Annotated in this window: 106 protein-coding genes and 3 tRNA genes (2 of these 109 running past the window's edge); 65 read left to right on the top strand and 44 right to left on the bottom strand. The window is 64.1% G+C overall.

What is annotated here, in order from left to right; genetic code table 11:
• A protein-coding gene (locus HAP48_RS41095; RefSeq protein WP_224496806.1) for a polysaccharide deacetylase family protein crosses the window boundary here: on the top strand, positions 1-636 show its 3' portion. 393 nt of this gene lie to the left of the window's left edge; only the last 636 of its 1029 coding nucleotides appear in the window; its start codon lies off the left edge, out of view; the stop codon is at positions 634-636.
• Here HAP48_RS41095 and HAP48_RS41090 read toward each other — a convergent pair.
• Positions 633-842, bottom strand: a complete 210-nt coding sequence (locus HAP48_RS41090) for a DUF2842 domain-containing protein (protein ID WP_029082837.1) — start codon at positions 840-842, stop codon at positions 633-635. The two genes, HAP48_RS41095 and HAP48_RS41090, sit on opposite strands and share 4 nt — an antisense overlap.
• A gap of 190 nt (positions 843-1032) precedes the next feature.
• Between HAP48_RS41090 and HAP48_RS41085 the strand changes: the two genes are divergently transcribed.
• A complete protein-coding gene (locus HAP48_RS41085; RefSeq protein WP_166205470.1) occupies positions 1033-2118 on the top strand; it encodes a COX15/CtaA family protein in 1086 nt (361 codons plus the stop codon).
• Between the two features lie 38 nt (positions 2119-2156).
• On the opposite strand, the gene nadC is transcribed toward HAP48_RS41085, so the two are convergent.
• The 8 genes from nadC to HAP48_RS41045 form a co-directional block, all read right to left on the bottom strand.
• Entirely contained in the window at positions 2157-3008 is an 852-nt protein-coding gene (nadC, locus tag HAP48_RS41080) for a carboxylating nicotinate-nucleotide diphosphorylase (RefSeq protein WP_166205469.1), read from the bottom strand.
• Complete coding sequence (locus HAP48_RS41075; protein WP_166205468.1) at positions 3005-4555, bottom strand: L-aspartate oxidase; 1551 nt, start codon at positions 4553-4555, stop codon at positions 3005-3007. Before HAP48_RS41075 ends, nadC begins: the two co-directional genes overlap by 4 nt.
• Positions 4552-5538: a quinolinate synthase NadA gene (nadA, locus tag HAP48_RS41070; RefSeq protein ID WP_166205467.1), complete on the bottom strand. Its 987-nt coding sequence runs from the start codon at positions 5536-5538 to the stop codon at positions 4552-4554. Before nadA ends, HAP48_RS41075 begins: the two co-directional genes overlap by 4 nt.
• A gap of 54 nt (positions 5539-5592) precedes the next feature.
• Entirely contained in the window at positions 5593-6549 is a 957-nt protein-coding gene (locus HAP48_RS41065; protein ID WP_166205466.1) for an NUDIX hydrolase, read from the bottom strand.
• A 12-nt stretch (positions 6550-6561) separates the two neighbouring features.
• Positions 6562-6966 carry a hypothetical protein gene (locus tag HAP48_RS41060; protein WP_166205465.1) on the bottom strand — a complete coding sequence of 135 codons (405 nt, stop codon included), beginning with the start codon at positions 6964-6966 and terminating at the stop codon, positions 6562-6564.
• Positions 6967-7096: 130 nt separating this feature from the next.
• A complete protein-coding gene (locus tag HAP48_RS41055; protein ID WP_166205464.1) occupies positions 7097-8377 on the bottom strand; it encodes an O-acetylhomoserine aminocarboxypropyltransferase in 1281 nt (426 codons plus the stop codon).
• 148 nt (positions 8378-8525) lie between these two features.
• A complete protein-coding gene (locus tag HAP48_RS41050; RefSeq protein WP_166205463.1) occupies positions 8526-9110 on the bottom strand; it encodes a CoA-binding protein in 585 nt (194 codons plus the stop codon).
• A 7-nt stretch (positions 9111-9117) separates the two neighbouring features.
• Positions 9118-9945 carry an enoyl-CoA hydratase gene (locus HAP48_RS41045; RefSeq protein WP_166205462.1) on the bottom strand — a complete coding sequence of 276 codons (828 nt, stop codon included), beginning with the start codon at positions 9943-9945 and terminating at the stop codon, positions 9118-9120.
• A 70-nt stretch (positions 9946-10015) separates the two neighbouring features.
• Here HAP48_RS41045 and HAP48_RS41040 point away from each other — a divergent pair, with 70 nt between their 5' ends.
• The 6 genes from HAP48_RS41040 (at position 10016) to HAP48_RS41015 (ending at position 13697) form a co-directional block, all read left to right on the top strand.
• Positions 10016-10444: a PaaI family thioesterase gene (locus tag HAP48_RS41040; protein ID WP_076857819.1), complete on the top strand. Its 429-nt coding sequence runs from the start codon at positions 10016-10018 to the stop codon at positions 10442-10444.
• Between the two features lie 153 nt (positions 10445-10597).
• Positions 10598-11062, top strand: a complete 465-nt coding sequence (gene rplM / locus HAP48_RS41035) for a 50S ribosomal protein L13 (RefSeq protein WP_029082848.1) — start codon at positions 10598-10600, stop codon at positions 11060-11062.
• Entirely contained in the window at positions 11063-11539 is a 477-nt protein-coding gene (gene rpsI, locus HAP48_RS41030; RefSeq protein WP_021079118.1) for a 30S ribosomal protein S9, read from the top strand.
• A gap of 246 nt (positions 11540-11785) precedes the next feature.
• A complete protein-coding gene (locus tag HAP48_RS41025; RefSeq protein WP_166205461.1) occupies positions 11786-13003 on the top strand; it encodes a GGDEF domain-containing protein in 1218 nt (405 codons plus the stop codon).
• A 44-nt stretch (positions 13004-13047) separates the two neighbouring features.
• A complete protein-coding gene (locus tag HAP48_RS41020) occupies positions 13048-13284 on the top strand; it encodes a hypothetical protein (protein ID WP_166205460.1) in 237 nt (78 codons plus the stop codon).
• Positions 13285-13403: 119 nt separating this feature from the next.
• Positions 13404-13697 carry an antibiotic biosynthesis monooxygenase family protein gene (locus HAP48_RS41015; protein ID WP_166215616.1) on the top strand — a complete coding sequence of 98 codons (294 nt, stop codon included), beginning with the start codon at positions 13404-13406 and terminating at the stop codon, positions 13695-13697.
• A 7-nt stretch (positions 13698-13704) separates the two neighbouring features.
• On the opposite strand, the gene HAP48_RS41010 is transcribed toward HAP48_RS41015, so the two are convergent.
• Positions 13705-14847: an AI-2E family transporter gene (locus tag HAP48_RS41010; RefSeq protein WP_166205459.1), complete on the bottom strand. Its 1143-nt coding sequence runs from the start codon at positions 14845-14847 to the stop codon at positions 13705-13707.
• Between the two features lie 267 nt (positions 14848-15114).
• Between HAP48_RS41010 and HAP48_RS41005 the strand changes: the two genes are divergently transcribed.
• Positions 15115-15885, top strand: coding sequence for a gamma-glutamyl-gamma-aminobutyrate hydrolase family protein (locus tag HAP48_RS41005; protein ID WP_166205458.1), 771 nt, complete (start codon positions 15115-15117; stop codon positions 15883-15885).
• Between the two features lie 436 nt (positions 15886-16321).
• Here HAP48_RS41005 and HAP48_RS41000 read toward each other — a convergent pair whose 3' ends face one another.
• A complete protein-coding gene (locus HAP48_RS41000) occupies positions 16322-17359 on the bottom strand; it encodes an IS110 family RNA-guided transposase (protein ID WP_166211463.1) in 1038 nt (345 codons plus the stop codon).
• A gap of 1633 nt (positions 17360-18992) precedes the next feature.
• Here HAP48_RS41000 and HAP48_RS40995 point away from each other — a divergent pair.
• From HAP48_RS40995 to HAP48_RS40985, 3 genes are all read left to right on the top strand, one after another.
• Positions 18993-21296, top strand: a complete 2304-nt coding sequence (locus tag HAP48_RS40995; RefSeq protein WP_224497114.1) for a PAS domain S-box protein — start codon at positions 18993-18995, stop codon at positions 21294-21296.
• 62 nt (positions 21297-21358) lie between these two features.
• The gene (locus HAP48_RS40990) at positions 21359-22417 is read left to right on the top strand and encodes a dipeptidase (protein ID WP_166205457.1); all 1059 of its coding nucleotides are present in this window, start codon (positions 21359-21361) and stop codon (positions 22415-22417) included.
• A 90-nt stretch (positions 22418-22507) separates the two neighbouring features.
• On the top strand, positions 22508-23575 hold the full coding sequence (locus HAP48_RS40985; protein WP_166205456.1) for an ABC transporter substrate-binding protein: 1068 nt from the start codon (positions 22508-22510) through the stop codon (positions 23573-23575).
• A 204-nt stretch (positions 23576-23779) separates the two neighbouring features.
• On the opposite strand, the gene HAP48_RS40980 is transcribed toward HAP48_RS40985, so the two are convergent.
• Both HAP48_RS40980 and HAP48_RS40975 read right to left on the bottom strand, forming a co-directional pair.
• The gene (locus tag HAP48_RS40980) at positions 23780-24139 is read right to left on the bottom strand and encodes a hypothetical protein (RefSeq protein WP_166205455.1); all 360 of its coding nucleotides are present in this window, start codon (positions 24137-24139) and stop codon (positions 23780-23782) included.
• 148 nt (positions 24140-24287) lie between these two features.
• Entirely contained in the window at positions 24288-25265 is a 978-nt protein-coding gene (locus tag HAP48_RS40975) for a GlxA family transcriptional regulator (protein ID WP_166205454.1), read from the bottom strand.
• Positions 25266-25417: 152 nt separating this feature from the next.
• Between HAP48_RS40975 and HAP48_RS40970 the strand changes: the two genes are divergently transcribed.
• Positions 25418-25681: a tautomerase family protein gene (locus tag HAP48_RS40970; protein WP_166205453.1), complete on the top strand. Its 264-nt coding sequence runs from the start codon at positions 25418-25420 to the stop codon at positions 25679-25681.
• Between the two features lie 75 nt (positions 25682-25756).
• Here the strand turns inward: HAP48_RS40970 and HAP48_RS40965 are convergent, their stop codons facing one another.
• The 8 genes from HAP48_RS40965 to HAP48_RS40930 form a co-directional block, all read right to left on the bottom strand.
• Complete coding sequence (locus HAP48_RS40965) at positions 25757-27352, bottom strand: GMC family oxidoreductase (protein WP_166205452.1); 1596 nt, start codon at positions 27350-27352, stop codon at positions 25757-25759.
• Between the two features lie 15 nt (positions 27353-27367).
• Positions 27368-28405 (bottom strand): branched-chain amino acid ABC transporter permease, encoded by a 1038-nt coding sequence (locus tag HAP48_RS40960; RefSeq protein ID WP_166205451.1) that lies wholly within the window; start codon positions 28403-28405, stop codon positions 27368-27370.
• Positions 28406-28412: 7 nt separating this feature from the next.
• Positions 28413-29297: a branched-chain amino acid ABC transporter permease gene (locus HAP48_RS40955; protein ID WP_166205450.1), complete on the bottom strand. Its 885-nt coding sequence runs from the start codon at positions 29295-29297 to the stop codon at positions 28413-28415.
• A gap of 4 nt (positions 29298-29301) precedes the next feature.
• The gene (locus tag HAP48_RS40950; RefSeq protein WP_224496805.1) at positions 29302-29949 is read right to left on the bottom strand and encodes an ABC transporter ATP-binding protein; all 648 of its coding nucleotides are present in this window, start codon (positions 29947-29949) and stop codon (positions 29302-29304) included.
• 72 nt (positions 29950-30021) lie between these two features.
• The gene (locus tag HAP48_RS40945) at positions 30022-30837 is read right to left on the bottom strand and encodes an ABC transporter ATP-binding protein (protein ID WP_166205449.1); all 816 of its coding nucleotides are present in this window, start codon (positions 30835-30837) and stop codon (positions 30022-30024) included.
• 12 nt (positions 30838-30849) lie between these two features.
• The gene (locus HAP48_RS40940; RefSeq protein WP_166205448.1) at positions 30850-32145 is read right to left on the bottom strand and encodes an ABC transporter substrate-binding protein; all 1296 of its coding nucleotides are present in this window, start codon (positions 32143-32145) and stop codon (positions 30850-30852) included.
• 160 nt (positions 32146-32305) lie between these two features.
• Positions 32306-33415: a class II histone deacetylase gene (locus HAP48_RS40935; RefSeq protein ID WP_166205447.1), complete on the bottom strand. Its 1110-nt coding sequence runs from the start codon at positions 33413-33415 to the stop codon at positions 32306-32308.
• 39 nt (positions 33416-33454) lie between these two features.
• Positions 33455-34822, bottom strand: coding sequence for an aminotransferase class III-fold pyridoxal phosphate-dependent enzyme (locus HAP48_RS40930; RefSeq protein WP_166205446.1), 1368 nt, complete (start codon positions 34820-34822; stop codon positions 33455-33457).
• A 159-nt stretch (positions 34823-34981) separates the two neighbouring features.
• Here HAP48_RS40930 and HAP48_RS40925 point away from each other — a divergent pair, with 159 nt between their 5' ends.
• Positions 34982-35659, top strand: a complete 678-nt coding sequence (locus HAP48_RS40925) for a TetR/AcrR family transcriptional regulator (RefSeq protein ID WP_166205445.1) — start codon at positions 34982-34984, stop codon at positions 35657-35659.
• 193 nt (positions 35660-35852) lie between these two features.
• Here HAP48_RS40925 and glnA read toward each other — a convergent pair whose 3' ends face one another.
• The gene (glnA, locus tag HAP48_RS40920; RefSeq protein ID WP_029082860.1) at positions 35853-37262 is read right to left on the bottom strand and encodes a type I glutamate--ammonia ligase; all 1410 of its coding nucleotides are present in this window, start codon (positions 37260-37262) and stop codon (positions 35853-35855) included.
• 151 nt (positions 37263-37413) lie between these two features.
• Complete coding sequence (locus HAP48_RS40915; RefSeq protein WP_166205444.1) at positions 37414-37752, bottom strand: P-II family nitrogen regulator; 339 nt, start codon at positions 37750-37752, stop codon at positions 37414-37416.
• Between the two features lie 355 nt (positions 37753-38107).
• Here HAP48_RS40915 and HAP48_RS40910 point away from each other — a divergent pair, with 355 nt between their 5' ends.
• The 3 genes from HAP48_RS40910 (at position 38108) to HAP48_RS40900 (ending at position 41809) form a co-directional block, all read left to right on the top strand.
• Positions 38108-39607, top strand: coding sequence for an NAD(P)H-hydrate dehydratase (locus HAP48_RS40910; RefSeq protein WP_166205443.1), 1500 nt, complete (start codon positions 38108-38110; stop codon positions 39605-39607).
• A complete protein-coding gene (locus tag HAP48_RS40905; protein WP_166205442.1) occupies positions 39582-40049 on the top strand; it encodes a GNAT family N-acetyltransferase in 468 nt (155 codons plus the stop codon). Before HAP48_RS40910 ends, HAP48_RS40905 begins: the two co-directional genes overlap by 26 nt.
• Before the next feature lie 164 nt (positions 40050-40213).
• Positions 40214-41809 carry a B12-binding domain-containing radical SAM protein gene (locus tag HAP48_RS40900; protein WP_166205441.1) on the top strand — a complete coding sequence of 532 codons (1596 nt, stop codon included), beginning with the start codon at positions 40214-40216 and terminating at the stop codon, positions 41807-41809.
• A 64-nt stretch (positions 41810-41873) separates the two neighbouring features.
• Here HAP48_RS40900 and HAP48_RS40895 read toward each other — a convergent pair whose 3' ends face one another.
• Positions 41874-42701 (bottom strand): oxidoreductase, encoded by an 828-nt coding sequence (locus HAP48_RS40895; RefSeq protein WP_166205440.1) that lies wholly within the window; start codon positions 42699-42701, stop codon positions 41874-41876.
• 101 nt (positions 42702-42802) lie between these two features.
• Between HAP48_RS40895 and HAP48_RS40890 the strand changes: the two genes are divergently transcribed.
• Positions 42803-43768: a LysR family transcriptional regulator gene (locus HAP48_RS40890; protein WP_166205439.1), complete on the top strand. Its 966-nt coding sequence runs from the start codon at positions 42803-42805 to the stop codon at positions 43766-43768.
• 67 nt (positions 43769-43835) lie between these two features.
• Here the strand turns inward: HAP48_RS40890 and HAP48_RS40885 are convergent, their stop codons facing one another.
• The gene (locus HAP48_RS40885) at positions 43836-44177 is read right to left on the bottom strand and encodes a monooxygenase (protein ID WP_166205438.1); all 342 of its coding nucleotides are present in this window, start codon (positions 44175-44177) and stop codon (positions 43836-43838) included.
• 290 nt (positions 44178-44467) lie between these two features.
• Between HAP48_RS40885 and HAP48_RS40880 the strand changes: the two genes are divergently transcribed.
• Positions 44468-45250: a tetratricopeptide repeat protein gene (locus HAP48_RS40880; protein WP_166215606.1), complete on the top strand. Its 783-nt coding sequence runs from the start codon at positions 44468-44470 to the stop codon at positions 45248-45250.
• A gap of 29 nt (positions 45251-45279) precedes the next feature.
• Here HAP48_RS40880 and HAP48_RS40875 read toward each other — a convergent pair whose 3' ends face one another.
• Positions 45280-45990, bottom strand: coding sequence for a hypothetical protein (locus HAP48_RS40875; RefSeq protein WP_166205437.1), 711 nt, complete (start codon positions 45988-45990; stop codon positions 45280-45282).
• A 244-nt stretch (positions 45991-46234) separates the two neighbouring features.
• Positions 46235-46621 carry a hypothetical protein gene (locus HAP48_RS40870; protein WP_166205436.1) on the bottom strand — a complete coding sequence of 129 codons (387 nt, stop codon included), beginning with the start codon at positions 46619-46621 and terminating at the stop codon, positions 46235-46237.
• Between the two features lie 316 nt (positions 46622-46937).
• On the opposite strand from HAP48_RS40870, the gene HAP48_RS40865 reads away from it, so the two are divergent.
• Entirely contained in the window at positions 46938-47621 is a 684-nt protein-coding gene (locus HAP48_RS40865; protein ID WP_166205435.1) for a Crp/Fnr family transcriptional regulator, read from the top strand.
• 146 nt (positions 47622-47767) lie between these two features.
• On the opposite strand, the gene HAP48_RS40860 is transcribed toward HAP48_RS40865, so the two are convergent.
• Positions 47768-48853 carry an enolase C-terminal domain-like protein gene (locus HAP48_RS40860; protein ID WP_166205434.1) on the bottom strand — a complete coding sequence of 362 codons (1086 nt, stop codon included), beginning with the start codon at positions 48851-48853 and terminating at the stop codon, positions 47768-47770.
• A gap of 19 nt (positions 48854-48872) precedes the next feature.
• Positions 48873-50189: a multicopper oxidase family protein gene (locus HAP48_RS40855; protein ID WP_224496804.1), complete on the bottom strand. Its 1317-nt coding sequence runs from the start codon at positions 50187-50189 to the stop codon at positions 48873-48875.
• Between the two features lie 152 nt (positions 50190-50341).
• Here HAP48_RS40855 and HAP48_RS40850 point away from each other — a divergent pair.
• From HAP48_RS40850 to lon, 5 genes are all read left to right on the top strand, one after another.
• Positions 50342-50426 (top strand) — tRNA-Leu (locus tag HAP48_RS40850).
• 163 nt (positions 50427-50589) lie between these two features.
• On the top strand, positions 50590-51951 hold the full coding sequence (gene tig / locus HAP48_RS40845; RefSeq protein WP_166205433.1) for a trigger factor: 1362 nt from the start codon (positions 50590-50592) through the stop codon (positions 51949-51951).
• A 198-nt stretch (positions 51952-52149) separates the two neighbouring features.
• Positions 52150-52785 (top strand): ATP-dependent Clp protease proteolytic subunit, encoded by a 636-nt coding sequence (locus HAP48_RS40840; RefSeq protein ID WP_166205432.1) that lies wholly within the window; start codon positions 52150-52152, stop codon positions 52783-52785.
• Positions 52786-53251: 466 nt separating this feature from the next.
• Positions 53252-54526, top strand: coding sequence for an ATP-dependent Clp protease ATP-binding subunit ClpX (gene clpX, locus HAP48_RS40835; protein ID WP_029082873.1), 1275 nt, complete (start codon positions 53252-53254; stop codon positions 54524-54526).
• Positions 54527-54847: 321 nt separating this feature from the next.
• Positions 54848-57277 (top strand): endopeptidase La, encoded by a 2430-nt coding sequence (gene lon / locus HAP48_RS40830; protein WP_166205431.1) that lies wholly within the window; start codon positions 54848-54850, stop codon positions 57275-57277.
• A 110-nt stretch (positions 57278-57387) separates the two neighbouring features.
• On the opposite strand, the gene HAP48_RS40825 is transcribed toward lon, so the two are convergent.
• Positions 57388-58599: an MFS transporter gene (locus HAP48_RS40825; protein ID WP_166205430.1), complete on the bottom strand. Its 1212-nt coding sequence runs from the start codon at positions 58597-58599 to the stop codon at positions 57388-57390.
• A gap of 31 nt (positions 58600-58630) precedes the next feature.
• A complete protein-coding gene (locus HAP48_RS40820; protein ID WP_224496803.1) occupies positions 58631-59095 on the bottom strand; it encodes a GntR family transcriptional regulator in 465 nt (154 codons plus the stop codon).
• 161 nt (positions 59096-59256) lie between these two features.
• On the opposite strand from HAP48_RS40820, the gene HAP48_RS40815 reads away from it, so the two are divergent.
• From HAP48_RS40815 to HAP48_RS40790, 6 genes are all read left to right on the top strand, one after another.
• Positions 59257-59658 carry a GFA family protein gene (locus HAP48_RS40815; RefSeq protein ID WP_166205429.1) on the top strand — a complete coding sequence of 134 codons (402 nt, stop codon included), beginning with the start codon at positions 59257-59259 and terminating at the stop codon, positions 59656-59658.
• Between the two features lie 342 nt (positions 59659-60000).
• Positions 60001-60077: transfer RNA gene (locus HAP48_RS40810), tRNA-Val, on the top strand.
• Positions 60078-60295: 218 nt separating this feature from the next.
• Positions 60296-61084, top strand: coding sequence for a hypothetical protein (locus tag HAP48_RS40805; RefSeq protein ID WP_166205428.1), 789 nt, complete (start codon positions 60296-60298; stop codon positions 61082-61084).
• Positions 61085-62268: 1184 nt separating this feature from the next.
• Positions 62269-62568, top strand: a complete 300-nt coding sequence (locus tag HAP48_RS40800; protein ID WP_166205427.1) for a hypothetical protein — start codon at positions 62269-62271, stop codon at positions 62566-62568.
• Between the two features lie 22 nt (positions 62569-62590).
• A complete protein-coding gene (locus HAP48_RS40795; protein WP_166205426.1) occupies positions 62591-62896 on the top strand; it encodes a YciI family protein in 306 nt (101 codons plus the stop codon).
• A gap of 35 nt (positions 62897-62931) precedes the next feature.
• On the top strand, positions 62932-63783 hold the full coding sequence (locus HAP48_RS40790) for a class I SAM-dependent methyltransferase (protein ID WP_166205425.1): 852 nt from the start codon (positions 62932-62934) through the stop codon (positions 63781-63783).
• Here HAP48_RS40790 and pepT read toward each other — a convergent pair whose 3' ends face one another.
• Positions 63784-65040: a peptidase T gene (gene pepT, locus HAP48_RS40785; protein WP_166205424.1), complete on the bottom strand. Its 1257-nt coding sequence runs from the start codon at positions 65038-65040 to the stop codon at positions 63784-63786.
• A 113-nt stretch (positions 65041-65153) separates the two neighbouring features.
• Positions 65154-65477 carry an HU family DNA-binding protein gene (locus HAP48_RS40780; RefSeq protein ID WP_224497113.1) on the bottom strand — a complete coding sequence of 108 codons (324 nt, stop codon included), beginning with the start codon at positions 65475-65477 and terminating at the stop codon, positions 65154-65156.
• A 310-nt stretch (positions 65478-65787) separates the two neighbouring features.
• Here HAP48_RS40780 and HAP48_RS40775 point away from each other — a divergent pair.
• A tRNA-Asp gene (locus HAP48_RS40775) sits at positions 65788-65864 on the top strand.
• A 111-nt stretch (positions 65865-65975) separates the two neighbouring features.
• On the opposite strand, the gene HAP48_RS40770 is transcribed toward HAP48_RS40775, so the two are convergent.
• The 8 genes from HAP48_RS40770 to HAP48_RS40735 form a co-directional block, all read right to left on the bottom strand.
• A complete protein-coding gene (locus HAP48_RS40770; RefSeq protein ID WP_224496802.1) occupies positions 65976-67256 on the bottom strand; it encodes a 2OG-Fe(II) oxygenase in 1281 nt (426 codons plus the stop codon).
• Positions 67243-68547, bottom strand: coding sequence for a hypothetical protein (locus tag HAP48_RS40765; protein ID WP_166205423.1), 1305 nt, complete (start codon positions 68545-68547; stop codon positions 67243-67245). The genes HAP48_RS40770 and HAP48_RS40765 overlap by 14 nt, the downstream gene beginning before the upstream one ends.
• Positions 68548-68724: 177 nt before the next feature.
• Positions 68725-68928: a hypothetical protein gene (locus HAP48_RS40760; RefSeq protein ID WP_166205422.1), complete on the bottom strand. Its 204-nt coding sequence runs from the start codon at positions 68926-68928 to the stop codon at positions 68725-68727.
• A gap of 14 nt (positions 68929-68942) precedes the next feature.
• Positions 68943-69143 carry a hypothetical protein gene (locus tag HAP48_RS40755; protein ID WP_029080746.1) on the bottom strand — a complete coding sequence of 67 codons (201 nt, stop codon included), beginning with the start codon at positions 69141-69143 and terminating at the stop codon, positions 68943-68945.
• 99 nt (positions 69144-69242) lie between these two features.
• Entirely contained in the window at positions 69243-69887 is a 645-nt protein-coding gene (locus tag HAP48_RS40750) for a haloacid dehalogenase-like hydrolase (protein WP_166205421.1), read from the bottom strand.
• Positions 69880-71505 (bottom strand): hypothetical protein, encoded by a 1626-nt coding sequence (locus HAP48_RS40745; RefSeq protein WP_166205420.1) that lies wholly within the window; start codon positions 71503-71505, stop codon positions 69880-69882. Before HAP48_RS40745 ends, HAP48_RS40750 begins: the two co-directional genes overlap by 8 nt.
• A gap of 1 nt (position 71506) precedes the next feature.
• Positions 71507-72496 carry a UbiA family prenyltransferase gene (locus HAP48_RS40740; RefSeq protein WP_166205419.1) on the bottom strand — a complete coding sequence of 330 codons (990 nt, stop codon included), beginning with the start codon at positions 72494-72496 and terminating at the stop codon, positions 71507-71509.
• A 324-nt stretch (positions 72497-72820) separates the two neighbouring features.
• Positions 72821-73024, bottom strand: a complete 204-nt coding sequence (locus tag HAP48_RS40735) for a hypothetical protein (protein ID WP_166205418.1) — start codon at positions 73022-73024, stop codon at positions 72821-72823.
• A 200-nt stretch (positions 73025-73224) separates the two neighbouring features.
• On the opposite strand from HAP48_RS40735, the gene HAP48_RS40730 reads away from it, so the two are divergent.
• Both HAP48_RS40730 and HAP48_RS40725 read left to right on the top strand, forming a co-directional pair.
• Positions 73225-74238, top strand: a complete 1014-nt coding sequence (locus HAP48_RS40730; protein WP_224497112.1) for a TRAP transporter substrate-binding protein — start codon at positions 73225-73227, stop codon at positions 74236-74238.
• A gap of 195 nt (positions 74239-74433) precedes the next feature.
• A complete protein-coding gene (locus HAP48_RS40725) occupies positions 74434-78720 on the top strand; it encodes an autotransporter domain-containing protein (RefSeq protein ID WP_166205417.1) in 4287 nt (1428 codons plus the stop codon).
• Between the two features lie 85 nt (positions 78721-78805).
• Here HAP48_RS40725 and HAP48_RS40720 read toward each other — a convergent pair whose 3' ends face one another.
• On the bottom strand, positions 78806-80635 hold the full coding sequence (locus HAP48_RS40720) for an FAD-binding oxidoreductase (RefSeq protein WP_166205416.1): 1830 nt from the start codon (positions 80633-80635) through the stop codon (positions 78806-78808).
• 302 nt (positions 80636-80937) lie between these two features.
• On the opposite strand from HAP48_RS40720, the gene HAP48_RS40715 reads away from it, so the two are divergent.
• Positions 80938-81789, top strand: coding sequence for a LytTR family DNA-binding domain-containing protein (locus HAP48_RS40715; protein ID WP_166205415.1), 852 nt, complete (start codon positions 80938-80940; stop codon positions 81787-81789).
• A 125-nt stretch (positions 81790-81914) separates the two neighbouring features.
• Positions 81915-82820, top strand: coding sequence for an alpha/beta fold hydrolase (locus HAP48_RS40710; RefSeq protein ID WP_166205414.1), 906 nt, complete (start codon positions 81915-81917; stop codon positions 82818-82820).
• 98 nt (positions 82821-82918) lie between these two features.
• On the opposite strand, the gene HAP48_RS40705 is transcribed toward HAP48_RS40710, so the two are convergent.
• Positions 82919-84109, bottom strand: a complete 1191-nt coding sequence (locus HAP48_RS40705; protein ID WP_166205413.1) for an aromatic ring-hydroxylating dioxygenase subunit alpha — start codon at positions 84107-84109, stop codon at positions 82919-82921.
• A 130-nt stretch (positions 84110-84239) separates the two neighbouring features.
• Here HAP48_RS40705 and HAP48_RS40700 point away from each other — a divergent pair, with 130 nt between their 5' ends.
• The 28 genes from HAP48_RS40700 (at position 84240) to HAP48_RS40570 (ending at position 111542) form a co-directional block, all read left to right on the top strand.
• Positions 84240-84755, top strand: coding sequence for a MarR family winged helix-turn-helix transcriptional regulator (locus HAP48_RS40700; protein WP_166205412.1), 516 nt, complete (start codon positions 84240-84242; stop codon positions 84753-84755).
• Between the two features lie 214 nt (positions 84756-84969).
• Complete coding sequence (locus tag HAP48_RS40695; RefSeq protein ID WP_018271860.1) at positions 84970-85335, top strand: NADH-quinone oxidoreductase subunit A; 366 nt, start codon at positions 84970-84972, stop codon at positions 85333-85335.
• A complete protein-coding gene (locus tag HAP48_RS40690) occupies positions 85326-85916 on the top strand; it encodes a NuoB/complex I 20 kDa subunit family protein (RefSeq protein ID WP_166205411.1) in 591 nt (196 codons plus the stop codon). Before HAP48_RS40695 ends, HAP48_RS40690 begins: the two co-directional genes overlap by 10 nt.
• A gap of 10 nt (positions 85917-85926) precedes the next feature.
• A complete protein-coding gene (locus tag HAP48_RS40685) occupies positions 85927-86544 on the top strand; it encodes an NADH-quinone oxidoreductase subunit C (protein WP_166205410.1) in 618 nt (205 codons plus the stop codon).
• 2 nt (positions 86545-86546) lie between these two features.
• Positions 86547-87737, top strand: coding sequence for an NADH-quinone oxidoreductase subunit D (locus tag HAP48_RS40680; protein WP_166205409.1), 1191 nt, complete (start codon positions 86547-86549; stop codon positions 87735-87737).
• 41 nt (positions 87738-87778) lie between these two features.
• On the top strand, positions 87779-88390 hold the full coding sequence (gene nuoE, locus HAP48_RS40675; protein WP_166205408.1) for an NADH-quinone oxidoreductase subunit NuoE: 612 nt from the start codon (positions 87779-87781) through the stop codon (positions 88388-88390).
• Entirely contained in the window at positions 88390-88611 is a 222-nt protein-coding gene (locus HAP48_RS40670; protein WP_166205407.1) for a hypothetical protein, read from the top strand. Before nuoE ends, HAP48_RS40670 begins: the two co-directional genes overlap by 1 nt.
• A gap of 19 nt (positions 88612-88630) precedes the next feature.
• Positions 88631-89956 (top strand): NADH-quinone oxidoreductase subunit NuoF, encoded by a 1326-nt coding sequence (gene nuoF / locus HAP48_RS40665; RefSeq protein WP_166205406.1) that lies wholly within the window; start codon positions 88631-88633, stop codon positions 89954-89956.
• An 8-nt stretch (positions 89957-89964) separates the two neighbouring features.
• Entirely contained in the window at positions 89965-90453 is a 489-nt protein-coding gene (locus tag HAP48_RS40660; RefSeq protein WP_166205405.1) for a hypothetical protein, read from the top strand.
• A 7-nt stretch (positions 90454-90460) separates the two neighbouring features.
• Positions 90461-92536: an NADH-quinone oxidoreductase subunit NuoG gene (gene nuoG / locus HAP48_RS40655; RefSeq protein WP_166205404.1), complete on the top strand. Its 2076-nt coding sequence runs from the start codon at positions 90461-90463 to the stop codon at positions 92534-92536.
• A 10-nt stretch (positions 92537-92546) separates the two neighbouring features.
• Positions 92547-93617, top strand: coding sequence for an NADH-quinone oxidoreductase subunit NuoH (nuoH, locus tag HAP48_RS40650; protein ID WP_166205403.1), 1071 nt, complete (start codon positions 92547-92549; stop codon positions 93615-93617).
• Between the two features lie 7 nt (positions 93618-93624).
• Positions 93625-94119, top strand: coding sequence for an NADH-quinone oxidoreductase subunit NuoI (nuoI, locus tag HAP48_RS40645; RefSeq protein ID WP_166205402.1), 495 nt, complete (start codon positions 93625-93627; stop codon positions 94117-94119).
• A 9-nt stretch (positions 94120-94128) separates the two neighbouring features.
• Positions 94129-94767, top strand: a complete 639-nt coding sequence (locus HAP48_RS40640) for an NADH-quinone oxidoreductase subunit J (RefSeq protein WP_166205401.1) — start codon at positions 94129-94131, stop codon at positions 94765-94767.
• Positions 94764-95072 (top strand): NADH-quinone oxidoreductase subunit NuoK, encoded by a 309-nt coding sequence (nuoK, locus tag HAP48_RS40635; protein ID WP_076857700.1) that lies wholly within the window; start codon positions 94764-94766, stop codon positions 95070-95072. Before HAP48_RS40640 ends, nuoK begins: the two co-directional genes overlap by 4 nt.
• 7 nt (positions 95073-95079) lie before the next feature.
• Positions 95080-97152 (top strand): NADH-quinone oxidoreductase subunit L, encoded by a 2073-nt coding sequence (gene nuoL / locus HAP48_RS40630; RefSeq protein ID WP_166205400.1) that lies wholly within the window; start codon positions 95080-95082, stop codon positions 97150-97152.
• A gap of 1 nt (position 97153) precedes the next feature.
• Positions 97154-98668, top strand: coding sequence for an NADH-quinone oxidoreductase subunit M (locus HAP48_RS40625; RefSeq protein ID WP_166205399.1), 1515 nt, complete (start codon positions 97154-97156; stop codon positions 98666-98668).
• An 11-nt stretch (positions 98669-98679) separates the two neighbouring features.
• Positions 98680-100116, top strand: coding sequence for an NADH-quinone oxidoreductase subunit NuoN (nuoN, locus tag HAP48_RS40620; RefSeq protein WP_166205398.1), 1437 nt, complete (start codon positions 98680-98682; stop codon positions 100114-100116).
• Between the two features lie 57 nt (positions 100117-100173).
• A complete protein-coding gene (locus HAP48_RS40615; protein ID WP_166202952.1) occupies positions 100174-101508 on the top strand; it encodes an IS1182 family transposase in 1335 nt (444 codons plus the stop codon).
• A gap of 117 nt (positions 101509-101625) precedes the next feature.
• A complete protein-coding gene (locus HAP48_RS40610) occupies positions 101626-102432 on the top strand; it encodes a biotin--[acetyl-CoA-carboxylase] ligase (RefSeq protein WP_166215598.1) in 807 nt (268 codons plus the stop codon).
• A complete protein-coding gene (locus HAP48_RS40605) occupies positions 102432-104102 on the top strand; it encodes a ribonuclease J (protein ID WP_166205397.1) in 1671 nt (556 codons plus the stop codon). The genes HAP48_RS40610 and HAP48_RS40605 overlap by 1 nt, the downstream gene beginning before the upstream one ends.
• A gap of 47 nt (positions 104103-104149) precedes the next feature.
• Entirely contained in the window at positions 104150-104554 is a 405-nt protein-coding gene (mce, locus tag HAP48_RS40600; protein WP_016841811.1) for a methylmalonyl-CoA epimerase, read from the top strand.
• Positions 104555-104560: 6 nt separating this feature from the next.
• The gene (locus HAP48_RS40595; RefSeq protein WP_029080772.1) at positions 104561-104836 is read left to right on the top strand and encodes a DUF1467 family protein; all 276 of its coding nucleotides are present in this window, start codon (positions 104561-104563) and stop codon (positions 104834-104836) included.
• 82 nt (positions 104837-104918) lie between these two features.
• Positions 104919-105266: a hypothetical protein gene (locus HAP48_RS40590; protein ID WP_166205396.1), complete on the top strand. Its 348-nt coding sequence runs from the start codon at positions 104919-104921 to the stop codon at positions 105264-105266.
• 99 nt (positions 105267-105365) lie between these two features.
• Complete coding sequence (gene mtnK / locus HAP48_RS40585) at positions 105366-106673, top strand: S-methyl-5-thioribose kinase (protein WP_166205395.1); 1308 nt, start codon at positions 105366-105368, stop codon at positions 106671-106673.
• 127 nt (positions 106674-106800) lie between these two features.
• Positions 106801-106935 carry a hypothetical protein gene (locus HAP48_RS50275; protein WP_256375165.1) on the top strand — a complete coding sequence of 45 codons (135 nt, stop codon included), beginning with the start codon at positions 106801-106803 and terminating at the stop codon, positions 106933-106935.
• A 534-nt stretch (positions 106936-107469) separates the two neighbouring features.
• A complete protein-coding gene (locus HAP48_RS40580; protein WP_166205394.1) occupies positions 107470-110010 on the top strand; it encodes an arylsulfatase in 2541 nt (846 codons plus the stop codon).
• Positions 110011-110139: 129 nt separating this feature from the next.
• The gene (locus tag HAP48_RS40575) at positions 110140-110478 is read left to right on the top strand and encodes a DUF3302 domain-containing protein (protein WP_166205393.1); all 339 of its coding nucleotides are present in this window, start codon (positions 110140-110142) and stop codon (positions 110476-110478) included.
• A 5-nt stretch (positions 110479-110483) separates the two neighbouring features.
• A complete protein-coding gene (locus HAP48_RS40570; protein ID WP_224497111.1) occupies positions 110484-111542 on the top strand; it encodes an HlyD family secretion protein in 1059 nt (352 codons plus the stop codon).
• A 78-nt stretch (positions 111543-111620) separates the two neighbouring features.
• Here HAP48_RS40570 and HAP48_RS40565 read toward each other — a convergent pair.
• Positions 111621-112750, bottom strand: a protein-coding gene (locus tag HAP48_RS40565) for an IS3-like element ISRj2 family transposase (RefSeq protein WP_166204126.1) whose coding sequence is annotated in 2 segments (ribosomal slippage) — positions 111621-112498 and positions 112498-112750 — 1131 coding nt in all. Because the reading frame shifts where the segments join, the coding sequence is not laid out codon by codon here.
• 328 nt (positions 112751-113078) lie between these two features.
• Between HAP48_RS40565 and HAP48_RS40560 the strand changes: the two genes are divergently transcribed.
• Positions 113079-114135 carry the 5' portion of an efflux transporter outer membrane subunit gene (locus tag HAP48_RS40560; RefSeq protein ID WP_224496800.1) on the top strand. Its footprint extends 590 nt past the window's final position, so 1057 of the gene's 1647 nt are visible here — the first part of the coding sequence; the start codon lies at positions 113079-113081; the stop codon falls past the right edge of the window.

The raw sequence follows: 114135 nt of genomic DNA, 5'->3' as shown, positions 1-114135 counted from the left end.
GACATCATCGCGCGCGAAAGCCGCATCAGCCTTGTCATCGACGGCAGGGAACGGCACTTCGGGGTCGCGACGCTGTCCGACAAGTATGAGCTGTTCGACTTCCTGTCCGGCTGGCTGCGCAAACTGCCGCCGTCGGATTTGTCGTATGCGGTGAATGATCTGGGCCGGCGCTATGCGACCGACGCAGCGCTGTTGTCACGCACCACCTCGCTCGACTGGCAGGATCTGGCAAAACTCGCAGCGGATCCGAACGTGACGTTCGGCAGCGCCACGGTGAACTATTCGGTCCTCTCGAATCTCAGGGATGCCGATGCACAGCGCGAGATGGCGATGGGAAAGGCGGTGGCCGAGAGCGCGCTGCAGCGGCCGATCGGGCATTTCGCCTATCCGTTCGGGGACCGCGACGCGTTCCGCCGTCCGCACGTGGTGATGGCCGAGGAGACCGGCTTTGCCAGCGCGGTGTCGACCATATCAGGTGTCGTCGAGGCGCAGGGGCGCACCAACCTCTACGCGCTGCCGCGCATCGCATGGGACGGCCGGGTGCGCTCGCTGCGGATCATGCGGGTGTTGCTGTCGGGCATGATGTTTCCGCCGGTGCAGCCGACGCGGCATGCGCGCGATCACAACGCCATTTAAGCGCGGTCGGGCCGCGACATCCAGGAGACGATCGGCATCGCCGGCAGCACCCAGCCGAGCCCGGCGACGACGTAGAAGATCGCCTGCAGCAGCCCTGAATTGGCGAGCCACGGCGTCTGGGCGATCGTCATGCCGAGCAGCGACCACACCACCACCAGGATGAGCAGGGCGATGGTTCCGAGCAATTTGCGGGTGCGTATGGCCATGGCGGATATGTGCAACTCGTGATTCAGAGCGTTTTCGAGCGAAGTGGACGCCGGTTCGCGCAGAGAAAACGCGTCAAAACAAGATTCCGGAGCTTCGCTCCGATGTATCGGAACGAGGCTCCAGGCGGCGCTTGCGCCGCTGATAGGGCGGACTATAAGGGGCGCGAAAATCCAATCAAGTCAGGGCGAAATGGCCGGTATTTCCGCAAAGACATCGCAGCTCCGCGCCGTCAGGATCTGGCTGTTCGCAGTCGCTGCCCTGATCGCGCTGATGGTGCTGGTCGGCGGTGCCACGCGGCTCACCGAGTCCGGCCTGTCGATCGTCGAATGGAAGCCGGTGACCGGCGCGCTGCCGCCCTTGACCGAGGCGCAGTGGGCGCAGGCCTTCGAGGGCTACAAGAGCATCCCGCAATACCGCGAGCTCAACGCCGGGATGACGCTTGAGCAGTTCAAGACGATCTTCTGGTGGGAGTGGAGCCACCGGCTGCTCGGTCGGGTGATCGGCGCCGCCTATCTGCTGCCGTTCCTGTATTTCCTGTGGCGCGGCGCGGTGAGCGGCGAGCTCGGCCGGCGGCTGTGGATCATCTTCGGCCTCGGCGCGCTGCAGGGCGGCGTCGGCTGGTGGATGGTTGCGTCCGGGCTCTCGGAGCGCCTCGAGGTGTCGCAATATCGGCTGGCGACGCATCTGGTGCTGGCGCTGTTGATCTTCGCGGCGATCGTCTGGACGCTGCGGCGGTTGACCGACCGTCCGTCCGTGATCGCGCCGCTCAGGCTGAAGATCACGAGTGCGGTGCTGCTGGTGCTGACCTTCGTGCAGCTCTATTTCGGTGCGCTGGTCGCGGGCCTGCGCGCGGGCAGGGTCTACAACACCTGGCCCGAGATCGACGGCGGCTTGATTCCGTCGGCTGACCGTCTCTGGTTCGAGACGCCGTGGTGGCGCAACCTGTTCGACAACACGCTGACGGTGCAGTTCGAGCACCGCATGACCGCCTATCTGCTGTTCGCGCTGGCGATCGCACATGCGATCGATGCCGTGCGCGCGCGTGCCGGCGGCGCGGTGATCGCGGGCGCCTGGTGGCTGGTTGCGGCGATCACCCTGCAGGCGACGCTCGGCATCCTGACGCTGCTGCATCAGGTGCCGATCGATCTGGCGCTGACGCATCAGGCGGTCGCGATCGCCGTGCTGACGCTCGCGGTGCTGCAGGCCGAGCGCTTCGCGGTGCGCCGGACCGTGCGGGACCAGCCGAATCTTGTTCCGGCCGGCCAGCCCGGTTGATCCCTCAACCCGGTTGATCCTTCAACCTCTCTGATCCATCAAGAGAGATAGTCGAGCCCGATATCGAGCGCGGCCGAGCTATGGGTCACCCAGCCGACCGAGATCAAATCAACGCCGGTGGCGGCAATCGCCGCGGCGGTCGCAGCCGTAATGCGGCCGGAGGCTTCGGTGATCGCCTTGCCGCGCGCCATCTGAACCGCCTGGCTGAGTTGCTCCGTCGTCATGTTGTCGAGCAGGACCGCGTCGACGCCGAGCGCCAGCGCCTCCTCGAGCTGCGACAGCGTGTCGACCTCGACCTCGATCTTGACGAGATGACCGGCATTGGCCTTGGCGCGCTCGATCGCGGTGCGGATGCCGCCGGCAAGCGCAATGTGGTTGTCCTTGATCAACACCGCATCATCGAGCCCGAACCGGTGATTGCCGCCGCCGCCAGCGCGCACCGCATATTTCTCCAGCACCCGCAGTCCCGGCGTGGTCTTGCGGGTGCAGACGATTTGCGCGCGCGTGCCTGCGACCGCTTTGACCAGCGTCGCCGTTGCGGTCGCGACGCCGCTCAGATGGCAGAGGAAGTTGAGCGCGGTTCGTTCCGCGGTGAGCAGGCTGCGGGCCGGGCCGTCGATGATCGCGATCACCTGGTCAGGCTCGACCGCGCTGCCGTCAGGCCGCTCAGCGCGTAGCGTGATGGAAGGCGCCACCATCTGGAAGGCAGTGCGCGCCACGTCGAGCCCCGCGATCACGCCGGGCTGGCGTGCCCGCATCACCAGCCGCGACTGCTGGGTGGCCGGTACGATCGCATCCGCCGTGATATCGCCGGCACGGCCGAGGTCCTCGCGCAGGGCAGTCTGCACGATCGGCTCGTACATCAGCGGCAACAGGGGATTGAGGGTCATGAGCGGGCACTCCTGGCGGATGGCGTGGTTTCGACGATGTCGCGCGCGGCGGCGAGCGCCCCGTCACGGGTGAGGGACGACGGGACAGCCGACAAAGCGGTATGCGGGAAATCGGTGCGGAAATGGCCGCCGCGGCTTTCCTCACGCCTGATCGCGGCGACCGCGATCATCAATCCGACAACCGCCACGTCGGATGCCGCACTCCGACCGCAGGCGAGCGGAGTGAGGCCGCGGATCGCGCGTGCGATGCCGTCGTGGTCGCGCAGCACGCCGAGTCCCTGGGAGAGGAGCGGCCGCACGGCGGAGGGATCGGAGGCAGGCGGCAACGCCTCGTCGCGCAGCATCGCGCGCGGACCCGCGCTCACGCCTTCGATGCTTTCGGCGACCCAGCGCGCGCAGACGATCGCTTCCATCAGCGAGTTGCTGGCGAGCCGGTTGGCGCCGTGCAGTCCGGTGCGCGCAGCCTCGCCGCAGGCCCACAGGCCCTGCACGGTGCTGCGTCCATAACCGTCCACCGCGATGCCGCCCATATGGTAGTGCACCGCCGGCCGGATCGGGATCGGATCGCAGGCCGGATCGATGCCGGCCATCTTGCAGAACGCGCTGATCACGGGATAGCGCTGGGCGAAATCCGCGCCCGGATGTTTGCGCGCATCGAGGAAGGTGCGATGTCCCGCGGCGCGGTGACGCCAGACGGCGCGCGCGACGATATCGCGTGGCGCCAGCTCGGCGCCGGGCTGGTCGGCCATGAAGCGCTGCCCGGTCTCGTCGATCAGCACTGCGCCGTCGCCGCGGATCGCCTCGGTCAACAGCGGCATCGGCCGCGACGGTCCATCGAAGGCGGTCGGATGAAACTGGACGAATTCGATGTCCGACAGTGTTGCGCCGGCATGTGCCGCGAGCGCGAGCCCCTGGCCGAAACATCCGCCCGGATTGGTGCTGTCGGCGAACAGCCCGCCGATGCCGCCGGTCGCGATCACCACGCGGTTGGTGGCGATCGTCAGCGCTCCGCTTGCGTTGGCTGCAAGCAAGCCTTTGACCGCATTGTCCTCGACCAGCAACCGGCGCGCTTCGACGCCTTCCAGCAGCGTGATCGACGGCGTCCGGCGGACCGCTGATATCAGCGCGCGCATGATCTCGCGCCCGGTGCCGTCGCCGGTGGCGTGCACGATGCGGTTGCGGCCGTGCGCGGCCTCGAGCCCGAGGCGCCAGCTGCCGTCGGCGCGCCGGTCGAAGGCGACGCCGAGCTCGGCCAAATGCTCCACTGCAGCAGGCGCGGCGTGGACGATCCGGGACGCTGCGGCCGCATCGCAGAGGCCGGCGCCGGCCGCAAGCGTATCGGCGAGATGAAGCGCAGGGGTGTCATCCGCGCCGACAGGCGCGGCGAGGCCGCCCTGCGCCCACATGCTGGAGGCTTCCGCGCCGAGCGGCGATTTCGACAGCAGCACGACCGGCTCGGGCGCGAGCTGAAGCGCGGTCATCAGCCCCGCGGCGCCGCCGCCGATGATCACCGGACGGCCGTCGAGATCGGAAATGTCGGTGCTCATATCGCCAGCATCCTTTCGACGCTCCTGCGCGCGCGATCGGCGATTGCGGGGTCGATCGTGACCTCGTGCTGGTTGGTCTCCAGCGCGTGGCGGATGTTCTTCAGCGTGATCCGCTTCATGTGCGGGCAGAGATTGCAGGGGCGGACGAAGTCGACATCCGGATTTAGGGCTGCGATGTTGTCGCTCATCGAGCATTCCGTGAGCAGCACGACGCGTGGCGGCCGCTTGGTCTCGACGAACGACTGCATCGCAGCCGTCGAACCGGAAAAGTCCGCTTCAGCGACCACTTCGGGCGGGCATTCCGGATGCGCCAGGACGGTGACATCGGGATGATTTTCGCGCAGCTGGCGCACGTCGTCCGCTGTGAACAGCTCGTGCACCTCGCAATGGCCCTTCCAGGCGATGATCTTCTTGCTGGTCTGCTTGGCGATGTTCTGCGCCAGATATTCATCCGGCAGCATGATGACGCGCTCAGCGCCGAGCGATTCCACTACCTTCAGCGCATTGCCCGACGTGCAGCAGATGTCGGACTCCGCCTTAACCGCGGTCGAGGTGTTGACATAGGCGACGACCGGCGCGTCCGGGTAGCGTGCGCGCATCAGCTGCACATCAGCTGGCGTGATGGAATCCGCAAGCGAGCAGCCGGCCTTCAGGTCGGGGATCAGCACGGTCTTGGCCGGGTTGAGCAGCTTTGCCGTCTCGGCCATGAAGTGCACGCCGGCGAGCACGATGACGTCGGCGTCGACCTTGGTCGCCTCGCGCGCGAGCAAGAGGCTATCGCCGACGATATCGGCGACGCCATGGAAGATCTCCGGTGTCTGGTAATTATGCGCCAGCACCACCGCGTTGCGGCGGCGTTTCAACGCGAGGATCGCATCGACGTCCTCGGCGAAGGTGGCCCATTCGAACGGCGGGATGACGCGCTTGACGCGCTCATAGAGCGGCGCGGTGCGGGTGAGAAGATCGGTATCGAGTGCAACCATTTATACTCTCCGTGAGCATAAGATGGCTTATACTTATCCTGAGCATAAAGCCTGTCAAGTGCGCGAAAGCGGCAACTTGGTGCCGGCGACCGCCCGTTCGGCCAGCACGGCATGGCGGAAGCGGAACAGCTTGGCAGGCCGTCCGACGGTATCGGCGGCCATTGCGCCAATCTCTTCAACGAGTTCCTGCTGCTCGATCAGCCGGCGGAAGTTCTGTTTGTGGACCAGCCGGCCTGCGAGCGCCTCAACACTGCGTTGCAGTTGCAGCAGGGTGAACTCGGCCGGCATCAGCTCGAATACCACCGGACGGTATTTGATCTTGGCGCGCAGCCGCGCGATGCCGGTCGCGAGAATGCGGCGATGATCCGCCGTCATCGGTTTTCCTGGTATGACCAATGCCTCGCGGGCTTGCGCGCGGCCGGCCTCCGGGATCAGTCCGGCCTCGTAGAGCAGCTCGTAGCGCTGCAGCACCAGCTCTTCGTTCCAGTCGCGATCATCGAGACCGAAGGTGATGGCGCAGCGCTGCCAGCGCTCGCGCTGCAGCGTCGGTGACGGCGCTGCTTTCGCCCACGCTTTCAGTTTCGGCGCCATCAACTTGGTAACGAAAGCCGGCGCGCCGGCGCGATGATCCTCCCAGGGAAAGTAGTCGTACCAGCCGGACCAGTGCGCCTCGAAACCTTCGCCGACCTTGTCCTCGCGGGTCAGGCCGAGATAGCTGATCGAAACGCTATGCGGCGACCTGGCGTCGCCGGAGCGGCCGCGGTCGGCGAAGGTGTAGAGCTGCTCGACATAGCCGAGCGGGTGGCCGGTCTGGGCCTCGACCCAGGCCCGCAACGCGGTCTGCAGCGAGCGGTGGGTAAACTCGAACGGGCCGCTCGGCAGCGCGGCGCCGCCGGCGATGGTCACGATCTTGGGCGTGCCGTCGGTGACGGCGACCAGCACCGCGACGAGATCGGCGGTGATCGCGTTCCCCGAAGCCGGTGCGCTGGTTTTCTGCGGCGATCTGGCCACGCTCGTCCCGCGCTAGCAGTAGCCGTAGACGCCGCAGGCGTAGGGCAGGCGGTCCCAGTAGGTCACATAGGCGCCGCCGTAATACGGGCCGAAATAGTTGTAGGAATGCCAGTTGCCGTAATAGCCGGGCAGCGACGACGATCCGGGCAGCAGCGGTTCACCCACCACGACCGGGATGTACGGCTCGGCGTTGAGCGGGATCACCTCGGGCTCGACCACCACGAGCTGGCGTCCGCGCCGCACATAGGTCGGCGGCGTGATGGTGGTGCGGTAGGCGTAGTTCCGGCGCGGCAGGCCGGCCGGCAATTGGCGCGCGGCCTTTACGGTTGTGCTCTTGGCGACGACAGGGCCGTCGGCGGCGTCGGCAGGCGAGATCGCAAGCAGCGCGATCGCGAGCGGCAATATCCAGCGCAGCATCAATGGTCTCCCGAATCATCCGGAGCCTATCACTGCCACTTTATGCCGGATTGAGCGTTAACGAGAGACCCGTCGTTTTAGGCAAGGTTACCGGAGCGACCCCGAGCACCGCTCCGGAACAAGGGCGGGATCAGGCGCGCAGGGCCTGGTCGAGGTCGGCGATCAGGTCTTCCTTGTCCTCGATGCCGATCGAAAGCCGCACCACGTCGGGCGCCGCGCCCGACTTCACCTTGGCGGCGTCGTCGAGCTGGCTGTGGGTGGTGGAGGCCGGGTGGATCACCAGCGAGCGGGTGTCGCCGACATTGGCGAGATGCGAGAACAGCTTCAGGTTCGACACCAGATTGACGCCGGCGTCATAGCCGCCCTTGAGGCTGAAGGTGAACACCGCGCCGGCGCCCTTCGGCGCGTATTTGCGCTGCAGGGCGTTATACCTGTCGCCGGGCAGGCCGGCGTAGTTCACCGCTGAGACGGCGGGGTGGGTGGAGAGGAATTCCGCCACCGCCTTGGCGTTGTCGCAGTGCTTCTGCATGCGCAGCGGCAGCGTCTCGATGCCGGTCAGGATCATGAAGGCGTTGAACGGCGACAGTGCGGGGCCGAGGTCGCGCAGCCCGAGCACCCGGCAGGCGATCGCGAAGGCGAAATTGCCGAAGGTCTCCTGGATCCGGATGCCGTGATATTCCGGGCGCGGCTCGCTCAGCATCGGATATTTGTTGTCCTTCGACCAGTCGAAGGTGCCGGCGTCGACGATGATGCCGCCGAGCGAGTTGCCGTGACCGCCGAGGAACTTGGTCAAGGAGTGCACGACGATGTCGGCGCCGTGATCGATCGGCTTGATCAGATAGGGCGAGGCCAGCGTGTTATCGACGATCAGCGGCACGCCGGCCTTGCGCGCGACGGCCGCGATTGCCTCGATATCGGTGATGCTGCCGGCGGGGTTGGCGATGGATTCGATGAAGATCGCCTTGGTGTGCGGCGTCACCGCGCGCTCAAAGCTTTCGATCTCGTCGGGATCGGCCCAGGCCACGTTCCAGCCGAACGCCTTGAAGGCGTGGGTGAACTGGTTGATCGAGCCGCCATAGAGCTTGCGTGCCGCAATGATCTCGTCGCCGGGCCGGAGCAGCTGCTGCAGCACGACGAGTTGCGCGGCGTGGCCGGAGGCAACCGCAAGTGCCGCGGTGCCGCCCTCGAGCGCCGCGACGCGTTCCTCGAGCACCGCGTTGGTCGGGTTGCCGATGCGGGTATAGATGTTGCCGAACGCCTGCAGGCCGAACAGCGAGGCGGCGTGATCGGCGTCGTTGAAGACGAATGACGTGGTCTGGTAGATCGGCGTCGCCCGCGCGCCGGTGGTGGGATCAGGCTGTGCGCCGGCGTGCACGGCGAGGGTGGAAAATCCCGGAACGCGATCGGTCATTCTTTTTGTCCTGTTGTGGCCTGGTCGAAAACGCGCGGCATGCTGATGGCGGCGGCGCCCGCCGTCAAGCGAGTTGGGCACGCCGCCAGTTTTGGGAAGGGCATCCCACGTTATATCGGGCAATCGGAACGAATATTCCGCTGCGATGTCAGCTCGTCTCGGTCTTGTTCTTCGCCGCGCGGTCGGATGCCGCGGTCTGGCCGCCGCCAAAGCTCGTGCGGTTGAGCGACAGCCGCATGCCCTGCGTCGGAATCGGCGCGCGCTTCGAACTCAGCGTACGCGAGTTGACGCCCATCCACGAGATCTCCGACGACAGCCGGCCATACTCGATCTTCGGGCAGCGATTCATCACCACCTTGAGGCCGGCGGCTTCCGCCTTCTCGGCCGCGGCATCGTCGCGCGCGCCAAGCTGCATCCAGATCACCTTCGGCGGCGGCGACAATTTCAGCGCCTCGTCGACGACGGGCATGATGTGGCTCGAATTGCGGAAGATGTCGATCATGTCGATCGGACGACCGATGTCCGCAAGCGAAGCGACGAACGGCTTGCCCATCAGCGACTTGCCGACATGGCCGGGATTGACTGGGATCATGTCGTAGCCGCGCTGCGCCAGATATTTGAAGGCGAAATAGCTCGGCCGCACGTTGACCGGCGAGGCGCCGACCATCGCGATCGATTTCACGCCGTTCAGGATGCTGCGGATATAGTTGTCGTCGTAGGCGTCGTGATTCATTTCGGTCTTACTTATCCTGCCACTTCGGATCGCGCTTCTCGATGAAGGCGCCGATGCCTTCCTCGGCGTCGCGCGCCATCATGTTTTCGGTCATCACCTCGGCGGCGAAGCGATAAGCCTCAGTGAGGCTCATCTCGGCCTGGCGATAGAACGCCTCTTTGCCGAGCTTGACGGTGTAGGCCGATTTCAGCGCGACCTTCTCGGCCAGCGCGAGCGCGGCGTCGCGCTCAGAGCCTGCTGATACCACGCGGTTGATCAGGCCGATGCTCTGCGCCGTTGCCGCTGAGATCGGCTCACCCGTGAGCAGCATCTCCATCGCCTGCTTGCGCGGCACGTTGCGCGACAGCGCCACCATCGGCGTCGAGCAGAACAACCCGATGTCGACGCCGGGCGTCGCAAACGTCGCGGCCTCGGATGCAATTGCGAGGTCGCAGCTGGCGACGAGCTGGCAGCCGGCCGCCGTCGCGACGCCCTGCACGGCGGCGACAACCGGCTTCGGCAGATGCACGATGGCCTGCATCATCGCGCTGCAGGCGTTCATGATCTCGGCGAAATAGGCGCGGCCGCGGTCGGCATCGCTGCGGCGCGCGGTCAGCTCCTTCATGTCGTGGCCAGCGGAGTAGGCCGGGCCGTTGGCTGCGAGCACGACGCCGCGGATGGCTTTGTCGTCACGGATATCATTCAGCGCCGCGTGCACCTTGCGGATCAGGCCTTCGGAGAGGCTGTTGCGCGCCGCGGGGCGATTGAGCGTCAGTAGCGCGATGCTGCCGACGGTCTCGCGCAGCAGGATCGGCTGATGTTGCGGTGCTTCGGCGCGGGCAGCTTGGGCGGACATGGTGAAATTCCACTTTGGTCTTGATGACAACTTAATGTAACAGGCAGGCTGAAGCGAGGGCAGGGACGGCATGGCGATTGCGAAAATGAGCGTGGCTGAGCTGGAGGAGTTCCTGCGCAAGGAATTTCCGCAGGCGTTCACCCACGACGACATCAGGATCGAGAGCGCTGACGGCGAGACGGCCCTGCTGCGCCAGCGCTTCAGCGAGCGGATGCTGCGGCCCGGCGGCACGGTGTCCGGCCCGACCCTGATGGGGCTGGCGGATTTTGCAATGTATGTGGTGTTGCTGTCGGCCATCGGGCCGATCGGCCTTGCCGTCACCACCAACCTCAACATCAACTTCCTGCGCAAGGGCCAGCCGGGCCAGGACGTGCTCGCGGTCGCCAAGCTGCTCAAGCTCGGCAAGCGGCTTGCGGTCGGCGAGGTCAACCTGCTGTCCGGCACCTCGCCGGATCCGATCGCCCATGTCACGGCGACCTATTCCATTCCAAATCAATAGGCTTTTTCACGGTATTATTGCACCATATTTGCAAGCTATTGTTTTTGCTGATGTAATTATGCCGTGTCGGCGTTGACGTGCGGCCGCGGCTTCTCTAGAAAGCCGCCCAGTTCGGCGCATTCGGCGCCGATTTGCTTTTCACGGATTTCACACATGAGCACGTTCTCGGCCAAGCCCGCCGAAGTGACGAAGAAGTGGGTCGTGATCGACGCCAAGGGTCTGGTCGTCGGTCGTCTCGCCACGCTCGTCGCGATGCGCCTGCGCGGCAAACACCTGCCCACCTACACCCCGCATGTCGATTGCGGCGACAATGTCATCATCGTCAACGCCGCGCATGTGGTGCTGACCGGCCGCAAGCGCGACCAGAAGACCTACTACAAGCACACCGGCTTCATCGGTGGCATCAAGGAGCGCACCGCGAAGCAGATCCTCGAGGGTCGCTTCCCCGAGCGCGTCGTCGAGAAGGCGATCGAGCGCATGATCCCGCGCGGTCCGCTCGGCCGCATGCAGATGAGCAATCTGCGCGTCTATCCGGGTGCCGAGCATCCGCATGAAGCGCAGAGCCCCGAGAAGGTCGATATCGCTTCCCTGAATCGCAAGAACACGAGGGCCGCATAAATGTCCGATACTTTGCAGTCCCTCGACCAGCTCTCGCAGGTCAAGCCGGCCGCGCCCGACGCGCCGAAGTACGTCAAGAAGGTCGACAAGTTCAACCGCGCCTACGCCACCGGCAAGCGCAAGGACGCGGTCGCCCGCGTCTGGATCAAGCCGGGTGCCGGCAAGATCTCTGTCAATACCCGCGACATCGAAATCTACTTCGCCCGCCCGGTGCTGCGCATGATGATCCAGCAGCCGCTGGTCGCTGCCGCCCGTAACGGCCAGTATGACGTGATCTGCACCGTCGCCGGCGGCGGTCTGTCCGGCCAGGCCGGTGCGGTCCGCCATGGCATCTCGAAGGCGCTGACCAATTTCGAGCCCGAGCTGCGCGGCGTCCTCAAGAAGGGCGGCTTCCTGACCCGCGACTCCCGCGCGGTCGAGCGCAAGAAGTACGGCAAGGCGAAGGCCCGCAAGTCCTTCCAGTTCTCGAAGCGCTAATTCGAGTCCTAAAATTCGCGGCAATTGCCGTGAGCATCGAGTTGCAGAGGGCGCCGAGAGGCGCCCTTTTTGCTGCGTCCAACGAAGCCAGCTTCGACGCGAATTAGCGCAGTTTTTCATGAAAACTTGCGTGTGCGTGCAAACGAAATTGGAACTCGGGCCTTCTAGCGTGCGGGCTCGCACTGGCGCTGCATCACCTTTTATTTGCGCCTGCGAACGTTGCATCACACCGGGCTGGGGTGAGTTATGTCGTTCGATCCATCGACACTTTATTTGTTCGCCACCATGGTCGCGGGCATGCTCGGCGCCATGCTGTGGCTGTTCGGCAGGCAGGAGAACATTCCCGCGCTGAAATGGTGGGGCACCGCCTATCTGCTCGGCGCGGCCTCGGTCGCACTCTGGACGGTCGGCAGCTCGACCCTCGACGCCATGGTCCTGATGGGGCTGAATGCGATCGGCTTCGCGGCCTGCGGCATGGTCTGGAATGCCGCGCGCATCTTCCACGGCCGCAAGGCCAACCTGCCGGGCCTCGTGCTCGGCCCGATCGCCTGGATCGGTGCCGCGACGACGGTGGAGGATCACGCGCTGCGCCTGACGATCGGCGCCGGGATCGTCGCGATCTGCGCCGCGCTGACCGCCTCCGAGCTGTGGAGCGAGCGCCGCCGCGTGCTGAAGCGGCGCTGGCTTGCGATCGTGATCCCGGTCGCGCACGGCTGCGTGCTGATGCTGCCGATCCTGGTCGGCGACCTGTTGCGATTCAACGGCCAGAACTACGTCAGCAGCTTCTGGGTCACGCTGTTCTCGATCGAGCTCGTGCTGTACGCGATCGGCACGGTGTTCGTGATTTTCATGATGGTATCGGACCGCGCGGTGGCCGTGCACAAGACCGCCGCGTCGGTCGACCCGCTGAGCGGCATGCTCAACCGCCGCGGCTTCACCGAGGCCTGCACGCGGGTGATCGAGCGCGAGGCCAATGCCGGCCGCCCGGTCACGGTGATGATCTTCGACATCGATCATTTCAAGTCGATCAACGACCGCTTCGGCCATCCCGCCGGCGACGAGATCCTGAAACTGTTCTCCGCCGTCGTGGTCAACAGTCTCAGGATCAGCGACCTGTCGGGCCGGATCGGCGGCGAGGAATTCGCGGCGCTGCTGCCGTGTTCGCTCGATGAGGGCGTGCTGGTCGCCGAGCGCGTGCGCGAGGCCTTCGAGAACAGCAATATCGCCTGCGAGGAAGGTCCGGTCGATACGACGGTCAGCATCGGCGTGGCCGGCGGCCCCGCCGGCACCGAGCTCGAGGTGCTGCTGGCCTCGGCCGACACCGCGCTCTACCAGGCCAAGCGCGGCGGCCGCAACCGCGTCGAGGCGGCGGAGGAGTTGCCGCTGTCGCTGGAGAATTGGCGGCGCAAGACCGCGGGCCTGCCTGCAGCGGCGCGGCAGAAACCGGCGACGGTGCGGATATGAGCGCGGTAACGACCGGTTAACCATTCGATCCCATGCTTTCGGGCATGGAGTCGATCCGCACCCGCAATCCCCAGTCAGCCCTGATGTCGCTCGAAGCCGACGCGGTTTCGGCGCGCAGCGGCTTCGCCTGCCTGTTCTCGGACTCCGATGAATACGAGACCGCGCTGATCGCCGAACGGCGCGCGCAGGGCCGATACCAACAGCCGAAGAGCCATTGGCCGGTCGTGATGCTGCTCGGCGCGATGCTGATGGTTGTCGGTACCGTATTGCTGTTCAACTGAACCGCCGCAGGATCGACAGAGGAGGCGCCCCGCGAGGGCGCCTTTTGCTTTTTCGCCGGCTGGGCTAGAGACGGGGCCTTTCCCACGGGAAACCAACAAAGGGAGGCCACAGCCCAACGATCACCGAAATCGCACAGATCGACGTCAAGCCCGGCAGCGAGAAGGATTTTGAGGCCGCGGTGGCCAAGGCGCGCCCGCTGTTCCTGCGCGCCAAGGGCGGCAAGGGGTTTGAACTGCACCGCTCGATCGAGAAGCCGTCGCGCTACCGGCTGGTGGCGAAGTGGGAGACGCTCGAGAACCACACCGTCGATTTCCGCGGCTCCGAGGATTTCACCGCCTGGCGCGCGCTGGTCGGCCCTTATTTCGCGGCGGCGCCCGAGGTCGAGCACACCGAGACGGTGCTGTCCACATAGCGCGCGATTACGCAACCTGCGCAGGCGCCTGATCCTCCGCCTTGAAATGGTCGATCATCACCTTGGCGATCGCCATCAGCGGCAGCGCCAAGGCCAGCCCCCAGATGCCGAACACGACGCCAAGCAGGATCTGGAACGCGAACAGCGTCGCCGGCGGGATGTCGAGCGCCTGCCGCTGCACGATCGGCGTGATTACGTAACTCTCCAGCGCGTGCACGCCGAGGAACAGGATGAACGCGCTTAGCGCGGCGATCCATCCCGAGGCGAGGCTTGCCAGCACCACGATCAGTCCGGCGATGATCGCGCCGACGGTTGGAATGAAGGCCAGCAATCCGGCCTGGATGCCGAGAATGAACGAGCTCGGAATGCCGATGATGGCAAGCCCGATCCAGGTGACGAGGAACACCGCCGCCATTGTGATGATCTGCGCGATAAGCCAGCGTTCCAGCGTCTCGCCGATGCGGTCGACGATGATGGTGGCCTGCGCGCGGTACTTGGCCGGCGCGATGAACAACAGCCCGGCGCGGTAGATGCTGGGCTGGGCCGCGAAGGCGAGGCCCAGAAACAGCACGATGAAGAAATTGCCGACGACGCTGACGGTGCCGAGCAGCACCTTCAGCGTCTGGCTGATGATGGCGCCGCCGCTCGAGGCCAGCGCGCCGGCCCCGGGGATGCCGTGCGACTGCGACGTCGCGGGCGTCGTTGTCGTCGTCGCCACGCCGGTGCCGTCGGGTTTCGCTTCGCCTGCCGTATTGGTGAAATCGAGATAGCTTGTGTCGACGCCATGCTGCTCGAGGAATTCCTTGACGCTGCCGAGCTGCGATTTGATCGTGCTGCTCAGCACCTTGGCCTGATCCGCGATGGTGGTGCCGCCGAGGAACACGATGCCGGACAATAGTCCAGCCATCGCCAGGCAGACGATGGCAAGCCGCAACGCGTGAGGCAGCCCGGTCAGCCGGCCGAGCAGGGAGGCCATCGCGTTCAGGCCGACCCCGAGCAGCATGCCGGCAAACAGCAGGAACAAGGTCGCGGCGAAATGCCAGGCGAACATCAACAGGGCGGCGAACAGCACGGCGCCGATGCCTCCGACGGCGATCGCCCACGCCATGTCGTTGCGGGCCTGCAGGCGATTGTCAGCCGGGTCTGTCACAGGTGATTCCCCCTTTGCGACGTGTCCGGAGCAGTCATTGGCGAAAATCCCGCCGGGATCAAGCTGGGCGGAGAGTGCCGGTTTGCCGCTGACGCTGCGGCACCGGGCGCAACTGACCGCATTTGGGGGGCCCCGGGGGGCGCTCGTCTGTGCAGAGCTGCAAGCCCCCCTCTGCAGATATAGACAGTTGATCCGGCGGGAACTCGAAGGCATGATCATCTCCGCAACGTCGCAAACTTAGAAGAATCATTGCGCGAGACTTCGATAATGAGACGGCCCGTGGTCGGCGTGATCGGAAACGCCCATCGCATCGAAAATCGTTTCACAGTCCAGATGGTCGGGGAGCGCAACCTTCGCGCGGTTGCCGATGTGTCGGGTGCGGTGCCGCTGATGTTCGCAGGCAGCCCCGATATCACCGACGTCGGCGCCTTGCTCGACGTGGTCGACGGCGTCGTGCTGACCGGGGCCCGCGCCAACGTCCATCCGACGCGCTTCAACACCGAACCTTGTGCCGCGCACGAACCCTATGACCTCCACCGCGATGACGTCGCGCTCGCGCTGTCGGAGGCCTGCGTGGCGCGCGGCGTGCCGATCTTCGGCATCTGCCGCGGCCTGCAGGAGATGAACGTCGCCTTCGGCGGCTCGCTGCATCCGGAGATCCGCGAGATTCCGGGCCGCATGAACCACCGGATGCCGCGGCTGGACAACGGCGAGATCCATCCCGATCCCACCGTGGTGTTCGCCGACCGCCACGATGTCGCGCTGACGCCGGGTGGCGCCTTCGCAAAAATCCTCGGCTGCGAGACCATCCGGGTCAATTCGCTGCACGGCCAGGGCATCCTCGAGCCGGGCAAGCGGGTCGTGATTGAGGGCATTGCCGAGGACGGCACCATCGAGGCGATCCGCATCGCGGATGCCGCGGGCTTTGCGCTCGGCGTGCAGTGGCACGCCGAATACGATCCGCAGCGCAATCCGATCAACCGCGCGCTGTTCGAAGCCTTCGGCGACGCACTGCGCGAGCGGCGGCGGGCGGCGTAGGGCGGTTTCACAGCGATCCGGGGCAAATTCGGTGTTATCACCCGCGAAAGCGGGTGATCCAGTATTCCAGAGACGCCAGTGCTTGAGCCGAGGGGCCGCGGCGTACTGGATCGCCCGGTCGAGCCGGGCGATGACAGATGCCACACACGCGACCGTCGTCCTGGCGAAAGCCAGGACCCATATGTGGACGGCCCCCGTGGCACAAGAGCTGTTTGGTGAGATCGGATCGCTTGCATCCATATGTCCGGCCTTTTGAGTGCGATCGAATGGATCGCTGGCCAAGATGGTTTGCGCGATGCGAGTTCCAAACAACCACGCGACCTGTTGGCGGCCGATGGGTCCTGCGGACTGTCTCGCATCGTTGCTCGATCGATCGCTCCATCTGCTCTTGCAGCTCCGGTCGGTCGGCGAGCGAGCCCGCCGGCTGGCCAATCTATTAGGCGGCGGCTGTCATGGGATTCATCCGTGCCGCCTCGTAACTCTCGCCCGTCGCCATCAGCTTCCAGGCGATGCGGGCCACTTTGTTGGCGAGCGCCACGGCCGCAAGCTTCGGCGGCTTGCGCTTGATCAGCGCCAGCAGCCAGCGCGAGTGATGACCGCGTCCCCGCCTCGCCTGCTGGATCACCGCTGTGGCCCCGACCACCAGCAGACGGCGCAGGTCCTCATCGCCCGCCCGCGTGATCTTGCCAAGCCTGGTCTTGCCAGCGGTGGAGTGGTCCTTGGGTGTCAATCCCAGCCAGGCCGCAAAATGACGACCAGAACGGAACGCGCGCGGATCAGGTGTCTTCATCACCAGCGCGGTTGCAACGATCGGACCGACCGAGGGGATCTGAGCCAAGCGCCGGCCCGTGGCATCGGCGCGGTGCCAGGCCATCAGCTTGGCCTCAATCGCCTCCAACTCACCCTCGAGCCTGATGCGCTCCCGGCCCAGCACCACAAACAGCTCGCGCGCCAGAACGGGAAGCGTCTCGTCCTGCGCGATCCGCGCCAGCAGTGGTTCGATCGCGTCCAATCCCTTGGGTGCGATCAGGCCATACTCCGCCGCATGGCCGCGTATCGTATTGGTCAGCTGGGTGCGCCGGACGATCAATCCGTCGCGGACACCCATCAGCATCAGCGCAGCCTGCTGCTCGGCCGTCTTCACCGGCACGAAGCGCATGCTCGGCCGGCTCATCGCTTCACACAGACCTTCTGCATCCCGCCCGTCATTCTTGTTCCGCATCACGTAGGGCTTAACCAATTGCGGTGCCATCAGCTTCACCTCGTGACCGAGCTTGGAAAGCTCCCGCGCCCAATGTTGCGAAGCCCCGCATGCCTCCATCCCGATCACGGTCGGCGGCAATTTGGCGAAGAACTCCAGCACCTGTTTGCGCGACAGCTTCTTGCGCAGCGCCACCTGCTCCCTCGCATCAACCCCATGCAACACAAAAATATACTTCGACGTATCAATCCCAATGCGGATAATCTGGTTCACGGACGGCTCCCATGTATGAGATCTAGACAACCTCATTCTGGCACACTGATGCCGTAGGGGGCCGTCCACACCATCAGCCACCGCATTTGATGATATGAACGGGATCGTGGCCCCAGCATTGCGAAAGAAGTCTCATTCGGGGTAATGGGTCCTGGCTTTCGCCAGGACGACACCGAATGTGTTGCGCAAGCTGCGAGTCATACATCTGCATTCTCGCGACATGAATCGTCCGAGCTTTGCTCTTCGTTCCGCCCTCTCTTGAACAGAGGGCGCAGGGAAAGCCGGGTGCCGATCGCACCCATGGGCCCCGAGCAAAAGTAGAAAGCTCGGGGGTAGGACCACAGGTGTAACCGGAGCAATCCGGCTTTCCCTGCGCGATGGGTTACGGCTTACTTCGTGCTCTCCCCGGTGAGACTGGGCTTTTTTGTCACCGCCTTCGCAAGACGCAATTGCGTCTTACAAGGGGACACCGGCCGCTAGGGCGTCAGGACCACACGACTTCACCGTCCGCCTTGTGTGCACTCGTCTCTCGCACGCTCGGCGTCCACCGCATCTCACACCGCGTTCGTGACGATCGCGAAGCGCCCCTCGATCGGGTGAGACGAACAGTTCATACACTGAGTTGGGTATTCCGGGAAACAGAAATATTTTGGCTGCGCGGGATTGACAGGTTTTGCTGAGTTGCCCGTCGGGTTGTTTTGTCGCAGCCCGGGCGCGGGGACGGTTATTGGACACTTGTCAAGTTGAGGTAACCCGGGAGGGCATCTCCGTTGCCGTCTTTTGCCGATACAATGAAATTGCGTCCCAGATTGGGGCGCTGTGATTGGGACGGCTTCGGCGCCCGCCGCCCTAGCCCCGGAAGACGCGCCGGCAGCCGTCCCGATTGCGAAATTCGCGAGCCCTGATAGCACAACGCCGCCCGCTTAAAATCCATGCGGTCGGCGCCGGCCCTAGCCCCAGGAAGGAACTGCAAAATCCTGGCTCTTGAAGTCTATATCCATCGCGGCAACGGGTAATTGGCAAAATCGGGTTACCACAGACGGATGCTCGGAGGGGCTGCTTGCCCCAAGCGAACAAGTCCCAGGACCTTCACTTACCTTCACGTCGGTCCCACTCTCCAATTGACCAAAGAGTTGAGCCACGGTTCGGGAAGTGCATCGCCCTGTCTCAGCCACGAGTCGACCGGTGGTTTGGAAAGCGGGCAAGCGTTTTTGCGATCGCTAGCTAAATCTCAAAATCGCCTGCTGTCACTGCCGACGCGGTTGCTCCGTTCAAACACACCAACGTCTCTGGATTCATTTGAGCGACGTTGATTGGCGCGAGCACCCTTTGACTTCGTTCATCGCAGCTGAGCCCGGCGGGCGTGTGCCCGGCCGCACGCTGGCGTCGAGCGCGTCGCCGAGTGGCCGCGGACGGATGGCGAGGTCCTGGAATGCGAGCATTCCAGCTTGGCCGCGCGGAGCCGCTCCTTCTCCGTACTAATACGGATACGAAAGTGGCGGATCGCCGGCCCGGACTCGGCTAAGCAACTAGGCGCTCGCCACCGGATATTGCCCCGGCGCCGACAATCCTTTCCGGATACTGTTTTTTCTTTTCCATTTTCCGGTGCAGCCGACACGATGAGTTGGTCGTGATGAATTTGTCGGGCCGTCTGGCGATGGGGATGATGCTCCCCGTCGTCGCGCTCCTGCTTGCGCTGGGCTTCATCCATGGCGTCACCTGGCCGGGCATTCTGCTCGCCGGCGGCGCGATTGTGGTGGTGTTGATGACGGCTGAGATGATTGCGAGGTCGCTGTCCGGAACGCCTGCCCAGCTGGTGCGGGCGGCGGAAGCGCTGTCGCGCGGCGAACAGGCTCCGATGCGCGCAGCCGACAGCGACGAGACCGCCGAACTCGCCGCCACGCTTGCCGAACTGTCGGCGCAATTGGGCAGCAGGCAGCACCTGCTGGAGAAGACCGTCGAGAGCATCCGCGATCCGGTGGTGGTCGCCGATGAGCACGGGATGGTCGTGATCGCCAACGCCGCGGCGCGGCGGCTGTACAGTGTCGAACCCGGTTTTGACACCCTGACCGGCGTTCGCACCTTTCAGAACTATTATCCCGACGGCACGACCGTGATGCCGATCGCGGACACGCCGATGGCGCGTTCGCTGCGCGGCGATGACGTCGACGATTTCGAGCTGATCGTAAGGCCCCAGGCGCCGGATCCGGAGGTCTGCCTCGTCGCCAATGCGCGGCCGCTGCGCGACGATGCCGGCAATCTGCGCGGCGCGGTCGCCGTGCTGCACGATGTCACCGCGCAACGGCGGGCGCACCAGGCACTGGTCGAGGGTGAGCAGATGGCGCAAGCCATCATCAGGACCGCGCTCGATGCCTTCGTCCAGACCGACCAGGACGGTATCATTCTCGACTGGAGCCCGCAGGCCGAGGCGCTGACCGGCTGGACGCGGTCCGAGGCGGTCGGTTACCGGGTGGTCGAACTGGTGTTTCCGGAGGAGCTTCGCCTCGCGCACCGGCAGCGGATCACCCGCTTCCTGCAGGAGACCGCGGCCGGCGGCATGGGCATGCGCTATGAAACCGCGTCCGTGCACCGCGACGGCCACCGGTTCTATGTCGAGGTGTCGCTCAATGCGCTGCGCCGCGGCGACGGCTGGATCATCAATTCCTTTGTCAGGGACGTCACCCATCGCCGGATCGCCGAGGAGCAGTTGATCCAGGCGCAGAAGACGGAATCGCTCGGACGGTTGACCGGCGGCATCGCGCACGACTTCAACAACATGCTGACCGTGATCACCGGCACGATCGAGATCCTCGCCGACGGGGTCAAGGACAACCCGCAGCTTGCCGCGATCGCCAAGCTGATCAGCGATGCCGCCGATCGCGGAGCGCAGCTCACCTCGAGCCTGCTGGCATTCGCGCGCAAGCAGCCGTTGCAGCCGGCCGAGACCGACGTCAACGACCTGATCGGCGAGGTGGTGCGGCTATTGTCGCAGACGCTGGGTTCGCAGACCGAGATCAAGACGGAGCTCGGCCGCGACGCCTGGCTCGCCTTTGTCGACCGCGGTCAGCTCGGCGCGGCGCTGGTCAATCTCGCCATCAATGCGCGCGATGCGATGCCTGATGGCGGCACGCTGACCTTTGCGACCCGCAACATCCAGCTCGGGATTCCCGAGGCGGTGGCGCATGGCGTCGAGCGCGCCGGCGACCATCTCGTGATCGAGGTGATCGATACCGGGGTCGGGATTTCGCCGTCGCATCTGGAGAAAATCTTCGATCCGTTCTTCTCCACCAAGGAGGTCGGGCAGGGCACCGGGCTCGGGCTCAGCATGGTGTTCGGATTCGTCAAGCAGAGCGGCGGCGGGATCGAGGCCAGGAGCGAGCAGGGGTGCGGCACCAACTTCAGGATCTATCTGCCCAAGGGCGACGGCATCGCGCAGCGCGCGGCCGAGGAGGACGATCTGCCGGTCAAGGGCGGCAGCGAGACGATCCTGTGTGTTGAGGACGACCCCACGATCCGCGACTACGTCACGGGCCAGCTCGAAAGCCTCGGTTACAAGGTGCTGGTCGCAGCGAATGCGGACGCCGCGCTCGCGATCGTCAACCGCGGCACCGCGTTCGATCTGTTATTCACCGACATCGTGATGCCCGGCAGCATGAACGGCCGGCAATTGGCTGATACGCTGATGACCGGGCGTCCGGCGCTGCGGGTGCTGTTCACCTCGGGCTACAGCGACGGCGTGCTGCCGGCACAACAGGCGCGTGGCGGCCGCGGCATTCCGCTGCTGACCAAGCCTTATCGGCGCAGCGAGCTGGCGCGGCAGCTGCGGCGCTGCCTCGACCTTCAGGTCGACTTCCAGGGCGATCCGGTTCCGCAGCCTTACTCCGTGCAACCCGATCTTGAACGCTTCCTGCGCGAGAATCCGCCGGACAAGAAATAGGGTGTGGACTCGTCAGCGTTGCCGTAGCCTGAGCGAGGCAAGTTGGACGAGAGGGCAGCACGGTGCAGGCAAGCGGCAAGGTTGCGATCTTCGATGGCCACAATGACGCCGTTCAACACCTCGCCGAATACCGGGAAGGCGGGCGCGATTTTTTGATGCGCTCGGAGCAAGGCCACCTCGACCTGTCGCGCGCGCGCGAAGGTGGCATGATCGGCGGTCTGTTCGCGATGTTCGCCGGGGCGGAACATCCGCGGGAGGGCGGTGTCACGCGAACGGCTGACGGCTACGAGGTCCGTCTTGCCGACCCGCTCGATCCGACTTACGCGCGCCGCACCATCAATGCGCAATTGAGTGCGCTGGAGACCATGGTGGCCCGCGCCGGCGGAAACATCCGATGGGCGCGAACCGTGGATGAGATCGAGGCGGCGCGCGAAGATGCCGTGTTCGCGATCGTCTTGCATCTGGAGGGCGCCGAAGCGATCGGCGCCGATCTGGACGGGCTGGAGCAGCTCTACGCCCGTGGCCTGCGCTCGCTCGGCCCGGTCTGGAGCCGGCCCAATATCTTCGGCCATGGCGTGCCGTTCGCCTTTCCGCGTTCTCCCGACACCGGTCCCGGTTTGACGGACGCTGGGAAATCGCTTGTGAAGGCCTGCAACCAGCTCGGCGTCCTGGTCGACGTGTCTCACCTCAACGAGCGCGGCTTCTGGGACGTCGCGGCGATCAGCACCGCGCCCATCGTGGCGACCCACGCCTGCGCGCATGCGATCTGCCGCGCGACGCGCAACCTGACCGACCGGCAACTCGACGCCGTCAGGGCATCGGGCGGCCTCGTGGGTTTCAACTTCAGTGTGTCCGAAGTGCGCCCGGACGCGCAGCGTGATCCGGACATCCCGATCGAGACGGTGGTCGATCACCTCGGCTACCTCGTTGAACGAATGGGGGACGACCACGTTGCGCTGGGGTCCGACTTCGATGGCGCGCTCATGCCCCTCCCGGTCAGGGATGCCAGTCATCTGCCAAACCTGATCCAGGCCCTGCGCGCGCACGGCTTCGATGACGCCACGTTGCGCAAGATCGCCTTCGACAATTGGATGCGGGTGTTCCGCCAAAGTTGGCGATGAAAACTGCTGCATATCTTAGCCGATCATGATCTATCATCGCTGCACAACAACGGCGCGGCCGGTCAACGGCCCGATCTCAGGGAGCACGGAATGCAGGACCGCAAATGGTCGAGACGCGACTGGCTCAAGGTGACGGCGGCGACCGCGGCTGGCATGGTGTTCGCCGAGCCGTTAAGGGCCGCCGCGCCGCCGGCCGAGGCGGTGACGCCGGAGCTGATCGCGGCCGCCAAGAAGGAAGGCAAGATCTCGTTCTACAGCGCGCTTGAGCTGAACACGGCCGAGCGGCTCGCGCGCGATTTCGAGCAGAAATATCCCGGCATCAGCGTCCGCGTCGAGCGCTCCGGCGCGGAGCGGATTTTCCAGCGCATCGCGCAGGAGCAGGGCAGCGGCATCAATGCCGTCGACGTCGCCAACTCGACCGATCCCGCCCATTACCTCGACTGGAAGAAGAACGACTGGCTCGCCGCCTATCTGCCGGAAGAGGTGGCAAAGCATTTTCCTCCCGACCAGGTCGATCCCGACGGCACGTCAGCGACATCCTGCGCCTGGTTCGAGGTGATCGGCTACAACACCGAACAGGTGAAGCGCGAGGAGGCGCCAAAGAGCTACGCCGACCTGCTCGATCCGAAATGGCGCGGCAAGATCGTCAAGGGCCACCCGGGCTATTCCGGCGCGATCATGACCGCGACCTTCGTGCTGGCGCGCGATCTCGGCTGGCCCTATCTGGAAAAGCTCGCGCAGCAGCGGGTGATGCAGGTGCAGTCGGCGGCCGATCCGCCGAAGAAGATCCTGCTCGGCGAGCGCGCCGTCATGGCCGACGGCAACGACTATAATCTCGTTCTGGCCAAGGATCAGGGCAAGCCGGTCGAGGTGGTCTATCCGACTGAGGGCGCGCCCTTGATCATCGTGCCGAGCGGCATCTTCAAGAACGCGCCGAACCCCAATGCCGCACGGCTGTTCCAGAGTTACTTCTTCAGCGCCGAGACCCAGCAGCTGCTGGCCGACGAGTTCGCGCACCGCTCGTTCCACGGCAAGGTGAAGGAAAAGGCCGGCCACGTGCCGCTCGACAAGCTCAAGATGCTCAAGGCCGATCCGGCCCAGGTGCAGGCGCAGAGCGAGGAGATCAAGGCGCGCTACGCGAAGCTGTTCCGGGTGTGACGCCAGGCGGGCGCCGCAGCCGGTAGGATGGGTAGAGCCAACGGGTCCGCGCAACGCGCGGCCCGATGATAGACTCCGCGAAACCCATCGCCCCCTGCGCAAGGTGCGAGAGGATGGGTATCGCTGCGCTCCACCCATCCTACGCGCTATTCCGGGTGCAACGAGAGCGGAGCATCGGCCCCCGACGGTGTCCTCAATGTAAGATCACAGGACAACGAGGTTCCCTTTGCTGTCCTGAAACACGATCGCCTCCGGTCCCTGACGAGCGCTCGCGGCCAAAGATACTTCGATGATCGATCCGTCGGCAAAGAACAAGCGGAATGCCGCTTCCACATCCACGAACCCACCTGCAACGGATTTTCCAATCTGGGCACAAAGAGCGTCTCGATAAACGGGCATCCCGAAAGTTGCGGTCAGGGTCGGGGTGATTATCCGCGGCCAAACAAACGTGGTAAGAACAGGCCCATCAAATTGCAGTTGCAGGTAATCCTGCACGAAGGCTACTGCTGAGAGATTACGTCCCCTCAAGGCATCTAAAATCGGATCGCGGCGGTCGTTCGTCATTTGCCTGCAGCCTGCTCCGAGAAATCAACATTTGGCGTTGAGTCCGTAGGATGATTAGAGCGAAGCGAAACCCATCGTGCCGGCGCAAGATGTGAGATGATGGGTATCGCTGCGCTCTACCCATCCTACGGCGCTCAGTCCTAGGCGCTCAAGCCGCGCGGCCGCTGCGCTGCGCGCGATAGGCCTGAGGTGACAGCAGCGTGAGCTTGCGGAAGGCCTTGCGAAAGCTGCTTTCGTCCTCGTAGCCGGTGGTGCGGGCGATGGTCTTGATCGGCTGCGTCGTCGTCTCCAGGAGCGTGCGGGCGTGCTCGACGCGGCGGCGCATGATGAAGGCCTGCGGCGGCTCATGGGTCAGCTGGCGGAAGCGGCGGTTCAGCGTGCGTTCGCTGAGGCCCAGCGCATGCGCGAGGCGGCGCACCGTGATCGGCGCCTTGCCGGTGCGGCGCACCAGCATGTCCGCCTTCATCAGCAGCGGGTCCTGGGCGAGCATGTAGCCAAGCGGCATGAAGATCGCTTGCGTGCGCTGCGCGGTGTCGATCACGGCATAGTCGGCGCAGACCTTTGCGACCTCCGGGCCCTCGACCAGCTCGATCAGCCGCAGCAGCAGATCGACCCACGACATCGGGCCGGCGGCGCAGACGATGCGGTCGGCCTGGGTGAGGACGGCGTCGCTGGCGAGATCGACCCTGGGATGGCGGCGGCGGAGCTCGCTCTGCAGCCACCAGGTGATGGTGGCGCGGCGGCCATCGAGCAGGCCGGCATTGGCGAGCAGCAGCACGCCGCTGCAGAACGCGCCGATCAACTTGCCGCCGGCATGTTGCTGGCGCAGCCAGGCGCCGGCGCGGTCATATTGCGGCTGCAGGCGCTCGGCGGTCAGATGATCGACCAGGCTGCCCGGCACGATGATCGCGTCGCTGGCCGTCCGCCTGCTCACGGCGCCGTCGACCGCGAGCAGCTTACCGCCGCCCGCGCGCACCGCCTTGCCGTCGAGCGAGAGTGTCTGCCAGCTGAAGCGCGCCTTGCTGCCGCGCAGCTGCGTCACATGGTTGGCGAGGGTGAGGATGTCGGCGATGCCGGCGACCGCCGACTGCATGCAGCCTTCCAGGGCGAGGATCGCGAGTTTCATGAGATCTCCTGACGTTGCCGTCATCCTGGCCGATCGGCGCACTCGGGCCGTGGCGGATATTGCCCGATCTCTGTCCGATCGGCCACTGCCTTGTTGTGTCGCGCCGGTCCATCTTCGTTGCGTCGTCACCACCTCAGCAATGGAGAGAGACCATGCCTTACGTCACCATTTCTACCGTCCGCGGCATCTTCGATGTCGCGCAGAAGAAAGTGCTGCTCGAGCGCGTCACCGACCTGATGGTCGAGATCGAGGGGCAGGGCAACCCTGACTTCCGCCGCAACGTCTGGGTCAAGATCGAGGAAGGCGAGCCGGCAAACTGGTCGCTCGGCGGCATGATCCCGACACCGGACATGATCGCGGGCACCTTCGGCGCGCTCGACGCCGGCGGGCGGCGGGTCGCCAAGGTGAAGGCGTAACCGCCGCGGCAACAGCAAGACGCGCTTCCGCCGGAAGCGCCTCTTGCACACGAGCTCGGGAGATCGGCGCGAGTGCTACGCTGCACGCCCGGTCGAGGTGATCGCGGCCGCGGCGCGTTCGGCGATCAGGATCGTCGGGGTCTGGATATTGCCCGAGATCATGATCGGGATCACGGACGCGTCGGCCACCCGAAGGCCGTCAAGGCCATGCACCTTGAAGCTTGTGGGATCGACCACGGCCATCCGATCGTTGCCCATCCGGCATGTCGAGGCGGCATGATACAGCGTCGTGCAATGGCCGCGCACGTAGTCGGCGATGTCGGCGTCGCTGACCGCTTCCACGCTCGGCGTGACTTCGCCCTCGATCAGCTCTTTCAGCGGCGACTGCGCCGCGATGCGGCGGTTGATCCGCACGCCTTCCACCAGGGTTGCGATGTCCTGGCCACTGGCGTCGGACGAGAAGTAGCGCGGATCAATCGCGGGATATTCGAGCGGGTCGGTCGAGCGCAGCCTCAGTTCGCCGCGGCTGTTCGGCCGCTGCAAGGTCGAATGTAGCGTGATGCCCGGCTTCGCGGACAGGAAACGGACGTAGTCGCGGTGCGGGCTGATGGCGCCATAGAGCTGTAGATCGGGCTCGACGTCCGGGCGGCTGCGGACATGCGCGCCTGCCGCGACCCAGGGCGAGGAGCGGGGACCGCTGCGGCTCTCCTGCCATTCCTTCAGGCTGGCCGCGAGGCTCTCGTCGGTCCAGGCGCCGACGCCGATGTTTTCCCTGGTGTAGAACGTGATGGGAATGTTGATGTGGTCCTGGAGATCCTTGCCGATGCCGGGAAGGTCGTGCACCGGCTCTACCCCGACGGCCTTCAGCTCGCCGGCGGGGCCGATGCCCGACAGCAGCAATTGCTGGGCGGAGCCGATCGCGCCGGAGGACATCACGATGTCGCCGGATGCGTTTGCGGTCTTGAGCTGCCCGTTTTCGAGATATTCGACGCCGGTGGCGCGGCCCTTTTCGATGACAATGCGGATCACGCGGACGCCGGTCTTGACCTTAAGGTTGGCGCGCTCCAGCGCCGGACGCAGATAGGCCTTGCCGGTTCCGAACCGCTCGCCCTGCTTGATCACGAACTGGAAGAATCCCGCGCCTTCCTGGCTCTCGCCGTTGAAGTCGAGATTGTGTGCGTGGCCGGCGGCTTTCGCGGCTTCGAGCCAGCGCCGCTCGTTGGGGTCGACGAACGGAACGTGAGCGACATGGAGCGGGCCCCTGGTGCCGTGCAGGGGGCTGTCGGTGAAGTCGGCGTTGTTCTCGAACGCGATGAAATCGGGCAGCACGTCGCGCCAGCCCCAGCCGGTGCAACCGGCCTTCTCCCAGCCGTCATAGTCGGACGGCAGGCCGCGGATGTAGATCATCGCATTCATCGCGCCGGAGCCGCCGACCATCTTGCCGCGCGGCCAGAACACACGGCGGCCGCGGCAGCCGGCCTGCGGCTCGGTGTAGAAGCCCCAATCGACCGCCGTGTTGAACATCGTCGGCCAGTCCGAGGGAATGTCGGACGCCAGCGGCGCGGCACGGCCGGCCTCCAGCACCAGCACCTTGCGGGCGGGATCGGCAGAGAGCCGATTGGCCAGCACGCAGCCGGCAGAGCCTGCGCCCACGATGATCGTATCGTACATCTGTCACTCCACTGGTCACGCCGGCGTGTCGCCGGATATTTCTGCTGTCACCGCGGGGCTGCGCGAGCGCAGCCGCCGCAATCGATCCCAAATGCTTTCGAACAGGCCGATCAGGCCGTTCGGCATCAGCACCATCACCGCGGCGATGATGATGCCGAGCCCGAGCGAGCGGAATTCCCCGATCTCGCGCATCGCTTCGTCGGCGGCGACCAGTACGATGGCGCCGACCAGCGGTCCCCAGAGGCGGCCGATGCCGCCTACCACCACCATCGCGATGATGAAGAACAGCTGCGAGAATGACAGCACGCCGGGGCCGATCGCGTTGAAATGCGCGGCATAGAGCCCGCCTGCGAGCCCGGTGAAGAAGGCCGAGAGGCCGAACACCAATAGCTGCATCTGGAAGCGGCTGACGCCGCGCGCCATGGCGCAGCCGGGATTGTCGCGCAGCGCGCGGAAGGCGAGCCCGATCGGGCCGCGGATGATGGCCCAGGTGAACAGCATCGTGACCGCGAACAGCGCCACCACCAGCGCATAGTCCGCGACCAGGTATTTGGCCTTGAACATCGCGCGCGTGCCGAGATCGCCGAAGCGGGCAAATCCCACCGCGCCGCCGGTGAGCTGCCGGCACTGCGTGCCGACCATGACGAAGCAGTCGGTGTCGGTGACGATCAACAGATACATCACCTGCGCAACCGCGAGCGTCAGCAGCGCGGTATAGGCGCCGCTCAGGCGCAGGCAGGCGGCACCGATCACCAGGCTGAACAGCACGGTCGCAATGGCCGCGAGCGGCATCGCGGCCCAGACATTGAGGCCGAAATAGAAGCACAGCATCGCGGTGGCGTAGCCGCCGAAGCCGAACAGGGCCATCTGCGCCAGCGAGAACACGCCGGAGAAACCGAACAGCAGATTCCACTGTGAGGCGACGATGGCATAGAACAGGCCGAGCGTGACCTGGCCGATCACGTAGCGGCTGTCGACGTAGAACGGCAGCGCGACCGAAGCGGCGAGGACGACGAGACCGATCAGCAGATGAGCGAGATCCTGGCGTTTCATATCGACCTCACAGCCGTCGCACTTCGACCCGGCCGAACAATCCGCCGGGCCGGCGAATGAGCACCAGGATCACGATGGCGAGCAGCGCCGGGAAACCCCAGCGCGCACCGGCCAGGAACTGGACCAGCGCCTCGACGATGGCGAGACCGAACGAGGTGATGATCGCGCCGGGCAGATTGCCGAGCCCGGCGACCACGCACATGATGAAGGCCTTCAGCATTGGATCGGCGCCGAGCGACGGCGAGAGCTGGGTGATCGACGAGACCAGCACGCCGCAGACGCCGGCGAGCATGCCTGATAGAATCAGGACCTGCAGATAGACCCGCGCCACCGGGACGCCCGTTAGCTTGGCGGCATCCGGGTTCTGCGCCGTGGCGCGAATGGCGCGACCGGCCCTGGTCCGGGTGAGGAACAACGCGGTGGCGCCCATCAGCGCGATGGCGCTGACGATGATGACGAGGTTCTGCCAGGGCAGCACGAAGCCGCCGAGATTGATCGAGCCGCCGACCGAGAGCGGCTGCCCAAGCGGCTGGCCGCCATACAGCCGCAGCACGGTATTCTCGAGCGTGAGCGCGACACCGAAGGTCGCGATCATGATGGTGGTCTCGAAGGTTTCGGGGCTGCGGCGCGACAGCGGATAGGCGACCAGCATGAAGATTAGCGCGCCGATTGCGCCGCCGACCGCGGCTGCGGCAAGCACCGCAAGCGGCACCGGCAAGCCGAGCTGGCTGGCGGCCGTGAACGCCGCGTAGCCGCCGAGCGTCAACAGCGTGCCATGTGCCATGTTGAGCATGCCGAGCGAGCCCCAGACCAGCGACAGGCCAAGCGTCGCCAGCGCGTACAGGGCGCCGGTGGTGATCCCGGCGACGATGACGGGTCCTATGATCTCCAAATGATCAGCCTCCGAGATAGGTTGCGAGCAGCTCGTCGCGCTGTAGCAGGACGGACGGTTCGCCCGACCAGACGAAGGCGCCGTTGTCGAGCAGGTGAATGCGGTCGGCGATGTCGGCGACGCGCGCCGGATTCTCCTCGACCAGCAGGATGGTGCGGCCGCTCGCCTTCAGCCGCGCGATCACCTCGTAAATCTGCTCGATGATGATCGGGGCGAGGCCGAGCGTCGGTTCGTCGATCAGCATCACCGTGCCCTTCATCATCAGGCCGCGGCCGATGCCGACCATGCGCCGCTCGCCGCCGGAGAGGCTGGCAGCGATTTGGGTCTGCCGCTCGGCGAGCTTGGGCAACAGCGTGAAGACTTCATCGAGACGCCGGGCCACCGCCGCCTGATCGGAATCGAGATAGGCGCCCATCAGGAGATTTTCGAGCACGCTCATCCCGGCGAACAAGAGATCGCCCTGCGGCACGTGGATCACGCCGCCCGCCGCGACGCGATGCGCCGGCAGGCCCGAGATCACGCGGCCATTCAGCGACACCGAGCCCTTGCGCACCGGCAGCAGGCCGGAGATCGCGCGCAGCAGGGTGGTCTTGCCGTGCCCGTTCGGGCCGACGACGGTGACGAGCTCGCCCGCATTCAGCGACAGCGACACGCCGGTCAGGACGTTGCGGCCGTCATAGCCGTCACTAGCCCGTTGACGACGAGACAGGGGGCGCTCGACGGTTCAGCCATGGGCGCTCAGCTCCGGCTGCTTGACGAAGAAGGCCTTGAGCCTGTTGGTCGCGGCCTTGCCGAGATAGGTCTCGACCACCGTCGGATCATCGGCGACCGCCGAGGGCGCGCCTTCGAAGATCGATCTGCCGTGGTGCATGATCACCACGCGCGTCGACAGCGAGAGCAGGAAGCGCATGACGTGCTCGATCAGCAGGATCGCGATCCCCGATGCCGACAGCCGTTTCACGACGTCGGCGATGCGATCGACCTCCGACGGGCTGAGGCCGCCGACCGGCTCGTCGAGCAGCAGCAGTTGCGGCGAGGTCGCAACCGCGCCTGCGATCATCAAGAGCTTGCGGTCGAGCACGGGCAGGTCGCGCGCGATGCGCCGCCGGCCGGAGAGGCCGACGAGATCGAGCGCCGCAGCAGCGCGTTGCCGGGCGGCCCGGCTGATCGCAAAGCCCGGGAAGCGGCTGTTGGTGTCGCCGAAATGGGCGGCAACCTCGATATTCTCCTCGACCGAGAGGCTGTCGAACGCTGCGTTGAGCTGGAATGTGCGGGCGATGCCGGCGCGGCACACCTCGTGCGCCGCAAGCCCGGTGATATCGCGCCCCGCAAACTGGATGCGGCCATCGGTGATCGGCGTGACGGCGGTGACGACATCGAAGAATGTCGTCTTGCCGGCGCCGTTCGGTCCGCCGAGCCCGACCACCTCGCCGGGGCGAACGGTCAACGACAGACCATCCACCGCACGGAGCGAACCGAAGGTCTTGGTCACGCCCTCGCAGACGAGCAGCGGGCCGTTCGTCTGGTCAGGGGAGGTCACCGCGTTAGCCTCTTACGCCTTGATCCATGGCGGCAGCTTCATCGTGTCGGTTGCATAGAGCGCGGGCGCGATCAGCTTGGGATCGGTGCGGTAGTCCTGGTGCTGCAGGAACTGGTGCGCCATGCCGAGCGACGGGTCCTTGATCTGGGTCGGATAGCAGAAGGCGGACTGGCCCTTCGGGTCGGCGTGGTAGATGCCGTTGACGCCGCGATAGATCAGCCGCTTCATCGCTTCCGAGATCTTGCGGGTCTGCTCCTTGTTGCTGGGCTCGCTGGCGCCGCCGGCGATCGCCGCCGACAGCGCGTAGTGCCAGAGCCCGTCATAGGTCTGCGATCCCGTGATGAAGGCGGCGTTGGCGCCGAACTTCTCGCGATAGGTCTTGCGATAGGCCGCGGAGAATTCGTCGGGCAGGCAGCCGATCACGGTGGAGTAGAGCACGCCGTTGATGGCTTCCTTGCCGATCTCGCGGAAGGCCGGAAGCGACGGTCCGTATTGCATGTAGACCAGGCTCTGGGTCGGCTCGGGCAGGAACTGGGTCATGAACTGCGCCAGATCCTGCGGCAGGAAGTGCGTCACCGCGATCGCGGCCGGCGGGTCCTGGCGCAGCTTGGCGAGCGTCGGTCCCCATTGGTTGGTCGGGAAGGGCACGGTCTCGTAGAGCCCGAGCTCGAAACCGAATTCCTTGACGCGGTCGCGGATCGCGTTGGCGATCACGATTGAATATTCGTTCGCCGAGGGGATGATCGCGATCTTGCGGTTCGGCGGGTTCCACTGCTTGTTGTCGATCAGCGATTTCAGGAACAGCAGGAAGCCGGGGCCGTAGTAGAACTCCGGCGGATCACCCTGGAAGCAGGAGTAATAGCGCTGCGGGTCGCTGAGGAATTTGGTGTTGTGCGAGATCAGCGTGTTGTAGTGCACGAAGATGACGTCGTTGTCGGCGGCGACGTCCATCTCCACCATGTTGGTGCCGACATTGTAACCATTGATGATCGCGCTCGCCGAGTGACGGTCGATCAGGCGCTGCATTGCCTGGGTCACGATATCGGCGCCCATCTCCTTGGTGTCTTCGATCGCGATCTGGATCGGACGTCCCAAAATGCCGCCGGCGGCGTTGATCTCTTCGGCGGCGAGCGTGAGGCCGTTCTTGAACTCGATGCCGTCAGCGGCGGCAAAGCCGGACATCGGCAATGCCGAGCCCACCTTGACTGGACCGCCTGCGGCACGGGCTTCCTTGTTCAGGCTCGCCAGCATTGCAATCGAGCCAGCGCCGGCGGCAACACCGCCGAGAAGTGAACGTCGGTCAAGCATGATCGTCAGTACCCTCTCGTCTACGGCGCGGCCAATCCGACGCCTCTCTCTAAAGCAGGAGATGCACGGCTGCGGCGATTGCGCGAAGCGGCTACTGCATGAGCCGCTGTTGCACGAACCGTGCCATGGCATCTGGCAATTGCGTCCACCAATCTCATCGTCAGCGCACTGCAGGTAGCCGGCCCACGAGTGCCGCGGCCGCATCGATCACCGCGGCCTGATGCGGCTGCAACTCGTTGCCGCCCCACGCGGCCATCAATGGCTCCCAGGGATCAGCGATATCAGTCTTGATGCCGGACAACTCCTCGAGCACCGCGAGCCCGCAATAGGGCGCGTACATTTCCGAGTAGCCGCCCTCATGCGTCATCAGGATGCGGCCGTTGCACAACGTCTTGGCAGCGGCGCGCAGCATGCGCGTCATCTCGCGATACGCCGCCGACGACAGCATCATGCGGCCGAGCGGATCGACGCCCGACGCATCGAAGCCCGACGCCACCACGATCATGTCGGGTACGAAGCGATGCAGTGCGGGCAGCACGACGCGTTCGAACGCGCTGCGATAGGCGCCGATGCCCGAGCCGGGCGGCAGCGGTACATTGATGTTGTAGCCATCGCCTGCACCGTCGCCGTTCTCGGCAAGTGAACCGGAGTTTGCCGGGAACAGATTGTCCTGGTGCAGCGAGATCGTCAGCACGCTGGGGTCTTCGTAGAACACCGCCTGGGTGCCGTTGCCGTGATGCACGTCCCAGTCGACAACGGCGACGCGCGACACCTGGCCGGTGGCCTGCAGATGACGGATCGCGATGCTTGCGTTGGCGAACAGGCAAAATCCCATGCCGAGCTCCGGCCGCGCATGATGTCCCGGCGGGCGGATCAGCGCATAGGCGGTCTCGACCGCGCCCGATGCGACCGCATCGGCAGCAGTGATGGCGCCACCGGCCGCGAGCAGCGCGATCTCGTAGCTGCCGGCGCCAAGCGGCGTCAGGTGGCTGGCATCGCCGCCGCCGGCGTCGCTGAGGCGCTTGATATGGGCGATATGGTCAGCGGTGTGGACGCGGGCGAGCTCTGCCACCGTCGCTGCGCGCGGCTTGATCTGCACGAGATGATCGAGCAGGCCGCTGACTTCGACCAGATTGCGGAAGCGGCGCTTGGTCTCCGGATTCTCCGCATGAGTTCCGGGCTGGATCGTTAGTCCCGGTGGAAATACCTGGGCCCAGTTGCCGGTGTTGTGCCACATGTAAAGTTCATGGCAGACGAACCCAGTAGCCATGCGAGCAATCCCCTGTCCTGGCGCCGACCTCGTGTTGATCTATTCGACTGCGCTGATCGCCTCGTCGAACGTGTCCGCGATCTTGTCGGCGTGTTCGGTCGTGAAGGTCAGCGGCGGGGAGATGATGAACGTGTCGGCCAGGTTGCGGATCAGGACGCCCTTGGCGACGCAGCGCTCCCAGATCCGCTGGCCGAAATTCTCCGCCAGATCGAACGGCCGCTTGGTCTCGGGATCGGCGACCATCTCGATGCCGAGCATCAGCCCCTTGCCGCGCACGTCGCCCATATTGGGATGGCGCTTCTGGATGTCCTTCAATCGTGCCAGCAGATAGGCGCCGACCTTGCCGGCATTGGCCGGCAACTCCTCCTGCTCGACGATGCGCAAATTGGCGATCGCGGCGGCGCAGGCGAGGGGATGGCCGGCATAGGTGTTGCCGTGCATGAACGCGCGTGGCGTGAATTGCGACTTGTCGTCGGACTGGAAGGCGGCCGCGACCTTCGCGTTGATCAAGGTGGCACCGAGCGGGATGTAACCGCTGTTGATGCCCTTGGCGAACACCATGATGTCGGGATTGACGCCCCAGGCGCGGCTGCCGAACATGCTGCCGGAGCGGCCGAAGCCGGTGACGACCTCGTCGGCGATCAGGAGCACGCCGTGGCGGTCGCAGACCTCGCGCAGCAGTGGCCAGAAATTCGCAGGCGGCACGATCACGCCACCGGCACCCTGCACCGGCTCGGCCATGAAGGCCGCGACACTGCCAGCGCCCTGATAGACGATCTCGCGCTCGAGCAATTCGGCGCAGAGGCGGCCGAGCGCCTCCGGGTCCGACGTGAACGGGTTGCGGTAGACGTGCGGCGTCTCGACCTGGAAGAAGCCGGGCAGCAGCGGCGTGAACTGCTCCTTGTAGACATTGACGCCGCCGGCCGACAGCGCGCCCAGCGTCACGCCATGATAGGCGCCGCGCAGCGAGATGATCTTGGTGCGCAGCGGTTCGCCGGCGAGCCGCCAATATTGCTTGGCGAGTTTGATCGCGGCCTCGTTGGCCTCCGAGCCGCCGGACGAGAAAAACGCGCGGACCATGCCTTCCGGCGCGGCCAGCCGGCAGAGCTCGTCCGCCAGCGCCACCGACGGGCTGTTGGTGGTGTTGCCGAAGGTCGAATAGAAGCTGAGACGATCGAGCTGTTCGATGATCGCCTGTTTGATCTCGGGGCGGCCATGCCCGACATTGACGTTCCAGAGCCCGGCCTGTCCGTCGAGATAGCGGCTGCCCTGGCCGTCCGAGACGTAGACACCGTCACCGCCCTCGATGCAGATCGGCGGGTTCTCGGCGAGGAAGTTGGCATTGGCGAAGGGGTAGACGACGTGACGAGTCAGCGTGTCGTTGTTTCGAGCAGCTGCTGCGGTCATTTTCTCGTTCCTCTCGACATTTGTTTCCCCAGGGGACCCCGGTTCTCATTGCCGCAAGGATAAACACAGGCGAGAAAATTGGTCAAATGACCAATTTTGTGCAACATGCAAATTTGTGCGGCACGAGATAGACAATCGTCATGCGCACTGGAGATACGGATGACAATCGCAGGACGTGAGCAGGTCGGCGCCAAGAACGAACCCAAGGGCGAACGAACGCGGCGCCAGATCATCGAGGGAGCCTTGCAGGCGCTCGGGACCGGCGGCGTCGCTGCGACGACGACGCGCGACATCGCGGCCGGCGCCGGCGTTCGCCTCGCCACGCTGCACTATCATTTCGAGAGCAAGAGCGCGCTGCTGCTGGCGGTGCTCGAACACCTGATCGATGAGACGACCGCGGCGCTGCGCGAGGAAACCGGCGATACTGCGGACATCGCGAGCTGCATCCGCGAAGCCCTGCGCGCCGGCTGGCGCTATCTCGAGCGAACGCTCGAGCTGCAGATCGTGCAGTATGAGCTGACGCTGTACGCGCTCCGGCGCGACGACGCGGCCGGGCTCGCAACCTATCAGTATGACGCCTATGTCAAGGTCTATCAGGACATCCTGCAAGGCGTTGCCGTACGAACCGGCGAGCTCGATGCGGCGGGATGCGCCGATGTCGCACGCTTCATGCTGGCCGGCATCGACGGGTTGCTGTTGCAGGAGCTGGCGAAGCCCAACAAGGCCCGGTCATCACGCGCGATCGAGACGCTGATCGTGGCGACACAGGGGTTCGCAAGCGGGTTGTCGAACGACCGCAAGACGCCGAAAGCGGGGAAGCGCGTGACGCGGGGATGAGCGTTGATGCCTCGCGGCTTCGTAGCTTCGTAGGATGGTAGAGCGAAGCGAACCCATCGCGCCGGTGCAAGTCTTGAGATGATGGGTTTCGCTGCGCTCTACCATCCTACGAGCGCTACGCAGTTGAAGCGTTCACTCAAACAAAAAGGCGCCCGTCTCCGGGCGCCTTTCGCATTTCACGGTGCCGTAGATCTTACAGCGAGTAGTACATCTCGAACTCGACCGGGTGCGGGGTCATTTCGAAACGGGCGACTTCGGTCATCTTCAGCTCGATATAGGCGTCGATGAAGTCGTCGTCGAACACGCCGCCGTTCTTGAGGAAGGCGCGGTCCTTGTCGAGGTTCTCGAGCGCCTCGCGGAGCGAGCCGCACACGGTCGGGATCTGCTTCAGCTCTTCCTTGGGCAGATCGTAGAGGTCCTTGTCCATCGCCGGACCCGGATCGATCTTGTTCTTGATGCCGTCGAGGCCGGCCATCAGCATCGCGGCGAAGCCGAGATAGGGATTGGCCATCGGGTCGGGGAAACGCACCTCGACGCGCTTGGCCTTCGGATTCGCGGTGTAGGGGATGCGGCAGGACGCCGAGCGGTTGCGCGCCGAGTAGGCGAGCAGCACCGGAGCCTCATAGCCCGGGACCAGACGCTTGTAGGAGTTGGTAGACGGGTTGGTGAAGGCGTTGATCGCCTTGGCGTGCTTGATGATGCCGCCGATGTAATGCAGGCAGGTCTCCGACAGGTCGGCGTACTTGTTGCCGGCGAACACCGGCTTGCCGTCCTTCCAGATCGACTGGTGGACGTGCATGCCCGAGCCGTTGTCACCATAGACCGGCTTCGGCATGAAGGTGGCGGTCTTGCCGTAGATGTGGGCGACCTGGTGGATGCAGTATTTGTAGATCTGCATCTGGTCGGCCATCAGCGTCAGCGTGTCGAACTTCATGCCGAGCTCGTGCTGGGCCGAAGCGACTTCGTGGTGATGCTTCTCGACCTTGACGCCCATCTTGCTCATCGCGCCGAGCATTTCGGAGCGCATGTCCTGCACCGAATCCTGCGGCGGCACCGGGAAGTAGCCGGCCTTGGTGCGGATGCGGTGGCCGAGGTTGCCGCCCTCATATTCGGTGGCCGAGTTGATCGGCAGCTCGGAGGAATCGAGGCGGAAGCCGGTGTTGTAGGGCTCGGCCGAATAGCGCACGTCGTCGAACACGAAGAACTCGGCCTCGGGGCCGACGAACACGGTGTCGCCAACGCCCTGCGACTTCACCATCGCCTCGGCCTTCTTGGCGATGCCGCGCGGGTCGCGGTTGTAGGGCTCGCCGGTCGTCGGCTCGAGCACGTCGCAAACGATGACCATGGTGGTCTCGGCGAAGAACGGATCGATCGTCGCGGTGAGCGGGTCGGGCATCAGGCACATGTCGGATTCATTGATCGCCTTCCAGCCGGCAATCGAGGAGCCGTCGAACATCTGGCCTTCGGCAAAGGTGTCCTCTTCGATCATGCCGACGTCGAAGGTCACGTGCTGCCATTTGCCGCGCGGATCGGTGAAGCGCAGGTCGACGTATTTGACGTCGTTGTCCTTGATCGATTTCAGGACGTCTTTGGCGGTCTTCATGAATACCCCTTTTGGATTTGCGGGCCGGTTTCCAGCGGTGAGCGACGTTATTCTCGCTTTTGGCGAGTTCGTGTGACTGCTCAAACGAAATCAGGCTGCCGAAGCAGCCCTTTTTCTCTTTTGCGTCAGAAATTCCCGGATAGCACCGGGCTCAAATAGCGTCCAGCCCGGATTCGCCGGTCCGGATGCGGATCGCCTCCTCGATGTTGGAGACGAAGATCTTGCCATCGCCGATGCGCCCGGTCTGGGCGGCGCGGCGGATCGCGTCGATCGCCTTGTCGACCAGATCGTCGCCGATCACGATCTCGATCTTCACCTTGGGCAGGAAGTCGACGATGTATTCCGCACCGCGATAGAGTTCGGCATGGCCCTTCTGGCGGCCAAATCCCTTGGCCTCGGTCACGGTGATGCCTTGCAGTCCGACTTCCTGGAGCGCTTCTTTCACCTCGTCGAGCTTGAAGGGCTTGATGATGGCTTCAATCTTCTTCACTGAGCGCCTCCCGGGCATTGCAGATTGCAGGGTCGAGTTCGATGCGCGTGGGGCGCAGTCTTGGTTGGTCTTAAGCCTTCCGGCGCCGGGCCGGAAACACGCGCAATGGTCGCATGGAGCGGCATTGCGCGCGGCTTCCTCAAAAGCAGGGTCTATGCCAAGTTGTGAAGGCCCCCGATTTCGGAATGTTATCAGCCTTTTAACGGGCAGTCGGCTGATATCGAACCACATGGGCTATGATATCCAAGCCTAACAAATAGGCAAATAGATCAATCCATATGCAGTCGGCCAGTAGAAACCGCGCGAACGTCACAGGAACTGCCTCTCGAAAAGGCGAAGCGATTGAGGATTCGGCATGGACGTTCTGACCACCACCGAGATGGAGCGTGCCGACCGGCTGACCATCGCGGCCGGCACGCCGGGCTTCGCGTTGATGATGAGCGCAGGCCAGGCGGTCGCTGAAGCTGCGATGGAGCTGGTCGAGGAGGGGCCGATCGTCGTGGTCGCCGGCCGCGGCAACAATGGCGGCGACGGCTTTGTCGCCGCCGCCGAGCTCGCCGCACGCGGCCGCGAGGTCTCGGTGATCCTGCTCTGCGAACGCGACAGCCTGCAGGGCGACGCGGCGCTCGCGGCGAAGGGCTGGAAATTTCCGGTGCTGCCGTTCAACCCGCAGGCGCTCGGCAGGCCTTCGCTGATCATCGACGCGCTGTTCGGCGCCGGCCTCAATCGCCCGGTGAAGGGCGATCCGCTGGAGATGATCACGGCGATCAACGCCAACGGTACGCCGGTGTTGGCGGTTGACCTGCCGAGCGGCATCAACGGTACGTCAGGCGCTGTCATGGGTGCGGCCGTGCAGGCCACCGAGACCGTCACCTTCTTCCGCAGGAAGCCGGCGCATCTGTTGCTGCCGGGCCGGATGTATTGCGGCCGGGTCCGTGTCGCCGATATCGGGATCGCGGCGCAGGTGCTCGACGAGATCAAGCCGCTGACCGCGGAGAATGTGCCGCAGGCCTGGCGCTGGTCGTTTCCGGTGCCGCGGATCGACGGCCACAAATATGCACGCGGACACGCCGTCGTGGTGTCCGGCGATCTCGCCTCGACCGGGGCGGCACGGCTTGCCGCGCGCGCGGCGCTGCGCGCCGGCGCCGGCCTCGTGACGCTGGCCTCGCCGCGCGACGCGCTGGCCGTCAACGCCGCGGCGGTGACCGCGGTGATGGTGCGCGCGGTCGACAATCCGATCCAGTTCACCGAATTGCTCGATGACAAGCGGCTCAACGCCTGCGTGATCGGACCCGGCGCCGGCGTCAGCGCGCGCACCCGCGACTTCGTCCACACCGCGCTGTCGGCACAGCGGCATCTGGTGCTCGATGCCGACGCGCTGACGAGCTTTGCCGGCGCGCCGGACCGGCTGTTCGAGGCGATCAAGGCCGCCGATGGCCTCGGGGTGGTGCTCACCCCGCATGAGGGCGAGTTTCCGCGGCTGTTCAGCGACATCTCCAACAAGCATCCCGGCCGCTCCAAGCTCGAGCGCGTGCGCGCGGCGGCCGAGCGTTCCGGCGCGGTGGTGCTGCTGAAAGGCGCCGATACGGTGATCGCCTCTCCCGACGGCCGCGCCACCATCGCCGCCAATGCGCCGCCCTGGCTCGCCACCGCCGGTGCCGGCGACGTGCTCGCCGGCATCATCGCGGGCTTCCTGGCGCAGGGCGTCGCGGCCTTCGAGGCGGCCAGCATCGGCGTGTGGTTGCACGGCGAGAGTGCCAGCGAGGCGGGCCCCGGCCTGATCGCGGAGGATCTCACCGAGGTGCTGCCGGCCGTGTTCCGCCGCCTCTATGACGAGTTCGGGATTGAGTATTAGGCAACTCGCGCTCGCCGACATGGACGCCGCTGCGCGCGTGCATCGCGCGGCGTTCGATCACGCGCTGCCGTGGCTCGCGGGCCTGCATACGCCCGACGAAGACCGCTGGTTTTACCGCGAGCGGATGTTTGCCACTTGCACGCTGTGGGGCGCCTTCGACGGCGCGGCGATGAGCGGCGTAATCGGGTTCCACGACGACTGGATCGAGCAGCTCTATGTGCTGCCGGCCGCGCAGGGGCGCGGCATTGGCGGCGCGCTGCTGGACATCGCGAGGCAGGGCGCTGACCGCCTGCAACTCTGGACCTTCCAGCGCAATGTGCGGGCGCGCCGCTTCTACGAGGCACGCGGCTTTGCGGTGGTCGAGGAGACCGACGGCAACCGCAACGAGGAGAAGGAGCCGGACGTGCGTTATCTCTGGACGCGCGGGCCGGCGGGTGAGTGACATTGATCGTATTGACTGACCGCCGGCAGGTCCCGGACGGGACGGAGTTTACGGTGAGGCGAAAGATCATCTGGCAATCCGCCACCTTTTGAGCACTTAATGCCTGTACCGACGAGCGAATGTACCCTTGAGCCTCGAAGCTGCGTGGTACGGACCGGAGCAACATGACGAGTCCCTGCCGCGTCCTCATGATCTATCCGAAGTTCGTTCCGGACTCGTTCTGGAACTATACGGAGGCTTGCGAACTGGTCGGCGCGAAGTATCCGGCGGCGCCACTCGGACTGATCACCGTCGCCGCGATGCTGCCGAAGCATTGGGAGATTCGTCTCGTCAACCGTAACACCGAGCCTTCGACCGACGCGGACCTCGACTGGGCTGATCTCGTCATGCTCGGCGGTATGCTCAACCAGCAGCCTGATTTTCTCCACCTGATCGATCTCGCCCACCGGCACGGCAAGCCGGTATGTGTCGGCGGGCCTGACGTCTCCTCCAGCCCGCACCTCTACGCGGCTGCGGACTTCCAGGTGATCGGCGAGGCCGAACATATCATCGCGGAATTCATCGCCGCCTGGGAACGCGGCGAGCGCAAGGGCGTGTTCACCGCCGAGAAATTCAAGATCGACGTCACGGTAAGCCCGATGCCGCGCTACGATCTGATCAAGTTCGATCATTATCTCTTCATTGGCGTGCAATATTCGCGTGGCTGCCCGTTCACCTGCGAGTTCTGCGATATTATCGAGCTGTATGGTCGCGTGCCGCGGACCAAGACCCCCGATCAGATTCTCGCGGAGCTACAAGCGCTCTACGATCATGGCTATCGTGGGCATGTCGATTTCGTCGACGACAATTTCATCGGCAACAAGAAAAACCTCCGCATCCTGCTGCCGCGGCTCAAGGCCTGGCTGGAAGAGCGCGACTATCCGTTCGAGTTCTCGACCGAAGCCTCGATCAATATCGCTGATGACAGCGAGCTGTTGCAGGCAATGAAGGACGCGAACTTCTTCGGAATTTTCGTCGGCATTGAGAGCCCGGATCCGGAGACCCTCGTGCAGATGAAGAAAAAGCAGAACACCAGGCGCAACATCGCCGAGAGCGTTCATAAGATTTACGACTATGGAATGTTCGTCACCGCGGGTTTCATCGTCGGGTTCGATACCGAGAAAGTCTCGATGGCGCAGGCGATGATCGACTTCATCGAGGAGGCGAGCATTCCAGTCTGCATGGTTGGACTGCTCTATGCGCTGCCCGGCACACAGCTGACGCGGCGGCTGGCCCAGGAAGGCCGCCTGCACGAAGGCCATGATCTCATGAAGGTCGAGCAGGCCGGCGACCAATGCACGCTCGGCTGCAATTTCGACACCAAGCGTCCGCTTCGTGACATCCTTGTGGATTACAAGGCTGTGCTCGGGCACGTCTACAGCCCGGCGGCATATGCAGGACGGCTGTCGCGGCTTGCCGCCATGCTCGACCGGTCCGGCCGGCGCCGCGACCTGCCGAATGGCGACGTGCGCACAAAGCTTGGCGGCATCGAGGGCGTGCACAAGATCATGCGGACCCTGCCGGAGGTTCGCGAGCCGTTCTGGAAGACCTTCGTCGAGGTCGCCAAGTCCAATCCAGGCGCGCTGCGCTACATCGTGATGCTGATGGCGCTGTACTTGCACTTCGGGCCGTTCTCGAAGCACGTGATCGGTGAGATCGACCGCCGGATTGCCGAGTTGGATGCTGCGCCTCCGGTGAGGGTCACGGCGCTTGCGCAGTGAGTTGATCAAGGATGCCGTTTGATGGACGGCAGAGTTCGCTCGACTCTTGGGCGGCTGATGCAGCTCAGGCAACGTCGGTAGAGAGCGAAACGCTCTTCCACGCATCGAATTCGGTCTGCAGCAGTTTGATTTTTTCCTCGACCAGCCGCACGGCATCGCTGCCGAGCAGCAGATGCGCCGGCGGATCGGCCGACAAAGCGAGTTTCAGCATCGCCTGCGCGGCCTTTTGGGGATCGCCAACCTGCCTGCCACTCAGTTCCATGCGGCGTTTGCGGATTGGCTCGATGACGGCGTCATAGTCCCCGATCGATCGCGCCGCCCGTACCATCGATCGTCCGGCCCAGTCGGTGCGGAAGCCGCCCGGCTCGACCGCGGTGACCTTGATGCCGAGGTCTTTGACTTCCTTGCCGAGGGACTCGGATATCCCTTCCAGCGCGAACTTGCTGCCGTGATAGTAGCTGAGGCCGGGCATCGTGATGATCCCGCCCATCGATGTAATGTTGAGGATATGCCCGGCGCGTCGCATGCGCATGAAGGGCAGCACGGCCTGGATCATCGCCACCGCGCCGAACACGTTGACCTCGAACTGGCGTCGCAGATCGTCGATTGACGATTCCTCCAGAATGCCCTCGTGGCCATAGCCGGCATTGTTCACCAGAACGTCGATCGCGCCGATCCTGCTCTCGACGTCGGCGACCGCCGGCGCGATGGCTTTGGAGTTGGTGACGTCAAGGAGCACTGTGTGCGCGCCTTCGCCGAGCGCTTCGAACTTTTGCTTGTCGTTCTCGCTGCGCACGGTGCCGGCGACGGTATGGCCGTCACGCAATGCGGCCTCGGCCAGTGCGCGGCCGAAGCCGGACGAAACGCCCGTGATGAGGAAAGTCTTTGCCATGGGAGATGCCCTTCAGAACCAGATTGCGGGCTTGATATAGTCGGTTTGATTAATGCAATAATCGGCATAGAGTGACATGACCTGATGCAGGAAATCGAACAATGCAGCATGCCGGTCTTTTCGAGCTGAACGCGGTCGTTGCAATCTCGGCGCATCGCAGCTTTCGCGCAGCCGCGACGGAACTCGGCATTTCGCCCTCGGCGTTGAGCCATGCGATCGCCGGGCTGGAAAAGCGGCTTGGCGTGCGTCTCATCAATCGGACGACTCGCAGCGTCGCGCTGTCGGAAGCGGGAGAGCGTTTCCTCGCCAGGGTCAGTCCCGCGCTGCGCGAGATTGCCGGCGCGATGGAGGATGTGAACGAATTTCGCGACACGCCTGCGGGAACGCTGCGTATCAATCTGAAGGAGCGCGCCGCGCACCAGATCCTTCGCCCGGTTGTCGCAAAATTTCTGCGGCACTATCCTGACATGAACGTCGAATTGACCTTGGAAGGGCGTCCCATCGATATTGTCGCGGAAGGTTTTGATGCCGGCATCCGGCTGGCCGAAGCCGTGCCGCAGGACATGGTCGCGATTCCCTGCGGCCCGGAAACGCGCTTCATCGTCGTTGGCGCGCCCCAATATTTCGCACGCTCTTCAGTGCCGCGGTCTCCGCTTGATTTGCTCACCCATGAATGCATTCGCAGACGGATGCCGAGCGGCAAGCTTTATCACTGGGAGTTCGAAAAGCGCGGCGGCGAGCAGATGGTGCTGGATGTCCCGGGAAGGCTGACCCTCGACAATGACAGCTTGATGGTCGAAGCCGCCCTCGAAGGCGTGGGACTGGCGTTCGTGAGCGATTTCTGGGTAACCGGGCATCTCGCCGCCGGAACGTTGCGAGCCGTGCTGGACGCCTGGACGCCGCCATTTCCTGGCTTGCGTCTCTATTATCCGCGGCACCGGCACATGACGGCCGGGCTTCGCGCTTTCGTCGACATGATACGGGAGGAGACGAAGCTGGCCACCCGGATGGGCGGGGTTCATTCAACCTCAGCCAATCCATCGGGCGATCATCGCGAACGCGCTTGAGCTGTCGGGTGCCCTCGAGGCCGCTCGGGGCGATACTTTGCGAGAGGCCGCGCTACCCGACGTCTTTTCATTCCGCGGCTGATATCAGCGCGGATTGGTTCACCCGCGTCTCGCCCTTGAGGTTGTCCACGGTGACGTGCGTGTCGTACCAGGTCAGCCGTGGCCGGGCTCCGAACCGTTCAGTCAGCTCGGCGAGTTTGGCCTCGGTGAACCAGGCCTCGGCCGCCGCGCGGCTCTCCCACAAGTAAACACCGCCCGTGCCGGTCTCGCCGTTGAGATAGTCTTTGCGGATCAGCCCTGTTGTCGCGAGATTACGATAGATGGGCGCGCTGCCCATGCCGCCCTTGATGGCCTGTTCCTCGGTTCGCTTCGGGAGGTCGAATTGAACGATGACGATGCACTGTGCCATCCTGGTTCTCCGATCTGTCATACGGTGTCAGGTTCGTTCGGCGGCACGCCGATCAGCCGCGACCATACAAGATCGGCCGTACCCTTGTCCCGCATAGATCCAATCCCTCCGCATCCGGCGGGGCGGGGGAGAGGCTCGCCAAGTGCTCAACTCCCCCTGACACGAGACTTTTGGTGGACGCGTGGGGAGAGGCGGGCTAAAGCCCCACGACATTCCCTTGCATCCCGTGAATCCCGCTCGTGAGTGCCACGCAGAACAATTTCCTCGCTCAGGCGCTGCAACAAGGCGCAATGGCGTTGCGGGCGCGACAGTTTGCTCAGGCCGAGCAGATTGCCGCCAGCATCCTGAAATCCAATCGCACCGACAGGAACGCGGCGCTTTTGCTGGCGCATGCCCTGATGGGACAGGATCGGGGAGGCGAGGCGATCGCATCGCTGGAACGGATCGCGCGTCGCGGCGACGACGGCGAAGTCGAGACCCTGCTTGGCGCCCTGCTGTGCGGCGCCGGCCGCGCGGCCGACGGTATCGCGCAGCTTCGCCGCACCGTTGCGCGCCGCCCGCCTTATTTTCCGTCCTTCCAGGAACTCGCGGGTCAGCTCGTCAAGATCGGTCAACGCAGCGACGCCATCGGCATCGTCGAATCCGGCCTTGCGCTGGCGCCCGACAATGTCGACCTGAAGCTCAGCCTTGGACGCCTGTTTCACGAGAACGGCGAGCTCGCGAAGGCGCTGAACATCCTGACCAGCGCCCGCAACAGTGCGCCGGGACGGCCGGATGTCGTCAACGAACTTGGCCGGATCCTGATCCTGCACGGCGACTACACGGCTGCGGCCGATGCTTTCCGCCAGGTGCTCGCGCAGTATCCGGACGACCGCTCGGTCCGCGCCCACCTCGCCACTTGTCTTCTCGAGCAGGGCGAGCGCAATGCCGGTGAGGCGGCGCTGCGCTCGGTCACGCGTGGCCAGCCTCAACTGCTGGGCCGCGCGGCGTTCGTGATGGCGGCGTCATCGCATGGCCGCTTCTTCTTCGATCGGAGCGCGGCGGCGAAATTCCTCGGCGTGGAATCGAGCTGAGCGCTTTCTGCGAAGCGCTTCGCGGCGCCTCAGGCCCTGAAGTTTCTCCGGTAGAGATTGGGCGTTCGTCGGAGCTCAGCGCGGAATTCGTCGACGCGCTTGGCTTCGTCCGTCGTGAAGGACGAGGCCTGCGCGGTCCAGCTGTCGCGCTTGACCGGAATGCATTGCGCGATCGGAGTTCCCTTCGGGAGCACGCCCTTGAAATTCCGGTCGTGCCAATACGCCGGAAAGTGCACCCAGTTGTCGGCATAAAGGTCGGAATTGACCAGGCCGCTCAGCGTGGTGAACGGCAGGTCGAAGCGATTGACGGGATGCGTGAAGTAGACGGCGTAGCCTTCGGGGGCTTCGACGGTCCACAGATTGTGGAATTTGATGAAGAAGCGGCCCACTTCAAACAACGGCGTGCCGCTGACCTGACCCGGGTCGTGGAAGCCGATCGGCGAACGTGGAAATTCGGGCGTGCCTCCCGGCGGCAGGTCCTGGTCCCAGGTGATTTCTCCGTTGTCGACCCTGAGGTCGCAAACCAGCGGCAGCAGGAACCCGCAGGTCATCGCATCCACGAACGGCGGACAGCGCTTGATGGTGTCCTCGTCGTGCAGGTTGATCGAAGAGTAGGCGGTCGCCGGCATCGTCTTGAGCCAGTCGGGAACGCCCTGCGCTGCCGGCACGGGCGGCGGAATCAGTCCCTCAAGCTCCGTGGGACAGCGAAACTTGAGCGTCAGCTTGTTGGTGTTGGACATGGGGCGCTCCGATGCCCTGACGACCTACATGAATACGTCGGAAAGGTGAAGCGCACGATTGATCGCAAATCGGCTGTGTCACCGGCGTTCATGTGGCGCGAAGCGACGGCGCTCGTTCGATGGACGAAGGGGCCTGCTGGAGGTTTCGTTCCAGCAGGCCCGTCCGGAAAGCCGCTTCACACATGTCCCGATCATGCCGGACTACTGATCGGACACGGGTCGCCGGCTTTGCCTGTCGCGCCGATCAATGGACTCGCGAGGCGTAGACGACCTGCGGCCCGACATAGACGACCTGCGGCGGCGCATAGACCGTCGCGGCCGGGACATAGGCCGGCCAGGCGGCTGCCGCCGCGCCCATCGCAAGGCCCGCAGCCGCGCCAGCAGCAATGGCGCCTCCGTAGCAGCAGCCGTAGTATCCGCCACCCCGATATCCGCCGCCACGGTAGTAACCACCGTGCCAGTAGCCGCCGCGATAGGCGCCGTAGTGGAAGCCTTGACCGGCGCCAAATCGCCCGACCGCAGCGCCACCAACGGCGCCAAATCCTCTGAACACCGCAGCTTGTGCCGGCACGATTGCCGACGTTGCGGTGAACGCTGCGACTGTTGCCGCCAGGATCAGTTTACGTAGCATCTGACATCTCCATCATGACCGCTGCGGTCGATGCGTGCAGCGGGGTTGCGTCGATAACCAGAGCGCTGCGGGGTGTTGTTTGCTTCGGCTCTGCGAAGCGGATCACCTCGGGCGCTGGTCAGGCCTCGTCGCTATCATCGTGCTCAATCCGGGATGGTCACTCGCGTTACAATCGGACCCGAGGGCGCGGGATGCGGGAGTCACGAGTTCGTGTTGGTGTCGTGAGGCCAAGGGCCGCCGCGGGCCAAGCGCGCGTTTCGGCCTGGTCACGGACGCCGTGCCGCGCGATTTCAATCCTCATGCGCTACAATGGGGAATGGCAACGCTGGACGTCACGCGTCGGGTCCTGGAAGGTGCGCAATGGCTGGCGCCTGATGCCATCAAGCTTGCCCCCTTGCTGGCGGACCATGGAAAGCTGGTTCGTCGTCCGGCGGGAGCCTGGGTCCATGCCGAAGGCGATGAGGATACCGGACTGCTCGTCGTTGTGGACGGCGCGATCGATCTGTTTTGCCATGGGCTTGGCGAGCGGCACGTCCGCGTTGGGCTGGTTGGCCCGGGGGCTGCCGTGGGTCAGAGTGCGCGTTTCGGCGGCGGGCCTCGTCTGGTCACGGCCGCCGCCGCGACACCGTGCACAACGCTGGTCGTCTCGGACCGGGCGTTGGCACGAATCGCAGAACAAGCGCCGGAGATCTGGCGCGCCGTCGCCACACTGCTCTACGGCCAGCTGCGTTATGCGCTGAGGTTCGGTGCCGACATGTTGACGCTGCCTCCCACCCAGCGGGTCGCCGCGCGGCTCTCGGAAATCGCCGAGGTCACCGCCGGTCTTGACGCGTTGCCGCTCAGCCAGCAAGCGCTCGGGGAAATGACGGGACTGACACGCAAGACCGTCAATGCGGTTCTCCGCCGGCTGCAAGCCGACCAGGTGTTGCTCTGCGACTACCGACGAATCGAGATTCGAGACGTCGGGCGATTGCGCGATATCGCCCGCCTTCCGACGTGACGATTTCTTCCGATGTCGAGGCCGCAATGGGTAGAGCGCAGCGAAACCCATTATCTCACCGCGCCGAAAGAAAGTTGATGGGTATCGCGGAGTTTATCATCGGGCCGCGCGTTGCGCGGACCCGTTGGCTCCACCCATCCTCCGGTTTACGGCACCAGATATTTCGCGACCGCCGGCTCGTTCCATTCGATGCCGAGGCCGGGACCGCGGGCGGTCACCGCGCCATCCGTGATCTCGGCTGGCCTTGCGAGGATTGCGCCGGCGAAGTCGAGGAATTCGAGCCAGTGCGCGGTCGGCGTCACCGCGAGCAGATGCGCGCTGACTTCCGCGAACAGATGGCTCGACATCGGGATCGATACGGCATCGGCTTGTCCGGCGACCTGCATCCAGCCGGTGACGCCGCCGACCTTCATCACGTCGGGCATGATGAAGTCGGACGCGCCGGCCGCGATGGCCTCGGCGAAGCCGCGCGGAAACCACCAGTTCTCGCCGGCCTGGATCGGCGTCGGCGAGGTCTCGCGGACTTTTGCGTGACCGGAGAGGCTTTCCTGCGGCACCGGCTCCTCGATCCAGTGCAAATCGTACGGCGCAAGCCGCGCGATGCGTCGTGTGGCCTCCGCCGGATCGAGCGATTGGTTGAAGTCGAGCATCAGCGCGATGTCGGGGCCGAGCAGGGCGCGCACGCCCTTCACGACACGCTCGTCATTGGCGGCGTCGCCGTCGCCGCCCTTGATCTTGATACCCTTGAAGCCTTGATCGAGCGAGCGGCGCAGCGCGCGCTCGTCGGCAACGGGATCGACCGCGCCATAGCTGTCATAGGCCTTGACCGGCCTCGCCGAGCCGCCGAGCAGCTCGACCAGTGGGCGGCCGGCGAGCTGGCCGAGCACATCCCAATAGGCCATGTCGAGGCCCGACACGGCCATGCCGACCAGGCCCTGCGCGCCGAGCAGCCGGAATTTGGCGTCCATCGCCTTCATCAGGTCGAACGGTGCGACCGGCTTGCCGATCAGCTCGCGGCCGATCTCCTCGATCAGATAAACCAGTGGTTTAAGCGTCAGCCTGCTGTAGGCGAAGATGTAGGTGCGGCCGGTAACGCCTTGATCGGTCTCGACATCGATCAGGACCAGCGGGCCGGAATCGATCACGCCGAACGCGGTCTTCACGGGACGCTTGAGCGGCACCACGACGCTTCGTGCCTTCACTCCGCGAATCGCTGCAACTGTCTGGCTCATGAGCGTTTCCTCGTTCTTGTTATTGGACACTGTACCATCGGACGAGCCGCGGCGCGGCCCAGTCGGTCGCGACCTGCTCGATCAAATAGCGGCCGGGATATTCGGCGAGGAAGGCGATGCGCTGGGTCTGGCCCGGTTCGACCGCGAGCGTGTCGAGCCAGAACGGCTTCCAGCCGTCGTCGAGCCGGTCGAGCAGGCGGAAGTGATGGCCGTGCAGATGAAAGACGCTGGCGATCGCGCCGCGATTGGTCAGCGCCAGCACCACCGGCCGGCCGGCTTTGGCCTGAAAGGCCGGGGCGGCTGACGGTTTGAAATCGGCCGGCCGGAACCATTCGGTCGGCGTGCCCAATGCCAGATCGAACCGCGCCGCGCTCTTGAGGTCGAGCTGGGCGGGCATGTCATTGCCGGGAAGCGGCGGGGCAGGCGGGAACGGCGCCGGCCGGAGCGGCGGATCGTTCGAGATCGCGAGCCTGCCGACCGGGCGGGCCTGCTTGCCGTCGTGCAGCAGGATCGGGAAGCTGGTTCCCGGCGTCCCGGCCGCATCGACAAAGACATCGGTGCGGCTTCCGGGCGCCAGCACCAGCGCGCCGTTGCGGGCCGAAAACGGTTCGGCAGGCTGGCCGTCGATCGCCATTACCCGGACTTCGAGATTCTCCAGCTTGACCGCCAGCACGCCGCGTTGGCTGCCGTTGATAAAGCGGAGTCTGAGCCGGGCGTTGGCCGGGGCCGAGATGTCGTATGAGGTTTTTCCGTTAATCGTTTGAATCGCCAAGCTATCTTTCGGATCATCCCCCGGCGGGACTGCGCTCCCATCCCCCCGCAGGCGCCACTCCTCGATCAGCAAGACCTCGTCGCGATCGACCGCAACCGGCGAGGTGCCGGTCACGATCAGCGGCCGCGGCCGCGCCGGGGCCGTGCCGCCATCGCCGAGCAGCGGCTCGCACAGGAAGGTGCCGGCATGCCGAAGCGGGAGCTGGAAGGTATCCTTTGCTCCCGCGGCGAGGGGCGCCCGGGAGGCGAGAGGCTCCGCGGCCGGGACGCCGTCGAGCCCCCGGCAATCGAGCGCGGCCGGGGCCGGCAGGTCGTTGCCGAATGTCACGTCCAGCACCTCGCCGCGCCTGAAGCGGAGGTCGCCGCTGCCGAGCGACCAGACCGCCGTTTCCGGACCGTCAGGACGCAGCCGGATGTGGTCGGTTTTGGCCTGCAGCGCGACCGCTGTCCGGCCCTGCGCCGAGCCCGCGGTCGGCAGAGCGGGGCACAACGCCGCGGCGCCGAGGGCGGCCATCAGGTCGCGCCGGGTGAGGGAAAATTCGGGAGAGAATTCGGGACTTGTCATCCGGCCGATGCGGACCATTTTCAAGTGGACCTGTCCAGTCGCGATCGGTCGCAGGATGGGCTGCACAGCGGCCATTTTTTTGCTGCGAACCGGTGGACGCATGTTATAAGCCCGCCGCCCGCGGCACCGCGGCCGAATTGGATGCTTTTCTCGCGGGCGTGGCGGAACTGGTAGACGCGCTGGATTTAGGTTCCAGTGACGAAAGTTGTGGGGGTTCGAGTCCCTCCGCCCGCACCAAGCGCTTACAGCGTTTGCATGACGTTTCCTTGGAGAACCTTTGGCCCGAAGGGGTGACGGTTCGCCGAACCCACAGACGTTAGGCCGTCAGGCTCCGCGTCGAACAGATTGAACACTGCAACGGCCGCTCGGGCCGCGGCAAAAGCGGAAGAAGATTGATACCATGCAGGTCACCGAGACCCTCAACGAGGGACTGAAGCACGAATTCAAGATCAGCGTTCCGGCATCCGATCTCGATGCCAAGGCGGGCGCCAAGCTGGTCGACCTCAAGGACAAGGTCCGTCTCAACGGCTTCCGTCCCGGCAAGGTGCCGGTGGCGCATCTGAAGAAGATCTATGGCCGCTCGGTGATGGCCGAGACCATCGACCAGACCATCCGCGATACCAATACCGAGATCTTCACCGAGCGCGGCTTCCGCCTCGCCGGCGAGCCGAAGATCACGATGCCGACCGAGAAGGACGAGGTCGAGGAACTGCTGTCGGGCAAGACCGACCTGAACTACACGGTCGCGATCGAGGTGGTGCCGCAGATTGCGCTCGCCGATTTCAAGTCGTTCTCGGTCGAGAAGCCGGTGGTCGACGTCTCCGACGCCGACGTCGACGATGCCATCAAGCGCATCGCCGAAGGCAGCCGCCCGTACAATGCCAAGGCCGAGGGTGCGAAGGCGGAGAAGGGCGACCGCGTCACCATCAGCTTCAAGGGCACCATCAACGGTGAAGCCTTTGAGGGCGGCACCGGAGAAGGCATCCAGGTCCTGATCGGCGCCGGCCAGTTCATCCCGGGCTTCGAGGAACAGCTGATCGGCATCGGCACCAACGAGACCCGCACGCTGAAGGTCCCGTTCCCGAAGAACTACCTCAACGAAAAGCTCGCCGGTCAGCCGGCCGAGTTCGAGACCACCGCGACCCTGATCGAGGCGCCCGGTGAAACCACGATCGACGACGAGTTTGCCAAGACGCTTGGGCTCGAGTCGCTCGACAAGCTGAAGGAGGCCGCGCGCGAGCGCCTGACGGCCGAGTTCGCCGGCGCGACCCGCCAGAAGGTCAAGCGCGCGCTGCTCGACCGGCTCGACGAGAGCCACAAGTTCGAGGCGCCGCCGTCGTTGGTCGAGGAAGAGTTCAAGTTGATGTGGAACTCGATCAAGGCCGAGATGGACTCGTCCGGCAAGACTTTCGCCGACGAGAACACCACCGAGGAAGCGGCCAAGGAGGAGTACCACAAGATTGCCGACCGCCGCGTCCGCCTTGGCCTCGTGCTGTCTGAGATCGGCGAGAAGAACAAGATCACGGTGACCGACGACGAGGTGTCGCGGGCCGTGATCGAGCGCGCGCGCCAGATGCCCGGCCGCGAGAAGGAAGTCTGGGACTATTACCGCAGCAACGCCCAGGCGCTGGCCCAGCTCCGCGCCCCGATCTACGAGGACAAGGTCGTCGACTTCGTCCTCGAGCTCGCCACTGTGACCGAGAAGAAGGTCACCAAGGAAGAGCTGTTCAAGGATGAAGATGGCGAGAAAACTGCCGCTTAATTCTGGCACCTCGCGTTAATGATGAACCGCGAAAGCGCGCCTTGCGACGGATCCCATCGCTAGGCGCGCAGATGCGAATCAGCTTGAACTTCCGAGACCTGCCCGGATGGCTAGTGCCGGTCTTGTCGGCCGGAAATTGGCCCATATCTCAGCTAAGCCTTAAAGTTCTGCATCACCCCTAACCCCTGGGTTGTCCCAATGCGCGATCCCGTTGAAACCTACATGAACCTCGTACCGATGGTCGTCGAGCAGACCAATCGCGGCGAACGCGCCTACGACATTTTCTCGCGCCTCCTGAAAGAGCGCATCATCTTCGTCACCGGTCCGGTGGAAGACGGCATGTCGACGCTGACCGTCGCGCAGCTGTTGTTCCTCGAGGCCGAGAATCCGAAGAAGGAAATCTCGATGTACATCAACTCGCCGGGTGGCGTGGTGACGTCGGGCCTTGCGATCTACGACACGATGCAGTTCATCCGTCCGCCGGTGTCGACGCTGTGCACCGGGCAGGCGGCCTCGATGGGCTCGCTGCTGCTGGCGGCCGGCGAGAAGGACATGCGCTTCTCGCTGCCGAATTCGCGCATCATGGTGCACCAGCCCTCCGGCGGCTTCCAGGGCCAGGCCACCGACATCATGCTGCACGCGCAGGAGATCCTGAATCTCAAGAAGCGCCTCAACGAGATCTACGTGAAGCACACCGGCCAGACCTACAAGGCGATCGAGGACGCGCTGGAGCGCGACAAGTTCCTCACCGCCGAGGACGCCAAGGCGTTCGGCCTCGTCGACAAGGTCATCGACAAGCGTCCGGAAGACCCGTCGGCGGCCAAGGCTGCTTGACAGGGCTGCCTGACAAGGCCGCCTGATCGGAACAGGCCTCTGGAGGCGTCGGTGTGATCTCCACATTGACGCCTCACATAACCGGCAAAGCAGGACGGGCGGACCCGCCGGCAGGTAACTGCGCGCGGGCGGAAAGTTCCGGTTTCGTGCTCCTATGCTGGAGTGGTAATCCCGCAACGTTCCGTGGATTTCAGCGCGTATTCCACGTGCGATCGTTGAAAATCACGGTATTGTCACGGTCTTGAGCCGGCCATCCGATTAGCGAATTCTTGATAGTCGGGTGCCAGCATGGTTGGCTGTAATGCATCGGCTATGGTCGCGGAGATTCGAATAAACCGTGATCCACACGGTCAGTATTGCGTAGGGTCTTTTTTGGTACGGAATTTGCTCTATCTACCCTTAAGCTCCGGTTGGTGCCGGATTGGGTCGATCTGGCAAGTGATCGAACGGCGGACGGAGATAATGAATGAGTAAGGTCGGCACGAGCGACGCCAAGAACACGCTATACTGCTCGTTCTGCGGCAAGAGCCAGCATGAAGTTCGCAAGCTGATTGCCGGACCGACTGTCTTCATTTGCGACGAGTGTGTCGAACTGTGCATGGACATCATTCGCGAGGAGAACAAATCCTCGCTGGTGAAGTCGCGCGACGGCATCCCGACGCCGAAGGAGATTTGCAAGGTCCTGGACGACTACGTGATCGGTCAGAGCCATGCCAAGAAGGTGCTGTCGGTCGCCGTCCACAATCACTACAAGCGGCTTAACCATCAGACCAAGCACAACGACGTCGAGCTGGCCAAGTCGAACATCCTGCTGATCGGTCCGACCGGTTCGGGCAAGACGTTGCTCGCGCAGACGCTGGCCCGCATCCTCGACGTGCCGTTTACCATGGCTGATGCGACGACGCTGACCGAAGCCGGTTACGTCGGCGAGGACGTCGAGAACATCATCCTGAAGCTGCTGCAGTCGGCCGACTACAACGTCGAGCGCGCGCAGCGCGGCATCGTCTATATCGACGAAATCGACAAGATCAGCCGCAAGTCGGACAATCCCTCGATCACCCGCGACGTGTCGGGCGAGGGCGTCCAGCAGGCGCTGCTGAAGATCATGGAAGGCACGGTGGCCTCGGTCCCGCCGCAGGGCGGCCGCAAGCATCCGCAGCAGGAGTTCCTGCAGGTGGATACCACCAACATCCTGTTCATCTGCGGCGGTGCGTTCTCGGGCCTCGAGAAGATCATCTCCGCGCGCGGCCGTTCGACCTCGATCGGCTTCGCGGCGCAGGTGCTCGCGCCGGAGGACCGCCGCACCGGCGAGATCTTCCGCCACGTCGAGCCGGAAGACCTGCTGAAGTATGGCCTGATCCCGGAATTCGTCGGCCGTCTGCCCGTCGTCGCGACGCTGGAGGACCTCGACGAGGCCTCGCTGAAGAAGATCCTGACCGATCCGAAGAACGCGCTGGTGAAGCAGTACCAGCGGCTGTTCGAGATGGAGAACATCGAGCTGACCTTCGCCGACGAGGCGCTTGGCGCGGTCGCCCGCAGGGCGATCGAGCGCAAGACCGGTGCGCGCGGCCTGCGGTCGATTCTGGAGAGCATCCTGCTCGAGACCATGTTCGACCTCCCGGGCCTCGAAGGCGTCGAGGAAGTCGTGATCTCGCGCGAAGTGGTCGAGGGAACGGCGCGTCCGCTCTACATCTACGCGGATCGCTCGGACCGCGCCGTCGAGAGCAGCGCGAGCGCCTAAAAGCGCTCGTCTCGACCCGCAAAAAATGCAGGGCTGCCGGGCGATCCGGCGGCCGTTGCGGCGCAGCAGCAGCGCCGTTGTGGCATCGCAGTAAATGCCTGTTTAGCCTGAATTTCCGGGCACTTCTCAGACTTGACACCCCCCGGCCTGATAGCCACCTAATGCTATCGGCGAGGGATCTCATGTGTTGAGATTCGTCGCTTTACGATGCGGAATAAGCGACTGCTGACGGCAATCTTTTTCCGGATCACCAAGGCACCTTGTGGCGGTTGCGCAAGCAGGCGGACTGCGTGCAAGGGGGCAAAACAAAAGGATAAGGCCATGACGACCTCAAAACCCCGGCCAACGATCGTCCACGGCGAAAGCCATTCCTATCCGGTGCTGCCGCTCCGCGACATCGTCGTCTTCCCGCACATGATCGTGCCGCTGTTCGTCGGCCGCGAGAAATCGATCCGCGCGCTCGAAGAGGTGATGAAGAACGATGCGTTGATCATGCTCGCGACGCAGAAGAACGCGTCCGATGACGATCCGGCTCCCGATTCAATTTACGAGACCGGTACGCTCGCCAGCGTCCTGCAGCTCCTGAAACTGCCCGACGGCACCGTGAAGGTGCTGGTCGAGGGCCTCGAGCGCGCGCGTGTCGAGAAGTATTCCGATCGCAGCGAGTATTACGAGGCGACCGCGGTCGCGCTCGCCGACGTTGACGCCACCTCGGTCGAAGCCGAGGCGCTGTCGCGTTCGGTCGTGTCCGACTTCGAGAGCTATGTGAAGCTCAACAAGAAGATCTCCGCCGAAGTCGTCGGAGTGGTTCAGGCGATCACCGATTTCGCCAAGCTCGGCGACACCGTTGCCTCGCATCTCGCGGTCAAGATCGCCGACCGGCAGGCCATCCTGGAGACGTTGTCCGTCACGCAGCGCCTGGAGAAGGTGCTGGGCCTGATGGAGAGCGAGATCTCGGTGCTGCAGGTCGAGAAGCGCATCCGCTCGCGCGTCAAGCGCCAGATGGAGAAGACCCAGCGCGAGTATTACCTGAACGAGCAGATGAAGGCGATCCAGAAGGAGCTCGGCGACGACGAAGGTCGCGACGAGCTGGCCGATCTGGAGGAGAAGATCTCCAAGACCAAGCTGTCCAAGGAAGCGCGCGAGAAGGCGCAGCACGAGCTGAAGAAGCTGCGCCAGATGTCGCCGATGTCCGCGGAAGCGACCGTCGTGCGCAACTATCTGGATTGGCTGCTGTCGATCCCGTGGGGCAAGAAGTCCAAGGTCAAGAAGGACCTCGAGGCCGCGCAGGCGGTGTTGGACTCCGATCACTACGGGCTCGAGAAGGTCAAGGACCGCATCGTCGAGTATCTCGCGGTGCAGTCGCGCGCCAACAAGCTGACCGGACCGATCCTTTGCCTGGTCGGGCCTCCCGGCGTCGGCAAGACCTCGCTCGGCAAGTCGATCGCGAAGGCGACCGGCCGCGAGTTCGTGCGCGTGTCGCTCGGCGGCGTGCGTGACGAGGCCGAGATCCGCGGTCACCGCCGCACCTATATCGGCTCGATGCCCGGCAAGATCATCCAGTCGATGCGCAAGGCGAAGACCTCGAACCCGCTGTTCCTGCTGGACGAGATCGACAAGATGGGCGCCGATTTCCGCGGCGATCCGTCGTCGGCGCTGCTTGAGGTTCTGGACCCCGAGCAGAACTCGACCTTCAACGACCACTATTTGGAGGTCGATTACGATCTCTCCAACGTGATGTTCATCACGACCGCGAATACGCTGAATATTCCGGGCCCGCTGATGGACCGCATGGAGATCATCCGGATCGCCGGCTATACCGAGAACGAGAAGGTCGAGATCGCGCGCAAGCACCTTATCCCGAGCGCGCTCTCCAAGCACGGTCTGGACTCCAAGGAATGGTCGATCGACGACGCGGCCTTGCTGTTGATGATCCGCCGCTACACCCGCGAAGCGGGCGTGCGCAACCTGGAGCGTGAGCTCTCCACACTCGCCCGCAAGGCGGTGAAGGAGCTGATGATCTCCAAGAAGAAGTCGGTGAAGGTCACCGAGGCGAATATCGAAGAGTTCCTCGGCGTTCCGAAGTATCGCTTCGGCGAGATCGACGACGAGGATCAGGTCGGTATCGTCACGGGTCTGGCCTGGACCGATGTCGGCGGCGAGCTGTTGACCATCGAAGGCGTCATGATGCCCGGCAAGGGCAAGATGACGGTCACGGGCAATCTGCGCGACGTGATGAAGGAGTCGATCTCGGCGGCGGCGTCTTACGTCCGCTCGCGCGCGATCGTCTACGGCATCGAACCGCCGCTGTTCGACCGCCGCGACATCCACGTTCACGTGCCGGAGGGCGCAACCCCGAAGGACGGTCCGTCCGCCGGCGTGGCGATGGCCACCGCGATCATATCGGTCATGACCGGCATCCCGGTCCGCCATGATGTCGCGATGACCGGCGAGATCACGCTGCGCGGCCGCGTGCTGCCGATCGGCGGTCTGAAGGAGAAGCTGCTGGCTGCCGCGCGCGGCGGCATCAAGACGGTGCTGATCCCGGAGGACAACGCCAAGGATCTCACGGAGATCTCCGATGCGATCAAGGGCGGCATGGATATCATTCCGGTCTCGCGGCTGGATGAGGTCGTCGCCAAGGCGCTGACCCGCGTGCCCGTGCCGATCGTCTGGGACGAGGAGGCCAGCAAGGTCGACGTCAAGCCCGATGCTTCGGATGAAGCGTCCGGTGGCCTGACGGCGCACTAAGCGAGCTCCAGTCGAAATAATGAAACGGCGCCTTCGGGCGCCGTTTTTGTTTTGGTTGCTTGCGAGTCACCGCGGGACGAACAGCTGGCGCAGATGCGCCAGCGCCGGAACTACCGCTTCTTCTCGACGACGAAATTGCCGATCGCCCCGAGCGCCATCAGCACGCTGGTTCCCAAAAACACCGCGCGCATGCCGATATGGCCGCCGATGAATCCGCCGGCGAGCGGGCCGATCACCTGACCGGCATACTGCGCCGAGATCGAGTAGCCCAGCATGCTGCCGGTGACGGCGTCGGGCACGTTGTGCCGGATGACACTGGCGATGCAGGGCAACAGGCCGCCGAGGGCGAGACCCATCAGGAAGCGCAGCAGGATCAGTTGCCAGCCGCTGATCACGAAGGCCTGCGGGATCAACAGCAGCGCCGAGACCGCAAGGCAGATGATGATGATCCGCCAGTGGCCGACGTGATCGGCGAGCTTGCCGAGATGCGACGAGGACAGCAGGCTGCCGAAGGCCGCAGCCGACATCACCAGGCCGGCGACGAAAATCACCTGCGGCGCCTCGACCAGTTGCGCGACATAGACCGTGATGATCGGCTCGATCGACATGTTGGCGATCATCAAGAGCAGGCCCGTTCCCCACATCGCGATCACCGGGCGCTTGTCCGGAACCAGCGACCAGCCGCCGCGCGATTTGGCGCCCTTCGCCGTCTTGGGCCGCGCTTCCTCCTGGATCAGGAAGGTGGTGCCGAGGAAGGTGATGAAGATGACGCCGCCGATCAAGAAGAAGGTCGCGCGGATGCCGATCAGCCCGGGCAGCACGCCGCCGATCAACGGACCAACCAGGCTGCCGGCCATGATGCCGGCCGACAGCACGCCGATCGCCCAACCGGACCGAGCCTTCGGCGTTTGCGCCGCGACCAGCACGGTCGAGCCCGAGGCGTAGCCGCCGAGCAGGCCGGTCAATAGCCGCAAGCCGACCAGCTCATAGACATTGTGCGCCATGCCGATCAGCGACATCGCAATCGCCATGCCGAGGCTGGCGCGGATCAGCATCAGCTTGCGGCCGTAACGATCGGCGAGCCGTCCCCACAGGGGCGCCGTCAGCGCCGCGCTGAAGAACGTTGCGCCATAGGCGATGCCCGACCACTGCACGATGGCGGCATGATCTGAGACCCCGAGCTGCTCGACATAGAGCGGCAGGAACGGCAGCAGCAGCGTCATTCCCACGATCGTGGTGAAGGAGCCGAACACGCAGACGATGAGGTTGCGCCTCCAGGGGCCCGCGTCGAGCATGGCTTCGCGATCGACTTCAGCGTCCATGACTTGAGCGTCCAATACTTTAGCGTCCATGTCAGCGCAGCCCGATGACGGCAAAGCCGCGCGCGCGCAAGCCGCGGCGATCCTCGTTCAGCGAATGCAGCAGCCGATCGCGGGTGGCGGTGATGTGATCGGCCGCCTCGCGCGCGGCAGAATCCGGATCGTTGTCCCTGATGAAGCCGAGGATGCGGCGGTGCTCGCGCCAGGCCTGCTCGCGCGAGGGTTCGGTCCACACCTCAAGCCAGCGTGCCCGCGACAGCCGGGTCATCGCGCCGGCGATCGCCTTGACGATGAAGGGATTGCCGGAGAGCCGCGCGATCTCGACATGGAAATCCGTGCCGACGCGGTGCCATTCCTCGCGCGGCGCGCCGGACTGGCAGGCATCCAGCATCTCCTCGACGCCGGCGATGTCGGCCGCGCTCGCCCGCGCGCAGGCGAGGCGGACGGCCGTCGTTTCCAGTGGAATCCGGAACTCGGCCAGCGCCTCCAACTCGTGCACGGGAGCGAATGTCTGATCGTTAGTGTATCCCGGTTTGGTATCCCAGACTAGGCCGAGCCGGGATACCGGTATTGCTCCCAAGGAGCGGCCAGGAGCCGAGCCGCGGACGATGGAACGGCGCCCGTGGAGCCGCTTTGTTTGACGGAATTGGGAGAACGCGGATGCACGTCGACGGGCAATGCCATTGCGGGTCTGTGACCTATCAGGCCGAGATCGATCCCGAACGAGTATCGATCTGCCATTGCACCGACTGCCAGGCGCTGACCGGCTCGCCCTATCGCGTCACGGTGATCTGCGCCGCCGAGGTCCGGATGACCGCAGGTGCGCCGAAAGTGTACGGCAAGCGGGGCGATAACGGCCGGATCCGCTTCCAGCACTTCTGCGGCGATTGCGGTTCCCCGTTGTTCACGAGCGGTGAGGACGGTGGCCCAGACGACTGGGGTATCCGCTGGGGCAGCATTCGCCAGCGCGGCGAATTGACCCCGCGAAGCCAGCTCTGGTGCCGCTCCGCCGCGCCATGGGTCAATGATCTCAGGGGATTGCCGGCGCGGCCAACCGATTGAGGCTTTGCGGCCTTGCACCTCGGGGGCGGGCGAGGCTAAAGAGGCGCCAGGTAAGGGCGGCTAGCTCAGCTGGTTAGAGCATCTCGTTTACACCGAGATTTTCCGAGAGGTTCCTCACTTTTGTTCGTAGCGAACTAAGTCACTAATATTGCTGGAGTTTTCTACCAGATCTCAATGCTTTTGGTGGGGCACTCCATCGGTGTTTCAACAGCGTTTCAATAGAAGATTGCTGACGTGACGAAAATAAAGCAATAACAGTTGGTTAGGCTGATTTTCTAGGACTCGGTATCACCGAGATGGTCGGCAGGGACGGAGTTTCTCGTTCTTCCCGAGATGGTCTAAGGGCGGTTAGCTCAGCTGGTTAGAGCGCCTGCTTTACACGCAGGATGTCGGCGGTTCGAATCCGTCACCGCCTACCAACTCGGACGCTCATTTCAAACGCCTTGCGCGACGTTTGGCGATCGCCTCAGAATAAAAGCCCGAGATTGCCCCCTTGAAATATTTGAATTTCGTATTATTTACAGATACTTAACGGTTCTTTAGCGGGCCTGTAGGATGGTGATGAGTGCGCTCATTCGCTTGCGCGGCGACGCGCTCTACAATACCGATCACGATCTTGAACCGAGGCTGACGCAACATGACTTATCCAGTAATCACTCCGCCTGGTTCACTTGCGGAGGCTGTCGCCGCTGTAGCGACGCTTTCCGACCCCGAGTTCGAGGTGCTTCTATCCGCGACGTCGACGCCGCGATCGTTTTCGCTTAGCAATCTAGAGGTTGAATTTCTTAAGAAGCAAATTCCCCTTCTTGAGAACAACCTCTCGTACATCCTCAGTGCGCTTGCCTTCCTCTTTACCAAGATCAATGCCGTTCGCGCCAATTCAGGTGGCTCGGACGATTTCATCAGTCCGCTGTTGGATGAACTTGACTTAGGTGACCCCGAAATTGCGGATGTCTTGACGCCCCGTTTGCAACTCTTGTTTAAGGAGAATTCCGAATTTCGGAAATACACCAAGGTGCGCCAGCTGCGCGCCGGTCTGCTGCCGAACGCATTGAGCTTCCGCACAATGCTCGATCTTAGACCCGACTTCGGTCAGGATGAATCGCTTGAATTCCAAGGTTTAGTGAAGATAATTCAATTCAAGGTTACAACCGATTCTGACGATCCCGCTAAGCGGGAGTTTGTGTTTCAATTGGATGATAGTTCGCTTGTTCAACTTGTCAGAGCAGTTGATCGCTTGAAGACCAAGCTGTCTACCCCTGGATACTTGGTGAAAATGAGCCGCTCGACGCTTTCGATCCCCATTTTAGCCAGGAGAGGAAAGTACCAGCCCAGCGCTTTGCAAAGCGCTCCAGCAACGTCGACCCGATCGCGCTTCTTTTTCCGATCGAGGAGCGTCAGCATGCCGCAAACTTCAACAAAGTGAAGCAGAGTGGCTTCACGGCTTCGGCCCAAATTCGCGTCGTGATAGATGAACGCTGTCATCTTGTAGAGATCGTCTAGCCGCAGGTTCAATTGGTGCTTCCTCACTTCCATCATTACGTTTCGGCAATCGGAAGGCCTGTTTTTTAGGGGGTGCGCGCTGGAGTTGCAATGGAACAAAGGTCGAGTTGCGCCGTGTAGGCGTCGACCAATCGTGGGTCGGAGCATGCGCTTCGAGCGTGCTAAGGTCTAACGGGTGTGGTTAGCCCGGACAATTTGCAGCCGTCCATTCAGGGCCCTTCGCGGCGGTAATGCAAGGACTCCAAGGACCGCGGTATCCGCTTCCATCGCTCGGCGGTGGCCCGGTGTAGATGCCACCACCAGGCCCGCTGTAAAGACCTCCGCCGGGTCCGGTGTATAGACCGCCCCCCGGCCCGGAATACATGCCGCCGCCGGGACCTGCGTAAAGACCTCCGCCAGGGCCGGTATAGAGGCGCCGCCAGGTCCGCTGTACAAGCCACCGCCAGGCCCTGAGAAAAGGCCGCCGCCGGGACCCGAGTAGCAAGCTCCACCGGGCCCGGTGTATCCGCGGCATTGCGCAAGCGCCTCAACCGGTAAGAAGCCGGCGATGACGACCGCCAAGATCCGTGTACGCCTTGCACTCAACGTTCGTGTCCTTGATCCTGGCGATTGCCGTTTCTCCGACCGGCTCAGAGACCACGCCCTGGTCACTTCGCTCACGGCAACTTCCACCGGCGGGCGGCTCGTTGTGGCTACTGCGGTCAATAGAGCTTCAATAGCAAATCCGTCTTTGTTCGTTGACCGTTCAGTTAGCGTTCCCGTCGAAGGAAGGGAAGAATACTAGATTTTTCAGCCCCTTGGGAGGGTCTTTCCTCGTTTACACCGAGAGGGTCGGGAGTTCGAATCTCTCGCCGCCTACCAGCTTCGCCCCGCGGGCTACGGCTTGGCAGGCCAGCCTTCGCGTAGAAATGTCCCACTTAATCGGTGCCGCACGGCGAAGCCTGTCACGCCGAAGCTCGAAGAGCGAAGGCGGACTGGCTCACCACCGATCACTGCTGTTCCCCTGCGGACCAAAGTATGATTCCTGTCATCGTCATTCTCGCCGCACAGGTTTGGAATTGACCTCGCTGCGATGCTATTCTCTGCCCATAACCGGGAACCTGATGCATGCGCAAACTCGCCGCGATTCTTCTTCTTGCCATGATTGCCGGACCTGCCTTGGCGCAGGACCATGTGCAGCGCTATCGCGAAGAGATCGAGAAGTCACCGGCGGATACCGCCAACGAACAGCGGCAGCAACGTGCCTACCAGCGCGCGCTCAGCGGCGTGCCGGACCAGAAGCCGACCGACCCGTGGGGCATTGCGCGCAGCGATGGGCAGGGCGCGCCGAAGGCGAATGCCGCCAAAACCACTGCGAAGACGCCTGCGCCGAAGCAGGCCAAGCCGACGAGCGCAGCCGCCAAATAATCCGAGAACGCGGGCCAGGTCGATGAAGTATTACGTCTGCAGATTGACCGGCCCGCGTCCGACCTTTCCGCAGGACATGACGCCGCAGGAAGCCGCCATCATGCAGGCGCACGTCGCCTATTGCGGCGAATTGCTGCGCGCCGGCAAGGCACTGGTCTTCGGTCCCGTAGCCGATCCCGCCGGCGTCTGGGGACTGGGCGTGCTGCAACTGTCCGACGATGCCGATCCGCAGGAGATCGTCGCCAACGATCCCGTCACCAGGGCCAATGCCGGATTCACCTATCAGGTGATACCGATGCTGCGCGCCGCGACGCGCGAGACTTGCTAGCATCGCGCGAAGTCTCTCAACAAGGTTTTGTTCGCATGAACGCAGGCCATCCGCAAAACGCCGATCAGATTGCCTATTGGAACGGGCCGGGCGGCCAGCGCTGGGCCATCAGGCAGGCCGCGCAGGACATCGTGCTGCAGCCGGTGCTCGACCTCTTGATCGATCGCGCCGCCCCGAAACCCGGCGAGCGCGTGGTCGATGTCGGCTGCGGCAGCGGCGCCTCGAGCTTTGCGCTGGCGGCGAAAGTCGCGCCCGATGGCCACGTGCTTGGCGTCGACGTCTCGGAGCCGATGCTGACGCGGGCGCGCCAGAGCGCGCCGCAGGGATTGCCGGTCGAGTTCGCGCTGGCGGATGCGACGGTTTATCCGTTCGCCGGCGAGAGCTTCGACCTGCTGGCCTCGCGCTTCGGCGTGATGTTCTTTGCCGATCCGGCGGTGTCGTTCGCCAACCTGCACAAGGCGATGCGGAAGAGCCGGCGTCTCGCCTTCGCCTGCTGGCAGGAGCCGCGCGAAAATCCCTTCTTCATGGCGCCGCTGCAGGCGGTCTACAAGCACGTGCCGAAACTGCCGCAGCTCGGCCCCGAGGATCCCGGTCCGTTTTCGTTTGCGTCCGAAGCGCGGGTGAAGCGGATCCTGGGCGAGGCCGGTTTCTCCGGCATTGCGATGGAGCCGTGCAAGGTCGAGCTCGACGTCGCTGTTGGCGGTGGCATGGATGCGGCGATCCAGGCCGCGCTCGAGATCGGGCCGGCCAGCCGGGCGCTGGAAGGCCACCCGGACGACGTGCGCGCCGCCGCCATCGCATCGATGCGCGAGGCGCTGAAGCCGTTCGCGAAGGGCGATGCCGTGGCGCTGCCGGGCGCGATCTGGATCGTGACCGCCCGGGCCTGATCAGGCCTTCTCTTCCCAGATCATCGCCAGATGCACGATGGTCTGCACGGCCTTTTCCATGTCCTGACGGCTGACCCATTCGAGCCGCGAATGGAACGCGTGCTCGCCGGCGAAGATGTTCGGGCAGGGCAGTCCCATGAAGGACAGCCGTGAACCGTCGGTGCCGCCGCGGATCGAGGTCCTCACCGGCGTCAGGCCGGCGCGCTCGATCGCCTCGATCGCGTAGGCGACGATCTGCGGGTGGCGATCGATCACCTCCTTCATGTTGCGATATTGCTGCTTGACCTCCATGCGGTAGGTCGAGCGCGGATACGCCTTCATGACGTCCTGCACGATCTCTTCGAGCAGCGCTTCCTTTTGCTTCAGGCCGGCCTCGGTGAAATCGCGCACGATGAAATCGATCCGCGCGTTCTCCAGCGCGCCCGAGATCGCGACGGGATGCAGAAAACCTTCCTTGCCCTCGGTGGTCTCGGGCGAGCAGTGATCCCTCGGCAGGCGATCGACGATCGCGGCGGCGATCTTGATCGCGTGCTCCATCTTGCCCTTGGCGAAGCCCGGATGGGTCGCAACGCCTTCGATGATGATGCTGGCGCCGTCGGCCGAGAAGGTCTCGTCCTCGATATGGCCGGCGGTCTCGCCGTCCATGGTGTAGCCGAAATCGGCCCCGAGCTTTTTGATGTCGACCTTGTCGACGCCGCGGCCGATCTCCTCGTCCGGTGTGAACAGGATCTTGATGGTGCCGTGCTTCACCTGCGGATTGGTGATCAGGAAATGCGCGGCATCCATGATCTCGGCGAGCCCGGCCTTGTTGTCGGCGCCGAGCAAGGTGGTGCCGTCGGTCGTGATGATGTCGTTGCCGATCTGGTCGGCCAGCGCTTCGTGCTCGGCGGCGCGGATCACCTGCGAGGAATCGGCAGGCAACACGATGTCGCCGCCGCGGTAGTTCTTGACGACCTGCGGCTTGACGTTCTTGCCGGTGCAGTCGGGCGAGGTGTCCATGTGCGAGCAGAAGCAGATCACCGGCACTGTCTTGCCGGTGTTGGCCGGGATCGTCGCATAGACGTAGCCATGCGGATCAAGATGCGCGTCCGCTACGCCCATCGCCTGCAACTCGGCAACCAGCAGGCGGCCGAGATTCTTTTGCTTCTCGGTGGAGGGCGTGGTGGGTGAATCCGGGTCGGACTGGGTGTCGATCACGACATAGCGCAGGAAGCGCTCGGTGACGGTGTGCTTGAAGTCGAGAGCCGGTGCCAGCATGAAGACCGCGCAGGGGTGGGGACGAGAATAGGGAGCTTAACAGAAAAGCGCCACTCCGGGGCCGCGTCGCGAGCCGGAATGGCGCTTTGTCTTAACGGAGAGAGTACGAAACCTTAGACGGCTTCCTTCAGCTCCTTGGCGGCGCGGAAGGCGACCTTCTTGCTCGCCTTGATGTGGATCTGCTCGCCGGTCGCCGGGTTACGGCCCATGCGGGCGGCGCGCTTGCGGACCTGGAGGATGCCGAGGCCGACGATCCGGATACGCTCGCCCTTCTTGAGGTGCTTGGTGATCCGGTTGACCATGTCGGTCAGGATCGCCTCGGCCTGCTTCTTGGACAGCTCCTGCTCTTCGGCGATGGCCGCCGCCAGGTGCTTCAGCGTGATCGTCGCCGGTGTCGCTGCTTTCTTCGCCATGTCTGGCCCTCCTCGTTGCTGAATGGCTGGATTGCTTGCTGCTTTCGCGCGAATGGCGTGCCGTTCGCGTCGGGAAAATGCGTCCGAAAAAGTCCTGAAACCGCCGGTTCTGGGAACGGGCAGCGCCGGGCCGGCCACAGGAAACCCAGACCTATCAGGCCTTAGTTGATTCGGGGCTTTACTGACACCGCCGTTCTGCCTGAAAACAGCCGACAACTCGGGCCTTGAGCGCAAAAATGCCCGTGCTGTGCAGGGATCCGGAACGTCCTTGACTAACGGGAAGAGGCCCTTTATGCCCTCGGTCCTGCGCGGATCAATCCGATGATCGGCATCCGCGGGAGTAGCTCAGTTGGTTAGAGCGCCGCCCTGTCACGGCGGAGGCCGCGGGTTCGAGTCCCGTCTCTCGCGCCATTTATTTCAATAACTTAGCAGAGATCGCGGTTCCCAAGGGCGTTTGCTCGGGCGCCGCTGAAGTCGTTTTTGCCCGCCATGTTCCTCGATCAGCCCAGCCTTGGGAGACCGTCAGGACGGCGCGTGGTCGGAGCGTTCCTCCCTTGAAATGAACCTGCGATTTTCGTCCCTGATATCTGCCGCGGCCTGGTCGTAGAGGAACGGCAGGAAGGCGTAGCGCTTGCCGCGCGTGACGAGGCTGACCGCGTGCAGCAGCGAGCATGAGAACACGACGGCGCATCCGGTGGGCGGCTTGAACGACTGCGGCCCGTATTCCGGGAAGCCGATTTCGCCGCCGTCAAAATCGTCATTCAGATTGATTGAAACGGCGAACCGGCGGTGCGCTGTGCCCTTGGTCGTGTTGTCTCGATGCGGCGCAAAGTGGGCGTTGTCGGCGGCGTCGTAACAGCCGACCATGTAACGCTCGATATGCGTCGCCTTGAACTGGTGAACCTTGGCGATCTCGGGAACGATCGCGCGCTCGATCCTCAGATCGACCTGACGTCTGAGCTCGGCGTCTTCAAGCAAAAAGTCCCTGCGCGCCTTGAACCGGAGATCCCTGACGCCGACCGTCTTGCCGTCGATCTCGCGCATCACGCCGGACATCTCGCCGCCGTTGCTTTCGTAGAGACCGATCAGATGTTTGCAGAAGGCCGGTTCGAACACCTGCGGCAGGTACAGGATCGGGGCCTGCAGACGGATCCCGGCGAAGCGATCCGGCGGCGGCAGGGTGCGGAGGCGCGAGATCAGCGCGGCGGTCTGCCCGAACGGAGCCATACCCATCACCCGCAGGGTTGGATCGATCAGAATCCACATCCGCTTGTATCGGGATTGCTCGCCTGGCGTCGAGGCCTGCGGAAGTGCGCCGTAGAGGCGGCTGACGGCGCCGTCGAGATCCAGGAAATATCTGATACCGTTTCGCTCGAGCAGCGTCTCGTTGGCCTTGTCCCTCGCATCGATCGTCACGCCAAAAAACGCCGCGCGCTGTCCGTCGAAAACATCTGTTGCGTCCAAGACCTGCTGGATCACTTCGCGTGCGCCGTCGTCGCCGGCACTGCCGAGAAAGCACAGCGCAAGATAGCGGCCGCCGGCACTCGAAAATGAATAGTTCGGAAGCGAAAGCGTTGCTTGCGAAAACCACGGTGCGGCACTTCCCGGACCCAACGCGGCCGGCCCTCCCTGCGCGCTCTGAACCACTTCAAACTCCAATGAAAAAAGGGCGCTGAAAAATGGAGAGCGTATCTGCTCCCGGTGTCGTCGTCCACCTTGGCCCCATCGCGAGAGCAACTGGGTGACGACGGCCGGGCGGTGATCACATAAAGCGGGATGCTCGCCCGGATCAGGACGCCGCAAAGCCTGCGACGCCGGTCGGCTGATCGGCCTGCCTGGGCTGTGCGGATAACTCCCCGCGCCATTCGGGCGTCAGCCACCACAGCAGGAACAGCAGCGCGATCCCGTTCGACAGCAGGCTTGTCGTCAGCGGCACGTTCATGATCGTCGGAACGGCAATGCCGGAGGAAACCGCGATGAAGCGCGGCGACAAGTGCCGCGAGACCATCGATCCCACCGACAGGATCAGGCCGCACACCAGCGCCGAAAGGGGGGCGAGCGCAAGACCGACCGACGCGATGCCCTCGGTGGCGAGGAACGAGGCATTGAAATTGCCGTCCTGATAGACCGCTCCCAGCGTCGGGCCGAGCGCGCCGTAGGGGCAGGCGATGATGTGCCGCAGGATGGATATCTGGCAGAAGCGCGTCAGCTCGCGGTGCGCGAAGAAGTCGGCGTATTGATCAAGGGCGAGTGACGGGATCGCGGCGAAGCGCAAATTGATGGTGCCGAATACGATGTAGCCCTTGTCGGCAACGAGAACGAAGAACGCTGTCAGACCGATGATCATCGGGATCAGGAATGCGAGCACCGTCGCCAGCCGCGGGCTGAACCGGCCGAACAGCCAGAACAGAAACGGCAGCCAGACCGGCAGCAGCAGAATGGTCTTGTTGTTGAGGACCGGATAGAAGCACAGCGCCAACAGCAACACGGCCGCCGCCGCCAGCCATTGCCGGCGCGACGCAAGATGCGCGAACACATAGGGCAGGACCGCGCCGATGATGATTCCGGTCAGATAGTTGAACAGTGCCGGCCGCGTGACGGCGTTGCGGGCTGTCCCATAGGGATCGCCCACATTGGCGCCGCAGGAGATGTCGGCAATCAGCACGGCGAAGGATGCCCCGAGCAGCAGGACCACGATGCGCCTGATCGCCGCCTCGGACAGGTCGGGCCGCCAAAGGGGACTATTCTGGAACAGGAGAGGGATGACCGCCGCAGTCAGCGCGGCGATCATGGCCCAGCGCGCGATGGCGTGCGGATAATCGAACGCGCTGAAGAAGCTGAGCCAGACGAAGCCGAACACGGCCGACAGCAGCGAGAAGCCCACCAGGTAGCCGAAGCTGAATCGTCCCGCGACGAAGGCCGGGACGAAGATGGCCATGATGGCGGTGCCGAGGATGGCCTGCGCGGTGATGTCGGATCGCCAGACATGCATCCCCGGAAACGCGCGCGCGCAGGCGATCATCGAGGCGATGCTGAGGATGAAGAAGGCGGGGATCGCGACCCCGACAACCAGGTCGTCGCGCGTCAATTTCATCGGCCCGTCCGAATCCGAAAGCTGCGCGACAGCTAGCCGGTCGTCCCTGGACGAAGCAAGTTACGCAAAGTTAAGCCAGGGCCAGGCAACGCCCCGGTCTGTGTTGTTGTGTTTCCGCGCAGCGCTTTGTCACGGCGGCGCCGCATTGAATTTACAGACAGCAACACGCTGCCTCAATCAGGCGAAGAATGCGGCGATCGCGGCGAGGTCGGGCTGTCCGGGCGCGTCGCCGCGCAAATTGGCGTCGATGACGCGGCGGCAGGCGTCGACCGTGTTTGTGTCGCCCAGTTCGTTGGCGGCCTCGAGGATCGACCACACCGTTTCCAAGGGAACATCTAGCGGCGCGTCGCTCTGCGTGGCGGCTTTCGGGTCTGACAGCATCGGCGCGGCCCGGGCTAGAACTCGAACAGGTCGCGGCCGCGCCGCGCCAGCACGTGCAGGTCCGCTACCGTACCGCGCACCGCGTTGCAGCGGCGGCATTCGATGATGGTGTCGCCGGACGCATGCGCCGGATCAGCGACCTTGATCGCCAGGCTGCCGCAATCCGTGCAGATGATCTTGAAGCCGGTAGAAATTACTTGCTGCTGCAAATTCATTGTGGGCCTGCGCCTCTGTTGACGCCGACCTTAACCGAACAATTTTTAAAACTGGGATCGCGGAGCGGATCGCAATCGAACGACCGCGTTAGGATGCGGTTAAGATTTCACCGTAGCCGCGTGGCCCTGCAGCTGAAGCGTCGGTTTGCCGAACGCGGCCGCGGCGGCGCGCACGGCCTCGGACGCATTGACGGTGATGATTCCGACGGCGTGGGCCCAGACCGCGAGATCGGAGGCGCTGTCGCCGGCATAGATGAAGCCTTCGGGAAAGGTCTTCAGCAGCAGGGCCGCCTTGTTCGCGCCCTTGAGATTGTGTTCGCCGTCGGAGGAGAGGACCTGGTCGATAAATGAGAGCCGCGATGCCAGCTTCTCCGCGAGCAGCGCATCGGCCGCGGTCGCCAGCACGATGCGGCGGCCGGCGGCTTTCTCGCGCTCGGCCAGTGCCGCGACGTCCTGATGGAGTTTTATCCGGCTCCAGTCGATGCGCTGGCGCAGTGCCAGCTCGCGCTTCAGCGCGGCACGGCCGCGCACCAGCCATGCGGCGCATGACGCGACGATCAGCGGATTGCGGCGCAGGATCGAGAAGAAGCTCAGATAGAGCAAGTCGCCCTTGATCAGCGTGCCGTCGAGGTCGAGCACCAGCGGCAGTGCCGTTGGCAGGCCAAGCAGCGCGCCCGCTCCGTCAGTGGAGCGCTCGTCCTTCGGCTTCGCAGCGGTTTCGCCGGCGAGGCGATGCTCAGTCATTCGCGGCGCTCAGCCGGGTTGCGACCTTGCACACGTCGATCTCGCGCGCCCCGGTCTCGGTGGTCTTGCAGTCGGGGTAGCCGAACTTGTCGGCAAAGGCCACACCGTCCCGGTCGGAGCTCGAAACGATCAGGACCTGCGGCGCGCCATGATTGGCGGCGCGGAACCTGGCGACCGAGGCGACGTCGGGTGCATCCTGCCAATCCGGCGTGGCGCGCATGAAATCGCGCGCCTCGACATATTGCAGCGGGAAATAGCCGAAATAGCGCGTCGAGGGCAGCGGCGAGGACAGGCCGACGCCGCGGCCCGCAAGGGCCGCGGTCTGCGCGGCGTGCAGGGTCGGGCGAATGCGCCAGGCGAACAGATGGCTGTCGCGCTCAGCGATCAGGTCGGCATTGGCAAAGCTCTGGCCGGGATTGTCGCGGCCGGCGGCGAGCTCGCTCTCCAGCGTCGGCGCCCAGCTCTGGTAGGCGACGGCGCGAACCGCGGTCTGTCCGATCAGGCCCGACAGCGCGGCCAGGCAGAGCGCGCGGGCCAGCGTTGGCGCAGGCTGGCGGCTTGCGATCGCCAGCACGATCGCGATCCCGCTAAAGGGGGCGAGCCGTTCCGACAGCAGCGCCGAGCCGGTCTTGAGATTGAGCAGCGACAGCGCCAGCACCAGGACGAAGAAGACCGGCCACAGCAGGTCGCCCGAACCGAAGCGCCGCAGTGCGACGAAGCTTGCCAGCACGATCGCGCCAAGCACCGGGGCGAGCGCAATCACCTCCCACCAGGTGAAGGTGAAGAGATAGGTCGCGGCCACGATACGGCGGATGATCTGGGCAACGCCGCCCGCGGTGCTCGCCGTCTCGCCGGCAATGTTCTGATAGGCGAGCAGGAAGCTTGCGATCAAGAGCAGGACCGGCAGCGCTGCAGCCGCAGCCCAAATGCCGTCGCGCAGCAGGCGCAGCGCCGCGGCCCTGGTGCCCTGCCGCGCGAATGTCGCGGCGGCGCGCGCGATGCCGTCGGCGGCGAGCAGCAGGCAGGCCGCGACGACCGAGGTGATGTGGGTCAGGTAGAGCGCGGCCAGCAACATCGCAGTCGCGACGAACGCCAGCGCATCGCGGCGCCCGTTGAGGCCGCGCCAGAAGCTCGCAAACAGCAGGAACAGCGGAATGCCGAGCGCGAAATTGTAAAAACCCCAATGGATGAAGACGCCGAAGGCGATCGGCAGTAGCAGCAGCGCCGGCAGCAGCGGCCGCTCGGTCTCGGCGCGGCTGGCGGCGAAGGCCGCAACGATCCAGACCAGGCCATATAGGCTGAGGAAAAGGCTATTGGCGACCAGCGCATCGCCGGTCAGCCGGATCAATCCGGCGAGCAGCAGATAGATCGCCGAGTTCGGCTCGATCCGCGGATTCCATTGATAGAACAACGCCGCCGGCTCTTGCAGCGCGCCGCCCCAGCCGAAGCGGGCGATCAGGTCGGCCTGCGCCAGATGCACCGGCCCGTCCTGGGTCGGCACCAGCTTCACGAGCCAGATCGGACCATCCAGCAGCACGAGCAGTCCCGCGAACAGCAGCGCTACAGCAGCGACACCGAGACTGGCCTTCGGCGTCTCGAACGGAGTTGCGATCGACATGTTAGCGGATCCCGCCGAGACGGATCAGGTCAGAGCTGGTCAGGCTGTTCAGCCAGGGCAGGTCGACAAAGGTCAGCACGCCGAACAGCGCCATGGTGACGGCGGCCGCGATCAGCATCGCCGGCTGCCGCATCAGTTCCTCCGGCCGCGCCGCGGCGGAATCCGGCGTCAGCGCGAGTCGCATATAGGCTGCGAACAGCGCGATCAGCATCGGCACGACGACGAGATATTCGATCCGGTACTTCAGCAGGAAGATCGCCATCATGAAGGCGAAGCCCTGGGCATAGACGAGGCAGCTCGTGACCAGGCTCGAATGGGTATAGACCGCGAAGGAGGGCCGGTAGGCGGCGAGGTTGGCGGTGCCGCCGGCCTCGACGATCGCACGATGCTCGGAGACGCGCTTGGCGGCCATCAGGAAGGCGCCGCCGAACCAGTAGGCGAGCAGGATCGACACCGGCGGGGCGATGCTCGGCACCACAGCGAACCACCCGAACAGGAAGCGCAGCGGATTGTTGAGGGACTCGACGATGACGTCGACGAAGGCACGGTCCTTGGCGCGGATCGGGCGCACGTTGTAGATCACGCCGAACACCGCGAACACGGTCGCGGTCGCGGCGAAGGCGTAGCCGAGCCGGTTGGCGGCAAAGATGCCGACGGCGGTGAGCAGAGCGTATTGCGCAAGCACGATGGTCGGCGACATCGCGGTCTGCACCGCGGGACGTGCGCGCTTGGTCGGGTGCATGGCGTCGAACGGCGCATCGAGCCACTCATTGATGGTGTAGTTGGCCGACGACAGCGCCATTGCGACGAACAGGCAGATGACGAGGCGCTCGGCGAGCGTCGCAAGCTCGATCGGCCCGGTCTGCGACATGATCAGCGCAAACGCGACGCCCGGGATGATCAGCACATGCTTGATCCAGTGGTCGGGCCTCGCGATCGCAATGTAATCGGTGATGCCGGCGGCCGGCTGGGCGTGGTTGGTGACGGACATCGCAATCCTCCAAACTCTGCCTGTCCCGCGTCGGGGCGCCGGCGGGGTAAGACGTGTTGAAAGGGGCAGCGATCATGCCGCCGCACGACGACCGGCTGCCGGCCGCGGCATCAGGCGCGCAACGCGGTTAACGGCGGTAGTGGAGGAGGGGCTTGGCGCGGTTTCCGGTCGGCTCGTCCTGCAGTCGGCTCGCGCGCCGCTGTCGGGGTCTGCGACCACCCTTCGGTGGTCTGAGCTGGAATGGGACAGCTGTTTCAATTCGGCAGGGCACAACAAAAAGCCGCCCGAAGGCGGCCGTTCTGTTTGCCGAAGCCTGAGGAAATCCTAGCGGACCGTCGAGGTGCCCGACGAGGTGATCGCCACCGGCTTACCGGCCTTGATGACCTGGGTCGTCTGGGCGGTTTGGGTGAAATCCGCGTTGTTCCGGGCCGATATGCCGAAAGCCGCAACCGCGATGCCGGCAACGAGGGCAACGACCACAATCTTCAGATGGGTCGAGCGATCAGCTGAATGGATCGAGTGGTTCATGGTCGCCTCCGGGCGTCTGTGCGCCGTCTATGGCAGCTACTGGTAAGGCCGATCTGTTTCCGGATCGTTTCGTGAGTTCCCTGAAATGGTTTCGTGCCACAGGAGGATTGGTTTCACCGTGCCTTGCGTCACACAGGCGGAGAGCCGAAACTGGGCTCAGGCGCGGGACTGCGCTTGGGAGAAAAACAATAATGAAAACAATGAAGATGACCCGCAGGGGCCTGTTGGGAACTGGCTCAGGCGCGGTCGCTGCGGCGATGTTTGGCAAACCAGCCGTTGCCGCTGCCGAGTTCGATTTTAAGCTCGGCGTTGACACCCCGGAAACCCACCCGTTGACAATTCGCCTCGTCGAGGCCGCCAAGGCGGTGGCCGAGCAGTCGGCCGGCCGGGTCAACATCACGGTGTTCTCCAACAGCCAGCTCGGCGGCGACCCGGAAATGCTGTCGCAGGTCCGCGCCGGCGGTATCGAGTTGATGGCGGCGCCCAGCCTGACCCTGTCGATCCTGGTGCCGCTGTCGGGCCTGCCGAGCATCGGCTTCGCCTTCCAGTCCTACGACCAGGTCTGGGCAGCGATGGACGGCGGCGTCGGCGAGACCGTGCGCGAGGCGATCGGCAAGACCGGCCTGATGCCGATGAAGAAGGTCTGGGACAACGGCTTCCGCCAGATCACGTCATCGTCGAGCCGGCAGCTCGGCAGCGTCGACGATCTCAAGGGTTTTAAGATCCGCGTGCCGGTGACGGCATTGCTGACCTCGCTGTTCTCCGGGCTCGGCGCGCTGCCGTCGAGCATCTCCTACAGCGAGCTCTATTCGGCGCTGCAGACCCACATCGTCGAAGGGCAGGAGAATCCGCTGGCGCAGGTCTCGACCGGAAAGCTGTACGAGGTGCAGAAATACTGCGCGCTGTCGAACCATTGCTGGAGCGGCTACTGGATCATCGGTAACCGCCGCGCGATGGCGAGCCTGCCGCCCGATCTGCTGGAGATCATCAACGCAGCGTTCGATGCGGCGGCGGTGATGGAGCGGGCCGACCTCGTCGAGATGGACCGCTCGTTGCAGGCTGAACTGACCGAGAAGGGCATGACGTTCAACAAGCCCGATCCGGTACAGTTCAGGGCCGCGTTGGTGAAGGCCGGCTTCTACACGCAGTGGCAGAAGACCTATGGCGCGGACGCCTGGGCCGCGCTGGAGAAATACACCGGCAAGCTGACGTGACGACATCGGGCAGAGGGCGTGCCGGCCACGCCCTCAAACATGTCGCGGCGGCGTCAGTGGCGCAAAGGGCACACCGTCGGGCTTTCGAGTCCGATTCTCCTTGTTTGTCGTGCGACGGATTGTCTCAACAGCTAAATTGACTTCACGCCGAGACGCTTGGTCCCCGCGCCACGCGCGGCTTGAACTGTAATTGAAATGCAAGTTTACATTGCGCAACGTTTGCCCGGCTTGCGACGGGTCGCGGTTACTCTCGCCATTCTTGTCGCGCTCGGAGCCGCAGCGCACGCGCAAACTGGCGGTCAGGGCGGTGGCAACTTCAACGGCGGTGGTGGTAGTTGCGGCGGTGCTGCCGGTGCGAGCAGTGCGACGGGGGTTGGCGGAGCTGGCGGGAACGGCAACTGTGTTAACTCCGGTGGTGGCGGCGGGGGCGCGGGCACGACCGGCGGCCAGGGCGGCACAAGCCCTGACGGCGCGGCTGGCGGCGCTGGGGGCGTCTCGGGGGTCGCCGGCGGCGCTGGCGGCGCCGGCGCGAGCCCCGCTGGCGGGCCTCAAGGCTTCGGGCAGGGCGGCGGCGGCGGCGGTGGTGCGCATGGCCTCGTTGTCACAACCACCTCCACCCTGACGACGAGTGTGACAGGCGGCGATGGCGGTGCTGGTGGCGTCGGGATCGGTGATGCCGGCGGCGGTGGCGGCGCGGGCGGCTACGGTGTTGTCGTCGAGAACGGCGTCAATGCCACGGTCAACGCCGCGGCGACCGGTGGCAAGGGCGGGGCCGGCGAAACTTCACAAAATCCGTTCGGCGCCAATGGCGGCGACGGCGGGTTTGGGCTCTTCGTGTCCGGCGCGTCGACCATCACCAACAACTCCAGCATCATTGGTGGCAACGGCGGCGCCGGCGGCATCAACGTCGGCTGTTGCCCGGCGCTCGGCGGCAATGGCGGCAATGGCGCGGCCGGTATCTCGCTTGCTTCCGGCAGCACGCTGGTGAATTCGGCGACGATCATCGGCGGCAATGGTGGCGCCGGCGGCAATACCACCGACACCAATAATACTGCGGCCGCGGGAAGTGGCGGCAACGGTGGGGTCGGCGTGACCGGGTCCAACGCGACGATCACCAATAGCGGAACGATCACGGGCGGCGCGGGCGGTGCCGCGGGGACCGGGATCACCAATGGCTTAGCCGGAACCTCCGGCGCCGGGATCAGCGGCAGCAATCTCACGATTATCAATAGCGGATCGATTTCCGGAGCGTCCGGGGCGAACGCCATCACGTTCACGGGCGGCAGCAATTTCCTTGGGCTGCAAGGAGCATGGAGCCTCACCGGCAACATCGCACTCGACGGCGCCAGTAGCCTGTCATTCACTCAGACCACTTCGGCCACGCTGTCGAATGTGATCACGGGCACGGGGACCGTCATCAAGACCGGTGCCGGCACGCTGACGCTCACCGCCGCAAACACCTATTCGGGTGGCACGACCGTGAGCGGCGGCCTGATCAACTTCAACGCAACAAGCAATTTCGGCTCGGGCAACATCACGCTCAACGGCGGCGGCCTGCAATGGGCGAGCGGCAATACGGCTGACATCTCGGGGCGGCTGAACGCAATCGGCTCCGGCGGTGCGACGTTCGACTATAACGGCAATGGCGTGACTCTCGGGACGCAACTCACCGGCACCGGCGGAGTGACCATCGCCAACTCCGGCAGCGGCGGCATACTGACGCTAGCGGCAGCCGAGAGCTACACGGGTGCAACCACGATCAACGCCGGCGCAACGCTCGCATTGTCCGGCAGTGGCGATATTTCCAGCTCGAGTGTCGTGACGGTCAACGGCACATTCGATATTTCGGCACAGGCGCTTCTCTTCGGTGCGATCACGACACTGGCGGGCAACGGGTCGGTCGCGCTTGGCACCAAAGTACTGGTCATTACCGGCGGTTCAACGGAATTCTCCGGCGCGATCAATGGCGGGGGCGGCCTGGAATTCGCCGGCGGCATTCAGACCCTGTCTGGTGTCAATGGCTATGCCGGCGTCACCCAGATCGACGGCGGCGCGACGCTGGCACTTAAAGGAAGCGGCTCAATCGCCAATTCGCTCTATCTTGGTTTCGCATCGGGCTTGCTTCCTGCAACACTTGATATTTCGCAGACCAACGGCGGCGCCAGCGTTACCGGCCTTTATGATCCGACCGGCCGCGGCGCCATTTCCCTCGGCTCCAAGACACTCACCATCACCGCCCATGTCGGCCCGTTCAACGGTACCATCCAGGATGGCGGCATCGGTGGTGGCACGGGCGGCAACGTGACGATCGCCAACGGCGCTGTGGCGACCTTCGGAGGCGTCAATACCTTTACCGGCCTCACCACGATCAACAGCGGCGGCGAACTGTTTCTGACCGGAGCCGGCAGCATCGCGTCCTCGAAGGCGGTGATCAACAACGGCTACTTTGACATCGCGGGTCGCGCCGGCGATGCTTCGATCGCGAGTCTTTCCGGCACCAGCGCCGGCGTGGTGAATCTGGGCGCCCACACACTTACCTTCACCAATGCGAACGGAACGTTTGCCGGCATCATCCAGGACGGCGGTGCGGGCGGCAGCGTGGCGATCACCGGCGGCAAGGAGATCCTAACCGGGGTCAACACCTACACCGGCTCGACCACCGTCAACGGCGGCACGCTGGAAGTGGATGGCTCGATCGCCAGTTCATCGAAAGTGACGGTCAATTCCGGCGGCACCTTGAGCGGTACCGGCGTTGTCGGTGCTGCGACCGTAACCGTTGGTAACGTGACCGTTGGCGGCACGTTGACGGTGTCAGACAGCAACCCCCGCGTGATAACCGTCACCGGCGGCACAGATTTGGTGAACAACCTGGTCGCCAGTTCCAGCGCCCCCTTGAGCGGCGGCGTTGATCCGGCGGCCACAGCCATCATGAGCGGCGGCACATTGGCGCCCGGCGGTGCGGCAAACCCGACCGGCACGCTGACCGTCAATGGCAATCTCGCCTTTCAATCCGGTGCGATCTATCTGGTTCAGGTGACGCCGACACTTGCAGCGTCGACCAATGTCAGCGGGACAGCGACGCTCGGCGGCGCTGCCGTGAATGCGGTGTTCGCTAACGGCAGCTATATCTCGAAGCAATACACGATCCTCAGCGCCGGCAGCGTCAGCGGCACCTTCGGCTCGCTCGCCAACAGCAATTTGCCGGCGAATTTCAGCGACACGCTGAGCTACGACGCCACCCACGCCTATCTCAATCTGACGCTGAACTTCGTGGCGCCTTCCGCTCCGAACTATGGCGGCGGCCTCTCCATGAACCAGCAGAACGTCGCCAACACGCTGGTCAATTTCTTCAATACGACCGGCGGCATTCCGACGGTGTTCGGCACGCTCGCGCCGGCGGGGCTGACGCAGGCCTCCGGCGAGTTGGCCACCGGCTCGCAGCAGACGACGTTCGATGCGATGAACCTGTTCATGGGGCTGCTCACCGATCCCTTCATGAACCGTACCGGCGGATTGGGGTCGATGCCGAGCGCAACGGGTTATGCGGACGAGGGTGATACGAGCGCCTATGCCGCGACCCGGAAGGCCGATGCATTCGCGATGTTCACCAAGGCGCCATCCGCACCATTCGTGCAGCGTTGGAATGTCTGGGCTGCGGGCTTCGGCGGTTCGCAATCGACCAGCGGCAACGCCGTTGTCGGATCGAACAACACAACCAGCAGCGTCTATGGCACCGCGGTCGGAGCCGACTATTTGTTTTCGCCGAACACCGTTGCGGGCTTTGCAATTGCCGGCGGCGGCACCAACTTCTCCGTCGCCAACAGCGGCGGCGGCCGATCCGATCTGTTCCAGGCCGGCGTCTATGTCCGTCACACCGAAGGACCGGCCTATATCTCCGCAGCGCTCGCTTATGGCTGGCAGGACATCACCACCAACCGCACCGTGACGGCCGGCGGCATCGACCAGCTGCGCGCCGAGTTCGATGCCAACGCGTATTCGGGCAGGATTGAAGGCGGCTATCGCTTTGTCGCGCCATGGGTCGGCGGCGTCGGTATCACGCCTTACGCCGCGGGCCAGTTCACGACCTTCGATCTGCCGGCCTATGCCGAACGGGTGATCTCGGGCTTGCCGAGCTTTGCGCTTGGCTATGCCGGCAAGAGCGTGACCGACACGCGCAGCGAACTCGGCTTTCGCACCGACAAGTCCTTCCCGGTGCAGGACGGCGTCCTGACGCTGCGCACCCGCTTCGGCTGGGCGCACGACTACGATCCCAATCGTGCGATTGCCGCGACCTTCCAGGCGCTGCCCGGCGCGAGCTTTGTCGTCAACGGCGCGGCGCAGGCAAGCGACTCTGCGTTGACCACGGCATCGGTCGAGATGAAATGGCGAAACGGCTGGTCGGCCGCCGCGACATTCGAAGGCGAGTTCTCCGACGTCACCTCAAGCTACGCCGGCAAGGGCGTGGTGCGGTATCAGTGGTGAGACGGATACCGAAGGATTTTTGGCAAGTTGAGGTCGTTTAGGGCACGTCAGGAGGTCGGATCCGTTCGTCGGTCGTTTCGGCCCCTTATTGATGTGCCGCCAACCGCGCAAATCCGTCGTCGCTCCAGCCTTCGCTGCCGACGCCGTGCCGCACGAAGAACAGGCCGGCCGGATCGTATTGCTGCTTAATCTGCAGAAGCCGCTTGTAGTTCGCCCCCCAATAGGCCTGCTGCCATTTCGGTTCGAAGAAGCTGCTTTCCGCAAGATAGGCACCGCCATCCGGCGCGACCTTTCTGAGTTCTCCGACGGCCTTCGCGATCCCCGCTGCGTTCTTGCGCGCGTCGGCCAGATCAGGCTCGTGGCCGCTGAGGCCGGAATAGGCCGGCGGACCCTCGCTTGCGATGATTGCGAGCACGAAGGCGTCGATGACGGCGGGGTTAGTCGCGGTCTCTTTTGCCGAGGCGATTGCAGCCTCCGATCCACCGGCCAGCCCTTTCTGAAAGTGCAACTCGACTGTCGCATGCTGTGCGGCTGCGAGCAGCGCTTCGACCAACCGCGGGCGCTCCACACCATCCAGCAGTGAGGCCGGAAGCCAGAGCGATTCAAAGCCATGAATGAAATGCCCGGCTTCGCTCAGATTGGCGGCCCAGAACACGTTCTCCGCCGGCGCGCCGGGACGGTCGTCGGACAGGATCGCCTGCGGCGCGCGCTGCCTGATATAGGCGGCGTCCCAGCGGCGCGCTGCCGGACCTGTGCGGATCGACGGCGAACGGGTGAAGGCGAATTCGCCCCCGGCTTCGCTCACGAGGCGAATGAAGGCCTGCCACAGTTCGTCAGCCTGCTGCTTACTTAGCCCCTGGAACGAGAGCTGGATGTCGAGCACATTGCCGGGCTTGATGTTGACGATCTCGCCCCAATGGCGGTCATGCAGGCGGTCGGCGTAGAGATCGACGAACGCGCCGACGAGCTTGCGGAATGATGAGCCGGATGCGGCCTGGATCGTCATGGAGGCGAAGCCAAACACATCGGGTAGTTCATGGGTCCGCAGCGTCAGGCGGGTGACGACGCCAAAGGTGCCGCCGCCGCCGCCGCGCAAGGCCCAGAACAGGTCGGGGTTGCTGCGGGCATTTGCGATCCGGACCACACCGTCGGCGGTGACGATTTCGGCTTCCAGCAGGCTCGCCGCGGCGGTGCCGTAGTTCTTCGAATAGCTGCCGAAGCCGCCGCCCTGCAGCAGCCCCGCGACGCCGACGGTTCCGCAGCCGCCGCCCTGGACATAGCGGCCACCCCGGGTCGTCACCTCGTTGTAGACGTGCATCCAGATCGCGCCGGCACCGACGGTGACGGCCGGCTGCGGCGGATCCTCAGAGCCTTGCGCGACGAAGCTCTCGTGCAGCGTGATGTCGTTCATCGCCCGCGTCCAGATCATCAGCGAGTCCGGTGCACTCGATGTGCCGAGATAGGAGTGGCCGCCGCCTCTGACGACCAGCCGCAGATTGTTGTCACGGGCGAAATTGACGGCAGCGACGACGTCGGCTGTCTTGCGCGCTGCGACCGCGTAGACGCTCGGCTGCGACGCCCAGGCGTCGAGATAGCCCGCGGTCTGGGTCAGCGCCGCGTCGTCGCCGATGTAGTAGGGATTTTTGAGCCCCTTGAAGACATCGCGGCAAGCCGCGCCGGCAGGATTGTCCTGACACGCCACGAGCGGCGACTTCACCGCCATGAGCCGCCCCTCGGTTTGCTCGTTGAGCCGGTTCCAACTGGCTGCCGACGGCCATTCAGGATCCGAGGGGCGCGTTCGCCGAAGCATTTGCGACGAAATGCTCGCGCCTTGCGCTGCGGCAACCGGCCTCGGCACCATCCAGTGCGCCACCGGCGTCAGGGCCGCGCCGATCAGGAGTTCGCGACGATTCATCGGCCGGTCACCGGTCCGTGAGCAGAGCCGATTTTCACGCCGTCCGGACGGCTCACCATCCTGCTTTGCGGGACGACGTTCGCTTGCCTGTGATAAAGACCGGCTTGAGTGACGGATCGCAGTTGGGTCCCCGACCTGACCACCGGGGCAGACGACCTGACGAGTTGCACCATCTATTCCATCCCGACATGCCGACGACGCAGCCAGAGAATTCCATTGAACCGGTGACAGGTCGTCGCGTCGAGCGGTCTTGGGACGAGCAACCCGATTCCAGGGACGAAAATCGACCCGATGTGACGGCAATGCGATGGAGCGGGGCGGAGCGCGCCTCGATGCTCGCCTATGGCTGGGTGGCGCTGCTGATCGTGGCGAGTGGCGTGGTCAACGTCTTCTCCTCGGTCAACGAGTTCAAGCCGTCCGCGGGGTTCGCACCATTGCGCACGCCCGTGCTGCTCGAGATGACGAGCGCCGTTGCGTGGATCCTGTTTCTGCCACTCCTGCGAAGCGGCGTCGCACAATTGCGTCTTCGGCGCAGCCGCGTGATGGCCGTCACGCTGGCGGGGGCGGCGACGCTGCTCTACGCGTTCGCGCATCTCGTCACCATGGTCGGGTTGCGCAAGCTGTTGCTGGCCGATGTCTATTCGTTTCATTGGATGACGGCATTTCCGCATGAGTTCCAGAAGGACATTGTCTCGTCGGTGATGGTGGCAGTGGTGATCTGGTTGATGGATCGCAGGGGGGCGGTGATATCAGCGGCGCCGGCGCTGACCGCCGAGGTGTCTGCACCGCCGGTGGCCGAGCCGCCCGTCGACGCCGCCAACCCCAGCCTCTGGCTGCGGGATGGCGCGACGAGCTTTCGGATCGATCCCCGCGACATCGTGGCCGTGACGTCCGCCGGCAACTATGTCGAATTCAGTCTTCCCAACGGACGCCGTCTTATCCGCAGCACGCTGGCGCGCGAGCAGGATCGGCTCCAGCCGTTCGGCCTTGTCCGCGTGCATCGGGCGAGACTGGTGAATCCAGCGCGGGTCGTGGCCGTCGAGCATCGTCCGGCGGGCGACTTCTTGCTGCGCATGGACAATGGCGAGACGCTCGCCGGCAGCAAGCGCTATCGGAACGTCGTGGCGACCTTCACGGAAAATTCGAACGGGTAAATCCCGGCAGGGTTGGCGTCTCCAGCCCGATTACCTCGCGCGTAATCGTGCGCACGACATCGTTTTGCGATGATCGGTCGATCGGTGGCGTTCACGTCACGGCCGATCCGCAAGGGAGATCTGAGATGAATCGTCGAACAGTCCTCGAAGCAACATTGCTTGGCACCGCTCTCGCTGCGGCCGCGCCTGCCGACGCGCAAACCACGCCGCCGCAGCCGGCGCGCCAATCGCGCGTGACGGCGAGGGATGGCACCTCGCTGTTCGTGCAGGATTGGGGTGCAGGCCGGCCGGTGCTGCTGCTCGCCGCCTGGACATTTAATTCCGGCATCTGGGGCAGTCACATCGTGGCGCTCAATGCCAAGGGGTATCGCTGCGTCGCACCGGACCGGCGCGGCCATGGCCGCTCCGACATGCCGATGACGGGCTACGATCTCGACACGCTGACCGATGACGTCGCTGCCGTGATCGAGCAGCGCGACCTGCGCGACGTGACACTGGTTGCGCATTCGATGGGATCGATCGAGGCGGTGAACTATCTGGCGCGTCACGGCGGGGAACGCATCGCGCGATTGGTCCTAGTGGCGCCGACCACGCCGTTCCTGGTGCAGACGGAGGATAATCCCGACGCAGTTCCGAAGCCGATGATCGACGCGCAGAATGCCGCGATTGCGCAGGACTTCCCGAGATGGATGGGCGAGAACGAGGCGCCGTTTTTCATGCTCGACACGCCCGAGGTCACGCGGGCCTGGATCAGGGAGATGATGCTGAGCGTGCCGCTGCCGGTGGCGCTGGCCTGCCGCAGAACGATCTCCTTTGCCGATCTGCGCGCGGCGGCCAGGGGGATCGATCGCCCGACGCTGATCGTGCACGGCGACAAGGATGCCAGCGCACCGCTCGAGCTGACCGGCGCCAAGACCGCGGCGCTGATCAAGGGCAGCAAGCTTTCCGTCTATGAAGGCGCGCCGCACGCTTTGCCGCTGACGCACAGCGCGCGCTTGATGTCCGACCTGCTGGCCTTCATGGCTGCTTAACTGGCGCGCGCGATATCCGATCGGATCCAGCGCGCGGCCCAGACGAACAGCAGCGCGCCCCCCGATCGTCTTTGTTCTTGTTTGCTTGCGCGCGGAACTTAGGCTTCGCGGTTGTAATTCCCCGCCTCGAATTCGACCGGCGTCGCGTCGGCGTCGAACGACACGCCGATCGGGTCGCGGCCGGCGGCGAGCGCCTCGAGCTGCTCGCCAAGCATCCGGCGGACCATCAGGATGCCGCGGTCGCTCTGGCCAAAATGCTCTTCGGAATGGACCGTCACCGGTCCCTGGCCGACCTGGGCCTCATAGTCGCCGGGGAATTGCTGGTGCTCCTGCTCCGTCATGTCCCACCAGAACTTGCCGTTGAACTTCGAGCGCATGCGGCCGATATCGCCTGAATTCTTGACCCGGCCGGCGACGTAGATGCGGAACGAGATGTCGTCGATCGGCAAGGTCCAGCCGATCGATTCGACGCGGGCGAATTGCGCGACCCGCGGATTGGGCACGACGCGCAGCGTGGGGAGGGCGGCCTCGGTGACGCGGTAAAACACCTTGCCGTCGTCCTGCCTGCGGATCGAGCGCACCGCGACGCCGCGCGGCGACATCTCGAACTTCACCTCGGGCATCGAGGCCATCATGGTGGTGAACTGCGGCCCTGAGAACGAGCCGTGCAGCACCGGCACGTGGTAGGGGTCGGCGACGTTCTCGAAATGCTGCAGCCAGTTGCAGGGGATCACGGCCGGGCCGCCGCCGCCGACCGAGGAATCGTCGGCCTCGACGAACTCGCCGTCGTCCATGGTCTCGAGGCATTCGTAGCGCGGCAGCACCGGCTTCTTCTCGGCCGGGCCCATGTAGGCGAAGATCAGGCCGTAGCGTTCCTGCACCGGATACCAGGGCTGGCGCACTCTGTCCTTGAACAGGCCGCCTTCGGGCTCGCAGGGCTGTTCGACGCAGCGGCCCTCGGTGTCGAACTTCCAGCCGTGATAGCAGCAGCGAATGCCGTCTTCCTCGACCTTGCCGTAATAGAGAGTGGTGCCGCGATGGCAGCAACGGGCATGCAGCAGTCCGATCCGGCCATGCCGGTCGCGGAACAGGACCAGATCCTCGCCAAGCGCGCGGACTTTTCTGGGGATATCGGTGGCGTCGCCGGCGAGGCCGACCGGGTGCCAGTAGCGGCGCAGCAGCTCGCCCATCGGCGTGCCGCGGACGACGGAGGTGAGCTCGGTCCGGGTGGTCGACGGCTTCATCGCATAGGCCGTGCCGAGATCGCGGTCTCGCTGGGTGATCGTCATGTTGTTCCTCCCGCCGTTGGTCTGGTGCCCGCGGTCGCGCTGTCGTTGATGAAGTCAACGATAGATCGATGACAGTGTCAACGATATCGATTAGCTTGGCAGCGCGTGGCTTTGTTGGCAGAGGTTGGCGATGACCGAGAAGCTCAGGACGGAGAGGGCGTTGCCGCCGGAAGCCGTGGTCGACGCCGAGCTGGCGCCGATCACCGCGATGATGTCGTCGCGGCTGATGGTGCTGGCGAACCTGCTCAAGCGCGGTGCGATGTTGCGTTACAAGCGGCTCGCCGGGCTGTCCTCGGTCGAGTTCGGCCTGGTCGCCTCGCTCGGCCGGCGGCCGCCGATGAGCGTGGTGCGGCTGGCCGAAGCCGTCGGCATGGACAAGGGCCAGATCAGCCGGGCGCTCGCCGAGCTCGTCGCGCGCAAGCTGGTGGCCAAGGCGGCCAACCCGCGCGACAACCGCGAAACCCTGGTCTCGCTGACCAAGACGGGCCTCGCCGCCCATGACGCGATCGTGGCCGGTGCGCAGGAGCGAAACCGGCGCCTGCTGGAACAGCTTACCCCACAGGAACTTGCGCTGCTGCTCGGACATGTCGATCGGCTGACGGAGATCGCCGCCGAGATGCTCGCCGCCGAGCGGGAGCTGGGCTGATATGGCGAGCGCGGAGGGCACCGGATCGCCGACGCAGCGTTGCCGATTGAGGCAAGTGCTGCCGCCTGATCGGGCCGAGAGCCCGCAGGAAGGACGGTAAAAGCGTCAAAATAGCTTGTCTTGCGCCCCCTGTTGCGCTGCGCTAAAGCCTCAAGAACAATTCCAATCAACGAATCTGCGGCACGTCCGAAACCGCAGCAAGAAGGCCTCGCCGATGACCGGCATCCTGCAAAATTACCTCCCACTTGTGGTGTTTATCGGAGTCGCCAGCCTGATCGGTCTGGCGCTTCTGATCGCGCCGTTCCTGGTCGCGTTCCAGTCGCCGGACCCGGAAAAGCTGTCCGCCTATGAATGCGGATTCAACGCTTTTGACGACGCCCGCATGAAGTTCGACGTCCGCTTCTATCTGGTGGCGATCCTCTTCATCATCTTCGACCTCGAAGTGGCGTTCCTGTTCCCCTGGGCGGTGGCGTTCGGAAAGCTCGGCGCGACCGGCTTCTGGTCGATGATGGTGTTCCTGGCCGTGCTGACGGTCGGGTTTGCATATGAATGGAAGAAAGGCGCGCTCGAATGGGATTGAGCCCCACCGCCGCATCCTCGCAGCCGGCGATCGCGCAGGCTCCGAAGGGCATTCTCGATCCGTCGACCGGCAGGCCGGTCGGCGCCAATGATCCGTTCTTCCTCGAGGTCAATCACGAGCTGTCCGACAAGGGCTTCTTCGTCGCCGCCGCCGACGACCTCATCACCTGGGCGCGCACCGGCTCGCTGATGTGGATGACCTTCGGTCTCGCCTGCTGCGCAGTCGAGATGATGCAGGTCTCGATGCCGCGCTACGACGTCGAGCGCTTCGGCTTTGCGCCGCGTGCCTCGCCGCGGCAGTCCGACGTGATGATCGTCGCGGGCACCCTGACCAACAAGATGGCGCCCGCGCTGCGCAAGGTCTATGACCAGATGCCGGAGCCGCGCTACGTCATCTCGATGGGCTCATGCGCCAATGGCGGCGGCTACTACCATTATTCCTACTCGGTGGTGCGCGGCTGCGACCGCATCGTGCCGATCGACATCTACGTGCCGGGCTGCCCGCCCACGGCGGAAGCGCTGCTCTACGGCGTGCTGTTGCTGCAGAAGAAGATCCGCCGTATCGGCACCATCGAACGCTAAGGTTTCAGGCATGGACGACGGCAAGCTCGACTCCCTTGGGCAGACGATCGTGAGCGCGCTTCCGGGCGCCGCCACCGCGCACTCGGTCGCGTTCAATCAACTCACTATCGACGTCGAGATTGGCAGAATCGTGGACGTCGTCACTTTTCTGCGTGACGATCCCAACTGCCGCTTCGTCAACTTCACCGATGTGACCGCGGTCGACTATCCGAGCCGCGAGAAGCGCTTCGATGTCGTCTACCATCTGCTGTCGCCGACGCTGAACGCGCGCATCCGGCTGCGCGGCCAGGCCGACGAGACCACGCAGGTGCCGTCGATCATCGGCGTCTTCCCGGGCGCCGACTGGTTCGAGCGCGAGACCTACGATCTCTACGGCGTGATCTTCACCGGGCATCCGGACATGCGCCGTCTGCTGACGGATTACGGCTTCGACGGCCATCCGTTGCGCAAGGATTTCCCGCTCACCGGCTTCGTCGAGGTCCGCTACGACGACCAGGAGAAGCGGGTGCTGTACGAGCCTGTCAGGCTCAACCAGGAATTCCGCAAGTTCGATTTCCTGTCTCCGTGGGAAGGGGCCGACTACCCCTTGCCGGGTGACGAAAAGGCGAAGGCAGAGCCGAAGGCCTGATCATGAACGAACAGAATCTTCGCAACTTCACTATCAACTTCGGTCCGCAGCATCCGGCGGCGCACGGCGTGTTGCGCCTCGTGCTGGAGCTCGACGGTGAAGTGGTCGAGCGCGTCGATCCGCATATCGGCCTGCTTCATCGCGGCACCGAGAAGCTGATCGAGCACAAGACCTATCTGCAGGCGATTCCCTATTTCGACCGGCTCGACTACGTTGCGCCGATGAATCAGGAGCATGCGTTCTGCCTCGCGGCGGAAAAGCTGCTCGGCATATCAGTGCCGCGCCGCGGCCAGTTGATCCGCGTGCTGTATTGCGAGATCGGCCGCATCCTGTCGCATCTGCTCAACGTCACCACGCAGGCGATGGACGTCGGCGCGCTGACCCCGCCGCTGTGGGGTTTTGAAGAGCGCGAAAAGCTGATGGTGTTCTATGAGCGCGCCTCGGGCTCGCGCATGCACGCGGCGTTCTTCCGCGTCGGCGGCGTGCACCAGGACCTGCCGCCGAAGCTGATCGACGATATCGAGGCGTGGTGCGATCCGTTCCTCAAGGTGGTCGGCGATCTCGATACGCTGCTGACCGGCAACCGCATCTTCAAGCAGCGCAACGTCGACATCGGCGTTGTGCCACTGAAGGAAGCCTGGGAGTGGGGCTTCTCCGGCGTGATGGTGCGCGGCTCGGGCGCGGCGTGGGACCTGCGCAAGTCGCAGCCTTACGAGTGCTACGCCGAAATGGATTTCGACATTCCGATCGGCAAGAACGGCGACTGCTACGACCGCTATCTGATCCGCATGGAAGAGATGCGCCAGTCGGTGCGCATCATGAAGCAGTGCATCCAGAAGCTGAAGGCGCCGGACGGGCAGGGCCCGGTCGTGGTCGAGGACAACAAGATCGCGCCGCCGCGCCGCGGTGAGATGAAGCGCTCGATGGAAGCGCTGATCCATCACTTCAAGCTCTACACCGAAGGCGTGCACGTGCCGGCTGGCGAGGTCTACGCCGCGGTCGAGGCGCCGAAGGGCGAGTTCGGCGTCTATCTCGTCGCCGACGGCACCAACAAGCCCTACAAGTGCAAGATTCGCGCGCCCGGCTTCGCCCATCTGCAGGCGATGGACCACATCTGCAAGGGCCATCTGCTCGCCGACGTTTCCGCCATCCTGGGCTCGCTGGACATCGTGTTCGGCGAAGTCGACCGGTGATGATGTCCGCATCCGCACCGCGCGCAATGAGAGTTTGATCGATGTCCGTCCGCCGCCTTGCCCCGAAGGAATTGCAGCCCGCGAGCTTCACGTTCACGGACGAGAATCTCGTCTGGGCCAAGAAGCAGATCGAGAAATATCCGCCGGGCCGCCACGCTTCGGCTGCGATCGCGATCCTGTGGCGCGTCCAGGAGCAGCATGACGGCTGGGTGTCGGAAGCCGCGATCCGCGCCGTCGCCGACCTGCTGGAGATGCCGCATATCCGCATGCTGGAGATCGCGACCTTCTACACCATGTTCCAGCTCTCGCCGGTCGGCAAGAAGGCGCATGTGCAGGTGTGCGGCACCACGCCGTGCCGGCTGCGCGGTGCCGCCGACCTGATCGAGGTCTGCCAGCATCGCATCCATCACGATCCGTTCCAGCTGTCGAAGGACGGCAACTTCTCTTGGGAAGAGGTCGAGTGCTTAGGCGCCTGCGTGAACGCGCCGATGGTGCTGATCTGGAAGGACACCTATGAGGACCTGACCAAGGAAAGCTTCGGCAAGGTGCTCGACGGTTTTGCCGCCGGCAATCCGCCGAAGCCGGGCCCGCAGATCGACCGTCAGTTCTCGGCCCCCGCAGGCGGTCCGACCACGCTGAAGGAAACGACCTGATGCGGGCCACTCAGGTGCAGGCAAACGGGCAGGAAAACAAGGCGGGGAGGGCTGCGATGAAGGCCTGGCGCACGATCGCCCTGCATAGCTCTGTCGCGGCCGGATTCATGTTCCTGCTGCAACGTTACGGCCTGAACGCGACGCTGGAATCCAGCCTGTTGTGGGCCATCGTGTTCGGCGGCTGCGCCGCCGGGCTCGCTTACTCCCAAGCCAATCGGTGATGTTCGGAAAGTTTTGAGCATGCTCGACGACAAGGACCGCATCTTCAAGAACCTCTACGGCCTGCATGATTGGGGCCTCGAGGGCGCGCGCCGCAGAGGCGCCTGGGATGGCACCAAGGGAATCATCGACAGGGGCCGCGACTGGATCATCAACGAGATGAAGGCCTCCGGCCTGCGCGGCCGCGGCGGCGCGGGCTTCCCGACCGGCATGAAGTGGTCGTTCATGCCGAAGGAATCCAAGGACGGCCGTCCGAGCTATCTCGTCGTCAACGCGGACGAGTCGGAGCCCGGCACCTGCAAGGACCGCGAGATCATGCGGCACGATCCGCATCTGTTGGTCGAGGGCTGCCTGCTCGCGAGCTTCGCGATGGGCGCGCATGCCTGCTACGTTTATATCCGCGGCGAATTCATCCGCGAGCGCGAACACCTGCAGGCCGCGATCGACCAGGCCTATGAGGCCAAGCTGGTCGGCAAGGACAATATCAACGGCTGGCCGTTCGATATCTACGTGGCCCACGGCGCCGGCGCCTATATCTGCGGCGAGGAAACCGCGCTGCTCGAGAGCCTCGAGGGCAAGAAGGGCCAGCCGCGGCTGAAGCCGCCGTTCCCGGCCAATGTCGGCCTCTATGGCTGCCCGACCACCGTCAACAACGTCGAGTCGATCGCGGTCGCGCCCGACATCCTGCGCCGCGGCGCCGCCTGGTTCGCCGCCATCGGCCGTCCGAACAATGTCGGCACCAAGCTGTTCTGCATCTCCGGTCACGTCGAGCGGCCCTGCAACGTCGAAGAGGCGATGGGGATTCCGTTCCGCGAGCTGATCGAGAAGCATTGCGGCGGCATCCGCGGCGGCTGGGACAATCTGAAGGCCGTAATCCCCGGCGGCTCGTCGGTGCGCATGGTGCCGGCCGAGCAGATCATCGACACCCCGATGGATTTCGACAGCCTGAGCAAGCTGCGCTCGGGCCTCGGCACCGCGGCCGTGATCGTGATGGACAAGTCGACCGACCTGATCCGGGCGATCGCGCGCATCTCCTATTTCTACAAGCATGAGAGCTGCGGCCAGTGCACGCCGTGCCGCGAGGGCACCGGCTGGATGTGGCGCGTCCTGACCCGCATGGCCGACGGCCGTGCCCACAAGCGCGAGATCGACATGCTGCTCGAGGTCACCAAGCAGGTCGAGGGCCACACCATCTGTGCGCTTGGCGACGCTGCGGCGTGGCCGATCCAGGGCCTGATCGCGCATTTCCGTCACGAGATTGAAGAGCGGATCGACCAGTATTCGCACAAGGCCGATCTCGACGATCAGGGCGTTCGCGATCCCGTGCACATGGTAGCTGCGGAGTAATGACGGCGATGACGCAGAAAGCCGCATGGTGGCAGAGATACGGGACGTTTGCGCAGATGGCGCACGCGACCGTGGCGCTGCTCGGCTTTTGCGCAGTCCTGCTGCAGATCAACGAGATCCGTTCGTCGAGCCGCGCCTCCGCTGCGCGCACGGCGTTTCTGGGTTACACCGATCTCGCCTTCAAGAACCCGAAATTCGCGCAGCCCGATTACGAGGCTATCAAGGCCGGCAGTCGCGAAGAGCGGTCGCAGTATGAGAGCTTTGTCTCGTACTTCCTCTATGCCTGCGAGGAGACCTTTGCCGCATTCGCGGACAAGCGCGAATGGCAGGCGTCCTGTGACTACGATCTGAAGCCGCATTTGCCGTTCCTCTGCGAGAAGAACCAGGCGCAGCCCGCCTATCTCGCGACCTACGGCACCGACACCCAGCAATGGGTGAAGACCTCACTGAAAACCGCCAGCGTCGCACCGCCCGGCTGCAAGCTCGGAAAGACTTGAGACAGACATGAGCAAGATCATCATCGATGGCAAAGAGATCGATGTGCCGCCGGAGTACACGCTGCTGCAGGCGTGCGAGGCGGCCGGCGCCGAGATTCCACGCTTCTGCTACCACGAGCGGCTGTCGATCGCCGGCAATTGCCGGATGTGCCTGGTCGAGGTGAAGGGCGGCCCGAAGCCGGTCGCGAGCTGCGCCTGGGCCGTGCGCGATTGCCGTCCGGGCCCGAAGGGTGAGCCGCCGGAGATCTCGACCCGTTCGCCGATGGTCAGGAAGGCGCGCGAAGGCGTGATGGAGTTCCTGCTGATCAACCATCCGCTGGACTGCCCGATCTGCGATCAGGGCGGCGAGTGCGACCTGCAGGACCAGGCGATGGGCTACGGCGTCGACACCAGCCGTTTCGCCGAGAACAAGCGCGCGGTCGAGGACAAGTATCTCGGGGCGCTGGTCAAGACCTCGATGAACCGCTGCATCCAGTGCACGCGCTGCGTCCGTTTCTCCGCCGAAGTCTGCGGCGCGCCGGAAATGGGCGCGACCGGGCGCGGCGAGGACATGGAGATCACCACCTATCTGGAGCAGGCGCTGAGCTCGGAGCTGCAGGGCAACCTCGTCGACATCTGCCCGGTCGGCGCGCTGACCTCGAAGCCCTATGCGTTCGCGGCGCGGCCTTGGGAGCTCGGCAAGACGCAGTCGGTCGACGTCATGGACGGCGTTGGTTCTGCGATCCGCGTCGACACCCGCGGCCGCGAGGTGATGCGCATCCTGCCGCGCATCAACGAGGCGGTGAACGAGGAGTGGATCTCCGACAAGACCCGCCACGTCGTCGACGGCCTGCGCACGCAGCGCCTCGACCGGCCCTATGTGCGTGAGAACGGCCAGCTCAGGCCGGCGACCTGGCAGGAAGCCTTTGCTGCCATCGCCGCCAAGGCCGGCCGCACTGACGGCAAGCGGATCGGCGCCATCGCGGGCGATCTCGCCGCGGTCGATGAAATGTATGCGCTGAAGGAGCTGCTGGCGAAGTTCGGCTCGGTCAATCTGGCGGTGCAGGGCGGCGACGCGTTCGACGCCAAGGCGGGCCGCGGCTCCTACATCTTCAACCCGACCATTGCCGGCATCGACCAGGCCGACGCGATCCTGATCATCGGCTCGCATCCACGCAAGGAAGCCGCGGTGCTGAACGCGCGGATCCGCAAGCGCTGGCGCACCGGCGCCCTCAAGGTCGGCATGATCGGCGCCAAGGCCGATTTCACCTATGACCACGACTATCTCGGTGCGGGCACTGAGACGCTGGCCGATCTCGCCGCCGGCAAGCACTCCTTTGCCGACGTGCTGAAGAACGCCAAGAACCCGATCATCCTGGTCGGCGCCGGCGCCTACACCAGGCATGACGGCTCGGCGGTGCTGGCGCAGGCTGCCAAGCTCGCCGTCGATGTCGGCGCGCTGAAGGACGGCTGGAACGGCTTTGCGGTGCTGCAGGATACCGCTTCGCGCGCCGGTGCGCTCGATATCGGCTTCTCGCCGGCGGCCGGTGGCCTGACCACGGCGCAGATGACCACCTTCGGCACGCTCGACGTGGTGTTCCTGCTCGGCGCCGACGAGATCAAGGCGCCGGACGGCACCTTCGTGGTCTATATCGGCACCCATGGCGACAAGGGTGCGCATCGCGCCGACGTCATCCTGCCGGGCGCGGCCTATACCGAGAAGTCGGGCATCTACGTCAACACCGAGGGCCGGGCGCAGATTGCCAACCGCGCCGCGTTCCCGCCGGGCGAGGCCCGCGAGGACTGGGCGATCATCCGCGCGCTGTCCGACGTGCTCGGCAAGAAGCTGCCGTTCGACTCGCTGCAGGCGCTGCGCCAGGCGATGTTCAAGGCCTGGCCGCATTTGATGCGGCTCGACCAGATCGAAGCCGGCAAGGCTGATGACGTCAAGGCGTTGGCCGGCAGGGGCGGCAGCGTCGACAAGGCGGCGTTCAAGCCGACCGTCGAGGATTTCTATCTGACCAACCCGATCGCGCGGGCCTCTGCCGTGATGGCGGAATGCTCGCGGCTGGCGTCGGGCCGAATGCTGACGGCAGCGGAGTGAGCGTGACCTGATGGCTGATTTCTTCGCAAGCTCGTTCTGGACCGGCTTCCTCTGGCCGCTGATCATCATGGTCGCGCAGAGCCTGTTGCTGCTCGTCGTGCTCCTGATCGCGATCGCCTACATCCTGCTCGCCGACCGCAAGATCTGGGCGGCGGTGCAGATCCGCCGCGGCCCCAATGTGGTGGGCCCGTGGGGCCTCCTGCAATCCTTCGCCGACCTGCTGAAGTTCGTGCTGAAGGAGCCGGTGATTCCGTCGGGCTCCAACAAGGGCGTGTTCCTGCTGGCGCCGCTGGTCTCCTGTGTGCTGGCGCTGGCCGCCTGGGCCGTGATCCCGTTCAATCTCGGCTGGGTGATCTCCGACATCAATGTCGGTGTGCTCTACATCTTCGCGATCTCGTCGCTGTCGATCTACGGCATCATCATGGCCGGCTGGTCATCGAACTCCAAGTATCCGTTCCTTGCGGCGCTGCGCTCGGCTGCGCAGATGGTGTCGTATGAGGTCTCGATCGGCTTCGTCATCATCACCGTGCTGCTCTGCGTCGGCTCGCTGAACCTGTCGGCGGTGGTCGAGGCCCAGAACTCTCGCGGGCTCGCGCATTTGATCGGCCTGCCGCAGCTCACCATCCTGAACTGGTATGTCTGGCCGCTGTTCCCGATGTTCGTGGTGTTCTACGTCTCGGCGCTGGCGGAAACCAACCGTCCGCCGTTCGATCTCGTGGAAGCGGAATCCGAGCTGGTCGCCGGCTTCATGACCGAATACGGCTCGACACCGTATCTTTTGTTCATGCTCGGCGAATATGTCGCGATCACCACGATGTGCGCGCTGGCGTCGATCCTGTTCCTGGGCGGTTGGCTGCCGCCGGTCAATCTGCCGCCGTTCACCTGGATCCCGGGCATCGTCTGGTTCGCCCTGAAGGTGTTCTTCATGTTCTTCATGTTCGCGATGGCGAAGGCGATCGTGCCGCGCTACCGCTACGATCAACTGATGCGGCTCGGCTGGAAGGTGTTCCTGCCGCTGTCGCTGGGGATGGTGGTGATCGTGGCCGGGGTGCTGCAGTTCGCCGGCATCGCGCCGAAGTGAGGCCGTCATGAGTGTCAACGTCAACGCAACTGCCCGCTCGCTCCTGCTGTCGGAATTCGTCTCGGCGTTCGTTCTCGCCATGCGCTATTTCTTCAAGCCGAAGCCGACGCTGAACTATCCCTTCGAGAAAGGCCCGATCTCGCCGCGCTTCCGCGGCGAGCACGCGCTGCGCCGTTATCCGAACGGCGAGGAGCGCTGCATCGCCTGCAAGCTGTGCGAGGCGATCTGCCCGGCGCAGGCGATCACGATCGAGGCCGGCCCGCGCCGCAATGACGGCACCCGCCGCACGGTGCGTTACGACATCGACATGGTGAAGTGCATCTATTGCGGCCTGTGCCAGGAGGCATGCCCGGTGGACGCCATCGTCGAGGGACCGAATTTCGAATTCGCGACCGAGACCCGCGAGGAACTCTACTATGACAAGGCGAAGCTGCTCGCCAATGGCGACCGTTGGGAGCGCGAGATTGCGAAGTCGATGGCGCTCGACGCGCCGTACCGGTGAGGTGAGGGCATGATCCTTCCGGCGCTGTTCTTCTATCTGTTTGCTGCCGCCTGTGTGGCCTCGGCTGTCATGGTGATTGTCTCGCGCAATCCCGTGCACTCCGTGCTGTACCTGATCCTGGCGTTCGTCAACGCTTCGGGCCTGTTCATCCTGATGGGCGCCGAGTTCCTCGGGATGATGCTGATCGTGGTCTATGTCGGCGCGGTCGCGGTGCTGTTCCTGTTCGTGATCATGATGCTCGACGTCGACTTCGTCGAGCTGCGCGAGGGCTTCATCCAGTACCTTCCGATCGGCATTGTGATCGGCGGCATCTTCCTGTTCGAGCTCTTGCTGGTGGTCGGCGCCTGGGTGATCAACCCGTCCGTGACCAAGACGATCACCGCCGCGATTCCGACCAATGTCAGCAACACCGAGGCGCTCGGCCTCGTGCTCTATACGAAGTACATCCATTACTTCCAACTTGCCGGCATGGTGCTCTTGGTCGCGATGATCGGCGCCATCGTGCTGACGCTGCGCCACAAGGCCAACGTCAAGCGGCAGAACATCAACGTGCAGAACGCGCGCACGCCGGAAATGGCGATGGCGATGCGCAAGGTGGCGTCGGGGCAGGGCCTGCAGGATGCCGACGCGGCGGAGTGGGTGAAATGACGATCGGGCTCGGACACTATCTCGCGGTCGCCGCGATCCTGTTCACGCTCGGGATCCTCGGCATCTTCCTCAACCGCAAGAACATCATCATCATCCTGATGTCGATCGAGCTGATCCTGCTCTCGGTCAACATCAACCTGGTGGCGTTCTCGACGTTCCTCGGCGACATCGTCGGCCAGGTGTTCGCGCTATTGGTGCTGACGGTGGCGGCGGCCGAGGCCGCGATCGGCCTTGCCGTGCTGGTGGTGTATTTCCGCAACCGCGGTTCGATCGCGGTTGAAGACGTCAATCTGATGAAGGGCTAGCGCGCAGATGTACCAGGCAATAGTCTTTCTGCCGCTGCTGGGCGCCATTCTCGCAGGGCTGATCTCGATATTCGGCGCGCATGCCCGCTGCCCGAGCGGCGACACCGTCGACCACCACGACGATGCGCATGGCGACGCTCATGCCTCCGCCGCCCACGACGATCACGGCCAGGACGACCATGGTCATGACGACCACCACGTCTCGGAGCCGCCGGCCGCCGGATCGCGGCTCGCCGAGCTGATCACCACGGGCCTCTTGTTCGTGTCGGCTGCGCTGTCCTGGTTTGCGCTGGTCGACGTCGGCTTCATGCATCACGACGCCCGTGTCGAGCTCTTGCCTTTCATCACCTCGGGCGACCTGCAGGTCGCCTGGTCGCTGCGGATCGACACCCTGACCGCGGTGATGCTGGTCGTGGTCAACACCGTGTCCGCGCTCGTCCACCTCTATTCCATCGGCTACATGGACGAGGACCCGAACCGGCCGCGCTTCTTCGGCTATCTCTCGCTGTTCACCTTCGCGATGCTGATGCTGGTGACGTCGGACAACCTCGTGCAGCTGTTCTTCGGCTGGGAGGGCGTGGGTCTGGCGAGCTACCTCCTGATCGGCTTCTGGTACCAGAAGCCGTCGGCCAACGCTGCCGCGATCAAGGCCTTCGTGGTCAACCGCGTCGGCGACTTCGGCTTCGCGCTCGGCATCTTCGCGATCTTCGCGCTGGTCGGCTCGACCGATTTCGAGACCATCTTCCACGCCGCGCCCGGGCTGACCGGCAAGACCATCGACTTCTTCGGCTGGCACCCTGACGCGCTGACGCTGACCTGCCTGTTCCTGTTCATGGGCGCGATGGGCAAGTCGGCCCAGTTCCTGCTGCACACCTGGTTGCCGGACGCCATGGAAGGCCCGACCCCGGTGTCGGCGCTGATCCACGCCGCGACCATGGTCACCGCCGGCGTCTTCATGGTGGCGCGGCTGTCGCCGCTGTTCGAGCTGTCACCGACCGCGCAGGCGGTGGTGATGTTCTTCGGCGCTACCACGGCATTCTTCGCCGCCACCATCGGCCTGGTGCAGAACGACATCAAGCGGATCGTCGCGTATTCGACCTGTTCGCAGCTCGGCTACATGTTCGTGGCGATGGGAGCAGGGGCCTATTCGGTCGGCATGTTCCATCTGTTCACCCACGCCTTCTTCAAGGCGCTGCTGTTCCTGGGCTCCGGCTCGGTGATCTATGCGATGCATCACGAGCAGGACATCCGCAACATGGGCGGCCTGTGGCGCAAGATCCCGTACACGTTCGCGGTGATGTGCATCGGCACCCTGGCGCTGACCGGCTTCCCGCTGTTCGCCGGCTACTTCTCCAAGGACGCGATCATCGAGGCGGCCTACGCGGCGCACAACCCGTTCGCGACGTATGCCTACGGGCTGACGATCGCGGCCGCCGGCCTGACCTCGTTCTACTCCTGGCGTCTGATCTTCAAGACGTTCTTCGGCGAGCCGCACGACCAGAAGCACTACGAGGCGGCGCATGAGAGCCCGATCTGGATGCTGGTGCCGATCGGCGTGCTCGCCGCCGGCTCGATCCTGGCGGGTCTGCCGTTCAAGGAAGTGTTCGCCAGCCCACACGGCGTCGAGGAGTTCTTCCGCGAATCCGTCAAGATGAACCCGCACATTCTCGAGGACATGGAGCACATGCCGGGCTGGCTCGCGCCACTGCCGACCGTCATGATGGCCCTCGGCCTGTTCATCTCCTACATGTTCTACATCAGCAGGCCCTACCTGCCGGTCGAGCTCGCGAAGCAGCAGCCGATGCTGTACCAGTTCCTGCTCAACAAATGGTACTTCGACGAGCTGTACGACTGGATCTTCGTGCGTCCGGCCAAGTGGCTCGGCTACACGCTCTGGAAGAAGGGCGACGGCTTCGTCATCGACGGCTTCGGTCCGGACGGCGTCTCGGCCCGCGTGCTCGACGTCACTCGCAATGTCGTCAAATTGCAGACCGGCTATCTCTATCACTACGCTTTCGCGATGCTGATCGGGGCCGCCGGATTGATCACCTGGTTCATGTTCGGCTTGGGAGGCCAGTAAAATGACAACCTGGCCCATCCTTTCCGTCACGACCTTCCTGCCGGCGGTCGGCGCGATCCTGGTCTATCTGCTGGCGCGCGGCGGCGACGAGACCGCGGGCCGCACGGCGCGCTGGATCGCGCTGTGGACCACGCTGATCACCTTCGCGGTGTCGCTGATCCTGGTCGCCCGCTTCGATCCGGCGCAGACCGACTTCCAGTTCGTCGAGAAGGCGTCCTGGCTCGCCACCGGCATCACCTATCACATGGGTATCGACGGCATCTCGCTGCCGCTGATCATCCTGACCACCGCGATCATGCCGCTCTGCATCATCGCGAGCTGGAAGTCGGTGACGAGCCGCGTCGGCGAATACATGATGGCGTTCCTGATCCTGGAAACGCTGATGGTCGGCACCTTCTCGGCGCTCGACCTCGTGCTGTTCTATCTGTTCTTCGAGGGCGGCCTGATCCCGATGTTCCTGATCATCGGCGTCTGGGGCGGCCCGCGCCGGGTCTATGCATCGTTCAAGTTCTTCCTCTACACCTTCCTCGGCTCGGTGCTGATGCTGCTCGCCATCATGGCGCTGTACTGGAACGCCGGCACCACCGACATCCCGACCCTGATGCACACCGCGGTGCCGCGGTCGCTGCAGACCTGGGCGTGGCTGGCGTTCTTCGCCTCGTTCGCGGTGAAGATGCCGATGTGGCCGGTGCACACCTGGTTGCCTGACGCGCATGTCGAGGCACCCACGGCGGGCTCGGTGATCCTGGCCGCGATCCTCTTGAAGATGGGCGGCTACGGCTTCCTGCGTTTCTCGCTGCCGATGTTCCCGCTGGCCTCGCACGACTTCGCGCCGTTCGTGTTCACACTGTCCGTCATTGCCATCATCTACACCTCGCTGGTGGCGATGATGCAGGAGGACATGAAGAAGCTGATCGCGTACTCCTCGGTCGCCCATATGGGCTTCGTCACCATGGGCATCTTCGCGGTGACGACGCAGGGCGTCGCCGGCGGCATGTTCCAGATGATCTCGCACGGCATCGTTTCCGGCGCGCTGTTCCTTTGCGTCGGCATCGTCTACGACCGCATGCACACCCGCGAGATCGCGGCCTATGGTGGCCTGGTCAACCGGATGCCGCTCTATGCGATGACCTTCATGGTCTTCACGATGGCCAATGTCGGTCTGCCTGGCACCTCGGGCTTCGTCGGCGAGTTCATGACGCTGCTCGGCACCTTCAAGATCTCGCTGCCGACGGCGTTCTTCGCTACCACCGGCGTGATCCTGTCGGCCTGCTACGCGCTCTGGCTCTACCGCAAGGTGGTGTTCGGCGCGCTGGTCAAGCCGTCGCTGATGTCGATCAAGGATCTGACCTTCCGCGAATGCGTGACGCTGTTCCCGCTGATCGCGCTGACCATCCTGTTCGGCGTCTATCCGAAGCCGGTGCTCGACATGTCGGCCGCCTCGGTGCAGCAGCTCGTCAACAATTACAACACCGCCGTGACTGCCGTGAAGGCAGCCGCGCTGACCGTCCAGTAAGGCCTTAGCCCATGAGCTTTTCCAGTGCAGGTTATCAGTTGCAGCCGGTGCTGCCCGAGCTGGTGCTCGCGGTCGGCGCCATGGTGCTGTTGATGATCGGAGCCTATCGCGGGCAAGGCACGACGCGGCTGATCACGGCGCTTGCGGTGTGTCTGTTGGTCCTGACCGGCATGCTGGAGCTCTGGCTGCCGGCCGGCAAGCTCGTGACCTTCGGCGGCAGCTTCATCGTCGACGACTTCGCCCGCTTCCTGAAGATCCTTGCCTTGATCGCTTCCGCGGCGACGCTGATCCTGTCGACCGAGTATCTGTCTCAGCCGTCGAGCCGCAACTTCGAGTTCTCGATCCTGGTGCTGCTGTCGACGCTCGGCATGATGGTGCTGATCTCCGCCGGCGACCTGATCTCGCTTTACCTCGGCCTCGAGCTGATGAGCCTTGCGCTCTACGTCGTCGCCGCCAGCCAGCGCGACAATGCCAAGTCGAGCGAGGCCGGCCTGAAGTATTTCGTGCTCGGCGCGCTGTCGTCGGGCATGCTGCTCTATGGCGCGTCGCTGATCTACGGCTTCACCGGCACTGTCAGCTTCGCCGGCATTGCGGCGGCCGCGACGACCGGCAGCATCGGTATAGTGTTCGGTCTGGTGTTCTTGCTCGCTGGCCTCTGTTTCAAGGTCTCGGCGGTGCCGTTCCACATGTGGACGCCCGACGTCTATGAGGGCGCGCCGACGCCGGTGACCGCCTTCTTCGCCTCCGCCCCGAAGGTCGCAGCACTCGCCGTGTTCACCCGGGCGACGCTGACCGCATTCCCCGGCATCGTCACCCAGTGGCAGCAGATCCTGGTGTTCGTGGCGATCGCCTCGATGGCGCTGGGTTCGTTCGCGGCGATCGGCCAGAGCAACATCAAGCGGCTGATGGCCTATTCCTCGATCGGCCATATGGGCTTTGCGCTGGTTGGCCTGGCCTCCGGCACGGTCGAGGGGGCGCAGGGCGTGCTGATCTACATCGCGATCTATGTCGCGATGACGCTCGGCACCTTCTCGATCATCCTCGCCATGAAGCGGAACGGCCAAGCGATGGAGCAGATCAGCGATTTCGCCGGCCTGTCCCGCACCAACCCGCTGATCGCGTTCGTCTTCGCGATGCTGCTGTTCTCGCTGGCCGGCGTTCCGCCGCTCGCAGGCTTCTTCGGCAAATGGTACGTGTTCGTCGCAGCCATCAAGGCCAATCTGTTCACGCTCGCGGTGATCGGCGTGCTGACCAGCGTGGTGGGCGCGTTCTACTATCTGTCGATCGTCAAGGTGATGTATTTCGACCAGCCGCTCGGCAAGCTCGACCCCGTCCGCGTCGAGCTGCGCACCGTGCTGGCGGTCGCAGGCATCTTCAACATCTTCTTCTTCGCCTATCCGGGCCCGCTGGTCAGCGTGGCAACGGCGGCGGCGAAGTCGTTGTTCTAGGAGCTTGTCTGGATAGTCGCTGTTCAAATCTGGTCGGGTCTGATTCAACATTGGGCGATGAGCAAGTATTTTCGGCCTTGGAACATCGATCAGACGCTGCTTCTGCCGCCGAATGTGCAGGACTTCGTGCCGAAAGGCCATGTCTCGCGGTTTATGGTTGATCTGGTGCGGGAGAGCCTCGATCTCAGGGAGATCATGGGCAGCTATGTGAGCGGGCTTGGGCAGCCGCCGTTTGATCCGCGGATGATGGTGGCGCTGCTGCTGCATAGCTATGCGAGTGGGCTGTATTCGTCGCGTCGGATTGCCAAGGCCTGCCGGGAGCGGAACGATTTTGTGATGATCGTGGCGCTGGATGCGCCGGATTTTCGGACGATCAGCGACTTTCGCAAGCGACATTTGAAGGCGCTCGGCGCGCTATTCGTGCAGGTTCTGAAGTTGTGCGAGACGGCCGGGCTGGTCAAGCTCGGTCATGTCGCGCTGGATGGTACGAAGATCAAGGCGAACGCGTCGAAACACAAGGCGATGAGTTATGAGCGCATGAAGAAGCGCGAGGCGGAATTGAAGGCCGAGGTCGCTCGCATGCTGGCGGCCGCCGAGGCGGCGGATGCCTCGGAGGATGAGACTTTCGGCAACAGCGACGAACTGCCGGACTGGACCGTCGACAAGCAGAAACGGCTGGCGAAGATCCAGCAAGCGATGGCGGCGCTGGAAGCGGACGCCAAACTGGCGGCGGAGGAAGAGCGCCGCATCGAGGCCGAAAAGGAACAGCAGCGCCAGGCCGAAGGCCGCAAGAAGCCGGGCAAACCGGCGGCGCTGCCATCGGAGGAACCCAATCCCAAGGCGCAACGCAACTTCACCGATCCGGAAAGCCGCATCATGAAGTCGAAGGATGGCTTCGTTCAGGCCTATAATGCCCAGGCGGCCGTCGATGCACATGCCCAGATCATTGTCGCGCAAGAACTGACCCAGCACGGCAGCGATCAGGGCCAGTTGGTGCCCCTGATCGAGGCCATCGAGAGCAATCTTGGCCGCAAGCCGCGGCAGGCCTCAGCGGATTCCGGCTACTGCAGCGAAGCCAATCTCGAAGCGCTCGACACACGCAGCATCGATGGCTATGTCGCGCCCGGACGCGCCAAACACCCGACAGTAGCGAACGGAAAAGTCGGCGGCCCGCTGACACAGGCCATGCGAAAGAAGATCGACGATGGCGGCTTCGAAACACCCTACCGATTGCGAAAGCAAGTGGTGGAGCCGGTGTTCGGGCAGATCAAACAGGCAAGAGGCTTCCGCCAGTTCCTGTTGCGGGGCATCGAGAAAGTGCGCGCCGAGTGGACAATGATCTGCACCGTCCATAACCTCCTCAAGCTGTTCAACCTCGCAAACGCAGCCTGAGCCTGCTACTCTACAACAAATGCCCGTCACGAAAACATATCTGGACGGGCTCCTAGCGCGCATGGTTCCGAAAACAGGATGCTGGCTTTCGGAACCAATCATGCGCATAACTCCGACATGACATTCACGCTCGGACCCCGGGCCATTGCGGCGGGCACTAAGCTCGCCGCCTTCGACCAGATCGGCTCGACCAATGCCGAGGCGATGCTGCGCGCCCGTGACGGCGAGCGCGGGCCGATGTGGTTCGTGACGCCGGAGCAGACCGCAGGCCGCGGCCGGCGCCAGCGGGTCTGGGTCGCGCCGCGCGGCAATCTCGCCAGCAGCATCCTCGAGGTGACCGACGTTCAGCCGGCCGTCGCCGCCACCCTCGGCTTCGCCGCCGGGCTGTCGCTCGAAGCCGCGTTGCAGAAGGTCAGCATCGAGGCGGCGCTGCGGCTCGGGCCGGACAATCCGAAATACACCCTGAAATGGCCGAACGACGTCCTGGCCAACGGCAAGAAGCTGTCGGGCATCCTGCTGGAAGCCGAGGCTGTGGGTCATCGGCTGGCGGTCGTCGTCGGCATCGGCACCAATGTCGTCGCCGCGCCTGAGGGGACACCGACACCAGCGGTATCGCTTGCCGCGCTCGGCATCCAGATCGGCGCGGAAGAGCTGTTTGCGGCGCTGTCGGACGCTTGGGTCGAGTTTCGCGGCATCTGGGACGACGGCCGCGGCTTCCCGGAAATCCGCCGGCTGTGGCTGGAACGTGCCGCCGGCCTCGGCGAGAGGGTCGCGGTCCAGACCGGCACCGCGACGGTCGAGGGCATCTTCGACACCATCGACGAGACCGGCTGCCTGATCGTCCGCACCGCTGCTGGCGAGCGCATGCAAGTGAGCGCCGGCGAGGTCTATTTCGGCACTGCGGCCTCGGTGAGGGCTAACTGATGGCGCGCCCGGACGAACTCACCTTTGCGCCGCTCGGCGGCGTCGGCGAGATCGGCATGAACCTGTCGGTCTATGGCCTCGGCAACCGCCACCAGCGCTCGTTCCTCGCGGTCGATCTCGGCGTCTCCTTTGGCGACGAGGAGCATCTGCCGGGCATCGACCTGATCATGCCGGATGTCCGCTTCCTCGAGAAGGAGCGCGGCAATCTGATGGGCCTTGTGCTGACGCACGCCCATGAGGACCATTTCGGCGCGATCATCGATCTCTGGCCAAAGCTCGGCTGCAAGATCTACGCGACGCAGTTCTCTGCCGCGCTGTTCGAGGCCAAATGCGCCGCCGAGCGCAATCCGCCGAAGATTCCGATCACCGTGATTCCGTCGGGCGGCCGGGTCGATATCGGCCCGTTCAATGTCGAGTTCATCCCGGTCGCGCATTCGATTCCGGAATCGCACGCGCTGGCGATCAGGACCGATGTCGGCACCGTGCTGCACACCGGCGACTGGAAGATCGATCCGACCCCGGTGATCGGCCTGCCGACCGACGAGCGGCGGCTGCGCGAACTCGGCGACGAGGGCGTGCTGGCGCTGGTCGGCGATTCCACCAACGCGGTGCGCGACGGGCGTTCGCCGTCGGAGACCGAGGTGGCCGCCACGATCAAGAAGCTGGTCAAGGCGGCCAAGGGCCGGGTCGCCGTCACCACCTTCGCCTCCAATGTCGCTCGGGTGCGGGCGGTGGTGGACGCCGCAATCGCCGCCGATCGCGAGGTCGTGGTGGTCGGCCGCGCCATGGAGCGCGTGGTGCAGGTGGCGCGCGAATGCGGCTATCTCGACGGCTCGCACAAGTTCCGCAGCACCGACGTCTACGGCCATTTCCCGGCCGACAAGGTGCTGGCGCTGTGCACCGGCAGCCAGGGCGAGCCGCGCGCGGCGCTGGCGCGGATCGCCAATGACGACCATCCGCAGGTCACCCTGAACAAAGGCGACACCGTGATCTTCTCCTCCCGCACCATTCCCGGCAACGAGAAGGCGGTCGGCGGCATCATCAACGGGTTGGTGACGCAGGGCGTCGAGGTCATCACCGACCGCGAGCACCTGGTGCATGTCTCCGGCCATCCGCGCCGCGACGAGCTGCGCGATATGATCTCCTGGGTGCGGCCGCAGCTCCTGATCCCCGTGCATGGCGAGGCGCTGCATCTCGCCGAGCACGCCAAGCTGGCGCGCGCCGCCGGCGTCCCCAAGGTCCTGACCTGCCGCAACGGCGACCTGGTCAAGCTCGGGCCCGGCGACCCCGGCATCATCGGCGAAGTGCCGGCCGGGCGGCTCTACAAGGATGGAACCATCCTTGAGGATTCCAAGTCGCGTGCCGTGGTGGAACGGCGGCGGATGGGCTTTGCCGGCTGTGCCTTCGTCGCCATTGCCATGACCGCGCAGGGCGAGCTCGTCGACGATCCCGAGGTTGATCTCGTCGGCATGCCGGAGAACAATGCCGCGGGCGAACTGCTCGACGACATCGTGTTCGATGTGGTGGTATCGACGATCGAGGGCCTGCCGAAGCCGCGACGGCGCGATCCGGACGCGCTCGGGGAATCGGTGCGCCGCGCGGTGCGGGCCGTGCTGAACGAGCAGTGGGGCAAGAAGCCGATCTGCATCGTGCACGTTCTGACGGTTTGACGCGCCGCGCCCCTTCGAGGCGCGCGTAACGACAAGGGAGAGAACACATGCTGGGCCGGCTCAATCATGTTGCGATCGCGGTCAAGGACGCCAAGCAGGCCGCCAAGATCTACGGCACCGCCTTCAATGCCGAGATTTCCGATGCGGTGCCGCTGCCGGAGCATGGCGTCATCACCGTGTTCGTGACGCTGCCCAACACCAAGATCGAGTTCATCGAGCCGCTCGGCGAGGCCTCGCCGATCGCAAAATTCGTCGAGCGCAACGCCGACGGCGGCATCCACCATGTCTGCTACGACGTGCCCGACATCATCGCGGCGCGCGACCGCATGATCGCCGAGGGCGCGCGGGTGCTGGGCGACGGCCAGCCGAAGATCGGCGCGCATGGCAAGCCGGTGCTGTTCTTCCACCCCAAGGACTTTTCCGGCGCCCTGGTCGAGATCGAACAGGCCTGAGCCCACATGGCGTACCAGATCTCCACTGGGCTTGCGATCTACTTCGTCCTTTGGTGGCTCGTGCTGTTCCTGACGCTGCCGTTCGGCGTGCGCAGCCAGCATGAGGACGGCGTCGGCGCGCCCGGCACCGATCCCGGCGCGCCGATCATGGCGCGGATGGGCCGCAAGCTGTTGTGGACCACGGTGATCTCGGCCGTGATCTTCGCGATCGCGATGTGGGCCTATTACGCCGGCTATCTCTCGATCGAGCGGCTGTCGAAACTGATGGGGATGCCGTTTTAGAAGCTGGAGCATGATCCGGAAAAGTGCCCAGCGGTTTTCCGAAAAGATCATGCTCAAATCAAAGAGCCAATTAGGGGGGCGAATGAATTTCCAGCGGATCGCGATCGTTCTTTTCGTGTTGCTCGCCGCCGGCCTCGCCGGATCGTTCTATCTCAACTGGAAGACGTTGAAGCGGCTGCAGACGGTGCAGGCCTTCGTCGAAAGCTCGGTATTCGCGGACGCGGTGGCGGCCTGTGAAAGGGCGCAGAGCTCGACGCCGTTCAAGTGGAACGGCGGACAGTCCACCGCGGTGATCGGACTGCATTCGGTCAAGGTAGAGAAGAGTGCCGTCAGCGCGAGTTACACGCTGGTCGCCGACAGCGTCTATTGCGACTATGATCCGATCAGGAAGAAGGCCGACATCGGCTCGAGCTTCCTGGAACGGGAGTGAGGATCAACCTCGCCCCAAAGCATGATCTGAAAAAGTGCGCAGCGGTTTTCCGAAACGATCATGCTTAAGCAAAACCAATACGCGTGAGGAGGCGACCAGATGAACCTGCAGGCGCAACCAGGCTCCTCCGGGGCCAGCCAGTATCGAATCCTGCGGGAAGCTGACCTCCGGGACTATCTGGCCGGAGTTCCTGCCATCGTCACGCAACTCGGCGGCGCGCCAGCCGACTGGTCGATCAGCGAGGTCGGCGACGGCAATCTCAACCTCGTCTTCATCGTCAAGGGCGGGACCGGTGGCATCGCGGTCAAGCAGGCGCTGCCCTATGTGCGGCTGGTTGGCGAGAGCTGGCCGCTGCCGCTCTCTCGCGCGCACTACGAACACATGGCGCTGGTGCATCAGGCGCGGCTGGCGTCGGAGCTGGTGCCGGCCGTGCTGCATCACGATGCGGAGCTTGCGCTCACCGCGATGGAGCTGCTCGAGCCGCACATCATCATGCGCAAGGGCCTGATCGAGGCCACGCGCTATCCGCGCTTTGTCGATGACATCTCGACCTTCCTGGCGCAGACGCTGTTCTTCTCGTCCGATCTCGCGCTGTCGGCCGCGGCGAAGAAGCAGGGGATCGCTGATTTCGCCGGCAACCATGCGCTCTGCAAGATCACCGAGGATCTGATCTTCACCGATCCCTACCGGATTGCCGAGCAGAACCGTTGGACCGCACCTTACCTCGACGCGACCGCCGCGGCGTTCCGCGAGGATCTCGACCTGCATGTCGCGATCTCCAGGCTCAAGCTGAAATTCATGGCGAGCCCGGAGGCGCTGCTGCACGGCGACCTGCACACCGGCTCGATCATGGTCACCGAGAGCGAGACCAAGGTGATCGACCCCGAGTTCGCCTTCTACGGCCCGATGGGTTTCGACATCGGCGCCGTCATCGGCAACCTCCTGATGGCCTATCTGGCCTCAGCGGGCCATGAGCGCACACCAGGCGAGCGGGCACCGTTCGAGGCCTGGCTGCTGGAAACCATCGAGGGCGTCTGGACCGGGTTTTCCCAAAGATTTCTCGCGCTGTGGCGCAGCGAGGCTGATGGCGACGGCTATCCGGCATCGCTGTTTACGGGCGAGGCGGGCGCCGTGCGGCTGGAGGCCGAGCGGCAGGCCTACATGGCGCGGCTGTTCCGGGACACGGTCGGGTTCGCCGCGGCCAAGACCATTCGGCGCATCCTCGGCCTGGCGCACAACATCGATTTCGAGTGGATCGCGGACGAGAAGCAGCGCGCGATCTGCGAGGCACGGGCCCTCAAGCTCGCACGCGGCATGATGCTGGAGGCCGGGTCCTACACGACGATCGGCGCAGTCACTTACGCAGCGCGCGAACTGCGCCACTGGCAGCCCGGTTTTGCGAGATGATCGGGGAGTATCGATCGTCGTGTACGCTAAGTTGGACTCGCTTCCATCAGGGATCGGCGCCGAAGTTAGGCGAGCCAAAAGCCGCAGCGGCACGAACTAACTTTCGGCCGGACGCACGAAACAGAGAATGCCGGCCTCAGGCGTGAAACAGACCACGGCGCGGTTCGTCGGGTTGTCGGTTCTGTCGATGATCCTGTTCGGCGGGACCCGCAGCCAGAATGGAGCCGACATCTTCCAGCGGTCGTCGATCAATACCTCGTAGCCGTCGCGGTCCTGTCGAAACTCTACCGTTCGGCAATCCGCAATCGAGCAGCACGACGCACCGGTGCCGGGTTGCTTCAGGCTCTCAAACCATGGGGCAAGCGCGGGATTTGGATTATCGGGCGGTGCTGCTACCGCGGCCTGACTGAGCGCAAGTCCGACTGCAATGGCGATTTTCCAGCCAATCCTCCCAGTTATCTCGCGATGTGCCGTAGACGCTGACAAAAGAGTAACCCTCCGCCGTCCACCAGAGGATAGCGCTGACTCGGCCGGGCTTCTTCGGAAATTTTAGCGCAACTGCTACGGCGCATGAGTTCGGAAGTGGCCATGTGCGGACCTTCGGCCCGGCCGCCTCGACGTCTGCTTTCAGGGTACGAACGGACGCGGGCGGGGAGGGGCACAACTTCCGCTCATGACCCGAATCCGACGTTTCGGACCCGTGGGCTGTAGGTTGATCTAGATCAACTTAAGCGTTGCGGCTTTGTGTCTCTGGTAGGCGTTCATGGGTTCTGTCGTCTCCAAGAGGGAGCTTTCAATGGCCGGTACTCGTCACAATGACGATAGTTCAAAGCCGGAAGGCCGCTTACTAAACCGCCGCAACTTGCTGCTTTGCGGCACCACCCTCACCGCCGCTTATTTGCTGTGCGCGCTGGGAACAACCAGCCTCGCGCAGCAAACCACCGGCGCGCCGGGTTCGCCCAGCGCCACGACAACCATCGATGGCAAGCAGCTTCCGCCGGAGCCACCGAAGTTCGGCGGCGTGATCAAGGAAGATGCCACGGCCTCCAAGCCATACTGGCCACCGTCCGTCGTGCCGCCCAAGGGTGCGCCGAACGTCCTGTTGATCATGACTGACGACCAGGGTTATGGCGTGTCCGGCACCTTCGGTGGGGTGATCCCGACGCCGAACATGGATCGCGTCGCCAAGGCGGGTCTGCGTTATACGCAGTTTCACTCGACAGCGCTCTGCTCGCCGACGCGGGCGGCGCTCATCACTGGCCGCAACCACCATTCGGTCGGCTACGGTGTCATCGGTGAAATGTCCACCGGCTATCCGGGCTACGATTCCGTAATCGGCCCCGAGAGCGCCACGATCGGAACCATTCTTCGCGACAACGGATATGCCACGTCGTGGTTTGGCAAGAACCATAACACCCCCACCTATCTATACAGCGCGGCTGGACCATTCGACCAATGGCCGGTCGGTATGGGCTTCCAATACTTCTACGGCTTCATGGGCGGCGAGACCGACCAGTGGACGCCGTATCTTTATAAGAACACGACCCAGATTTTTCCGTGGATCGGCAAGACCGGCTACAACCTCATAACCGACATGGCGGATGATGCCATCAACTACATGAATGGACTGAACGCGGCCGCACCCGACAAGCCGTTCTTCCTCTATTACGTGCCCGGCGGCACGCATTCGCCGCATCAGCCGAAGAAGGAATGGATCGACAAGTTCAAGGGCAAGTTCGACATGGGCTGGGAGAAGCTGCGCGAGCAGATCTTCGCCAACCAGAAGCGCCTCGGGGTGATCCCGGCGAACACCCAGCTCACCGCTTGGCCGGATACCCTGCCGAAGTGGGACTCGCTCTCGTTCATCCAAAAGAAATTATACGCGCGCGAAGCCGAGGTGTTTGCCGGCTATGCGGCGTATACCGACTACGAAATCGGCCGCGTCATCCAGGCGGTCGAGGACATGGGCAAACTCGACAACACGCTGATCATCTACATCAGCGGCGACAATGGCACCAGCGCCGAAGGCACGCTTGAGGGCACGCCGAACCAGATGACCGCCTACAACGGCATTTTGAAGCTGCCCGAAGCTGAGCTGATGCTGCATTACGAGAATTGGGGCTCCGACAAGACTTACCCGCATATGTCGGTGGCGTGGTCGTGGGCCTTCGATACCCCGTTCAAATGGACCAAGCAGGTGGCATCGCACTTCGGCGGCACCCGGCAAGGCATGGTCATCTCATGGCCCGATCACATCAAGGACGTTGGCGGCATCCGCAGCCAATTCCATCATATGATCGACATCGTGCCGACGATCCTCGAAGCCGCGGGCATCCAGGCTCCCGCCACGGTCAATGGCATCACGCAAAAGCCCATCGAAGGCGTGAGCATGGCCTATACGTTCGACAAGGCCAACGCCAACGCACCCTCGAAGCGCGACACGCAGTATTTCGAAATGTTCGCCAATCGTGGAATCTACCACGATGGTTGGTATGCTTGCACAACGCCCCCAGAGCCGCCTTGGCTCTTGGGAACGGCCAAGCTGCCTGAGATCAACGACTACAAATGGGAACTCTACAACATCGCTGACGACTACTCGCAAAACAACGACCTCGCAGCCAAGAATCCCGACAAGCTCAAGGAGTTGCAAGCGTTGTTCCTGTCGGAGGCGGCGAAATACCAGGTCTTTCCGCTGGACAACTCGGTGCTGCCCCGCATCGTGACGCCGCGCCCGAGCGCGACTGCAGGGCGAACGGTTTTCACCTATTCTGGTGAGATTGCTGGAATCCCCGACAGTAGCGCTCCGAGCATCCTCAATAAGAATTACACTATCACCGCTGAGGTTACTGTTCCTCAAGGTGGCGCGGAGGGAATGATCGCCACTCTTGGCGGTCGCTTTGGCGGATACGCCCTCTACTTGCTCAAAGGCAAACCAGTCTTCGTCTATAACCTCCTCGATCTAGAACGTTACCGCTGGGAAGGCGGCATTGGTGCTCGCGACTTGTTTGGCGATGCGCTCAAGCCGGGCAAGCACACCATTGTATTCGACTTCAAATACAACGGCCCCGGCCCGGGCAAGGGTGGCACCGGTGTATTGACTGTTGATGGCAAGCTGGTGGCCGCAAAGTCGATCCCGCACACGATTCCCTTCCTCATGGCAATCGACGAAACGTTTGACATCGGGAGCGACACCCGCACGACGGTTGACGACAGTTACAAACTTCCTTTCCGCTTCACCGGCAAGATCAACAAGCTCACTTACAAACTTGGTCCCGTGCAGATGACAAGTGATGAACAAAAGCTGATGCGGCACGCACTTGAAAGAGCGAGGGACTAAGCGCGACAAGTCGTGGCGATTCATGTCGGACCCAACGCCACGACTTATCCTTCTTCGCTAAGAAATCGTTCCGGCCCGCTTCGAAAGCCCTGCGCGAAATATCGTCGCGCATAGAAGGGAGTGTCGTCAGTGGATTCTTCATTCGGCGCTTTGGATGCGTTCGCGTTTGTCGTGTTCGCTGTTCTGATTTTTGCTGGCGTCATCATTGTCGTCAATCTGGGCAAACTTCCGGGTCAACTCGCGCATAAATGGAATCATCCGCAGGCCGGCGCTATCAATGCCATGAGCTGGATCGGGATCGCGACAGGTGGTTTGCTATGGCCGGTAGCGTTCATATGGGCGTTTACAACGCCGTTCGGAGTTAAATCAGCAAAAAGCGATTTTCGGCCCCACGGCGTAGCACCCGACACGGGTGACGGTGCGACCACATCGCGTCAGCTCTCAGGGGACAAGGAGATGCGACCGTGATCGCAATGCTGATCATCGTCTACGTTGCGATCGTTCTCGTGCTGTTCAAGGTCCTGCGCATCAAGCCCACGGCCTATATCATCGCGGCCTTGATCGTCGCGGGCGTATTCATGATCGGTGGCGTCGTGGTGGTCTGGACGCAGTCGGCACCAATTACGGACAAGATGGTGACCAGCCAGTACGTGGTGCAGCTCGTCCCTTATGTCAAAGGGCAGGTGAAGGCAATCCACGCCGAGGCAAATCAACGGGTGAAGAAAGGTGACTTGCTGCTGGAAATTGACCCGGCGCACACGGTGAACCAAGTCGGGGCGCAGTTGGCTGCGTCGAAGGCCAACGTAGTGCAAGCCGAAGCCGCGCTGGCGACCGCAAAAACGGCCATACCGAACGCGCAGGCCATCCTCGCGAAGGCGAAGGCCGCGGACGAACTAGCCAAGACCCAGGAACAAATCGCCCTCAACATCCAGCGTGTGGACAAGGCTGCCATTAGCCAGCTTAACGTAGCCAAGGCTGCGCAAGAACGCCAGGAGGCGGACGCCGCTGTTCAGCAGGCTGAGGCGGGTCTCGCGCAAGCGCAAGCCTCGGCTCAACAGGCCGCCGCGGCTTTGCTGACGGCCCAGAGCAATGTTCCTGCCATCGAAGCTCAATTGGACGACGCACGCTTTAACCTCGCGCAATGCAAGATGATGGCGCCAGGTGATGGATACGTTACGAACTGGCAGGTGCAGATCGGCACCATGCTGGTTCCGTTGCCGCTTGCGCCCGCTGGGACATTCGTGAACGTGTCCGGTACCGCCGTCGCCGCTGTGTTTCCGCAGAACTGGCTCTCGAATGTGGAGCCGGGCGATGATGTGGAAATGGTGCTTAACCCGTACCCGGGCCGCCTGTTCCTTGGTAAAGTGGACTACGTGATCCCGGCAACGGGGGGAGGTCAATTCGCACCCACCGGCACAATCCCGAACGCCGCCAAGATCGGATCTGACGGGCTTTATGCAGTACAGAGCTGGCGCCGGTTGTTTGGACAGCGCCCCGCGGGATTTAAGTGGATTCCTGCCGGGTTATGCTGAACGCGGGGCCTTACGATTTTGTCGTTGCGTCGGGAGGGCGTAGCCCGACCAGAGCGACGACAAAATCGTCGGCGACGGTCATGCGGCCATCACCATAGCTTGCGTGCCGAAGTAAGCCTCGTCGGGCGTGCGCCCGTCAAGGCTCGAGTGAGGGCGTCCCTGATTGTAGAAGGCCAGATACTTGGCAATTGACGCTCGCGCCTCGGACACGCTGTCGTAGGCGCGGAGATAAACTTCTTCGTATTTGACCGTGCGCCAGAGCCGCTCGACAAACACGTTGTCGCGCCAGGCGCCCTTGCCGTCCATGCTGATGGCGATCTTCGCGTCCAGCAGCACATCGGTGAACTCGAGGCTGGTGAACTGGCTGCCCTGGTCCGTGTTGAAAATCTCGGGCCTGCCGTGCTTCGCCAACGCCTCCTGGACCGCTTCGACGCAGAAGGCCGCCTCCATTGTGATCGAGACGCGATGGGCCAGGACCCGTCGGCTGAACACATCGACGACCGCCGCGAGATAGACGAAGCCACGCCGCATCGGAATGTAGGTGATGTCCATTGCCCACGCCTGGTCGGGCCGCTCGATCTTCAATCCGCGCAACAGGTACGGGTAGATCTTGTGACCCGGTGCCGGCTTACTCGTGTTCGGGCGACGATAGACCGCCTCGATCCCCATGCGCTTCATCAGCGTCGCGATGTGGCGGCGACCGGCGTATACGCCCTCCCGCCGCAGCAACGATCGCTGCATACGCGCTCCCGCGAAGGGATAATCGAGATGCAGCTCATCGAGCCGACGCATCAAGGCAAGGTCCTCGGCCGAAACTGGCCGAGGTTCATAGTAGACCGTGCTGCGAGCCAGCTTCAGGACCTTCGCCTGGCGCACGATAGAAAGATCATGACCGCGGTCGATCATCGCTTTGCGCTCAGCAGGCCCGCCTTGGTGAGCGCGCCGGACAAAAAATCGTTTTCCAACGCCAGCTCGCCGATCTTGGCATGTAACGCCTTCAAATCGACCGGCGTCTCGGCCGACGCCTTGTCATGCCCAAACACGCCGGCGGCGCCTTCCAGGAGCTGGTTTTTCCAGATCGTGATCTGGTTCGGATGAACATCAAACAGTTGCGCCAGCTCCGCCAGCGTCTTGTCGCCTTTGACCGCAGCCAAAGCAACCTTCGCCTTGAATGCCGGAGAATGCATCCGGCGGCTCTTCTTCGTCATCTTCGCTCCTGATTCGCGGCAAGAATCCTCGCCGCTGTCAGGCAGAAAATCCACTCAAGCTACTGTCCGAATTTGCGGAGCCAGCTCTGTACGGATCAATTTCAGCGACGATGCCGTAGCCCGCAAGCTGTCCATCGGGTCGGGTGGATCGGCGGCGATCTACACGCAGAAGGGCAAGGCCACGCACGTCATTTCGAAGGTCACGATCCGGATGAAGAAGTGGCTGTTGTACGTCATCCCCACCGTGGAAAAGCCGGCATCGTAGCGTGCAGATCAAGGACGAAGGGATACAATCCAGTTGGGAGTACGTGCGTTGGGAGCGAAAGCCTTGGAGACGCAGTACCAATCACCGTTTGTACGGCACAATGTCGGCGCCGCGCTTGGTTGGTCAACTGATTGGTTGCTTGTTGCTACGCTTCTCCTGCCGACCATGGCATGTACGATTGGGCCGGATTTTACAGCGCCTGTCGCTCCGCTTGCCGAAAAGTTTCGTGGCGCAGACAATCGCTCGGTTAAATCCGGTCCTCGTGAATACGAACACTGGTGGACGACCTTCCGTGACCCGACCCTCAACAGGCTAATCCAGATTGCGTACAACCAGAACCTGACCCTGGAGAGCGCAGGGACTCGGGTGCTGCAAGCACGTGCGGTGCTGGGAATAGCCATCGGCACAAGCTATCCGCAGGTGCAGCAAGGCGTGGGGTCGGTAATTTACAATCGAACCAGCGCCGCGACACCGCTGGCGGGTCCAAATGCGACACCTCAGTACTTCTGGACCGATGCGTTGGCTGCGCAAGCAGCCTGGGAGCTGGATTTTTGGGGCAAGTTTCGCCGCGGTGTCGAATCCGCCGACGGTGCGTATCTGGCGTCGATTGCGAACTACGACGGCGTTCTGGTCTCGCTCCTGGCCGATGTGACCGCAACCTATATCGGTATCCGCACCACGGAGCAGTTGATCGGAATTGCACGGGCCAATATCCGCAGGCAGGAACAGGCCCTTAGTATCGCAAAGGCAAAGTTCACGGGCGGCGGGACCTCAGAGCTTGATGTTTTCCAGGCGACGAACGTCCTCGAGCAGACCCGTGCGGCAATACCCCAATTGACGATACAATTGCAGCAGGGACAAAACGCGCTCTGCGTGCTGCTCGGCGTTCCGCCGCAGTCGCTCGGCATGTTGCTTTCACGATCAGTCGGCAGGGTACCGTCGCCGCCCGCCTCCGTCGTTGTTGGCATACCTGCGGATCTGCTGCGTCGGAGACCGGACGTCCGCGCCGCCGAACTCGCCGCGCTGGCGCAGAGTGCGCAGATTGGCATCGCCACGACGCAACTCTATCCGGCAATCAGCATTACGGGCACGTTCGGCGGCTCGGCCAGCACGGCCAATG

This window comes from Bradyrhizobium septentrionale (genome assembly GCF_011516645.4).
GTDB lineage: Bacteria > Pseudomonadota > Alphaproteobacteria > Rhizobiales > Xanthobacteraceae > Bradyrhizobium > Bradyrhizobium septentrionale.
Note: the sequence above shows the minus strand (reverse complement) of the source record. Positions and strands in the feature narration are given on the sequence as shown.

Excerpts from the sequence above, each read along its gene's own strand:
- HAP48_RS41090 (WP_029082837.1), bottom strand. The coding sequence starts at position 842 with ATGGCCATACGCACCCGCAAATTGCTCGGAACCATCGCCCTGCTCATC.
- HAP48_RS41085 (WP_166205470.1), top strand. The coding sequence starts at position 1,033 with ATGGCCGGTATTTCCGCAAAGACATCGCAGCTCCGCGCCGTCAGGATC.
- nadC (WP_166205469.1), bottom strand. The coding sequence starts at position 3,008 with ATGACCCTCAATCCCCTGTTGCCGCTGATGTACGAGCCGATCGTGCAG.
- HAP48_RS41075 (WP_166205468.1), bottom strand. The coding sequence starts at position 4,555 with ATGAGCACCGACATTTCCGATCTCGACGGCCGTCCGGTGATCATCGGC.
- nadA (WP_166205467.1), bottom strand. The coding sequence starts at position 5,538 with ATGGTTGCACTCGATACCGATCTTCTCACCCGCACCGCGCCGCTCTAT.
- HAP48_RS41060 (WP_166205465.1), bottom strand. The coding sequence starts at position 6,966 with ATGCTGCGCTGGATATTGCCGCTCGCGATCGCGCTGCTTGCGATCTCG.
- HAP48_RS41055 (WP_166205464.1), bottom strand. The coding sequence starts at position 8,377 with ATGACCGATCGCGTTCCGGGATTTTCCACCCTCGCCGTGCACGCCGGC.
- HAP48_RS41050 (WP_166205463.1), bottom strand. The coding sequence starts at position 9,110 with ATGAATCACGACGCCTACGACGACAACTATATCCGCAGCATCCTGAAC.
- HAP48_RS41045 (WP_166205462.1), bottom strand. The coding sequence starts at position 9,945 with ATGTCCGCCCAAGCTGCCCGCGCCGAAGCACCGCAACATCAGCCGATC.
- HAP48_RS41040 (WP_076857819.1), top strand. The coding sequence starts at position 10,016 with ATGGCGATTGCGAAAATGAGCGTGGCTGAGCTGGAGGAGTTCCTGCGC.
- rplM (WP_029082848.1), top strand. The coding sequence starts at position 10,598 with ATGAGCACGTTCTCGGCCAAGCCCGCCGAAGTGACGAAGAAGTGGGTC.
- rpsI (WP_021079118.1), top strand. The coding sequence starts at position 11,063 with ATGTCCGATACTTTGCAGTCCCTCGACCAGCTCTCGCAGGTCAAGCCG.
- HAP48_RS41025 (WP_166205461.1), top strand. The coding sequence starts at position 11,786 with ATGTCGTTCGATCCATCGACACTTTATTTGTTCGCCACCATGGTCGCG.
- HAP48_RS41020 (WP_166205460.1), top strand. The coding sequence starts at position 13,048 with ATGGAGTCGATCCGCACCCGCAATCCCCAGTCAGCCCTGATGTCGCTC.
- HAP48_RS41005 (WP_166205458.1), top strand. The coding sequence starts at position 15,115 with ATGAGACGGCCCGTGGTCGGCGTGATCGGAAACGCCCATCGCATCGAA.
- HAP48_RS40995 (WP_224497114.1), top strand. The coding sequence starts at position 18,993 with ATGAATTTGTCGGGCCGTCTGGCGATGGGGATGATGCTCCCCGTCGTC.
- HAP48_RS40985 (WP_166205456.1), top strand. The coding sequence starts at position 22,508 with ATGCAGGACCGCAAATGGTCGAGACGCGACTGGCTCAAGGTGACGGCG.
- HAP48_RS40980 (WP_166205455.1), bottom strand. The coding sequence starts at position 24,139 with ATGACGAACGACCGCCGCGATCCGATTTTAGATGCCTTGAGGGGACGT.
- HAP48_RS40975 (WP_166205454.1), bottom strand. The coding sequence starts at position 25,265 with ATGAAACTCGCGATCCTCGCCCTGGAAGGCTGCATGCAGTCGGCGGTC.
- HAP48_RS40970 (WP_166205453.1), top strand. The coding sequence starts at position 25,418 with ATGCCTTACGTCACCATTTCTACCGTCCGCGGCATCTTCGATGTCGCG.
- HAP48_RS40965 (WP_166205452.1), bottom strand. The coding sequence starts at position 27,352 with ATGTACGATACGATCATCGTGGGCGCAGGCTCTGCCGGCTGCGTGCTG.
- HAP48_RS40960 (WP_166205451.1), bottom strand. The coding sequence starts at position 28,405 with ATGAAACGCCAGGATCTCGCTCATCTGCTGATCGGTCTCGTCGTCCTC.
- HAP48_RS40940 (WP_166205448.1), bottom strand. The coding sequence starts at position 32,145 with ATGCTTGACCGACGTTCACTTCTCGGCGGTGTTGCCGCCGGCGCTGGC.
- HAP48_RS40935 (WP_166205447.1), bottom strand. The coding sequence starts at position 33,415 with ATGGCTACTGGGTTCGTCTGCCATGAACTTTACATGTGGCACAACACC.
- HAP48_RS40930 (WP_166205446.1), bottom strand. The coding sequence starts at position 34,822 with ATGACCGCAGCAGCTGCTCGAAACAACGACACGCTGACTCGTCACGTC.
- HAP48_RS40925 (WP_166205445.1), top strand. The coding sequence starts at position 34,982 with ATGACAATCGCAGGACGTGAGCAGGTCGGCGCCAAGAACGAACCCAAG.
- glnA (WP_029082860.1), bottom strand. The coding sequence starts at position 37,262 with ATGAAGACCGCCAAAGACGTCCTGAAATCGATCAAGGACAACGACGTC.
- HAP48_RS40910 (WP_166205443.1), top strand. The coding sequence starts at position 38,108 with ATGGACGTTCTGACCACCACCGAGATGGAGCGTGCCGACCGGCTGACC.
- HAP48_RS40905 (WP_166205442.1), top strand. The coding sequence starts at position 39,582 with ATGACGAGTTCGGGATTGAGTATTAGGCAACTCGCGCTCGCCGACATG.
- HAP48_RS40900 (WP_166205441.1), top strand. The coding sequence starts at position 40,214 with ATGACGAGTCCCTGCCGCGTCCTCATGATCTATCCGAAGTTCGTTCCG.
- HAP48_RS40895 (WP_166205440.1), bottom strand. The coding sequence starts at position 42,701 with ATGGCAAAGACTTTCCTCATCACGGGCGTTTCGTCCGGCTTCGGCCGC.
- HAP48_RS40890 (WP_166205439.1), top strand. The coding sequence starts at position 42,803 with ATGCAGCATGCCGGTCTTTTCGAGCTGAACGCGGTCGTTGCAATCTCG.
- HAP48_RS40885 (WP_166205438.1), bottom strand. The coding sequence starts at position 44,177 with ATGGCACAGTGCATCGTCATCGTTCAATTCGACCTCCCGAAGCGAACC.
- HAP48_RS40880 (WP_166215606.1), top strand. The coding sequence starts at position 44,468 with ATGGCGTTGCGGGCGCGACAGTTTGCTCAGGCCGAGCAGATTGCCGCC.
- HAP48_RS40875 (WP_166205437.1), bottom strand. The coding sequence starts at position 45,990 with ATGTCCAACACCAACAAGCTGACGCTCAAGTTTCGCTGTCCCACGGAG.
- HAP48_RS40870 (WP_166205436.1), bottom strand. The coding sequence starts at position 46,621 with ATGCTACGTAAACTGATCCTGGCGGCAACAGTCGCAGCGTTCACCGCA.
- HAP48_RS40865 (WP_166205435.1), top strand. The coding sequence starts at position 46,938 with ATGGCAACGCTGGACGTCACGCGTCGGGTCCTGGAAGGTGCGCAATGG.
- HAP48_RS40860 (WP_166205434.1), bottom strand. The coding sequence starts at position 48,853 with ATGAGCCAGACAGTTGCAGCGATTCGCGGAGTGAAGGCACGAAGCGTC.
- HAP48_RS40855 (WP_224496804.1), bottom strand. The coding sequence starts at position 50,189 with ATGACAAGTCCCGAATTCTCTCCCGAATTTTCCCTCACCCGGCGCGAC.
- tig (WP_166205433.1), top strand. The coding sequence starts at position 50,590 with ATGCAGGTCACCGAGACCCTCAACGAGGGACTGAAGCACGAATTCAAG.
- HAP48_RS40840 (WP_166205432.1), top strand. The coding sequence starts at position 52,150 with ATGCGCGATCCCGTTGAAACCTACATGAACCTCGTACCGATGGTCGTC.
- clpX (WP_029082873.1), top strand. The coding sequence starts at position 53,252 with ATGAGTAAGGTCGGCACGAGCGACGCCAAGAACACGCTATACTGCTCG.
- lon (WP_166205431.1), top strand. The coding sequence starts at position 54,848 with ATGACGACCTCAAAACCCCGGCCAACGATCGTCCACGGCGAAAGCCAT.
- HAP48_RS40825 (WP_166205430.1), bottom strand. The coding sequence starts at position 58,599 with ATGGACGCTGAAGTCGATCGCGAAGCCATGCTCGACGCGGGCCCCTGG.
- HAP48_RS40815 (WP_166205429.1), top strand. The coding sequence starts at position 59,257 with ATGCACGTCGACGGGCAATGCCATTGCGGGTCTGTGACCTATCAGGCC.
- HAP48_RS40805 (WP_166205428.1), top strand. The coding sequence starts at position 60,296 with ATGACTTATCCAGTAATCACTCCGCCTGGTTCACTTGCGGAGGCTGTC.
- HAP48_RS40800 (WP_166205427.1), top strand. The coding sequence starts at position 62,269 with ATGCGCAAACTCGCCGCGATTCTTCTTCTTGCCATGATTGCCGGACCT.
- HAP48_RS40795 (WP_166205426.1), top strand. The coding sequence starts at position 62,591 with ATGAAGTATTACGTCTGCAGATTGACCGGCCCGCGTCCGACCTTTCCG.
- HAP48_RS40790 (WP_166205425.1), top strand. The coding sequence starts at position 62,932 with ATGAACGCAGGCCATCCGCAAAACGCCGATCAGATTGCCTATTGGAAC.
- pepT (WP_166205424.1), bottom strand. The coding sequence starts at position 65,040 with ATGCTGGCACCGGCTCTCGACTTCAAGCACACCGTCACCGAGCGCTTC.
- HAP48_RS40765 (WP_166205423.1), bottom strand. The coding sequence starts at position 68,547 with ATGAAATTGACGCGCGACGACCTGGTTGTCGGGGTCGCGATCCCCGCC.
- HAP48_RS40760 (WP_166205422.1), bottom strand. The coding sequence starts at position 68,928 with ATGCTGTCAGACCCGAAAGCCGCCACGCAGAGCGACGCGCCGCTAGAT.
- HAP48_RS40755 (WP_029080746.1), bottom strand. The coding sequence starts at position 69,143 with ATGAATTTGCAGCAGCAAGTAATTTCTACCGGCTTCAAGATCATCTGC.
- HAP48_RS40750 (WP_166205421.1), bottom strand. The coding sequence starts at position 69,887 with ATGACTGAGCATCGCCTCGCCGGCGAAACCGCTGCGAAGCCGAAGGAC.
- HAP48_RS40745 (WP_166205420.1), bottom strand. The coding sequence starts at position 71,505 with ATGTCGATCGCAACTCCGTTCGAGACGCCGAAGGCCAGTCTCGGTGTC.
- HAP48_RS40740 (WP_166205419.1), bottom strand. The coding sequence starts at position 72,496 with ATGTCCGTCACCAACCACGCCCAGCCGGCCGCCGGCATCACCGATTAC.
- HAP48_RS40735 (WP_166205418.1), bottom strand. The coding sequence starts at position 73,024 with ATGAACCACTCGATCCATTCAGCTGATCGCTCGACCCATCTGAAGATT.
- HAP48_RS40730 (WP_224497112.1), top strand. The coding sequence starts at position 73,225 with ATGAAGATGACCCGCAGGGGCCTGTTGGGAACTGGCTCAGGCGCGGTC.
- HAP48_RS40725 (WP_166205417.1), top strand. The coding sequence starts at position 74,434 with ATGCAAGTTTACATTGCGCAACGTTTGCCCGGCTTGCGACGGGTCGCG.
- HAP48_RS40720 (WP_166205416.1), bottom strand. The coding sequence starts at position 80,635 with ATGAATCGTCGCGAACTCCTGATCGGCGCGGCCCTGACGCCGGTGGCG.
- HAP48_RS40715 (WP_166205415.1), top strand. The coding sequence starts at position 80,938 with ATGCGATGGAGCGGGGCGGAGCGCGCCTCGATGCTCGCCTATGGCTGG.
- HAP48_RS40710 (WP_166205414.1), top strand. The coding sequence starts at position 81,915 with ATGAATCGTCGAACAGTCCTCGAAGCAACATTGCTTGGCACCGCTCTC.
- HAP48_RS40705 (WP_166205413.1), bottom strand. The coding sequence starts at position 84,109 with ATGACGATCACCCAGCGAGACCGCGATCTCGGCACGGCCTATGCGATG.
- HAP48_RS40700 (WP_166205412.1), top strand. The coding sequence starts at position 84,240 with ATGACCGAGAAGCTCAGGACGGAGAGGGCGTTGCCGCCGGAAGCCGTG.
- HAP48_RS40695 (WP_018271860.1), top strand. The coding sequence starts at position 84,970 with ATGACCGGCATCCTGCAAAATTACCTCCCACTTGTGGTGTTTATCGGA.
- HAP48_RS40690 (WP_166205411.1), top strand. The coding sequence starts at position 85,326 with ATGGGATTGAGCCCCACCGCCGCATCCTCGCAGCCGGCGATCGCGCAG.
- HAP48_RS40685 (WP_166205410.1), top strand. The coding sequence starts at position 85,927 with ATGGACGACGGCAAGCTCGACTCCCTTGGGCAGACGATCGTGAGCGCG.
- HAP48_RS40680 (WP_166205409.1), top strand. The coding sequence starts at position 86,547 with ATGAACGAACAGAATCTTCGCAACTTCACTATCAACTTCGGTCCGCAG.
- nuoE (WP_166205408.1), top strand. The coding sequence starts at position 87,779 with ATGTCCGTCCGCCGCCTTGCCCCGAAGGAATTGCAGCCCGCGAGCTTC.
- HAP48_RS40670 (WP_166205407.1), top strand. The coding sequence starts at position 88,390 with ATGCGGGCCACTCAGGTGCAGGCAAACGGGCAGGAAAACAAGGCGGGG.
- nuoF (WP_166205406.1), top strand. The coding sequence starts at position 88,631 with ATGCTCGACGACAAGGACCGCATCTTCAAGAACCTCTACGGCCTGCAT.
- HAP48_RS40660 (WP_166205405.1), top strand. The coding sequence starts at position 89,965 with ATGACGCAGAAAGCCGCATGGTGGCAGAGATACGGGACGTTTGCGCAG.
- nuoG (WP_166205404.1), top strand. The coding sequence starts at position 90,461 with ATGAGCAAGATCATCATCGATGGCAAAGAGATCGATGTGCCGCCGGAG.
- nuoH (WP_166205403.1), top strand. The coding sequence starts at position 92,547 with ATGGCTGATTTCTTCGCAAGCTCGTTCTGGACCGGCTTCCTCTGGCCG.
- nuoI (WP_166205402.1), top strand. The coding sequence starts at position 93,625 with ATGAGTGTCAACGTCAACGCAACTGCCCGCTCGCTCCTGCTGTCGGAA.
- HAP48_RS40640 (WP_166205401.1), top strand. The coding sequence starts at position 94,129 with ATGATCCTTCCGGCGCTGTTCTTCTATCTGTTTGCTGCCGCCTGTGTG.
- nuoK (WP_076857700.1), top strand. The coding sequence starts at position 94,764 with ATGACGATCGGGCTCGGACACTATCTCGCGGTCGCCGCGATCCTGTTC.
- nuoL (WP_166205400.1), top strand. The coding sequence starts at position 95,080 with ATGTACCAGGCAATAGTCTTTCTGCCGCTGCTGGGCGCCATTCTCGCA.
- HAP48_RS40625 (WP_166205399.1), top strand. The coding sequence starts at position 97,154 with ATGACAACCTGGCCCATCCTTTCCGTCACGACCTTCCTGCCGGCGGTC.
- nuoN (WP_166205398.1), top strand. The coding sequence starts at position 98,680 with ATGAGCTTTTCCAGTGCAGGTTATCAGTTGCAGCCGGTGCTGCCCGAG.
- HAP48_RS40615 (WP_166202952.1), top strand. The coding sequence starts at position 100,174 with ATGAGCAAGTATTTTCGGCCTTGGAACATCGATCAGACGCTGCTTCTG.
- HAP48_RS40610 (WP_166215598.1), top strand. The coding sequence starts at position 101,626 with ATGACATTCACGCTCGGACCCCGGGCCATTGCGGCGGGCACTAAGCTC.
- HAP48_RS40605 (WP_166205397.1), top strand. The coding sequence starts at position 102,432 with ATGGCGCGCCCGGACGAACTCACCTTTGCGCCGCTCGGCGGCGTCGGC.
- mce (WP_016841811.1), top strand. The coding sequence starts at position 104,150 with ATGCTGGGCCGGCTCAATCATGTTGCGATCGCGGTCAAGGACGCCAAG.
- HAP48_RS40595 (WP_029080772.1), top strand. The coding sequence starts at position 104,561 with ATGGCGTACCAGATCTCCACTGGGCTTGCGATCTACTTCGTCCTTTGG.
- HAP48_RS40590 (WP_166205396.1), top strand. The coding sequence starts at position 104,919 with ATGAATTTCCAGCGGATCGCGATCGTTCTTTTCGTGTTGCTCGCCGCC.
- mtnK (WP_166205395.1), top strand. The coding sequence starts at position 105,366 with ATGAACCTGCAGGCGCAACCAGGCTCCTCCGGGGCCAGCCAGTATCGA.
- HAP48_RS50275 (WP_256375165.1), top strand. The coding sequence starts at position 106,801 with ATGCCGGCCTCAGGCGTGAAACAGACCACGGCGCGGTTCGTCGGGTTG.
- HAP48_RS40580 (WP_166205394.1), top strand. The coding sequence starts at position 107,470 with ATGGCCGGTACTCGTCACAATGACGATAGTTCAAAGCCGGAAGGCCGC.
- HAP48_RS40570 (WP_224497111.1), top strand. The coding sequence starts at position 110,484 with ATGCTGATCATCGTCTACGTTGCGATCGTTCTCGTGCTGTTCAAGGTC.